The organism is Rhodospirillales bacterium, assembly GCA_016712595.1.
Taxonomy (GTDB): Bacteria; Pseudomonadota; Alphaproteobacteria; order Rhodospirillales; family Defluviicoccaceae; genus Defluviicoccus.
This window is the reverse complement of record JADJQT010000001.1, coordinates 1868362-1983704: the sequence shown is the minus strand read 5'-3', so window position 1 is coordinate 1983704 and position 115343 is coordinate 1868362. Positions and strand designations below refer to the sequence as shown.

Annotated in this window: 101 protein-coding genes, 1 tRNA gene and 5 pseudogenes (2 of these 107 only partly in view); 53 read left to right on the top strand and 54 right to left on the bottom strand. The window is 63.1% G+C overall.

Going from position 1 to position 115343, the window contains the following annotated elements; all coding sequences use genetic code 11:
* Positions 1-1013, bottom strand: the beginning of a protein-coding gene (gene putA, locus IPK66_08995; protein MBK8175372.1) for a bifunctional proline dehydrogenase/L-glutamate gamma-semialdehyde dehydrogenase PutA. The gene continues 2914 nt to the left of window position 1, outside the view; the window shows 1013 of its 3927 coding nt (coding positions 1-1013); it begins with the start codon at positions 1011-1013; its stop codon lies beyond the left edge, outside the window.
* 96 nt (positions 1014-1109) lie between these two features.
* On the bottom strand, positions 1110-1820 hold the full coding sequence (locus IPK66_08990; GenBank protein MBK8175371.1) for a type 1 glutamine amidotransferase: 711 nt from the start codon (positions 1818-1820) through the stop codon (positions 1110-1112).
* Between the two features lie 155 nt (positions 1821-1975).
* On the opposite strand from IPK66_08990, the gene IPK66_08985 reads away from it, so the two are divergent.
* Complete coding sequence (locus tag IPK66_08985; protein MBK8175370.1) at positions 1976-2845, top strand: PIG-L family deacetylase; 870 nt, start codon at positions 1976-1978, stop codon at positions 2843-2845.
* A gap of 205 nt (positions 2846-3050) precedes the next feature.
* Positions 3051-4106, top strand: a complete 1056-nt coding sequence (locus IPK66_08980; GenBank protein ID MBK8175369.1) for a DUF2278 family protein — start codon at positions 3051-3053, stop codon at positions 4104-4106.
* 67 nt (positions 4107-4173) lie between these two features.
* Here the strand turns inward: IPK66_08980 and IPK66_08975 are convergent, their stop codons facing one another.
* The gene (locus IPK66_08975; GenBank protein MBK8175368.1) at positions 4174-6345 is read right to left on the bottom strand and encodes a DNA/RNA non-specific endonuclease; all 2172 of its coding nucleotides are present in this window, start codon (positions 6343-6345) and stop codon (positions 4174-4176) included.
* A gap of 442 nt (positions 6346-6787) precedes the next feature.
* On the opposite strand from IPK66_08975, the gene IPK66_08970 reads away from it, so the two are divergent.
* The 3 genes from IPK66_08970 (at position 6788) to IPK66_08960 (ending at position 11217) form a co-directional block, all read left to right on the top strand.
* Positions 6788-6863: transfer RNA gene (locus IPK66_08970), tRNA-Glu, on the top strand.
* Between the two features lie 460 nt (positions 6864-7323).
* On the top strand, positions 7324-9408 hold the full coding sequence (locus IPK66_08965) for a calcium-binding protein (GenBank protein MBK8175367.1): 2085 nt from the start codon (positions 7324-7326) through the stop codon (positions 9406-9408).
* 270 nt (positions 9409-9678) lie between these two features.
* A complete protein-coding gene (locus tag IPK66_08960) occupies positions 9679-11217 on the top strand; it encodes a CoA-acylating methylmalonate-semialdehyde dehydrogenase (GenBank protein MBK8175366.1) in 1539 nt (512 codons plus the stop codon).
* 4 nt (positions 11218-11221) lie between these two features.
* On the opposite strand, the gene IPK66_08955 is transcribed toward IPK66_08960, so the two are convergent.
* Positions 11222-12934, bottom strand: a complete 1713-nt coding sequence (locus IPK66_08955) for a glycosyltransferase family 39 protein (protein ID MBK8175365.1) — start codon at positions 12932-12934, stop codon at positions 11222-11224.
* 268 nt (positions 12935-13202) lie between these two features.
* Here IPK66_08955 and IPK66_08950 point away from each other — a divergent pair, with 268 nt between their 5' ends.
* The 8 genes from IPK66_08950 to IPK66_08915 all read left to right on the top strand — a co-directional run bounded on the left by IPK66_08950 (position 13203) and on the right by IPK66_08915 (position 25499).
* Entirely contained in the window at positions 13203-14168 is a 966-nt protein-coding gene (locus tag IPK66_08950) for an ABC transporter ATP-binding protein (protein ID MBK8175364.1), read from the top strand.
* The gene (locus IPK66_08945; protein ID MBK8175363.1) at positions 14158-14895 is read left to right on the top strand and encodes an ABC transporter permease subunit; all 738 of its coding nucleotides are present in this window, start codon (positions 14158-14160) and stop codon (positions 14893-14895) included. The genes IPK66_08950 and IPK66_08945 overlap by 11 nt, the downstream gene beginning before the upstream one ends.
* 50 nt (positions 14896-14945) lie before the next feature.
* Positions 14946-16907 (top strand): Gldg family protein, encoded by a 1962-nt coding sequence (locus IPK66_08940; protein MBK8175362.1) that lies wholly within the window; start codon positions 14946-14948, stop codon positions 16905-16907.
* Between the two features lie 65 nt (positions 16908-16972).
* Positions 16973-17977 carry a DUF4340 domain-containing protein gene (locus tag IPK66_08935; protein MBK8175361.1) on the top strand — a complete coding sequence of 335 codons (1005 nt, stop codon included), beginning with the start codon at positions 16973-16975 and terminating at the stop codon, positions 17975-17977.
* Between the two features lie 177 nt (positions 17978-18154).
* Positions 18155-19132, top strand: a complete 978-nt coding sequence (locus IPK66_08930) for a peptidoglycan-binding protein (protein MBK8175360.1) — start codon at positions 18155-18157, stop codon at positions 19130-19132.
* 840 nt (positions 19133-19972) lie between these two features.
* The gene (locus tag IPK66_08925; GenBank protein MBK8175359.1) at positions 19973-22351 is read left to right on the top strand and encodes a PQQ-dependent sugar dehydrogenase; all 2379 of its coding nucleotides are present in this window, start codon (positions 19973-19975) and stop codon (positions 22349-22351) included.
* 582 nt (positions 22352-22933) lie between these two features.
* Positions 22934-25195, top strand: a complete 2262-nt coding sequence (locus IPK66_08920; protein MBK8175358.1) for a PQQ-dependent sugar dehydrogenase — start codon at positions 22934-22936, stop codon at positions 25193-25195.
* Positions 25196-25352: 157 nt separating this feature from the next.
* Positions 25353-25499: a hypothetical protein gene (locus IPK66_08915; GenBank protein MBK8175357.1), complete on the top strand. Its 147-nt coding sequence runs from the start codon at positions 25353-25355 to the stop codon at positions 25497-25499.
* 102 nt (positions 25500-25601) lie between these two features.
* Here the strand turns inward: IPK66_08915 and IPK66_08910 are convergent, their stop codons facing one another.
* From IPK66_08910 to IPK66_08900, 3 genes are all read right to left on the bottom strand, one after another.
* Positions 25602-25802 (bottom strand): hypothetical protein, encoded by a 201-nt coding sequence (locus IPK66_08910; protein MBK8175356.1) that lies wholly within the window; start codon positions 25800-25802, stop codon positions 25602-25604.
* Between the two features lie 20 nt (positions 25803-25822).
* Positions 25823-26602, bottom strand: a complete 780-nt coding sequence (locus IPK66_08905) for a class I SAM-dependent methyltransferase (protein MBK8175355.1) — start codon at positions 26600-26602, stop codon at positions 25823-25825.
* An 81-nt stretch (positions 26603-26683) separates the two neighbouring features.
* Positions 26684-27895 carry an aminotransferase gene (locus IPK66_08900; GenBank protein ID MBK8175354.1) on the bottom strand — a complete coding sequence of 404 codons (1212 nt, stop codon included), beginning with the start codon at positions 27893-27895 and terminating at the stop codon, positions 26684-26686.
* 369 nt (positions 27896-28264) lie between these two features.
* Here IPK66_08900 and IPK66_08895 point away from each other — a divergent pair, with 369 nt between their 5' ends.
* Positions 28265-28603: a P-II family nitrogen regulator gene (locus IPK66_08895; protein MBK8175353.1), complete on the top strand. Its 339-nt coding sequence runs from the start codon at positions 28265-28267 to the stop codon at positions 28601-28603.
* Between the two features lie 96 nt (positions 28604-28699).
* Positions 28700-30121 (top strand): type I glutamate--ammonia ligase, encoded by a 1422-nt coding sequence (gene glnA, locus IPK66_08890; protein ID MBK8175352.1) that lies wholly within the window; start codon positions 28700-28702, stop codon positions 30119-30121.
* Positions 30122-30240: 119 nt separating this feature from the next.
* Here glnA and IPK66_08885 read toward each other — a convergent pair whose 3' ends face one another.
* The 6 genes from IPK66_08885 to cobA all read right to left on the bottom strand — a co-directional run bounded on the left by IPK66_08885 (position 30241) and on the right by cobA (position 37275).
* Complete coding sequence (locus IPK66_08885; protein MBK8175351.1) at positions 30241-32373, bottom strand: chemotaxis protein; 2133 nt, start codon at positions 32371-32373, stop codon at positions 30241-30243.
* Positions 32374-32493: 120 nt separating this feature from the next.
* Positions 32494-33288, bottom strand: coding sequence for a phosphoadenylyl-sulfate reductase (locus IPK66_08880; GenBank protein ID MBK8175350.1), 795 nt, complete (start codon positions 33286-33288; stop codon positions 32494-32496).
* The gene (locus IPK66_08875; protein MBK8175349.1) at positions 33285-33788 is read right to left on the bottom strand and encodes a DUF934 domain-containing protein; all 504 of its coding nucleotides are present in this window, start codon (positions 33786-33788) and stop codon (positions 33285-33287) included. Before IPK66_08875 ends, IPK66_08880 begins: the two co-directional genes overlap by 4 nt.
* Entirely contained in the window at positions 33775-35430 is a 1656-nt protein-coding gene (locus IPK66_08870; GenBank protein ID MBK8175348.1) for a nitrite/sulfite reductase, read from the bottom strand. The genes IPK66_08875 and IPK66_08870 overlap by 14 nt, the downstream gene beginning before the upstream one ends.
* Before the next feature lie 5 nt (positions 35431-35435).
* Positions 35436-35849: a DUF2849 domain-containing protein gene (locus IPK66_08865; GenBank protein ID MBK8175347.1), complete on the bottom strand. Its 414-nt coding sequence runs from the start codon at positions 35847-35849 to the stop codon at positions 35436-35438.
* A gap of 40 nt (positions 35850-35889) precedes the next feature.
* Positions 35890-37275, bottom strand: a complete 1386-nt coding sequence (gene cobA, locus IPK66_08860) for a uroporphyrinogen-III C-methyltransferase (protein ID MBK8175346.1) — start codon at positions 37273-37275, stop codon at positions 35890-35892.
* Between the two features lie 204 nt (positions 37276-37479).
* Between cobA and IPK66_08855 the strand changes: the two genes are divergently transcribed.
* Positions 37480-39630, top strand: a complete 2151-nt coding sequence (locus IPK66_08855; protein ID MBK8175345.1) for a type IIA DNA topoisomerase subunit B — start codon at positions 37480-37482, stop codon at positions 39628-39630.
* A gap of 12 nt (positions 39631-39642) precedes the next feature.
* On the opposite strand, the gene IPK66_08850 is transcribed toward IPK66_08855, so the two are convergent.
* Positions 39643-41448, bottom strand: coding sequence for a PD40 domain-containing protein (locus tag IPK66_08850; GenBank protein MBK8175344.1), 1806 nt, complete (start codon positions 41446-41448; stop codon positions 39643-39645).
* A gap of 846 nt (positions 41449-42294) precedes the next feature.
* Here IPK66_08850 and IPK66_08845 point away from each other — a divergent pair.
* On the top strand, positions 42295-42789 hold the full coding sequence (locus tag IPK66_08845; protein ID MBK8175343.1) for a hypothetical protein: 495 nt from the start codon (positions 42295-42297) through the stop codon (positions 42787-42789).
* Between the two features lie 102 nt (positions 42790-42891).
* Here IPK66_08845 and IPK66_08840 read toward each other — a convergent pair whose 3' ends face one another.
* The 3 genes from IPK66_08840 to rplM all read right to left on the bottom strand — a co-directional run bounded on the left by IPK66_08840 (position 42892) and on the right by rplM (position 44984).
* Complete coding sequence (locus tag IPK66_08840; GenBank protein ID MBK8175342.1) at positions 42892-43965, bottom strand: N-acetyl-gamma-glutamyl-phosphate reductase; 1074 nt, start codon at positions 43963-43965, stop codon at positions 42892-42894.
* Positions 43966-44036: 71 nt separating this feature from the next.
* The gene (rpsI, locus tag IPK66_08835) at positions 44037-44516 is read right to left on the bottom strand and encodes a 30S ribosomal protein S9 (protein MBK8175341.1); all 480 of its coding nucleotides are present in this window, start codon (positions 44514-44516) and stop codon (positions 44037-44039) included.
* A 9-nt stretch (positions 44517-44525) separates the two neighbouring features.
* A complete protein-coding gene (gene rplM / locus IPK66_08830; protein ID MBK8175340.1) occupies positions 44526-44984 on the bottom strand; it encodes a 50S ribosomal protein L13 in 459 nt (152 codons plus the stop codon).
* A 326-nt stretch (positions 44985-45310) separates the two neighbouring features.
* Here rplM and IPK66_08825 point away from each other — a divergent pair, with 326 nt between their 5' ends.
* Positions 45311-45796 carry a hemerythrin family protein gene (locus tag IPK66_08825; protein MBK8175339.1) on the top strand — a complete coding sequence of 162 codons (486 nt, stop codon included), beginning with the start codon at positions 45311-45313 and terminating at the stop codon, positions 45794-45796.
* 33 nt (positions 45797-45829) lie between these two features.
* Here IPK66_08825 and IPK66_08820 read toward each other — a convergent pair whose 3' ends face one another.
* The gene (locus IPK66_08820; GenBank protein ID MBK8175338.1) at positions 45830-46252 is read right to left on the bottom strand and encodes a PaaI family thioesterase; all 423 of its coding nucleotides are present in this window, start codon (positions 46250-46252) and stop codon (positions 45830-45832) included.
* Between the two features lie 153 nt (positions 46253-46405).
* On the bottom strand, positions 46406-48421 hold the full coding sequence (locus tag IPK66_08815) for a PAS domain S-box protein (protein MBK8175337.1): 2016 nt from the start codon (positions 48419-48421) through the stop codon (positions 46406-46408).
* A gap of 214 nt (positions 48422-48635) precedes the next feature.
* Between IPK66_08815 and IPK66_08810 the strand changes: the two genes are divergently transcribed.
* Entirely contained in the window at positions 48636-49439 is an 804-nt protein-coding gene (locus tag IPK66_08810; protein MBK8175336.1) for an enoyl-CoA hydratase, read from the top strand.
* Positions 49436-49937, top strand: a pseudogene (locus IPK66_08805) (CoA-binding protein). The gene IPK66_08810 and the pseudogene IPK66_08805 overlap by 4 nt, the downstream one beginning before the upstream one ends.
* 74 nt (positions 49938-50011) lie before the next feature.
* Here the strand turns inward: IPK66_08805 and IPK66_08800 are convergent.
* Entirely contained in the window at positions 50012-51232 is a 1221-nt protein-coding gene (locus tag IPK66_08800; protein MBK8175335.1) for an MFS transporter, read from the bottom strand.
* 236 nt (positions 51233-51468) lie between these two features.
* Between IPK66_08800 and IPK66_08795 the strand changes: the two genes are divergently transcribed.
* The 3 genes from IPK66_08795 (at position 51469) to IPK66_08785 (ending at position 54075) form a co-directional block, all read left to right on the top strand.
* A complete protein-coding gene (locus IPK66_08795) occupies positions 51469-51900 on the top strand; it encodes a helix-turn-helix transcriptional regulator (GenBank protein ID MBK8175334.1) in 432 nt (143 codons plus the stop codon).
* A 121-nt stretch (positions 51901-52021) separates the two neighbouring features.
* Entirely contained in the window at positions 52022-53347 is a 1326-nt protein-coding gene (locus IPK66_08790; GenBank protein ID MBK8175333.1) for a spore maturation protein, read from the top strand.
* 350 nt (positions 53348-53697) lie between these two features.
* Complete coding sequence (locus IPK66_08785; protein MBK8175332.1) at positions 53698-54075, top strand: hypothetical protein; 378 nt, start codon at positions 53698-53700, stop codon at positions 54073-54075.
* Between the two features lie 190 nt (positions 54076-54265).
* Here the strand turns inward: IPK66_08785 and IPK66_08780 are convergent, their stop codons facing one another.
* The 3 genes from IPK66_08780 to folK form a co-directional block, all read right to left on the bottom strand.
* A complete protein-coding gene (locus IPK66_08780; GenBank protein MBK8175331.1) occupies positions 54266-56422 on the bottom strand; it encodes a bifunctional (p)ppGpp synthetase/guanosine-3',5'-bis(diphosphate) 3'-pyrophosphohydrolase in 2157 nt (718 codons plus the stop codon).
* A 79-nt stretch (positions 56423-56501) separates the two neighbouring features.
* Positions 56502-56963 carry a DNA-directed RNA polymerase subunit omega gene (locus IPK66_08775; GenBank protein ID MBK8175330.1) on the bottom strand — a complete coding sequence of 154 codons (462 nt, stop codon included), beginning with the start codon at positions 56961-56963 and terminating at the stop codon, positions 56502-56504.
* Positions 56964-57026: 63 nt separating this feature from the next.
* Positions 57027-57587 carry a 2-amino-4-hydroxy-6-hydroxymethyldihydropteridine diphosphokinase gene (gene folK / locus IPK66_08770; GenBank protein ID MBK8175329.1) on the bottom strand — a complete coding sequence of 187 codons (561 nt, stop codon included), beginning with the start codon at positions 57585-57587 and terminating at the stop codon, positions 57027-57029.
* Between the two features lie 131 nt (positions 57588-57718).
* On the opposite strand from folK, the gene IPK66_08765 reads away from it, so the two are divergent.
* Together IPK66_08765 and IPK66_08760 are read left to right on the top strand one after the other, a co-directional pair.
* Complete coding sequence (locus IPK66_08765) at positions 57719-58342, top strand: NYN domain-containing protein (GenBank protein ID MBK8175328.1); 624 nt, start codon at positions 57719-57721, stop codon at positions 58340-58342.
* Positions 58343-58381: 39 nt separating this feature from the next.
* Positions 58382-59014 carry a uracil-DNA glycosylase gene (locus tag IPK66_08760; protein ID MBK8175327.1) on the top strand — a complete coding sequence of 211 codons (633 nt, stop codon included), beginning with the start codon at positions 58382-58384 and terminating at the stop codon, positions 59012-59014.
* Between the two features lie 46 nt (positions 59015-59060).
* Here the strand turns inward: IPK66_08760 and IPK66_08755 are convergent, their stop codons facing one another.
* From IPK66_08755 to IPK66_08745, 3 genes are all read right to left on the bottom strand, one after another.
* The gene (locus tag IPK66_08755) at positions 59061-59309 is read right to left on the bottom strand and encodes a DUF4170 domain-containing protein (GenBank protein ID MBK8175326.1); all 249 of its coding nucleotides are present in this window, start codon (positions 59307-59309) and stop codon (positions 59061-59063) included.
* A gap of 255 nt (positions 59310-59564) precedes the next feature.
* Positions 59565-60041 carry an SsrA-binding protein SmpB gene (smpB, locus tag IPK66_08750; protein ID MBK8175325.1) on the bottom strand — a complete coding sequence of 159 codons (477 nt, stop codon included), beginning with the start codon at positions 60039-60041 and terminating at the stop codon, positions 59565-59567.
* 35 nt (positions 60042-60076) lie between these two features.
* Positions 60077-60952, bottom strand: a complete 876-nt coding sequence (locus IPK66_08745) for a 4-hydroxy-tetrahydrodipicolinate synthase (GenBank protein MBK8175324.1) — start codon at positions 60950-60952, stop codon at positions 60077-60079.
* A 257-nt stretch (positions 60953-61209) separates the two neighbouring features.
* On the opposite strand from IPK66_08745, the gene IPK66_08740 reads away from it, so the two are divergent.
* From IPK66_08740 to IPK66_08730, 3 genes are all read left to right on the top strand, one after another.
* A complete protein-coding gene (locus IPK66_08740; protein ID MBK8175323.1) occupies positions 61210-63174 on the top strand; it encodes a lytic transglycosylase domain-containing protein in 1965 nt (654 codons plus the stop codon).
* Positions 63175-63235: 61 nt separating this feature from the next.
* Positions 63236-63952: a haloacid dehalogenase type II gene (locus IPK66_08735; protein ID MBK8175322.1), complete on the top strand. Its 717-nt coding sequence runs from the start codon at positions 63236-63238 to the stop codon at positions 63950-63952.
* A gap of 5 nt (positions 63953-63957) precedes the next feature.
* A complete protein-coding gene (locus IPK66_08730) occupies positions 63958-64446 on the top strand; it encodes a CinA family protein (protein ID MBK8175321.1) in 489 nt (162 codons plus the stop codon).
* Between the two features lie 16 nt (positions 64447-64462).
* Here IPK66_08730 and IPK66_08725 read toward each other — a convergent pair whose 3' ends face one another.
* From IPK66_08725 to IPK66_08705, 5 genes are all read right to left on the bottom strand, one after another.
* Positions 64463-64981 (bottom strand): type II toxin-antitoxin system RatA family toxin, encoded by a 519-nt coding sequence (locus IPK66_08725; protein MBK8175320.1) that lies wholly within the window; start codon positions 64979-64981, stop codon positions 64463-64465.
* A 21-nt stretch (positions 64982-65002) separates the two neighbouring features.
* Positions 65003-65956 (bottom strand): lipoyl synthase, encoded by a 954-nt coding sequence (gene lipA / locus IPK66_08720; protein ID MBK8175319.1) that lies wholly within the window; start codon positions 65954-65956, stop codon positions 65003-65005.
* Between the two features lie 92 nt (positions 65957-66048).
* Positions 66049-67329: an SBBP repeat-containing protein gene (locus tag IPK66_08715; protein ID MBK8175318.1), complete on the bottom strand. Its 1281-nt coding sequence runs from the start codon at positions 67327-67329 to the stop codon at positions 66049-66051.
* Positions 67330-67397: 68 nt separating this feature from the next.
* Positions 67398-68666, bottom strand: a complete 1269-nt coding sequence (locus IPK66_08710) for an SBBP repeat-containing protein (protein MBK8175317.1) — start codon at positions 68664-68666, stop codon at positions 67398-67400.
* Between the two features lie 68 nt (positions 68667-68734).
* The gene (locus tag IPK66_08705) at positions 68735-69271 is read right to left on the bottom strand and encodes an SBBP repeat-containing protein (GenBank protein MBK8175316.1); all 537 of its coding nucleotides are present in this window, start codon (positions 69269-69271) and stop codon (positions 68735-68737) included.
* A gap of 248 nt (positions 69272-69519) precedes the next feature.
* Between IPK66_08705 and IPK66_08700 the strand changes: the two genes are divergently transcribed.
* Together IPK66_08700 and IPK66_08695 are read left to right on the top strand one after the other, a co-directional pair.
* Positions 69520-69993 (top strand): hypothetical protein, encoded by a 474-nt coding sequence (locus IPK66_08700; GenBank protein ID MBK8175315.1) that lies wholly within the window; start codon positions 69520-69522, stop codon positions 69991-69993.
* A 385-nt stretch (positions 69994-70378) separates the two neighbouring features.
* Positions 70379-70558: a hypothetical protein gene (locus IPK66_08695; protein ID MBK8175314.1), complete on the top strand. Its 180-nt coding sequence runs from the start codon at positions 70379-70381 to the stop codon at positions 70556-70558.
* Positions 70559-70673: 115 nt separating this feature from the next.
* On the opposite strand, the gene IPK66_08690 is transcribed toward IPK66_08695, so the two are convergent.
* The 4 genes from IPK66_08690 to ada all read right to left on the bottom strand — a co-directional run bounded on the left by IPK66_08690 (position 70674) and on the right by ada (position 74802).
* Entirely contained in the window at positions 70674-72011 is a 1338-nt protein-coding gene (locus IPK66_08690) for a GntP family permease (protein ID MBK8175313.1), read from the bottom strand.
* Positions 72012-72218: 207 nt separating this feature from the next.
* Entirely contained in the window at positions 72219-72872 is a 654-nt protein-coding gene (gene alkB / locus IPK66_08685) for a DNA oxidative demethylase AlkB (GenBank protein ID MBK8175312.1), read from the bottom strand.
* Positions 72873-72913: 41 nt separating this feature from the next.
* Positions 72914-73657 (bottom strand): 2OG-Fe(II) oxygenase, encoded by a 744-nt coding sequence (locus IPK66_08680; GenBank protein MBK8175311.1) that lies wholly within the window; start codon positions 73655-73657, stop codon positions 72914-72916.
* Positions 73654-74802, bottom strand: a complete 1149-nt coding sequence (ada, locus tag IPK66_08675; protein ID MBK8175310.1) for a bifunctional DNA-binding transcriptional regulator/O6-methylguanine-DNA methyltransferase Ada — start codon at positions 74800-74802, stop codon at positions 73654-73656. The genes IPK66_08680 and ada overlap by 4 nt, the downstream gene beginning before the upstream one ends.
* Positions 74803-74982: 180 nt before the next feature.
* Here ada and IPK66_08670 point away from each other — a divergent pair, with 180 nt between their 5' ends.
* Positions 74983-75438 (top strand): (2Fe-2S)-binding protein, encoded by a 456-nt coding sequence (locus IPK66_08670; GenBank protein MBK8175309.1) that lies wholly within the window; start codon positions 74983-74985, stop codon positions 75436-75438.
* A gap of 11 nt (positions 75439-75449) precedes the next feature.
* Positions 75450-77654, top strand: a complete 2205-nt coding sequence (locus IPK66_08665; GenBank protein MBK8175308.1) for a xanthine dehydrogenase family protein molybdopterin-binding subunit — start codon at positions 75450-75452, stop codon at positions 77652-77654.
* A 45-nt stretch (positions 77655-77699) separates the two neighbouring features.
* Here the strand turns inward: IPK66_08665 and IPK66_08660 are convergent, their stop codons facing one another.
* Positions 77700-77951, bottom strand: a complete 252-nt coding sequence (locus IPK66_08660; GenBank protein ID MBK8175307.1) for a hypothetical protein — start codon at positions 77949-77951, stop codon at positions 77700-77702.
* Between the two features lie 206 nt (positions 77952-78157).
* Positions 78158-78634, bottom strand: coding sequence for a MaoC family dehydratase (locus IPK66_08655; GenBank protein MBK8175306.1), 477 nt, complete (start codon positions 78632-78634; stop codon positions 78158-78160).
* Positions 78635-78834: 200 nt separating this feature from the next.
* On the opposite strand from IPK66_08655, the gene IPK66_08650 reads away from it, so the two are divergent.
* Entirely contained in the window at positions 78835-79344 is a 510-nt protein-coding gene (locus IPK66_08650; GenBank protein MBK8175305.1) for a helix-turn-helix transcriptional regulator, read from the top strand.
* A 97-nt stretch (positions 79345-79441) separates the two neighbouring features.
* On the opposite strand, the gene IPK66_08645 is transcribed toward IPK66_08650, so the two are convergent.
* The 3 genes from IPK66_08645 to IPK66_08635 all read right to left on the bottom strand — a co-directional run bounded on the left by IPK66_08645 (position 79442) and on the right by IPK66_08635 (position 81901).
* Positions 79442-80638 (bottom strand): MBL fold metallo-hydrolase, encoded by a 1197-nt coding sequence (locus IPK66_08645; GenBank protein MBK8175304.1) that lies wholly within the window; start codon positions 80636-80638, stop codon positions 79442-79444.
* Positions 80604-81002 (bottom strand): nitrogen fixation protein, encoded by a 399-nt coding sequence (locus tag IPK66_08640; protein ID MBK8175303.1) that lies wholly within the window; start codon positions 81000-81002, stop codon positions 80604-80606. The genes IPK66_08645 and IPK66_08640 overlap by 35 nt, the downstream gene beginning before the upstream one ends.
* Positions 81003-81163: 161 nt before the next feature.
* Positions 81164-81901: a Crp/Fnr family transcriptional regulator gene (locus tag IPK66_08635; protein ID MBK8175302.1), complete on the bottom strand. Its 738-nt coding sequence runs from the start codon at positions 81899-81901 to the stop codon at positions 81164-81166.
* A gap of 101 nt (positions 81902-82002) precedes the next feature.
* Here IPK66_08635 and IPK66_08630 point away from each other — a divergent pair, with 101 nt between their 5' ends.
* Together IPK66_08630 and hcp are read left to right on the top strand one after the other, a co-directional pair.
* Positions 82003-82398, top strand: a complete 396-nt coding sequence (locus IPK66_08630) for a hemerythrin domain-containing protein (protein MBK8175301.1) — start codon at positions 82003-82005, stop codon at positions 82396-82398.
* Positions 82399-82440: 42 nt separating this feature from the next.
* On the top strand, positions 82441-84090 hold the full coding sequence (hcp, locus tag IPK66_08625) for a hydroxylamine reductase (protein ID MBK8175300.1): 1650 nt from the start codon (positions 82441-82443) through the stop codon (positions 84088-84090).
* A gap of 93 nt (positions 84091-84183) precedes the next feature.
* On the opposite strand, the gene IPK66_08620 is transcribed toward hcp, so the two are convergent.
* The 4 genes from IPK66_08620 to IPK66_08605 all read right to left on the bottom strand — a co-directional run bounded on the left by IPK66_08620 (position 84184) and on the right by IPK66_08605 (position 88173).
* Complete coding sequence (locus IPK66_08620; protein ID MBK8175299.1) at positions 84184-84621, bottom strand: GNAT family N-acetyltransferase; 438 nt, start codon at positions 84619-84621, stop codon at positions 84184-84186.
* 138 nt (positions 84622-84759) lie between these two features.
* Entirely contained in the window at positions 84760-85518 is a 759-nt protein-coding gene (locus IPK66_08615; GenBank protein ID MBK8175298.1) for an SDR family oxidoreductase, read from the bottom strand.
* 171 nt (positions 85519-85689) lie between these two features.
* Complete coding sequence (locus IPK66_08610; GenBank protein ID MBK8175297.1) at positions 85690-86883, bottom strand: acetyl-CoA C-acyltransferase; 1194 nt, start codon at positions 86881-86883, stop codon at positions 85690-85692.
* A gap of 303 nt (positions 86884-87186) precedes the next feature.
* Positions 87187-88173 carry a patatin-like phospholipase family protein gene (locus tag IPK66_08605; protein ID MBK8175296.1) on the bottom strand — a complete coding sequence of 329 codons (987 nt, stop codon included), beginning with the start codon at positions 88171-88173 and terminating at the stop codon, positions 87187-87189.
* 153 nt (positions 88174-88326) lie between these two features.
* Here IPK66_08605 and IPK66_08600 point away from each other — a divergent pair, with 153 nt between their 5' ends.
* The 12 genes from IPK66_08600 (at position 88327) to IPK66_08545 (ending at position 99579) form a co-directional block, all read left to right on the top strand.
* A complete protein-coding gene (locus IPK66_08600; GenBank protein MBK8175295.1) occupies positions 88327-89016 on the top strand; it encodes an extensin family protein in 690 nt (229 codons plus the stop codon).
* A gap of 81 nt (positions 89017-89097) precedes the next feature.
* The gene (locus IPK66_08595; protein ID MBK8175294.1) at positions 89098-89397 is read left to right on the top strand and encodes a SemiSWEET transporter; all 300 of its coding nucleotides are present in this window, start codon (positions 89098-89100) and stop codon (positions 89395-89397) included.
* A gap of 97 nt (positions 89398-89494) precedes the next feature.
* Positions 89495-90163, top strand: coding sequence for a Crp/Fnr family transcriptional regulator (locus IPK66_08590; GenBank protein MBK8175293.1), 669 nt, complete (start codon positions 89495-89497; stop codon positions 90161-90163).
* A 96-nt stretch (positions 90164-90259) separates the two neighbouring features.
* Positions 90260-90475, top strand: a complete 216-nt coding sequence (locus tag IPK66_08585; protein ID MBK8175292.1) for a DUF2892 domain-containing protein — start codon at positions 90260-90262, stop codon at positions 90473-90475.
* 45 nt (positions 90476-90520) lie between these two features.
* Positions 90521-90994 (top strand): MEKHLA domain-containing protein, encoded by a 474-nt coding sequence (locus tag IPK66_08580; GenBank protein ID MBK8175291.1) that lies wholly within the window; start codon positions 90521-90523, stop codon positions 90992-90994.
* A 174-nt stretch (positions 90995-91168) separates the two neighbouring features.
* Positions 91169-91513 carry a DUF2312 domain-containing protein gene (locus IPK66_08575; protein MBK8175290.1) on the top strand — a complete coding sequence of 115 codons (345 nt, stop codon included), beginning with the start codon at positions 91169-91171 and terminating at the stop codon, positions 91511-91513.
* 215 nt (positions 91514-91728) lie between these two features.
* Positions 91729-92742, top strand: coding sequence for a UDP-glucose 4-epimerase GalE (gene galE, locus IPK66_08570; protein ID MBK8175289.1), 1014 nt, complete (start codon positions 91729-91731; stop codon positions 92740-92742).
* A 134-nt stretch (positions 92743-92876) separates the two neighbouring features.
* A complete protein-coding gene (locus tag IPK66_08565; protein MBK8175288.1) occupies positions 92877-93500 on the top strand; it encodes a LysE family translocator in 624 nt (207 codons plus the stop codon).
* A gap of 180 nt (positions 93501-93680) precedes the next feature.
* Positions 93681-96209 carry a glycogen/starch/alpha-glucan phosphorylase gene (locus tag IPK66_08560; protein MBK8175287.1) on the top strand — a complete coding sequence of 843 codons (2529 nt, stop codon included), beginning with the start codon at positions 93681-93683 and terminating at the stop codon, positions 96207-96209.
* Positions 96210-96541: 332 nt separating this feature from the next.
* Positions 96542-98014 (top strand): glycogen synthase, encoded by a 1473-nt coding sequence (locus IPK66_08555; GenBank protein MBK8175286.1) that lies wholly within the window; start codon positions 96542-96544, stop codon positions 98012-98014.
* Between the two features lie 159 nt (positions 98015-98173).
* A complete protein-coding gene (locus tag IPK66_08550) occupies positions 98174-98872 on the top strand; it encodes a pirin family protein (GenBank protein MBK8175285.1) in 699 nt (232 codons plus the stop codon).
* A 164-nt stretch (positions 98873-99036) separates the two neighbouring features.
* Positions 99037-99579: a DUF2076 domain-containing protein gene (locus IPK66_08545; GenBank protein ID MBK8175284.1), complete on the top strand. Its 543-nt coding sequence runs from the start codon at positions 99037-99039 to the stop codon at positions 99577-99579.
* An 86-nt stretch (positions 99580-99665) separates the two neighbouring features.
* On the opposite strand, the gene IPK66_08540 is transcribed toward IPK66_08545, so the two are convergent.
* The 3 genes from IPK66_08540 to IPK66_08530 form a co-directional block, all read right to left on the bottom strand.
* The gene (locus IPK66_08540; protein MBK8175283.1) at positions 99666-101021 is read right to left on the bottom strand and encodes a glycoside hydrolase family 57; all 1356 of its coding nucleotides are present in this window, start codon (positions 101019-101021) and stop codon (positions 99666-99668) included.
* 145 nt (positions 101022-101166) lie between these two features.
* Positions 101167-101913, bottom strand: a complete 747-nt coding sequence (locus IPK66_08535; protein MBK8175282.1) for a class I SAM-dependent methyltransferase — start codon at positions 101911-101913, stop codon at positions 101167-101169.
* A 139-nt stretch (positions 101914-102052) separates the two neighbouring features.
* The gene (locus tag IPK66_08530) at positions 102053-103057 is read right to left on the bottom strand and encodes a zinc transporter ZntB (GenBank protein MBK8175281.1); all 1005 of its coding nucleotides are present in this window, start codon (positions 103055-103057) and stop codon (positions 102053-102055) included.
* A gap of 422 nt (positions 103058-103479) precedes the next feature.
* On the opposite strand from IPK66_08530, the gene IPK66_08525 reads away from it, so the two are divergent.
* Together IPK66_08525 and IPK66_08520 are read left to right on the top strand one after the other, a co-directional pair.
* On the top strand, positions 103480-104619 hold the full coding sequence (locus IPK66_08525; protein MBK8175280.1) for a DUF4912 domain-containing protein: 1140 nt from the start codon (positions 103480-103482) through the stop codon (positions 104617-104619).
* Entirely contained in the window at positions 104597-106222 is a 1626-nt protein-coding gene (locus tag IPK66_08520; GenBank protein ID MBK8175279.1) for a DUF1957 domain-containing protein, read from the top strand. Before IPK66_08525 ends, IPK66_08520 begins: the two co-directional genes overlap by 23 nt.
* Here IPK66_08520 and IPK66_08515 read toward each other — a convergent pair.
* The 5 genes from IPK66_08515 to IPK66_08495 form a co-directional block, all read right to left on the bottom strand.
* Complete coding sequence (locus IPK66_08515; protein MBK8175278.1) at positions 106213-107124, bottom strand: alpha/beta fold hydrolase; 912 nt, start codon at positions 107122-107124, stop codon at positions 106213-106215. The two genes, IPK66_08520 and IPK66_08515, sit on opposite strands and share 10 nt — an antisense overlap.
* Complete coding sequence (locus tag IPK66_08510) at positions 107112-109037, bottom strand: DUF4105 domain-containing protein (protein MBK8175277.1); 1926 nt, start codon at positions 109035-109037, stop codon at positions 107112-107114. The genes IPK66_08515 and IPK66_08510 overlap by 13 nt, the downstream gene beginning before the upstream one ends.
* A gap of 126 nt (positions 109038-109163) precedes the next feature.
* Positions 109164-109664, bottom strand: a complete 501-nt coding sequence (locus tag IPK66_08505) for a DUF3015 domain-containing protein (protein MBK8175276.1) — start codon at positions 109662-109664, stop codon at positions 109164-109166.
* 223 nt (positions 109665-109887) lie between these two features.
* A complete protein-coding gene (locus IPK66_08500; GenBank protein MBK8175275.1) occupies positions 109888-110292 on the bottom strand; it encodes a DUF4410 domain-containing protein in 405 nt (134 codons plus the stop codon).
* Positions 110293-110561: 269 nt separating this feature from the next.
* Positions 110562-111215 carry a hypothetical protein gene (locus tag IPK66_08495; protein MBK8175274.1) on the bottom strand — a complete coding sequence of 218 codons (654 nt, stop codon included), beginning with the start codon at positions 111213-111215 and terminating at the stop codon, positions 110562-110564.
* A gap of 368 nt (positions 111216-111583) precedes the next feature.
* Between IPK66_08495 and IPK66_08490 the strand changes: the two genes are divergently transcribed.
* Positions 111584-112335, top strand: a protein-coding gene (locus tag IPK66_08490) for an IS5 family transposase (protein MBK8175273.1) whose coding sequence is annotated in 2 segments (ribosomal slippage) — positions 111584-111986 and positions 111986-112335 — 753 coding nt in all. Because the reading frame shifts where the segments join, the coding sequence is not laid out codon by codon here.
* A gap of 18 nt (positions 112336-112353) precedes the next feature.
* Here IPK66_08490 and IPK66_08485 read toward each other — a convergent pair.
* Positions 112354-112512 (bottom strand): annotated as a pseudogene (locus IPK66_08485) (transposase).
* Between the two features lie 88 nt (positions 112513-112600).
* Here IPK66_08485 and IPK66_08480 point away from each other — a divergent pair.
* From IPK66_08480 to IPK66_08470, 3 genes and pseudogenes are all read left to right on the top strand, one after another.
* Positions 112601-113062, top strand: a complete 462-nt coding sequence (locus IPK66_08480) for a transposase (GenBank protein MBK8175272.1) — start codon at positions 112601-112603, stop codon at positions 113060-113062.
* Positions 113059-113405: pseudogene (gene tnpB, locus IPK66_08475) on the top strand (IS66 family insertion sequence element accessory protein TnpB). Before IPK66_08480 ends, tnpB begins: the two are co-directional and overlap by 4 nt.
* A gap of 1 nt (position 113406) precedes the next feature.
* Positions 113407-114753, top strand: a pseudogene (locus IPK66_08470) (IS66 family transposase).
* A gap of 61 nt (positions 114754-114814) precedes the next feature.
* Here IPK66_08470 and IPK66_08465 read toward each other — a convergent pair.
* Positions 114815-115343: pseudogene (locus tag IPK66_08465) on the bottom strand (IS5 family transposase); it runs 118 nt beyond the window's last position.

Genomic DNA, 115343 nt, shown 5'->3' with positions numbered 1-115343 from the left:
GCCAGCGCAGAGATCAACGCCGGCGCGGTCTTCTGGTAGGCTTGAACGACGACGCCGAAACCGTCCCAGCCGCGGAGTTTCGGATCGCTCGAGATGGCATCGATCGCATCAAGAGAAAGATCGAGCCGATAGGCCTCCTCGGCGTCGACGGTCAGGCCGATGCCGGCATCGGCCGCCGCGTGTGCCAGCGCTCGCAGGCGGGGGATGAGGTCCGCGCGCAGCCGATCCGCCTTGGCCGGCTCGTAACGCGGATGCAGGGCGGAGAGTTTGACCGAAATTCCCGGCCGGACAATGACGTTGCGCCCGGGCGCCGATGATCCGATCGCCGCGACCGCTTGCCGATAGGCATCGAAATGGCGCTCCGCGTCGCCGGCGGTGCAGGCGGATTCGCCCAGCATGTCGTACGAGTAGCGATAGCCGCGCCGCTCCATCGGCTGGGCACGGCGAATGGCCTCATCAATGCTCCGGCCCATGACGAACTGGCGGCCGAGGATGCGCATCGCCTGTCCGACCGCCTCGCGCACCACCGGCTCGCCGAGTTGCGCGACCAGCCGCCGCACGGTCGCGGTGGGAGATCGCCCGGCGTTGTCTTGCAGGCCCACCAGTCGGCCGGTCAGCATCAGCGCCCAGGTCGACGCGTTGACGAACAGCGAGTTGCTGTGACCAAGGTGGCCCTGCCAGTCCGCCGCCGCCAGTTTGTCGCGGATCAGTCGTTCTTGCGTGTCGTCGTCCGGCGTACGTAACAGCGCCTCGGCGACGCACATCAAAAGCACACCCTCGTGCGTGGCGAGGCCGTACTCGTGCAAGAAGGCGTCCATCCCACCCTTGCCGAGGCGCTGGGCGCGAACCGCCGAGACCAGATCGGAGGCCAGGCGGGCGATCCGCTCGAGGACCTCGGCCGGCAGCGAGAGCCCGCCGAGCAGGCTGCCGACGCACGCAGCTTCATCTGCCTGCCGGAAGGCATCGATCGCAGCGCGCACCGGCGCGTGGCTGGCGAAGGCCTCATCGATCATAACGTCAGAGTACCATCAGGCGGGCCGGTGCGTCGTTAGTCCCTTTGAGGTTTTTCGGCATCCCCACACGTGCATCCGCACCTTGTGGCCGCGCGCTCACACAAGCTGCTTGAAGTTCTCGTAGACCGTGCGGGCAGCGGCGTTGAACGCCGGCATGCGTTCGGCGGCGGCGGTCTCGAAGCGCGCCCGGCCGCCCGCGCCCAGCGCCGTATCCAGCGAGCGGGCGTAAGCGGGAATGGCCACCCATTCCGGCACGGTCGCCGGCGTGACTTCGACGTGGAACTGAACACCGTAAGCGCGAGACCCGACGCGCATCGCCTGGGCGGCACAGGCGGCGTTGCCGGCGACGATCTGCCCGCCCGGCGGCAGTGCGGTCACCGCGCTGCCGTGCCATTGCAGGCACGCGAACGGCGTGGCGATACCGGTAAACAGGGGATCATGCGGATCGGCGAGGTCGACGGAACAAATGCCGACCTCCGGTGCGTCCATCCGCTCGACGCGCCCACCGAGTGCATCGGCGAGAAGCTGGTGGCCGAGGCAGACGCCGAGGAATGGTCGTCCGGCATCGACCCAGGTATGAATCGCCGCCTTCTCCGCCGCAAGCCAGGGAAACGCCGCTTCCTCCCAAACATCCATCGGACCGCCCATGACGATCAGCGCATCGTAGCCACCGCCGCCGGTCAGCGACGGAATCGGCTCGCCGGCGTCAAGTTCGACCGCATCCCAGGCGATGCCGTCGGTCCGCATGAAATCGCGAAAACTACCGGGATGTTCGAGCGCGATGTGCTGAAAAACCAAGAACCTCATGAACACGCCTCCTCGCTGATGCCTGTGCGACGTCGCTCGTGTTCTGACCGGTTTCGCTCCGGCTCGCCAGCGCGGCGTGCGCGTGGCGTTCCGCAGGCACGCGCGGCGTTGTAGGCTTACGCGCACTGTGCTCAACACTCGCGAGACCGCGCTCCGTGGACCCCGCCAATCCTTACCGCTCCTTCGTCGCCGGCATCGCCGCCGGGCTCGCCGCCGGTGCCGCGATCACGACGCCGTGGCCGATGAGACCGTGTGGCGCCGCCGCCGCGATGACCGCCGGGATCGGGCTTTTGTTCTCGCCGCATCCGGACGATGAATGCCTCACCGGCGGGCTCGCCCTGCGACTGCGCCGCGAAGCCGGCATGCGCATCATCAATGTCGCGGCCACGCTCGGCAGCGAGCGCTCGGCGCGTTCCCGGCGGCGGGGCGAACTCGCCCGTGCCTGTGCCGTCCTCGCGTTCGCAACGATCATTCCTGGCGAAGATGGCTTCGAGGATATCAACCCTGTCGCCCGGGCGCAGGGCAGCAGGCAATGGTCGGCCGCCGTCGACGCGGTGGCGCGGATCCTCGTCGATCACCAGCCGGAGATCATCGTCGTACCCCACGGTGCGGACGGCCATGCCACCCACATTGGCACCCATCATCTGGTGTTCGACGCCCTGGCGATTCTCCCCGCCGCGTTTCGCTGCCGGGTGATCGAAACAGAATACTGGAGCCCTATGACGCAGCCCAACCTGATGGTCGAATCGTCGATCGACGACGTCGCCGATCTGATCGCCGCCCTCGCGCAGCACGCGGGCGAGGTCGCGCGCAGCCCTTATCACCTGACCTTGCCGGCGTGGATGATTGATAACGTCCGGCGCGGTGCCGAGACCATCGGCGGCTGGCGTGCCCGCGCGCGCCCCTTCGTCTTCGCCACGCTCTATCGCGCGTCGATGTGGAGCGATGGCCGCCTGCAACCCTGTCAGACGACCAAAAGGATGATCGCCGCCGACGCCGACATCACCCAGGTTCTGCGCGCCTGAACGGACGATCGATCCCTCCGGCGATGCCGTGCCGCGCGGCGGACGTCCGTGGCAAATCGAGCTACCTTCGGCCGTCCTTGCACGCGTCCGAATGCACTGAAATTGCAGCTTATGCACGTATTTTATCGCCTGCTTGCGGTCCGACGCGCAGAGGATGATTTTTCGGCCGGACAGGGATTGGGGCCGGACGGGATTGGGGGATACCATGCCGCTCGCAAACTATCAGGTTCTCGCGGGTCCTGTGACCGATCTGGCGATCGACGCCGACAGCAGCCCGCATGTCGAGGTGCGCATCGAGACAGAAGGCCTGCCTCACCGGATCGCGGTCAATGTGCAGTCGAACTCCGGCAGCGCTCCCCTGCTCTACCGGCGGATCGATGACTTCGACCATCCGGTCCTTGCCGGCCTCGCCGCGCTACCGCTGGGCTATACCGACTTGCGCACACCGCAAACGCGCGCGCTCGCCCTCGATTACGTGCGTGGCACCCAGGGCCGTCTCCTTCTCGCCCGTGACGATATGCGCGCCGTTCCGTTTCAAGCTTCCGGACCGCGCAACGATCTGCGCGAGTTCCTCATGGAATTGCTGGAGAGCGCACGCGATACGCAAGGTGCGCTGGTCTACGCCTTCGGTGAACGCTTTCCGCTCGCCGGCGAGGAGAACGATCCGCGCAATACCGCGCCCGATCCCTACTTCGGCTTTCGCCCACAGCGCGGCATTCACGACATTCATATGAACCAGGGCAATCCCGAGCCGCGATACCGCGGCGATAACGGCGTGGCTCAGGACGGCGCGCTGTTCGTCAGGATGGGCGGGCGATGGACAGCGATATTCCTCGCCTTCCAGACCCAGAGCTGGGAGACGGATTCGTCCGGCAACCCGCTGGCCAGCCGCCCCGATCCGCGCCAGCCGGTCCAGCGTCAGCCCAATCACGACGCACCGGTCCAGATCATCGCCGCGCTGGTCAATGCGGCCGGACGCGAGGAAGGCAACGAGACGGTCACCGTGTTCAACCGCGGCGACGCCGCAGTCGTGCTCGACGGCTGGTCGATCGGTGACGACGACGGCCGCAGGGCGCCGATCGCGGGCTCGCTTCCGGCCGGCGAGAGCCTGCGCTTCCGCCTACCCGACGCGCCGGATGCGCCCCGTCTCGCCAACCGTGGCGGCGAAATTCTGCTTATCGACGATGCGGGAACGACCGTGCATTCCGTCGCTTACACCACAGCCGATCTCGGCCCGGAAGGCTGGTCGGTCCTCTTCTAGATCCCCGCTGTGGGGGCGGGGCGGCGATGCAACCGCCCCGCCCTTCCCCACGTTTTCCGGGAATAACTCAGAGCACGAGATCGTCGGCAGACGCGATCGGCAAGGCCGTCATCCCCATGCTCGCCTCCTGCCCGCGCAGGCTTGCGAGGGCGTCGGCGGCAACCAGCGGTCCGAGGTCGAGGCCAGTCATCTCGGCGATGCGGGCAATCGGTAGCTGCCACATCGGGAAGCGGCCGAGGAACTGGGGCGCGACTTCCTCTCCCGCCGTCCCGTCCGGCTGATGCTGCACCCAGCCCGCCGCTGCCAGTGCGCCGCCGTCGTCGGCATAGACGGCGATCTTGAAGAAGTCCTGCGGAATGAGCACACCGCGCGCCATCGGATCGCCCGCGCGGAAGACCGGCCCCGTCAGCACTGTCACACGTGTGCGCGTCATGCGGATGGTATCGAGCACATGGTCTTCAAGGTTATTCCACGGACCGATGTTCAGCGCGTGGTCCTGCGGTGCGGCGTTGGTGAGGTGGAAAGTATCGCGCTCCGCTTCGGCGGCGACGTCGCCGGAACAGGCGTCCTGTCGGCGGACGAGATGGCCGTAATCAAAGCGCGTCCCGTCATAAAGGGTACGGCCGGCCTGCGCCGCCACATCCAAGCGCGGATCATAGGACCACGTATCCGGCCGACGGCGGGGTATGCTCTGCCAGGATGGACCGTCGATATTGACCGCCGTCATCCGGGCAAGACGACGATCGAGGCTGAAGATGATCGAGAAATTGGCATAGAGCAACAACTGCTCCCGCTCGCCGACACGCGGCAGGGGAACGCGCATGCCCGCCGCCGCGCCGAGAAAGTCCTCGCGATATCCGCCGCGATCCGTGTAAAGCGCGGCATCGGACGCGGGCGGCGTGATCACGCGTGCCTCGGGCAGACTCGCCGCAGCCATCGCCCCCGCCACCGCCGCGGGAATCGCCGGGGCCATGCTCCGGGGGAGCGCCGATCCAATCGCGTTCGCTGTCATCGGACCCACGGCAATCGCCGTCGAATCGATCACCTTTGACGGCTGGGAAGCCGCCACGTGCGGCAACACCGCGTCAGCCATCGGCTTGAGCGTTGCGGCCGGCGGCGCCGGGATCGCCAGAGCGCCCGTGGATGAACTGGTTGCCGTGCCGGCCGGAACAGCGGCGGAAGGCGGCATAAAGATCGGAGAGACCAGCGGACCACCGGCAACCGAGCGCAGTCGCGCCAGAGCCGCAGCCGCGGCAGCATCGCCCGATTCGGCCAGCGCGCGGAATATGCGGCTGATGCGCACGCCCTCGTTGGCGATCCAGTCGACAAGGTCTTCGGGCTCACCTTGCTGCAGCGGCTGTCCGTCGGTCTTCAGTGTATTGCCGGCCGCATCGGTTCGCGGCACGCCGGCATGGTGCAGTGCGACAACGTACCACTGATCGTTGAAGACGGGCGCGCCGGAACTGCCCGGCTGCGTGTCTGTTTCATAATGAAGGAAGTTGGCGTCGCCCCAGATTACCTGGTTCTCGCGCAGCGCCGCCTGCTTACTGTTGCCCTGGGGGTGCTGAATGATGCTGACATATTCGCCGTTCATCAGCTTATCGGGATCACCGGCCAGACGCAGGTTCCCGTAGGTTGAGAGCGGCGTGCCGTCGTTGGCCGTGGGCGCCACGGCGACGAAGCTGAAATCGAGGGTGCGGCTGGTGAAGAACAATTCCTCCGGCCGCAGGCGGAACAGCTTCGTCGGCCGCGGATTGAAGGCGATGTCGTCTTCGAAATCAAACTCGGCAAGGCTACGCGTCGCCATCTGCGCCGTCGGGAAGACGTGATTGTTGGTAAGCAGCAGGCAGGGGGCGACGAGAAAGCCGGTGGCATGCCCGACCATCGCACCGTTCGGCAGACGGATCTGGATATGGCAGACCGTGCGCGCGGCACGCTGGCCGAACTCAAGATAGTTGATCGGGACGAGGTCGCTGCGACCGAGGATGCGCTCGAGCCCCAGGCCGTCCTCGGGGCGGGTGAAGCGCATCCGCCCTTCATCGATTTCGTTCGGCGCAATCTTGCGCGCGCGGGTCTGGTCGGCGAGGCTGCCGGCATACGCCTTCGCTCGCTCGGCCGCTCCGGCCTGCTGCTCCTCGCGCAGCGTGATCGAACTCTCGCTCTGATCGCCGGGGGCGGGGCTGAGGATACGAACCGGTGCCGCAGAATCTCCGAGACCGTCGACGGGATTGTCCATCATGCTGTTGCCTCTCTCATGGTGCGCGCGACGCGCGCAGACCAGCCGTCAGGAACGTTGCGGGCGCGCTCGAGCGCGCGGATGAAACGGCCACGTCGGCGGGGAGCGTTCCTCCTCCGGCGTGGCTCGGCGCCTGGGTGTACGGCGTGGCGTCGTCGCTCCACCATGCATACTGGCGTTACCCATTCGGGTAGTCAAGATACAACCGCGACTGGCTCAAACGGGTTGTTTTTGCCGATGTGCATAGAAGTCCTCTTCTTTCTCCCATCGACGGTGCCTGGCTGCACTTCCTTAAAAATACCTTGTTAGGGGTAATTTCAGCCGACCATCGGGACACCGTTTCCCGGCGCCGTAGACGTAAGGACGAGAACCTGCGGACTTTACGAAAGCGAGCTCTTGATCTCGAACCACGAAGCCCTGTAAAAACGCCCCTCTCTATCGCCTCGTCCCCTTCGTCTAGAGGCCTAGGACACCGCCCTCTCACGGCGGCAACAGGGGTTCGAATCCCCTAGGGGACGCCATCCGCCGCACAAGCCGCTAAAGCAGCAAAAACATTGTCAATCTCGGTCGCGACGCGCGCCCTCGGGGCGGTGCTGCGGTCAGATGGGCTCAAACGTTGCGTTCAGTCTTTCTGAGCGAGCGTGTAATCGCCGGCAGTCCGCTCCTCGGCCAGGAACCGGCTTGCGACCCGTTTATGTGTGGACTTACTTCCCCTTCCGGTCGGGCGCGGACCGATCATGCACTGCGTTTTCAGATCCCCTCTGCACGGCTCCGGTGCAATTGCATCCGCAAGTAGTCCTGAGTATGGTCATACCCTCAGGACATGGGGGGCAATGTCCGTTCGAGTGGGGGCTTTCATCACACCGTATCCGGTCCGCGCCGCCGTCCGATCCCACGACGGCAGGCGGCCGGTCGGCGTGGCTCGAACGCTCGCGAGGGCAAATTCGGCGCCATACGCGCAGAAAATGGGGAGCACGTAGCATGGCAAGCATCAAGGGGACGGACGGGGACGATCGCATTCTTCCCGGCGGCGTTTCAGCGGGCGTGACGGGAGGCGTGCCGAGCGCGGTCGCCGATCGTATCGACGGCCGGGACGGAGACGATACGATCGACGGCGGCAGCGGCGGCGATACCATCTTCGCAAGCGACGACAACGACAGCGTGCGTGGCGGAACAGGCAACGATTCGATCGACGCCGGAAAAGGGAACGATGCCGTCGACGGTGGTATCGGCAACGACACCATTGATGGGTACTTGGGTGACGACACACTGCTTGGCGGCACCGGAAACGATTCGATCGAGGCGTCCGCCGGCGACGATCACATCGACGGCGGTGACGGCAACGATACGCTGACCGGTGGCACATACGGCGGCGCCGATACGCTCATTGGCGGGAACGGAAACGATCGGATCGAAAGCGCCAACCCGTTTGATGCGGACAGCGTTTCGGGTGGCATCGGCAACGATACGATCTACGCCGGGGGCCGCGATCAGGACACCTACCACGGCGACGCCGGTAACGATCTGTTCATCCTGAAGGGAACATACGACGAAACGGAACTCAATGGCGGGACCGGGCTCGATACCGTGAGTCAAACCGGCGGCGTCGTCTTCTCAACCTTTAGCAAGGGCGCGAACAGTATCGAGGTGTGGAACGCCAACGGATATTCCATCAACGGCACCTATGGTGGCAACGACCGCCTCGACTTCCGCGGCATCACACTCACCGGCGAAAAGGAAATAAATGGCCAATCTGGAAATGATACGATCTTCGGCAGCACCGGTGGCGATTCGATCGATGGTGGGAGCGGCCACGACTCACTGTCCGGAGGCGCCGGCAACGACACCTTGAGCGGCGGCCAATACGACAACGATACGCTCGACGGCGGTCTCGGACGCGATACGGTCGTCTACAGCAGCGGTGTCCGCTGGAACATCAACCTCGCCGTGGGAACGGCCACGCGCGGCTCGGAGACCGACACTCTGATCGGGATCGAAAACGTCATCGGCAGTTCGAGCGACGATACAATCACCGGCTCCGCGGTCGCCAATTTGCTGTTGGGCGAGGGCGGCGACGATACGATCTACGGCGGCGCCGGGAACGATACGATCTCGGGCGGCGATGGCCAGGACTACCTCGACGGGCAAGCCGGTATCGATACGCTCGATTATTCCGAGGCCGCCGGTGCGGGTAACATCACCCTGGCAGGTCACACCGCAACGATCAACGGTGTTACCGAGCAGGTGTTTCACTTCGAGAATGCCATCGGCACCGCCGGAATCAATATGATGACGGGCACGAACACCGCCAACCTGTTGAGCGGCCTCAACGGCGCGGATACCCTGTTTGGTCTTGGCGGGGACGATACATTGATCGGCGGCGGCGCGGCAGATCGCCTCGTCGGCGGTCAGGGCAACGACACCTACGTCGTCGATGCGCTCGATACGGTCGTCGAGGCGGCCGGCCAGGGCGTGGACACCGTCACCAGCGGCACCTCGTACGCCCTCGGCGCCAACCTCGAAAACCTGACGCTAACGGGAGGCGCCGCCATCAATGGCACCGGCAATGCGCTGGCCAACAGCATTACCGGCAACGACGCCAACAATTCACTGAGCGGGCTTGCCGGCAATGATGTCCTCACCGGCGGTGCCGGCAACGATACGCTGGCCGGCGGCGCGGGGGCGGACACGTTGATCGGTGGAAACGGCGGCGACAGGCTGATCGGCGGCATCGGGGTGGACACGCTCGTGTTCACCGCGCTCACCGACTCCCCGCCGGCGGGCCGTGACAGCATCGCTGGTTTCGACGGCGTTGGCGTTCCCGGCGGTGATCGGATTGATCTCTCCGCCATCGACGCCGACTTCGGCACGGCTGGCAATCAGGCCTTCACCTTCATCGGGACGGCCAAATTTTCTCACGCTGGCCAAGTGCGGGTCGTCGATCAAGGCGCTGTCACCCTCGTGCAGGCGAACGTCGATGCCGACGCAGCCGCCGAACTGGTCATCGTCATCCAGGACGGCACGATCCTGGCCTCGGCCTATATCGCACAAGATTTCATCTTGTAATCGCGAGCCCCTCTCGATGCGCCGGATCGCCATCTTCGGCGTCCGGCGCCGCTTTGGCTCGCTCCCTGTCGACGGGCATGGGTGACGGGTGCGTCGGCAGGACGCGCCCGTCGCTCCGTGAAGGAACGACAGAAGGCTGAACGGTTGTCATCAGCGATGGGATCCGCGTTCTCGCCGACGATACCGGCTTGACGAAGCCCGGGCACGCGCGGAAAAGGCGCAGGCGGGGCGGCCAGCTGGGGTTTCTCCGGCCGAGGAAGGAGGAAGCAGATGGTAGACCAGATCCGGCACTTCATCGGTGGCGTGGCCGTGGACGGTCGCAGTGGTCGCTTTGCGCCGGTGTTTGATCCAGCAAGCGGCGACGTGCGCGCCCACGTTCCGCTCGCCGACGCCGGCGAGGTCGATGCCGCGGTAATGGCTGCAAAACAGGCGTTTCCCGCCTGGGCGGCGATGCCGGCGCTCAGCCGCGCGCGGGTGATGTTCCGCTTCAAAACATTGATCGAGCAGCATGCGGATGAGCTCGCGGCGCTGATTACCGCCGAGCACGGCAAGGTGGCGAGCGATGCTCGCGGCTCGCTGATGCGCGGCCTCGAGGTTGTCGAGTTCGCCTGCGGTATCCCGCACCACATCAAGGGCGAGTTCTCCGCCGGCATCGGCGCCGGCATGGATTGCTTTTCGCTGCGCGAGCCGCTGGGCGTCTGCGCCGGCATCACTCCGTTCAATTTTCCGGCGATGGTGCCGATGTGGATGTTCCCGCTCGCCATCGCCTGCGGCAACACCTTCGTGCTCAAGCCGTCGGAGAAAGTGCCGTCCTGCTCGCTGCGCCTGGCCGAGCTCCTCAGCGAAGCGGGATTGCCGGCAGGCGTGTTCAACGTGCTCGGCGGTGACGCCGTGGCGGTAAAGGCGCTTCTGACCCACCCGCAGGTCCGCGCGGTGAGCTTCGTGGGCTCGACGCCGGTCGCCCGCCGCATCTATGCCACCGCCGCGGCCGCCGGCAAGCGCGTGCAGGCCCTTGCCGGGGCTAAGAACCACATGGTGGTCATGCCGGATGCCGATCTCGACCTCGCCGTCGAGGCGCTGATGGGAGCGGCCTACGGGTCCGCCGGCGAGCGTTGCATGGCGGTCTCGGTCGCGGTTGCCGTAGGCGAGGTGGCTGAACCGCTGCGTGAACGGCTCGCCACGCGCGTTAGCACGCTGAAGATCGGCCCCGGCAGTGATCTCGACGCCGAGATGGGCCCGCTGATCACCGCCGAGCACCGCGCCAGAGTAGCGGAGATGATCGGCCTCGGCGTCCGGGAGGGCGCGGATCTCGTCGTCGATGGCCGGGGGCTGGTTCTATCCGGCCGCGAGAATGGCTTTTTTCTCGGCGGCACGCTATTCGACCGGGTTGCGCCGTCGATGCGCATCTATCAGGAGGAAATCTTCGGGCCCGTCCTGTGCATCGTGCGGGCCTCCGACCTTGCGAGCGCCATCGATCTGGTCAACGCCAACCGCTTCGGCAATGGCTCGGCCATCTTCACCCACTCGGGTGCGGCGGCGCGCGCGTTCACGGCGCGGGTGCAGGCGGGAATGGTCGGCGTCAACGTTGCGATTCCGGTGCCCCTCGCCTTTCACAGCTTCGGCGGCTGGAAGCATTCGCTGTTCGGCGACCATGCGATCCACGGGGCCGAGGGCGTGCGCTTTTACACCCGCCTCAAGACCGTCACCAGCCGCTGGCCGGATGCCGCCGGCGACGGGGACACGGCCTCGCCGGGACCCGAGACGCAGACCTCCGAGACGGGCGGATTTGCCATGCCGACCCTCGGTTGACGCCTCAGCGCGGGACGGTCCCCGTCGGCGCGCTGTCGATTGGTACGCTCCCAGGCATGCTTCCGGTCGAGGCTCCCCGCCCCGCCGCGCCGTCGCGACCCGAGGACTCGGGAACAGCGCGACCGCCGTCGGGCGGCGGCGAACGCCGGCGATAGAGCCGGCCGGTCCATTCTTCATCCCAGACGACGTCGTAATTCGCGTCCAGGTAGGCGATGACCTCCGGCCCATAGGGCGGCGTTTCCGGGAACATCCGCCGGTAGAACCGGCCGAGAAAAACATAGGCCGGATGCGCCGCGGCCAGCTGCCCGGGCAATGCCGCCCAGTACGACGGCGGCAACATCTCCCACGACCAGCCGTGGATCGGCAAGGCCTGCGCCCTTTGGGTGACGAGATAGACGAGCGGATTGCCGAGCACGTAGATCGGCTCTCCACCAGGCATGCGCAGCGAGGCGAACTTTTCGGCAACCCATCCGTAGTCCTTGCCGACGGCACGGCGGTAGCCTTCGAGGCCGATGCGCTGGCTGCTAAACATCATCTGGTAGAAAGCCTGGCTCTGCGCATCGAACGATACGACCATCGCCCCCGCCGCCGGCAAGACCAGGAACAAGGACAATACCGCCGGCGAAAGCGCGCGCACAGGCGGCTGGCGCTCCCCACCCCCCGTTAACGTCGGCACTGACGCTGTGGTGAGACGGGTCAGCAGCAGGTCGATCCCTCGTGCGGCAAGCACCGCGCCGGGCACGAACAGCAAGAAGAAATGATACTTCCAGAACGCGTTGAACTGCACGACGATCAGCAGGCAGGCAACGATGATCCAAACGATCATCTGGCGCATGAGCGCCGGCTCGTCGCGACGCAGAGCGCGCAGCACCGGTAGGACGGCGAACACCAGCCAGGAACCGAGACAGACGGCGTACCACTTGATGTCGCGGAGCAAGCGTCCGAAAGGCGCGACCACCGGCGCCGCCTGAAGCGAGTCGAACGGAAAGACGAAGCTGATCCAGATCAGCGCGTCGAGCGTGCCTTGCTGCAGGAGGAAAAGGCAGACCGGCAGTAGGACCGCGGCAACGCCCACGGTATAGGGGATGCCGAGCGCGAACGCGGTGCGCAGCAGTGTCATCGGCCGGCGATCGTCGGCGGTATCGACGATCGCCAGCAGTACCATGACCACGAAGATCGGCGCGTACGGCAGCTTGAAGACGACGCAGACGGCGGCGAGCGCCCCCGCCACCAGTCGCGCGAGATGCGCCTGCGGACCACTTCGATAACGCCGGACCAGCATCCAGCAGGACAGGAACATCGGAAACGCGACGAGCATTTCCACCTGGGTAAGTTCCTGCGCGCCGGCGAAGGTGTAGTAACTGCCGATCGATGCGATTGCCGCGGCGCTGCCGAGCCACGGATGGCGGAAGGTCCGGCGAAGACACAAGATGAGGGTCAGCGCGAAGGCCAGCATCCAAACGAGTTCGAATTCCTTGATTCCGAGCGAATCGAAGCCGAAAAGCCGCCCGCCGGCGAGATAGAACCAGAAAATCCCGGGCTGCTTGAGGTCCCAGACATCGACGTAGAGAACACCGCCCTTATCGATCACCTCGGCGGTATAGAGGAACAGCGCCTGATCACCGTCGAACGGGGTAAACAGCTTGAGACCGCCGACGAGGCCGACCACTGTCAGCGCAACGATCGCCCATATCAGTTCGGTCGTAGGCGCACTCACGCGCCGGACCGACGAAAGCGGCGGGGCTGATTGGGCAAGTGTTTGATTCATCAGGTGTCCGCTGTGCTGCAATTGCGAAGGCGGGCGGACTTTAGCAGAGCGTCCGACAAGGTCGAGAGACTTCTTGCCGAACGCGCCAGGGTCCGAGATACCGGCGTCCGGCGTTGAAGGGCGCTTGCGTTCCGGGACAAACTGGCTTATGTGCCCGCCGCGATTTCAGTGCAGCGCTCACGGCTCGGAGCGCGCGGCACGTTCGGAAAGGCTGGAGATGATTGTTCTCGATCGCCTGACGAAGATGTTTGGCTCACTGACCGCCGTTGACGGCATTTCGCTGCGGGTCGCCGAAGGCGAAGTGTTGGGCTTTCTCGGACCCAACGGCGCCGGCAAGACCACCACCATGCGAATGATCGCGGGATTTCTCGAACCCACCGCCGGGTCCGTCGCCGTCTGCGGTTTCGATCTCGCCCGCCATCCGATCGACGCCAAGCGACGAATCGGTTATTTGCCGGAAGGTGCGCCGCTTTACGGCGATATGACCTGTCGCGGGTTCCTGAACTTCGTCGCCGACGTGCGCGGTTTTGGTGCGGCGGAACGCCGGCGTCGAATTGACGAGGTGGTGGCGATGATCGAACTCGCCGAAGTCCTCGACCGGCCGATCGAAACGCTGTCGAAAGGGTTCAAGCGCCGGGTCGGTCTCGCCCAGGCGCTGATCCACGATCCGGCGGTGCTCATTCTCGACGAGCCGACCGACGGCCTCGATCCCAATCAAAAGCATCACGTGCGCGCGCTGATCCGCTCGATGGCGGCGAAAAAATCCATCGTCGTCTCGACCCACATCCTCGAAGAGGTGGAGGCGGTCTGCACCCGTGCGGTGGTCATCGCCGATGGACAACTGGTCGCCGATGGCACCGCCGAGCAACTCCTGCGCCGCCTGCCCGAACACAACGCCGTGATCGTCGATGTCCCGATCGGCGAGGCGGCGATCGCGCGCGGCGCCTTGGCAGCGCTGTGCGACAGCGAGGGCACGCAGCTTTGCGAGACCAGCACCGACGAGCTCGCCAGCTTCCGGCTTATATCCCGTTCGCCCGGAGGTCGGCAGGCCTCGCTCGCCGACGTGGCGCACTGCCTCAAGACGACCGGGGTGACGATCGAATCGCTGCGCTGCGAGCGCGGCCGGCTCGACGACGTTTTCCGGCTGCTGACCACGAAGACCGAGGTCGATCATGCTGCGTGAGACCGGTGCGGTGGCGAAGCGGGAGCTGGGAGGGTACTTCTCCACGCCCGTGGCGTACGTCTTCATCGTCATCTTCCTGGCGGTGGCGAGCGCCCTGACATTTTATGTCGGCGGATTCTTCGAACGTCAGCAGGCCAGCCTCGAGCCGTTCTTCTCGTTCCATCCGTGGCTCTACCTGTTTCTCATTCCCGCCGTCTCCATGCGGCTGTGGGCGGAAGAGCGCAAGAGCGGGACGGTCGAGCTGCTGATGACCATGCCGTTGTCGTCAAGCATGGCTGTCGTCGGCAAGTTCGTCGCCGCGTGGCTGTTCATCGGCGTCGCGTTGATTCTGACTTTCCCGCTGTGGATCACGGTGAATGTGTTGGGAGAACCCGACAACGGCGTCATCGTCGCCGGCTACCTCGGCAGCTTCCTGATGGCGGGGGCGTTTCTCGCCATCGGGTCGTGCATGTCGGCGTTTACCCGCAATCAGGTGGTCGCCTTCATCCTCGCCGCCGCAGTTTGCTTCCTGTTCTGCATGGCCGGTCTCGAGCTGGTGCAGGACGTCGTCCAACAGGTCTTTCCGCCGGTCGTCGCCGAGACGGTTGCCGGCCTTAGTTTCCTCAGCCGGTTCGCCGCCATCGTCAAAGGTGTCATCGACGCGCGCGATATCGTCTTTTTCGTATCGATGATCCTCTTCTGGCTGTTCGCCACGGTCGTTGCGCTCGATTCCGAGCGCGCACGCTGACATTCGGGAACGACGCTATGCAGTGGCTGCGCAAATACGAAGGATCCCGCTTGGCGATCGCCGGACTGTGCGTCGCAGCGGTCCTGTTCCTCGCGGTCAACGTTCTCGCCAACGCCGAATTCCGCGGCGCGCAGGTCGACCTGACCGAGGGCAACCTTTACACCGTCGCGCAGGGGACCCGCCAGCTGCTCGGATCGCTCGACGAGCCGGTGCAACTGCGCCTTTACTTCACGCCGCGACTTGGTGAGGTCGCGCCACGCTACGCCGCGTACGATGCGCGTGTCCGCGAACTACTCGAGCGCTACGTGACCATGTCCAATGGCAAGCTGCAGTTGCAGATGCTCGAGCCGGAGCCGTTCTCCGACGCCGAGGACCGGGCGGTGGCGGATGGCCTGCAAGGCGTGCCACTTAGTCAATCCGGCGAGCAAGGTTATTTCGGGCTCGCCGGCAGCAACGCTGAAGACGGTCGCGCGGTCATTCCCTTCTTCAACCTCGAGCGTGAGTCATTCCTCGAATACGACCTTACCAAACTCATCTACGGTCTCGCCAATTCCAAGCGGCCGACGCTCGGCGTGATTTCGGCGCTGCCGAACGATATGCCCGGCGGTCATCCGGCGGCGACGCCGCCGCCCTTGATGATCTTCGATCACATCCGCGATTTCTTCACCGTCGAGGACCTCGAGGTGGATGTGGCGGAAATTCCGTCCAACATCGATGTCTTGCTGGTTCTCGATCTGAATGGCGTAAGCGATCAGACGGTGCGCGCGATCGATCGCTTCGTGCACGATGGCGGCAAGGCGCTCGTCTTTGTCGATCCGCTGATCGAATCGTCCGGAGGGCGACCGAAGTCCGAAGAAGCAGCGCCGGCTGAGGATGTCACGGCACTGCTGAAAGCGTGGGGCATCGAAGAGGTCGACGGCAAGGTCGCGGGCGATCTCGATGCGGCACGGCGGGTTTCGACCAGCAACCGCGCCGGCGGCGCCGGTGACTACCTGCCATGGCTGACACTGGGGCGCACGAACGTCGACGAGGGCGATCCGGTGATGGCGAACGTCGAGCGACTGAACCTCGCCAGCGCCGGCATCCTGCAGTCTCTGGGCACAGCCGGATTGACGGTCACGCCGTTGATTTCCACCGGGCCGCGCTCGATGCCGATCGACGTCGAGAAGGTTCGCGGTACCATGCCCGACATCATGGGACTGCTTGCCAGCTTCAAGTCGAGCGGAAAGCCGCTGATGCTCGCCGCGCGGATCTCCGGCAACGCGCCAGAAGCGTTCTCAGCCGACGCCGAGGCTGCGGCACCCGAGAAGCCGGCATCCGGGAAGACGCCTGAGGTCAGCGGAAATCCGGGGACGGCACCGGACACGGCCAGCGATGGCAAGGCGGCATCCCCCGCAGCCGATGTCCAGCCGGAGCGCAAGCCGATCCAGGTGATCGTCGTCGCCGATGCCGACATGCTCTACGATCGCTTCTGGGTGCAGAGTTCGGATTTCTTCGGCGAACGTGTGGACGTACCAACGGCGAGCAACGCCGATTTCGTCATCAACGCGCTGGAAAACCTCGCCGATGCCGATGCCCTGGTCGGGCTGCGCGGCCGGGGGACATCCTATCGTCCGTTCACCCTGGTCGAGGAGCTTCGCCGTGACGCGGAAGCGCGCTACCGGGCGAAAGAGCAGGAGCTGCAGCAGCGGCTGAGCGAAATTCAGCAGCAACTGGAAGGAATCCAGCAGCGCGGTGGCGCGCAGGGAGAAGGGGCGCAGGGCGGCGAACTCTTGTTGAGTGCCGAGGACAAGGCGGCGATCGAGCGCTTCCGCGGCGAGATGCTGTCCGTGCGCAAGGATCTCCGCGATGTTCAGCATGCGCTCCGCAGCGACATCGAACGGCTGGAAGACCGGGTGAAGTTCATTAACATCGCTGCCGTACCCATTTTCTTGTGCGGCATCGGTGGGGTGATGGCCCTCGTCCGGCGAGCCAAACGCTCGCGGGCGAAACGCCAGACGAAGAACGGGTAACGCCGGCCTGACGGCGGGCGGACCCACGAGTGGACGGCACGACGGAACGACCAGGACGAGGAAGCATGCGCGCGCGATCCTTTTTGATACTGAGCGCGGTCACGCTCGTCGTCACGGCAGCAGCCGTGGCCGCGGTGGTGGAGCAGGACCGTCCGCATTCGGCGATCGAGACCAGTGGTCCCATGCTGCCAGGCCTCGCCGACCAGCTCGGCGAGGTGGCGGCGATCGTCCTACGCGACGCCGATCGGACACTGACGATCAAGCGCGGCGATAGCGGCTGGGGCATCGCCGAGTTAAACGATTATCCCGTGCCGACTGACAAGGTCCGCGAAATCGCTCGTGCGCTCGTCCAGCTCGAAAAGGTCGAGGCAAAAACAATGCGCGCGGATCGCTACGCGCGGATTGGCGTCGAGGACGTTGCAAAAGGCGCAACCTCGAAAGAGGTCGATTTGCAAAACGCGGCCGGCGAGCCCCTGGCCCGGCTGATTGTCGGGACCTTCGCCGCGGCGGCGGGCGCCGAGGGCGCGACGTTCGTGCGCATTCCCGGCGATGAGCGCGCGTGGCTCGCGCGCGGCACTGTGCATGTCAATCTCGATCCGCGCGACTGGGTTGACCGTCATCTGATCGCAGTCCCCGCGACGGATATTCGCGAGGTGCGCATCGTTCGTGCCGACCGGAAAACGCTGACCGTCGTTCGCGAGGGCGGCGATACCGGTGCCTTCCACTTCGCCGAGATGCCGGCGGGAGCCAAGCTCAAGCGTCCGGACGCGGTGCAGTCGATCGTGGAGACGTTTGGCGACATATCACTCGAAGATCTGAAACCGAAAGCCGAGCTCACCTTGCCAGCCGACAAGACAATTCACATCACCGTAACGCGGGTGGACGGGACACACCTCGCGTTCGCGATGGCGGACATTGACGGGGCCCGCTGGATAATATTTGAGGACGGCAAGGAACCGGCGACGTTGCCCGCCGCCGGCCATGGCATGGCGTTTCAAATTCCTACCTGGAAGGTTACCCCGCTCGAACGTCAGCCACAGGACCTGTACGAACCGGCGTCCGGATCCTGACCGCACGTTAGTCGGGCGGGCGATCTCGTGACTGGCGATCGATACGATCTTGGCGTGCGTGTTTTGGCGCGATCGCCTCTGCGCCGTTGCGTCTTCGTTCTGACGCCTTATCTTTGACCCTTATGGGGTTTATTCACGGCGGTTGACAAATTCTTGCCACATCGTTTCTGTGCTCCCATGGTGCGCTTGCACGATCGGATCGAGAAGATGGGGCGCCTCGGCATCGCCGGATTGTTGTGTCTGGTTCTTGCCGCGTTGATTGCCGACATGATGTCGGGCCAGAGGTGCGTCGGACTTTTCGTCGGCTGGCCGGCCGCGCGAACTCCCTGCTTTGGGCTGCGCGAGCCGCGGCTCATTGACGCAAAGCCGCGACACTCGGACGAGGTTCGGGCTGGACACGTCCCCTCCCCCTCGTCGACCACACCTGACGAAGACTGGACGCAGGCTGTGCGCGGCGTTCTGGAGGCTCGTCGGGAAAGCGCGTTGCATGGGCACGACCGCCCCAACGACGATGCGCGGACAGACACCGAGCGACGTAACCGTGCCGACGAGGTCGACTGGCTGGGCGTACCCCCCGAGGTAATCCGCAAATTGCCGGTGGCGGAGGGTGCGCCGCACGAACGCAGTAACGCCATTGCGGATCAAGAGATGCCATCGGCGCGTCCACCCCGGCCAAACGTTCAGCCGCGACTGATCGCTGCCGCGCAGCGGCGGCTGGCTTCCCTCGGATATGACCCGGGGCCGGTGGATGGGCGCCTCGGACGACAGACGTATGCCGCGATACGGGAATTCCAGCGTGACTCGCACCTACCTGACAACGGCGTGATCAATGCAGCCCTGCTCGCGCGCCTTGAGGCGGTGGAGAATGTCCACGTCCAGTTGCGCCAGCAGGAACTGGAGGCCATGGACCCAGCGCCCAAGGATGCGAGTGAACCGGCGCGTGCCCGCGATTTGTTCGGCTCCCTGCTCGGCGGTTTCCAGCGACTGCTCGGCAAGGATTTCGACAGCGTCAAACGCCCCGACGAAGTGCGCTCCTACTGTCGGACGAACGCAGCGACGTGGATCTACGATTTCGGCCGGGAAGCGTTTGTCTACTGCGGCAACGTCATCGCCGAACAGGGGGCCTCCGCTATTCAGCATGCATCGGACCGCTGAACGGCGTCGTTTGCGCGTACACTCCCTCTTGCCTAAGCGCTTCTACGCCCTCGCAGGTTAAGCGGGCGTTGCGCGTTCTGAAGCGCGCAATTTCGATCTCCATACCGACTCCACAGCGCGCCTCGCTTCGGAATGCGATGGGCGGTTGACGTCTGCCTGTTTGCTGCGCCGCTTTGGACACATGGCGGCGAGTGTGAGCCAGTTCCTACACGGTGGCTGTTCGTCCGTGATAAGACAGCGATCCAAAGATCGAGATAGGGCAAAGAACACGGGCACACACGGTCAAATTGAGTCAACAACTCGATAAATATTACCCAATTGAAGCAATATGGCCCCACCTTGGGGACTCGACAAAACAACAACCGCAAGGTAGTTGACATTTATGATTTGTTATGTTGAATATGCAAAATACATTAGATTTATGTCTGTGTGTTCTGGATGTTTAATTGTCATTTTGTATATAGATACTTGAAACAACTTTATTTACGGATTAACAATCCTTCGCTTTATTTTATCACATCAAAAATAATAACATAATTGTAAGTTAATATTAAAGATTTGTTTTATTAATGATATCTATATTTTTAAATTAAGTTAAGAAAATAGACATTTGATTTGATATTTTGTTTTCACTCTGATGTTCGGAGAACAGAGCTTATGTCCAAAACATTTAGTCTGGGCATGCGAGCCCCTTGGTGTTGCGCCATCGTTCTGGCTCTCCTGTCGGTTGTTCCCGTGGCATCCGTATATGCTCATAGTCCTTTTGCGGCGCTCGACGCACGGCCGACGAACAAGACGTGCCTTGCGGGCGACGCGCCGCAGTCCACGACTTCTGTCAAATTGACTCCGGCGTTCACCGAACTTGGCGGCCGGCGTCCGTTCGCCATGCGAGTCTCCCCGCTGGACCCGAAACGCTTCTATTACGTGACGCGCACAGGGCTCATGTACACCATGATCAAGGGTGACACGAAGGCGCCGGTGCTGGCGCTCGACATCACCGATGAGATCGGCACCATCGATCATACCAATGCCTATAGCCCCGGCGGCTCGGAGGAGTTTGGCATCGCCAGCTTCACCTTTGATCCCGATTTTGCGCACAATGGCTGGGTGTTCGTCGTCTTCAACGGCCGGCAGGCGAACGAATCAACGACAACGTCCTATCTCGCTCGCTTCACCTTGAAAGCCGACGGCCTGACGCTCAACCGCGACAGCCAGTTGATCATCCTCAAACAGGTCCAGGGGACGAGCTGGCTGCACCATTTCGGCGATGTCGAATTCGGTCCCGACGGCTTCCTTTACCTCTCGTCCGGCGACGGCACCCTCAACGGGGCGGCCTATTTCGACGACATCCGGGCGCAGAATCTCGACGACCTGCACGGAAAGATCCTCCGGCTCAACGTCGCCAACAGCACCGCCACGAAGCCCTATACCATTCCCGCGAGCAATCCGTTCGTCGGCGTGGCCGGGGCGCGGGGAGAAATTTACGCTTATGGGTTTCGCAATCCGTGGCGGATGTCGTTCGATACGGTCACTGGGAATCTCTGGCTCGGCGACGTCGGCGACGCGCAGTACGAGGAAGTCAATATCGTCGAGCAGGGGGGCAACTACGGCTGGCCAATATTCGAGGGAACGAACTGCCGCGTCACCGCGCAATGCGGATCCACCACAACCAAGGCGCCGGTGCATGTCGTTTCGCACAACGGCGAGTCGATCGCTGTGATCGGTGGTTTCGTCTACCACGGGTCGGCGATTCCGTCGCTTTCCGGCAAGTACATCTTCCGCGTCTACGGCCGAAACGAGCTCTACGCCCTGACGTCGAACGGCGGGACCTATACGGCGGAGCTGATCATCGACAATACGCCAAATATGAATAGCTTTTTTACGGATGCGGATCAGGAGATCTACAGCACCGACATGGACGGCAACGTCTATCAGCTTGTTCCGTCGTCCACAACCGGAGGCAGCGGCACCTTTCCGGCATTACTGTCGCAGACGGGGTGCGTGCGCCCATCCAAGCCTACGGTTGCAGCAGTGGCGATGGTCCCCTACGGCGTGAATTCACAGCTCTGGTCGGACGGAGCAGGCAAGAAGCGCTGGGTGGCCCTGCCCGATGGCAAGACCGTGACCATCGATTCCGACGGCGATTTCGACTTCCCGACGGGCTCGGTGCTGATGAAATCGTTTCTCTTTCAGGGGAAGCCGTTCGAGACGCGGCTGTTGAAGCATCACAACGACGGAACGTGGACGGGCACGACCTACAAGTGGAAGAGCGATCTGTCCGACGCGACCCTGGTGCCGGCAGGGGGTGAGGACATCACGGTCAAGGCCAACGCGACAAAGACCATCAACTGGCACCTGCCCAGCCGCAGCGAGTGCACGCTCTGCCATACGGCCGCGGCAAAGCACGCGCTCGGGCCGAACGTCGCCCAGCTCAACGGCTTCTTCGCCTATCCCAACGCGAACAACAAGGTCGGCCAGCAGCTCGCGACGTGGAGTGACATCGGCATGTTTTCCGCCGCCTTGCCTGGAGCGCTCTATGACCTGCCGACGCTCTCGGCCCCCTGGGCAAAGGGCGTATCCAACGTCCGTCGCGCCCGCAGCTCCCTCGAAGCCAATTGCGCCCACTGTCATCGTCCCGGCAACGACATCCGCGCGACGATGGATCTGCGCTTTGGCACGGATATCAGTGAGATGGCCATCTGCAATGAAGCTCCCCGGATCAGCGATCTCGGCATCGCCGGTGCCAAGCTGCTGGCGCCCGGTCATCCGGAGAGCTCGATCATTCCGGCGCGCGTTTCCCTGCGCGGTGAAAACCAGATGCCACCGCTGGGAACGTTCATTACCGACGGCACGGCCACGCTGCTCAACGGCTGGATCAAACGCGGTGATGTATGCAGCGCGGTGCCGGATAACGATGGCGATAGCGTGCCAAACAATGCCGATAACTGCTTGAACATCGCCAATGCCAACCAGCTCGACTCCGATTCGGATAAATTCGGTGACCGCTGCGATGGAGACTTCAACAATGATTATGTGACCGACGACACCGATCGGGAACTTATTACGCAGGCAGTGGGTTCTTCATTTGGAGATGCGGAATACCGCACCAACTACGACTTTGACCTCAACGGGCGCGTTGATGATGATGATCTTTACTACTTCAACCATATGCTGGCAGGGCATCCGCCCGGCGCATCCGGGTTCGCCAAAGTTCCGTAATATTTATCTGGAAATGGCGCAATAAATATCGGCGGCTCAATGCAAGTTGAGCCGCTTTTTGTCTTTTGTATTATCGTGATTAAAATATAGTGAAGTAATTCATATTATTTATCAAAACATCTGCCACTGTTACGTCACATTTGATACCGCAATTGATGCAATCAATGATCAAAAATGCACGTTTTCCTACGCGTAGCACTTATTACTTGTTTTTAACAATGACGCCTGTTATTAACAAAATATTATTTATGTAACGTGTGACGACTGATGCTAATGCTGGGGGAAGCTATGAGCATGCACCCACGACGACCCTCTCGAGCACTGATTTTGTATGCCCTTGCTGGGATGTGGTTGGCGTGTACGTTCGCGCCACAAAATTCGAAAGCTCAAACCATCAGCCCTTTGGCCGGCTATTTATCGCGGCCGTCGAATCCAACATGCCTTGCTGGCGATGCGCCGGCAGTAACGTCGACGGTTCAAGCTAATCAGGTATTTTCTGATATAACATCCTACAAGGGATTCGATTTTCGCGCATCACCAACAGATAAATCGCGATTTTATTTAATAAATCGATCAGGATATATGTATACGTTTATTTCAGGTCAGACACCTGATCTTGCGCTCAATATCAGCGCGCGGATTGGTGCTTTGAATGACAGCAACGATTATGCGGATGGTGGATCAGAGCAGTGGGGGCTGGTCAGTTTCGCCTTTCATCCCGAGTTTGCTAGTAATCCTGCTCGCCGTTGGGTATTCGTCCTTTACAATGCCCGGCAGGCAAACGAGGTCACGCCGACCTCATACGTCGCGCGCTATACGCTGACGGCGGATGGAACAACATTTGATCCTGCCTCTGAACTTATCGTTTTGAGACAGCCGCAGACCAATGGGCTCAATCATCACTTCGGCCATCTGGCTTTCGGCCCGGACGGCTATTTGTATATCGGCAGCGGCGACGGCTCGGCCAGCTTCGCAGCGATCCGCTCTCAGGATACGAGTGACCTGCGCGGCAAGCTGCTGCGCATTGATGTCGACAACGGCACGGCGGCTGCCCCCTATGCCATTCCACCCAACAATCCGTGGAAGAATGTTGCCGGCGCCCGGCCGGAACTCTATGCGATCGGGTTGCGCAATCCTTGGCGGTTCTCGTTCGACAAGCAGAGCGGGCAGCTTTGGCTCGGCGATGTCGGCGGATCGGGAAGCGAGGAGATCAACATCATCACCCGCGGTGGCAACTACGGCTGGAACATCTATGAAGGCAGGGACTGTCTGAATGCCGCTCAGTGTGCGACGCCCGTTGAACTGCCGATCTTCACCATCCCGACAATCAGCCCGACGGCGATCATTGGCGGCTTCGTCTATCGCGGAAACGCCATCCCCTATTTGAACGGACGGTACGTTTTCGCCGTGTACGGCCAGCGCAAACTCTACGCGCTGAGCAAGAGTAACGGTGCCTACACCGCGGAGCTGATCCTCGACAACGCACCCAATTTCGATACGCTGTTCACCGACGCTGACGGCGAGATCTACGGCGTCGAGGTGCCAGGAGAGGGCACCGTCTATAAGATCGTTCCGGCCGTCGCCTCCGCGTCGTCCGCACAGATACCGCAACTCCTCTCGGAAACCGGTTGCATCGTGCCCACCTCGCCGCTCGGCACCGTACCCGGAATGATTCCCTATACGGTAAACGCACAGCTGTGGTCCGATGGCGCAGCGAAGCGGCGCTGGGTCGCGCTTCCGGACGGCGCACAGATCACCATCGGCGATAACGGCGACTTCGAATTTCCCATCGGAACCGTCCTGATGAAGATGTTTCTTTATCAGCGCTACAAGCCGTTCGAAACGCGCCTGCTCAAGCGTCATACCGACGGCTCATGGGCGGGCTACTCCTATGAGTGGAAAGCCGATCTCTCGGATGCCGTACTCGTGCCTGCCGAAGGCAAGACGATCGACGTTAAGACCGCCGCCGGTTCATCGGTTCACTGGCATCTGCCGTCGCGCAGCCAGTGCCTGCTCTGCCACACCGCAGCGGCGGGCTATGTGCTCGGGCCGCGTATCGCGCAGCTCAACAGCATGTACGATTATGAAAGAACCGGCCGCAAGGGCCACCAGTTGGTCACCTGGAACGCCATGGGCCTGTTCGCCAACGGCCTGCCGGCTGCCGTTGCCGATCTGCCGGCGCTGTCCGGACCATTTCAACCGAAGGTCAACGCCGTGCGTCGGGCACGCAGCCATCTTGACGCGAACTGCGGCTCCCTGTGTCATCGTCCCAACGTCGACATCCGCCCGACGATGGATCTGCGCTATAGCACGGACATTCAAGCGATGAACGTGTGCAATGTCGACCCGCTGGTCAGCGATCTTGGCCTTACTGGCGCCAAGTTACTTGATCCGCTCAGTCCGGCGACATCGCTTCTGTGGATACGCATGCAACTGCGCGGCAACGGCCAGATGCCGCCGCTGGCCACGACGATTGCTGATCCGACGGCCGTCGTCGTCGAGAACTGGGTTAATCGCGCGAGTGTGTGCGACGTCCCGACCGACAGCGACGGTGACGGTGTGCCGGATGACGCCGATAACTGCACCTTCGTCGCCAACGCCAGCCAGTGGGACAGCGACAACGACGGCTACGGCGACCGATGCGACGGCGACTTCAACAACAATGGCTATGCCGGCCCGATTGATCAGGGGATGATCACCGCCGCTCTCGGCGCTCAGAACGGCGACGGCGCTTATTCGACAATGTACGATTTCAATCTAGACGGGTATATCAACGCTGATGACGTCAACTATTTCAACAGCAAGCTGATGGGGCACGCCCCCGGACCCACCGCCCCGCAATAACGCTCCCGCTCTTGCTGGCGCACGGTTGATCGCAGCGATGTGACCGTGCGTGGCAAGAACGGTTGTTTCGTCGCGTCGGCGGAGAAGGTTGTATCCGTGATACTGGCAAGTCTATGAGCCAACCTCTGCAATCCCCGGGTAGTTACACGGGGAGACGATGCGGGCGGGGTTCGGCGGCCAGCGTGTTCCAGGCTCGGCAGCAGGCGTCGGCGATGGCGTCATCGTCTCAGAAGACGAGCGGCGAGAAGAAGCGCTTGCCCAGGTCGGACCAGAGGCGTTCGACCCGATTGAGTTCGACGAATAGGGCAGCAGCGGAATTAGGGTGACGGCGCCTGGGACCCGCAACGCCCTGGCTCCGTGCCAGCCGGCCGGGTCGAGGACGACGACGGCATGGACGGCCGGAATTTCAGCCACCAGCGATGGCAGATCCGGCCTTTCTCGCCGACGTGGGCCGCGTCCACGCCGAAACACTGTCCACGTCCGGGTCGAGATCGCGGAACATGGCGGCGGCGAACACCGCTTCCTCGGCCTCGCTCAGCCTCTGCGGCAGCTGCCGCTTCGGCCGATCCCTCAGCCCGGCCAAGCCCTCGACATTGTAGCGAACCACCGCATCCCTCAGCGCCCGGCTCAGCGGGAAACACCGGTCAGGGACGCGTCTTCGGATGTGCGCCAGCCGGACTGACGGCGACGCGCAGGAGCCGCCGAATCAATTGCGGCGCCGTCTATGGCTCCCTCTCCCGTGGTATCGGCGGGAACGCCGCCGGGCGCGCGCAAGGTCAGCAGGGTGAACAGACCGAACGGCGGAACGCGCTCATATCCCTCGACCTCGAGTTCGGTTGACTCGAGCAGGTCGGCAAGGGCGAAATTCGGATGCCAGCCGAGCCAGCGCGACATCGGCTCCAGAAACGGGGTAATCCAGCGGTCTGCGCCGTGGGCGAAGTGATTGCAGACAAGCACGGTGCCGCCTGGCTTGCACACCCGGGCGATTTCGGCGAGGCAGCCTTGCGGATCGGGAACCACCGACATCACGAAGCTGGCGACAACGCCATCGAAGACACCGTCCTCGAAGTCGAGCGCGCCGGCATCCATCCGTTCCAATGCCTTGACGTTGGCAAGGCCCTTCGCCGCGACGCGGCGGCGTGCCTTCGCCAGCATTTCCGGCGAGACGTCAACGCCGATGATGTCTTTGTCGCGGTGATAAAGCGGCAGCGACAGGCCAGTACCGACGCCGACCTCAAGGATTCGCGCGCAACCGGTCGCGTTCATTCGCCGGGCGACGACCGCCCGTCCCCACTGGAAGACCGGGCCAAAGATCAGATCGTACGTCGGAGCATAACGCCGGTAGGCACGCAAAATCGCCGCCAGGTCCGCAGCCGAGCGCCGACGCTGCCCGGTGTCTCGCATCATATTCACGTCGTCAGTCCCCTTATCGATGATCGCTCGCGCAACGCGCGTGCGCGGAATTGGTTGCGCAGCACTACAACGCCTTCATCCAATTGCGACAGCGCGCCCCCGGCTGAAATGGCGTGTGAGACGATCGATCGCCTCATTTAGAACCTCATCGCTCTTGCAGAAGCAAAACCGCACGAAGCCATGTGGGATTTCGCTATGAGCGCCGGCCTTGGAAGACTCGGCATCGCGGTAAAACGCGCTGACCGGAATCGCAGCGACGCCAGCCTCGCGGGTTAAATAGCGGCAGAAGGCAACATCGTCGCCGGAAAAACCGAGGCGGCGAAAGTCGGCGATGAGAAAATAGCTTCCCGCGCTCGCCAGCACATCGAAGCCGGCGGCGGCGAGACCGGCGGCGAGGCGGTCTCGCTTGCCCTGTTGGTCGCGAGACAATGCATGAAAGTAGCCGTCGTCGAGCCTGAGACCGGCGGCGACGGCCGTCTGCAGGTTCGGCGGTGTGGTGAAGGTGATGAACTGGTGCGCGCGCGCCGCGGCGTCGATCAGCGCCGGCGCGCCGACAACGTAGCCAACCTTCCATCCGGTCGCGGAAAAGGTTTTGCCGGCGGAGCCGACGCGCAGGCATCGCTCCCGCATGCCCGCGAGCGTGATCAGCGGAACGTGCGCGCCGCCGTCAAAGATGAGGTGCTCATAAACCTCGTCACAGACCGCATAGGCGTCGTGCGCCGCGATGAGTCCGGCGATGAATGCCAGTTCGTCGCGCTCGAATACCTTGCCGGCGGGGTTGAGCGGCGAATTGAGCACCAGGAGCTTGGTGCGGGGACCGAAAGCAGCGGCCAAAGCTTCGCGTGGCAGCGCCCATTCCGGCGGCTCGAGGCGAACGAGACGGACGATTCCGCCGGCCTGCTCGATGATCGGCAGGTATGAATCGTAAAGCGGCTCGACCACCACCGTTTCGTCACCCGGCTCGATCAGGCCAAAGAAGCTGTCGGCGAGCGCCTCGGTGGCACCCGAGGTGATCAAAACCTCGCTCTGCCAGTCGAGTTCGAGACCGTAGAATCGCCGGTCGTGCTCCGCCACCGCCCTGCGCAGGTCGGCGATCCCGCGCATCGGTGGGTATTGATTGGAACCGTCGAGGATCGCATCGGCGGCGCAGCGGCGCAGCGCTTGCGGCCCCTCCTCGTCCGGAAATCCCTGGCCAAGGTTGATCGCCCCGCATTCGGCGGCAAGCGCGCTCATCACCGTAAAGATCGTCGTGCCAAAGCGGGCAAGAACGGGATTGAGCGGTTTCATTGCAGCGTGGGCTTTCAAGCGATTGGTGGTACGACCGGCCGTGGCATAATGCGGCTGTGGCAGCAGGCACCATTCGCGCCCCGCGTGTCAACCGCATCGAAACGTCAAGCCACGCGCAGTCCGAAGGTTTATCATCCGTGCAACTGCGCGTTTTGTAGGCGACTTACTGCCCGGCACTCGGGCAGGATGGGGAGCGGATGTAGAATAAGCCGGCGGTCCCACGGTCGAAATCGATGATTGCGCTACTTGGCACGAAGCATGCTTCGTGCCGCACTCGAATGCCTGAGCAATCTCAGCGTAGACAGCAGTCATCCGGCGTGCGAACGATCCGGCCGGCTCGGATCAGCCGAAGCGGAGAGGCAGTATCTGATGAAGAAGATCGAAGCGATCATCAAGCCCTTCAAGCTTGACGACGTCAAAGAAGCGCTCCACGAGCTCGGGTTGCAAGGTATCACCGTGCTTGAGGCAAAGGGATTTGGCCGTCAAAAGGGACATACCGAACTCTACCGGGGCGCCGAATACGTGGTTGATTTTCTGCCGAAGGTAAAAATTGAATTGGTTGTCGAAGATAACCTCGTCGAACAGGCCGTCGAGGCGATTCAGCAGGCAGCCCGCACCGGACGCATCGGTGACGGAAAGATCTTCATTACCACCGTCGAAGATGCCATTCGCGTGCGTACTGGCGAGCGGGGCATTGAAGCGATATAAGCCTGTCGCCCGGCATGGCGCTTGACGCCGGGGGCGTGCGGGCACGCCTCTCACACATAAACGTTTGCAACGCAGAGGGATCAGAGGAAAAGAATCATGGCTCTCAACTGTAAGACGCCGGCCGACGTGCTGCAGCTGGTCAAGGCGAACGAGGTCAAGTACATCGACCTGCGTTTCACCGATCCGCGCGGCAAGTGGCAACACCTGACGATGACCAGCGACTTCGTCGATGAAGACTCCTTCACCGACGGCATCATGTTCGACGGATCATCGATCGCCGGCTGGAAGGCGATCAACGAATCCGACATGTCTCTGATCCCCGACGCGACAAGCGCCGTGATGGACCCGTTCGCCGCCCAATCGGCGCTGATTTTGTTCTGCGACGTCGTCGAGCCATCCACTGGCGAGCCCTACATCCGGGACCCGCGTTCGATCGCCAAGAAGGCCGAGGCGTACGTCGTCTCCGGCGGCTTCGGTGATACCGTCTATGTCGGACCGGAAGCCGAATTCTTCGTCTTCGACGACGTCCGCTACGACGTGAAGATGAATTCCTGCTTTTATGAATTCAGCTCGGACGAAGGACCGTACGTCACCGGCCGCATCCTGCCCGAGGGCAACGCCGGCCACCGTCCGCCGATCAAGGGCGGCTATTTCCCGGTTCCCCCGGTCGATTCCTGCATGGATCTGCGCGCTGAGATGGTCTCGACGATGCAGGAGATGGGCCTCGTCATGGATAAGCACCACCACGAAGTGGCGCCCAGCCAGCACGAACTCGGCCTCGTTTTCTCGACCCTCGTGACCGCCGCCGACAACATCCAGATCTACAAGTATTGCACCCACATGGTCGCCCAGACCTATGGCAAGACGGCGACGTTCATGCCGAAGCCAGTGACCGGCGACAATGGCTCGGGCATGCACACCCACCAGTCGATCTGGAAGGACGGCAAGCCGCTGTTCGCCGGATCGGGCTACGCCGACCTCTCCGATTTCGCCCTCTACTACATTGGCGGCATCATCAAGCATGCCAAGGCGCTGAACGCCTTCACCAATCCGTCGACCAACAGCTACAAGCGGCTGATCCCAGGCTTCGAAGCGCCGGTGCTGCTGGCCTATTCCGCGCGCAATCGTTCGGCGTCCTGCCGCATTCCGTTCACCTCGAACCCGAAGGGCAAGCGCGTCGAGATCCGTTTCCCCGATCCGACCTGCAATCCCTACCTCGCCTTCTCGGCAATGGTGATGGCCGGTCTCGACGGCGTGCAGAACAAGATCCACCCGGGCGACGCCATCGACAAGAACCTCTACGACCTGCCGCCGGACGAGCTTGCCGCGGTACCGACGGTGTGTGGCAGCCTGCGTGAGGCACTGACCAACCTCGACGCGAACCGCGACTTCCTGAAGAAAGGCGACGTCTTCACCGACGACCTGATCGACAGCTACATCGAGCTGAAGTGGGAAGAGGTCTACAACTTCGAGCACACGCCGCACCCGGTCGAATTCCAGATGTACTATTCGTCCTAAGGCGCCACGCGATTACGGTCGCGCGATAACTCGGGCGAGGACCTTCGCTCCCAAACGGAGGTCCTCGATCGCTCTCTATCGTCTGACTGTCTTGCCTTGCTCCGACGACAGCGGACCCGTCAGGGAACGACGGCGAGACGGACGTTGCCCCACTGTCGGCCTCCGATCATGATCGGCGAGTCGTATTCCTTCAGCACGATGATCTGGCCGTTACCCATTTCCCGCGGATAGGCCTGGATCAGGAACGGCTGGGTGTTGCGCGCCGCCAGCAATCCAGTGCGATCATCGAAGATTCGCCGATTGCGGCAATTCGCGGTATTCCAGTCGCGTTCGCCGGGACGTTGCGGATGCGAATACTTCTGATTATGGGTCGGCAGGTAACCGTTGCGATCGACCGCGCAACAAAAGATGACCCGCTTGTCTGACAAGGGCGCTTCGATGAGCGGCGGCAAAAGCCGATCGGTCAGTTCGGTAAATTCAGACATGAACTGTTGCGGGTCGCTGTTGGCGATCGGATCGTATCGACCGGAAAAGAATGCCGAGGGCGCGATCGTCCCCGTGCGAACCGCCTGCTCGAACGTCTGACCGATCTGCTTGGCCATCTTTTGCGCCTGGGCGACATATCCCTCATCGGCGCGCTTGCTGGTATCGATCACCTCGACAATTTTGGCGCGCTCGGCGTCGCCCACCTTGACGAACTGGATATGCAGATCGTAACCGCTATATCCGCCGACTTTCGCCGTAACGCTGCCGATACCCTCGAGATGCAGACCACCGACGACGCCTGCATCCACCGCGACCGTCGAAACCAGGGCGGCGCCGGAGCACGTCAGATCGGCGGTAAATCCTTCGATGACCTTGCCGCCAACGCCGAGCCGGTAACGGATGGCGACCGGCTCGCGTCGCTCGCGTCGCCGATTACCAACGCCGGACGAGCGCAAGATCGTCGTCAACCGCCGTTGCAGATCGTGGATGCTGCCGCTTACCTGCTCAGACAAGCGGCCGACCGTCTGTGACGTACCGCTCGTTCTCTGCGCCTCGACGAACAGGTCGTTCACCTGGTCGACAACCCGTTGCGTGTGCGACGCCGCCGCAGAGACGCTCCCGGCGATGCCCGTGGCCGCCACCTGCTGCTCACCCGTCGCCGTCGTCACCCGGTCGGCGGCGGCATGGACCGCACGGATCGTGTTCGTCACCTCGTCGACCATCGCCGCCGTCTCGACGGTGGTGCGCTGGATTTCCTCCGCCTGCCCCCTGATCGTACCGATCGCCTCTTCGGTCTGCCGCGCGAGGTTCTTCACTTCGGCGGCAACGACGGCAAAGCCTTTGCCCGCCTCGCCGGCACGAGCGGCCTCAATCGTCGCATTCAGGGCCAGCAGCCGGGTCTGCGACGCGATCGCCTCGACCAGCGAGACAACCTCGCTGATGCGCGCCGTCGCCTGCGAGAGACCGCTCACGGTCCGGCTTGCCGACTCCGCCTGGGTCACCGCGCCGACCGTCAGATGGGACGCTTCCCCGGCATCCTGAGAAATCTGCCGGCAGCCCTCTTCGAGACGACTCGAATCGCTGCTCGCCGCACCGACGTTGTCGAGCGTGGTGGAAACCGAAGAGCCGACGGACGACGCCGCGTAATGCATTTTCTCAGCGATGCTGCACAGTTCTTGCGCGCTTTCGCTCATCTGATCGGCCTGGGCGGCGATCAGCCCCACGGAGTCTTCGACTTCGCGGTCGAGAAGGTCCGACAGGCCGAGCAATTCCGATTTCAGCTTGTTCGCCTCACCCTGCTTCAGGTAGGTCGAAATCGCCAGGTCCATGTCGAGGAACGCCGCGCGCATCACCGCGCAGATATCGTCGAGCTGTCCACTTGCCTTGGCCTTGCGACCGAGAATATGGCCAACCAGACGCTCAAGAATGAAGCAATAGCCACCGATGTACCAGCGCGGCTCGAGGCCGATCCGCTCATGCGCCTGCCCGACGGCATCGGCACGGCGCACATAATCGCTATCGAAACGGCCGGAAAAGAGGTTGTCCCAGTGCGTCTGCTGCGCACCCTTCAGCCGCGCGATGTTGGCATCGTCCTTGAGCATCGCCGCGAGCGCCGGACGCTTGCGCAGATGGTCGTAAAACGCGTCGGCAACGTCCGGCAACGCCTTGGCAATGTCCGCTTGCAATCGGCGCAGACGCTCTCGCGTGGCCGGGTCGAGTACGAGGAAGTCCAGACGGTCATCAATGTTGGGGGCGACGTCGGCCATGCTCGCCTCAAGCCTCGTGGTGATCGCAGAGCACCGCCGACAAGTGCTTGCCGGCGGTGCCATCGAACACTACGCAACGAAGCCTGAGAAATAGTTAAGCGGCGCGCATTGTCTTGTGCGTCAGTCAATGCCGTTCATTTGCCACTTGCCACTCATCGGCAGGTGAATCCCGCATTCCGTCTTGTCGCGTCCTCGCCAGCGGCCGGCGGGCACGTCGTGACCTGGAGCAACCCGGTCGTTGGAGGTCATGCAGCCGATCGATAAGAAGCCCTGCTCTTCAAGCTCGTGGCGCGGCAGGTCATGGCGGGCGAAATATGCCTCCAGGTCATCCTTGCTCCAGTCGGCGAGCGGGTTGATCTTGATCCGACCGTCGTCCAGATTAACCTCGATGCGCGGCAGATTGGCCCGCTTGCCGCCGTGAAAGCCCTTGCGGCCAGTGATCCAGGCATCGAAGCCCTTGAGCGCATGATCGAGCGGTTCCACTTTGCGCAGGTAGCAGCACATATCGGGATTGCCGTACCACAACACGCCATCCGGATCGAAGGCCGCGATCTTGTCCTCGTCGGGTTTGACCCCTCGCACGTCGGTCAGGCCGAGCAGGTTCGTCAGGCGCTGGCAATACCGCAGCGTCTCACCGAACAGTTTGCCGGTATTCAAAAAGATCACCGGTGTCGACGGAGCGATCGTCGCCACCAGATGCAGCAGCACCGCCGCCTCGGCGCCGAACGACGAGACCAGAGCGATGCGCCCGGCGAACTCGCCCTCGAGCATCCCGGTAAGCAGCGCGCGCGTATCAGCATCGTGATAGCGTCGCACCAGGTCCTCGGCGCGGGCGTGCCCGGCAGCGAGCCGCGCCTTCGTCCAGGCCTCCGGATGCGTCGCCTCAGCCGCGGGAGGCAGCCCATGTGGCGTCATCGGCCGCCCCTTTCCTGGCTACGCAGGCGCGACGCGGATAAGCGGGCGTCGCTCGCGGGTTGATAGAACACGCTGAAAGCCTGGGTTGCCTCCGTCCATGCCGCGACGGCGCGTTCGTCAGCGACTTCGAAAGCATCGAAGCCGCAGCGCTGCATGAACAGGAATTGATCGCGCAAAACATTGCCGACAGCGCGCAGCTCACCGGCAAAACCGTAGCGCTCGCGCAAGAGGCGAGCGGTCGAATAGGCCCGCCCGTCCTTGAATGCCGGAAATTCAAGGGCAATGACGGCGAGCGACGTGGCGTGCTCGCCGATTTCGTGCGCGTGCTCAGCCGACGTCATGCGCACCCCCAGCGGGTCGGCGCGATCGCGCAGGGCACCGCTGTCGGCATGAAAACGGGCAAGCGAGACGATCACCGGACCGCTCGCCGGCACGGCGTCGCCGTCGCCCAGCGCGATCCACGGATCGGGGACGGACCGGCCATCCTTAATGAGCGGCATAAAGCTTCTCCTTGAACGGAGTGAGGCCGACGCGGCGATAGGTATCAAGGAAGCGTTCGCCGTTTTCGCGCAGGCCGACGTAGGTTTCCACGAGATTCTCGACCGCATTCACCACCTCGTCGTAGGCGAAGGCCGGGCCGACCAGCGCGCCGATCGCGGTCGTCTCGGTGGCATCGCCGCCGAGGGTGATCTGGTAAAATTCCTCGCCCTTCTTATCGACGCCGAGAATACCGATGTGGCCGACGTGGTGGTGGCCGCAGGCGTTGATGCACCCGGAAATCTTGATTTTAAGCTCGCCCACGTCGTGGACGCGATCGAGATCGCCGAAGCGCCGGGAGATCTGCTGGGCGATCGGTATGGCGCGGGCGTTGGCGAGCGCGCAGTAATCGAGGCCGGGACAGGCGATGATATCGGTCACCGTCCCGATGTTGGGCGTGGCGAGACCGAGCGGCATCAGCGCCTGCCACAACGCATAGAGGTCGCCCTGCTCGACGTGAGTGAACGTCAGATTCTGCTCATGGGTGACCCGCACCTCGCCGAAACTGTAGCGGTCGGCGAGATCGGCGATCGCCTCCATCTGCTCTGCCGTCGCATCGCCCGGCACCCCGCCTTCGGGCTTGAGCGAAAGATTGACGATGGCATAGCCCGGCTGCTTATGGGCGACGAGATTCACTCGCGACCAGCGGGCGAACGCCACATCGTCGCGCCTTTTCTGCTCGAAGCCGGACGAAGTCGCGGACAACGGCTTGAACGACGGCGGCGCAAAATAGGCCATGATACGCGCGCCCTCGCCTTCGGGCAGTTCGACCGGCGAGCCTTTTATGTGCGTCCACTCGTCTTCGACACGGCGACGGAACTCCTCGATTCCAACCTCATGGACGAGGATCTTGATGCGCGCCTTGAACATGTTGTCCCGCCGACCGTACCCGTTATAAACGCGCAGAATCGCCTCCAGGTAGGAGAGCAGGTGGGCCTTGGCGAGGAATGGTCGGATCACCTTACCGATCATCGGCGTGCGCCCCTGGCCGCCACCGACGAGCACTTCAAAGCCAATCTCGCCGCCAGCATCGCGGACGATGCGCAGGCCGATGTCGTGCACAGCGACGGCCGCCCGGTCGGCGGGCGCGCCAGTCACCGCCACTTTGAACTTGCGCGGCAGGAACGAGAATTCGGGATGCAGGCTCGACCACTGGCGGATGATCTCGCACCACGGACGCGGGTCTTCGATCTCGTCGGCGGCGGCGCCGGCATACTGATCAGCGGTGACGTTACGGATGCAGTTGCCGCTGGTCTGGATCGCGTGCATCTCGACCGACGCGAGGTCGGCGAGAATGTCGGGCGTGTCCTCAAGCTTCGGCCAGTTGTACTGGATGTTCTGGCGGGTGGTAAAATGCCCGTAGCCCTTATCGTAGGCTCGGGCGATGTGGGCAAGCATGCGCATCTGTCGCGACGACAGCGTGCCATAGGGCACGGCGACGCGCAGCATGTAGGCGTGAAGCTGCAAATAAAGGCCATTCATCAGCCGCAACGGCCGAAATTCTTCCTCGCTCAGCTCACCCGAGAGCCGGCGCGCCACCTGGCCACGGAACTCCGCCACCCGCTCGGCGACGAAGGTATGATCGAACTCGTCGTACCGGTACATGGACGTCAGCCTTCTGTTGCCTGGTTGCCGGGATCGGCCTGTTTGCCGAGACCTGGATGCGTCGATGGGCCAGCCGCACGGATGCGCTCGCGATAGGTCGTCGGCAACAGCGCGCCGCCCTCGCTGCGGACGACATCGATCAAGTAGGGAGCCACGACGCGGCACCGCGCCGCATCGCCCTCGGCGACGGCAAGCAGCCCGGCCGCCACATCCTTGCTTTCGCTCGCCACGGCGTCAACGAGTCGCTCCGACCACGTTCCGCCCTCGGCGAGATAGACCACGATGCCATCGCCGAGGCGGTTGGCGGTCACGGCCTTCAGGTTGCCGCCACGCGCGCTGCGCGCGGCCGAGATATCGGACGCTTCTTGTCTCGCCCGTGGCGCCGGCTTCGCTGCCGTCGCGCCCGCTGCCTTGCTCATCAGGACCTCTCCCAAAATCAACCCGCCGCGTCAGGCGGGATCAACGCGCCGCGGCCTGCGCCATCGCCGATCGGGTATGCGCATCGGCGTGGCGAACCACCTCGCCGATAAGAATCATCACCGGGCCAGGCTCGACTTGCCGCACGAGGCGCGCCAATTCACTCAGCGCTCCGACGGCCACGCGCTGTCCCTCGCCGCTGACCTCCGCGATCGCCGCCGCCGGGGTCTGCGGATCGCGCCCCGCAGCGACCAGGCGCCGCGCCAGCGCACCGGCTTTGGCCGCGCCCATGTAAACCGCTAGCGTATGACGATTGCGGGCGAGGTCCTGCCAGTCGTGATCAGGCTCGCCATGCCGACCCTGCGCCGTCATTAGCGTGACCGCCTGGGCATCGTCGCGATGGGTCAGCGGAATGCCGGTCGTCGCCGCCGCCGCGACAGCCGCAGTGACGCCCGGGATCACCTCGACGGAAATGCCGAGGCGCGTTAAATGGTCCCGCTCCTCGCCGCCGCGAGCGAAGATGAACGGATCGCCGCCTTTGAGACGGACGACGCGTCGGCCGCTGCCGGCAAGCGAGGCCAGCAGCGCGTTGATCGCGTCCTGCGGCATCGCCTGACACCCCGGCGCCTTACCGACATCGATCCGCTCGGCGTCGCGCCGTCCATAATCGAGGATGCGCGGGCCGATGAGGCGATCGTGAACGATCACGTCGGCTTCCTGCAGGGCGCGCAACGCCTTTAACGTCAGGAGGTCCGGATCGCCCGGCCCGGCGCCGACGAGAGCGACGCTGCCGACCTCTCCCGCGACGTCGTCGGGACGGTTGATCAGGGCCAGCATGCGCTCGCGCGCCGCGCTGTCCGCGCCCGATAGAACCGCCGCCGCCACCGGACCGCTGAAAAAGCGCTCCCAGAACCGCCGGCGTTGCCCGCCGGTGCGCCGCGTCGCCTTGACCGCGCCCCGAAAGTTGTCGGCAAAGCGGGCCAAGCGTCCGAGATTTGCCGGCAGCAGGGCCTCGATGCGCGCGCGCACGCTGCGGGCGAGGACCGGGGACGCGCCCGCACTGGTCACGGCAACCGTGATCGGATCGCGATCGATGATCGCCGGCCAGACAAAGGTGCACAGCTCCGGCTGGTCGACGACGTTCACCGGCACGCCCGCCACCTGCGCTGCCGCCGAGATTCGAGCAGCGAGCGCCGGATCGCCGCAATCGACGACGACCAGCGCCGCCCCTGCGATGTCCGCATCGACGAACGTCCGCTCGATAACCCGTCCGTGCCCGTTCGCCACCGGCGAATGCGGCGATACGAGGAAGGTGACCAGGGCGCCGGCGTCGGCAAGCATAGCGGCCTTGCGCTCAGCGGCCCCCCCCCCGCCGACCACCAGAACCCGGCGGTCACGGAGACTCAGAAACAGCGGAAAATATTGCATGTGTGTGCCCTGTTGCCGATCCGCCGGCACGCAGGGCCTGGCGCATCGATCCATTGTCGGCCGGATGCCTGTCCGCTCCGACGGAAAATACATAGGCGTTTGTAGTTTCTATTTAAACTACAATTGATATTTGTATTATGTAAGTCGGCGCCAGATGCCGGCACGCGCGTTCGCAAACTGTTCCGTTTAGCCGAAGCTTGCCATATGTTGGCGTCGGGCAAATCGGCGCCACATCATGATGGGATCGGCTTGGAGCTGTGGCCCCAGGCCGGAACCGGCGTTTTGCCGTTACCCGTTCCCAAAGCTGGAGCCGCGATTGTGAACAATCCCGCGACGAAGCGAACGAGCCGCTCTGCGCCGGTGACGAACAGCGGCGATGATCTTTTCGCTCGCGCCGCGCAGGAGCCGAGTGCCTACACCGCCAAGGATATCGAGGTCCTCGAAGGGCTGGAGCCGGTGCGGCGACGCCCGGCAATGTATATTGGCGGGACCGACGAGCGGGCGCTCCACCATCTCGTCGCCGAACTGCTCGATAATGCCGTCGATGAAGCCGTCGCCGGACATGCCAGCCGCATCGAGCTGCGGCTGACCGAGGACGGCAGGGTAAACGTGCGCGACAACGGCCGTGGCATTCCCGTCGATCCGCATCCGAAATTCCCCGATCGCTCGGCACTTGAGGTCATCCTGACGACCCTGCATTCAGGCGGCAAGTTCGGGGGCAGCGCGTACGCGACCTCCGGCGGGCTGCATGGCGTCGGCCTCTCCGTCGTCAACGCGCTGGCCGAGTCCCTAACTATCGAGGTGGCGCGCGATCGCATGCTGTGGACGCAGTCCTACGCCCGCGGCGTGCCGACATCACCGTTGAACAATGCCGGCACGGTCCAGAATCGCCGGGGAACGAGCATCACCTTTCGCGCCGATCCGCTCATCTTCGGCAGTGCTGCCCGCTTCGAGCCCGCCGTGCTCTACCGCATGGCCCGCTCGAAGGCTTATCTTTTCCGCGGCATGGAAATCCGCTGGTCGTGCGCCGCTTCGCAGCTTAGCGCCGGTGAGGACGTTCCGGACGAGGCGGTTTTACACTTCCCGGACGGCATCGCCGACTATCTGCGCTCGGCCCTCGGTGATCGCGAGACGGTCACGCCCGAGGCGTTTACCGGCGAAGCCACGCTGGCTGGCGATCGCGGACGTATCGAATGGGCGGTCACCTGGCCCACCGACGAGGACGGCTTCTTTACCTCCTACTGCAACACCGTGCCGACCCCACAGGGCGGAACCCACGAGGCCGGATTCCGCTCGGCTCTGACCAAGGCGATCAGGGCTTACGGAGAGCGGGTGAAGAACCGCGACGTCGAGAAACTGATTGCGGACGACGTCATTGCCGGTGCCTGCGTGATGCTGTCCCTGTTCCTGCGCGAGCCGCAGTTCCAGGGCCAGACAAAAGAGAAGCTCGTCAACGCCGACGCCACCCGCCTGATCGAAGTGCCGGTTCGCGACCACGTCGATCACTGGCTTTCGGCCACCCCCGCCGTTTCCGACACGCTCCTGGCACATGTCCTCGACCGGGCGCAGCAACGCCTCCAACGCCGGCAGGACAAATCGGTCAAGCGGCAGTCGGCGACTCGCCGGCTTCGCCTGCCAGGCAAGCTCACCGACTGCGCCCGAGAAAGCGCCCAGGGAACGGAGCTGTTTCTAGTCGAAGGCGATTCCGCCGGCGGCTCGGCCAAGCAGGCGCGCGAGCGGGAAACCCAGGCAGTGTTGCCCTTGCGCGGCAAGATACTCAACGTCGCCAGCGCCTCGGCGGAAAAGCTGCGCGCCAACCAGGAACTGCGCGATCTGATCGAGGCGCTCGGCTGCGGTTCGGGCACGGCCTACGCCGAAGCGGCGCTACGCTACGAGAAGATCGTCATCATGACCGATGCCGACGTCGACGGCGCCCACATCGCCTCGCTGTTAATCACCTTTTTCTTCCGTGAGATGCCCAAGCTGATCGAGCATGGGCACCTGTTTCTCGCGGCACCGCCGCTGTACCGCCTGTCTCGCGGCGCGAAGACGCTTTATGCGCGCGACGATGCCCATAAGGCACAACTTCTCGCCAGCGAGTTCGTCGGCCGCGGCGACGTCGACATCAGCCGTTTCAAAGGGCTGGGCGAGATGCCCGCCGCCCAGCTCAAGACAACGACCATGGCGCCAGCATCACGAACACTGCTACGCATCGTTCTTCCGTCGGCCGAAGCGTCCGCCGAGCGCTCCGTCGTCGCCGAACGCATCGAGACCTTGATGGGCCGACGGCCGGAGCTTCGTTTCGCGCTGATTTCCGAGCACGCGCGGTTCGTCGCCGATACCCTCGACGTCTAGCGGCCGCCGGTCTCAGGCAAGCAGGATATCGACGACGTGGACATTGTTGATCCCCAAGATCTGCAAATCTCCCGCATCGAACGCGCCGTCGTCATTGAGATCGGCCTGCAGTTCGCCGCGTGCGCCCACTCGCACCTCGATGACCCCGTCACCGGCGATGAATCCGGCCGTTCCAATAAAGGTGTCGACGCCGACGGCGCGCAAATCCAACCGGTCCTGGCCGGTGGTGAAGTCGGTGACGACGTCACCGTGATCGAACACGGAATTGCCGGGACGAAAGACGAAACAGTCACGCCCAAGGCCGCCGGTCAGCGTGTCCTGGCCGAGACCACCGATCAGGGTATCGTTCCCCGCATCGCCGATGAGGCGGTCGTTGCCGTTGCCGCCATGCAGGCGGTCGTTGCCAAAATGGCCGTCGAGCAAATCGGCACCGGCGCCGGCGAACAGGCGGTCCCGACCATCGCCGCCATTGAGCGAATCGATACCGTCGTTGCCCAGCAGGAGATCGTCACCGCCAAGGCCGCGGATTGTCTCGCCGAAACGTGTGCCTTGGAGGGTGTCATTCCATTCGCTGCCGATCAGCGAGCGGACGAAGGTGCCGGCGACGTCGGCGACGAACACGTCCTGGCGACTGTTCGCGTCATCGCTGACGAGGTCGCTCGCCCAGCTTTCGAACGCAACATGATGACCGTCGGCCGCCATCGCGGCGCTGGTGCCGGTGCTGTCACCGGTGCTGCCGTCGGCGGTCGTATCGGCATAGAAGATGGTGCCGGTCAGCAGATTCTTGACGAAGATATCGGAGACGCCGTTGACATCGCCGGCGACGAGCGTGTTCGAAGAACTTTCGAAGGCGACGTAATGACCGTCCGCCGAGATCGAAGGGAAGAGGGCGGCAAACGTTCCTTCGCTACCGTCGGGGGCGATGCTGGCACGGACGATGTTTCCAGTTGCCAGATCCTTCACGAACACGTCGTACGTGCCATTGGTATCACCGGCGACGAGGTTGGAGGCATTGCTGGAAAAGGCGACATATCGCCCGTCGGCGGAGATTGAAGCGTCGGTGCTGAAGCTGTTGCCGAGCGTGCCATCAGCCGCGGCGCTGACCAGCGTGACCTCCCCGGTCTGCAGATCCTTGACGAACACGTCGGTGCGGCCGTTGGTGTCATGCGCGACGAGATTATTGGCATCGCTGGAAAAGGCGACATACCGTCCGTCGGCCGAAAGCGATGGATTCTTGCTCGCTGCCCGTCCCAGGGTTCCGTCACTGGCAGTGCTGACCAGGGTGATTTCACCCGTCTCCACATTCTTTACGAACACATCGTACACGCCGTTCGTATCTCCAGCGACGAGGTTCGAGGCAAGGCTCTCGAACGCCACGAACGTCCCGTCCGCCGAAATCGACGAGAGAATCCCGTATGAATTCGCCTGCGTACCGTCCGCCGCAGTGTTGACCAGACTGATCGTTCCTGTGTGCAGGTCCTTGATGAAAATATCCAATTCGTGGTTGACATCGCTGGCGACGAGATTGTCGGCATAGCTGGCGAACGAGACGTAGCGGCCGTCAGCCGAAATCGACGGCGCGTAGCTCTGGTTATTGCCGAGCACGCCATTCGCATCGGTGCTGACCGCGATCGTCGAGCCGGTTTGCGTATCCTTAACGAAAATGTCCCATGTGCCGGCTCCGTCGCCCGGGACGAGATTGCCGGCGATGCTGGCGAAAGCGACGTAGTGCCCATCGGCGGAGATCGACGGGGTAAGGCTGCGATCGTTCGCTTCTAGACCGTCAGCATCGGTGCTGACGCGGGTGATGCTGGCCATGAGATGCTCTCCCTACTGTTTTTCGCATTTGTCCCCACACGGGCCCGCGATGCCCTGAGTCAGGGCGTTCCGCCGCCCGCAAAAGACCTTCCCTGTTTCGCGCCTTCGCCCGCGCGCGGCTGTACTTCATGCGCACGGTCCGCATGCGCATTCGGCGAGAGCACAGCTTTAAATCGCGGTTTTTTTTGGCCCATATCCCCCAGCGCGCGTTCAGCACCGACAATACCGACGCCTTACGCCCGTGGCACCGGCTCATCTGTATTCCAGATCACATTCGCGCTCAAGACCGGCCGCGATCGGGCGAGCCGTGCGGTAAGCAGGGTCGATGAGGCTGAACAGCTACTCGCTTGAGGCGCCTGGAACCCGGCCCCCCTGGCACATTTCAGCACCGATATAAGACCATGGCCTTCATGCGCTTCGTTCTGGCTCACCCAGAAAAACTGGCAAGACGTCACCGGCCCGAGTCGTTTGTTTCAATAATTTCAGGTGAAGTTTGTAAACATATTTACATCGTCAAAAATAATAAGCATACGAATTGTGACAAATAATAAATATTAAAAATATATGCTGTAATAATTATGAGTTCAATTAAACACTTTATCCGGAAAAATCTGAAACGACAAACATCGTTTTAAGACATCTGTCGGTTACAAAAAAAGTGTCTTCTACCCCTCGCCAACCGGTGCCACATCCGGCGCCGACACGATGGGGAGCAAAGACATGGAACACACCAATCGCACTTCTGCCTTCGCCCGCCGGCTGCTGGCCGGCGCGTTCGTCCTGGGCGGCATCGCCGCTGCAGCTCCGGCTTCGGCCGCGGTCCCGAACCCAATCGCCATCTTCAACATGGTCCGCTCGGCCGGTGTCGCCTCGTGCCTGCCGAACGCCAAGGCGCGGGTGACCATCAGCACGCTTGGCGAAGTCGAAACCATGACCGTAGCCGCCACCGGTCTGCCGAAGAACGTCGGCTTCGACTTCTTCATCATCCAGCAGGCGAACGCGCCCTTCGGTCTTTCCTGGTATCAAGGTGACATGGAGAGCGACTCGCAGGGCCGCGCCGTTGGCGTCTTCGTCGGTCGCTTCAGCCGCGAGACCTTCATCGTCGCGCCCGGCAGCACCGCCGCGCCGGTGGTGGACGGGGAAGATGCGTCGACCAACCCCGCAACCGAACCGGTGCACACCTTCCACCTCGGCATGTGGTTCAACAGCCCGGCGGATGCCGCTGCTGCCGGCTGCCCGAACATCGTCACTCCCTTCAACGGCGAGCACAATGCTGGCATTCAGGTCCTGAACACCAGCAACTTCGCGGTTAAAGGTCCTTTGTTCAACCTTGTGCAGTAATCGGCCGAAAGGCGTGGCGGAAGCCGGTCGCGGGGAACGCTCCGGACCGGCTTCCGCTGCGTCCGGCCACCCGCTCCGGAGGGAGTAGTGGGCCTGGCGCGGTCAGGGAAACAACGGCTGCTGAGTAAGACCCGCGGTCTCGTCGAAGCCGCAGACGAGATTCATGTTCTGAACCGCCTGTCCCGAAGCGCCCTTGACGAGATTATCAATAACCGACAGGACGATGATACGGCCGGGCACCCGGTCGGCGAAGACGCCGATCAGGTTGAAGTTCGAGCCGCGGACGTGGCGGGTCGCCGGAGAGACCCCCTTGTCTACGACGCGAACGAATGCTTCGTTGCGGTAACGCTGTTCGAGCAGCGCGCGCACATCGTCGACCGTCGCCATGCCGACCAGACGCAGATAGATGCTCGCGAGGATTCCCCGGTTCATCGGCATCAGATGCGGCGTGAAATTCAGCATCACCGGATGCCCAGCGGCACGCGCGACCAATTGCTCGATCTCCGGCGCGTGCCGGTGCGCGGCAACGCCGTAGGCCTGGATGCCTTCCGAGACCTCGGCGAACAGCGAGCCTTCCTTGGCGGCGCGGCCGGCGCCGCTGACCCCGGATTTAGCATCGATGACGATGTCGCCGGCGTCGATCAGTCCGGCTTGGACGATCGGCACGAGCGGCAGCAGCGCCGACGTCGGATAGCAGCCCGGGCAGGCGACAAGACGGGCGCCGGCGATCTGCTCGCGGGCGATCTCGCTCAGGCCATAGACCGCCTCCTTTTGAACCTGCGGCGCCGCATGCGGCTGACCATAGGTCGCGGCGTAGACGGCAGGGTCGGCGAAGCGGAAATCCGGGGACAGATCAATCATCTTCACCCGCCCCGGCATCGCCGCCGCCAGCGGCTGCGCCGCCCCGTGCGGCAGGCCGAAGAAGGCAACGTCGACCGTCTCCCAATCGACGGCATCGACCGGTTGCAGGTCGGGCAGCCCGCGCCCGCGCGCGACGCCGGCCAGATGTGGAAAGACCTCGCCGAAACTCTGCCCGGCCTTGCGGTCGGCGGTCATCGCCGTGATGTCGACGTGCGGGTGGTTGACAAGGAGTCGAACCAACTCGGCGCCAGTGTAGCCACTGGCGCCGACGATCGCGACCCGCACCCGACCCGGGTTATCCCCCGCTTCCGCCATGCGCCTCTCCCTTTCCGAGGCCGTGGATCACGCCCCACCCGATCCCGGGCACCGCGGAGCGATCGCGCCGGCTAACGTTTGGAGAACTGGAAGCTGCGGCGGGCCTTGGCGCGTCCGTACTTCTTTCGCTCAACGACACGCGAATCGCGGGTCAGGAAACCAACGCTCTTCATCGCGCCACGCAGGTTCGGCTCGAAAAAGGCCAAGGCCCGGCTGATGCCGTGGCGCAAGGCCCCCGCCTGTCCGGACAGACCTCCCCCGGAGACAGTACACAACACATCGTACTGACCGTCGCGACCGGCGACGACAAACGGCTGGTTGATAACCATCTGCAACGTCGGACGGGCAAAGAATTGCGCGACGTCACGTCCGTTCACCTTGATCGTGCCGCGTCCCGGCTTGAGCCAGACACGGGCGATGGCATTCTTGCGCTTGCCGGTGGCGTAGGCGCGGCCGTATCGGTCGAGCTTCGGTTCCGCCGGCGCGTCGCTGACAGCGAGCGGCTCGGCGATGTGCTTCAAATCCTCGAAGGTGGTGATCGGGTCCGCCATGAAAGCCTGCTATCGTTTGTTCTTGGAGTTGAATTCGCCGATGTCGAGCGGCTCGGGCTGTTGCGCCGCGTGCGGGTGTTCCGGTCCCTTATAGACCCGCAGCTTGCGCATCTGTTCGCGCCCCAACGGGCCGCGCGGCACCATTCGCTCGACCGCCTTGACGATCGCGCGTTCGGGGTAGCGGCCATCAAGGATCTGCGCCATCGTCCGCTGCTTGATGCCACCCGGATGGCCCGTGTGCCAATAGAACACCTTCTGTTCGCGCTTGCGGCCGGTCAGACGCACCTTCTCGGCGTTGACGACGATGATGTTGTCCCCGCAATCGATGTGCGGCGTGAACATCGGCTTATGCTTGCCACGCAGGCGCATGGCGGCGATGACCGCCAACCGACCGAGGACACAACCCTCCGCATCGATGACGTACCAGCCTTGAGTTACGTCCGCCGGCTTGGCGGAATAAGTCTTCATTGTCTTTCCCCGGATACGAGGCGAATCGAACGAAAGAGCAGCGCCCAGAACTCTTGGCGGCGCACTCGAAGAGCCGTGGAATATGCCACGGCCCTTGCAGGTGTCAACGGCGAAAGGGTGCTGGCGCGCAACGGCAGCACAGGATTTTGCTTTGCGGGCGGTATGTTGCGTTTCCAAACTGTTGTTTATAGCCCCGATTAGTGGTTTCCTTTGCGCAATCGTGGCGGCGGTCGGCCGGATGGTAAATGGCATGCCGGAACGTCTTCCACGCATCGTGCGGTTGCGAGTCGGTCGCGCGTAGATAGAATTTGGTGGAAACATCCTCAATGCCGATTATTCATTGGACGCTGGAATTCAGCGTCGGTGTCAACTCTCTCGATACAGATCACAAGGTGCTGATCAGCCTGATCAACCAGCTCGACGACGCGGTCAGAGGTGGCGAATCGAGCGAGATCATCAATCGCGTACTCGATGCGCTGCTCGACTATACCGACTATCACTTCGGCCGCGAGGAAGCACTGATGCGCGCCTGCGGGTATCCCGATATCGAGGCCCATATCCGCACGCACGCAACGCTGCGCGCGCAGGTTCAGGAAATCCGCGACCGCTACCGGCGCAATTCCGAATCGATTCACGGGCGCGAGGTGCTGTCGTTCCTGAAGAACTGGCTCACCGCGCACATCGTCGGCCGCGATAAACTTTACGTTCCGTTCATGCAGCAAGCAGCCGAAAAGGTGCAGTCTGCAGACCGCGTGTACGGTGAGGATGTCGAGGCGCCGAAGGCGATGGCTGCAGCCGGTCCCGCCTCCTGAAGCCGGGCTTGGCCGCGCGAAAAGGACGTCGCGTCAGGCGACAGGCGGGATGGAATAGGTCCCGGTGGCATGCGCGACCGGCTCGTCGTGCCCCTCGGAATGAACCGTAACCTCCATCACCGCGAGGCGCTTGCCGAGCCGCAGGATCCTTCCGTCAGCGAGCAGGTCAACAGGACTCGCCCGGTGGAGGAAGTTGATCGAAAAGCTGGTGGTTACGGCCATCTTCACCTTGCCGATCGCCGAGAGCACCACCGCGAACATGCACGCATCGGCGAGCGCCATGATCGTCGGCCCGGAGACAACACCGCCTGGCCGCAGCATTGATGCCCGGAACGGCAGCCGCAGGACGGCGCGGCCACGCTCGATCGTATCGGTATGCATGCCGATATCGAACGCCCACGGCAGGTCGTTGCGAATGATGTCGTCGAAATCAGCGATGGCGATCTTTGCTGTCATGCCCTGCCTTCGTCCCCCTTCCCGACCTTCCCGAGGCCGCCCCGCCGTTTCCCAGCTTAAGGCATCTTTGCGCCGGGGCCAACCAACAGCCATTCCAGCCGACGGCGCCGTTCCACAACCAAACGCGGGTAAAGGACCGCTCGCCGCCCGCTTCTATCCATCCCGTTCGTGCGAGCGAGGCGCGCCGGGATTGGCAAGCTTTTCAGCAATGGCGGCGTGCAGGTGGACGGGATCGACCGGCTTATGCAGCAGGGTAAATCCGTGCTCGCGCGCTTCGCGAATGCGCTGCGGCGCGGTATCGCCGGTGATCAGGATGCACGGGATCGACCAGCCGAACATGTTCCGAAGCTGGGTTACCACCTGCGCGCCGTTGCAGATGCCGCGAAGGCGATAGTCAGCGACGATGACATCAGGCGCAGACCTCCCGGTCAGTTGGGCAATGCCCTCGAGTTCCGTGCGCGCAGTGAGCACCGTATAGCCCCAGTCCTCGATCGCCAGACGCAATCCCCGCAGCACCGTCGGCTCGTCGTCGATGACGAAGATCAGGCCGCGCTGCGCGGACGCCGCCTGCGCCACCGCCGGCCGCAGCGGAACCACATTGGCGGAGCGGTTGAACCCGACGAGCGGAACGTCGACCGCGAACACCGAACCCCGACCCTCCTGCGAGTGCACGCTGACCGGACAGCGCAGCAGGCGCGACAGCCGCTGAACGATGGCAAGGCCGAGGCCCAGGCCTTGCGTCCGGTCGCGCTCGGGATTGTTGATCTGATAGAATTCCTTGAAGATGTCCTGCTGCAAGAACTCAGGAATGCCGATCCCCGAATCGACCACCTCGATCCGCAGCTTGCGACCGCGCCTTCGACAGCCGACGACGATGCCGCCCTGGCTGGTGTAACGCACGGCGTTGGCGACGAAGTTCTGTAAAATGCGATAGAGCAAGGCCGGATCGGTCCTGATCACCGCGGATGATGGAACGACGCTCAGACTGATTTCCTTCTGGTCCGCTTGCGGCGTGAACTCGGCAACCAACCGCTCGAGGACAGTTGGCACCGAGAAGGCGGTCTCGTGCGGCGCGATGGCGCCGGCATCCAGACTTGAGACGTCGAGCAGCGCGTCGAGCAGCATGTCCATTGCCTCGACCGAACCGCGAATGTCATCGAGCAGCGCCGACGCCGGTGCGCCGGCCAGCTTGTTGGCCAGCACCGTGGTAAACAAAGTTAGCGCCTGCACCGGCTGCCGCAGATCGTGGCTGACCGCGGCGAGAAACTGCGATTGCGAAAGATGGGCGCGCTCGGCCTCCTCCTTGGCGGCCCGCAGTTCCTCCTCCTTACGGGCGCGTTCGGTGATGTCGCGGATGATCCCTGTAAAGATATGCCTGTCGCTAACCACCGCCTCTCCAACTGAGAGCTCCATCGGAAAGCACGAGCCGTCGCTGCGCTGCCCTTCAACCGTGCGGCCGATGCCGATGATCCGCCGCTCGCCGGTCGCGACATAATGGGCGAGATAGCCGTCGTGACCGCTGCGGTGAGGCTCCGGCATCAGAATACTGACATTGCGGCCAATCAGCGCCTCGATCGGATAGGCAAACAGGCGCAGCGCCGCCGGATTGGCGGTCAGGATCGTGCCGTGCTGATCGATGGTGATGATGCCGTCGACCGCCGTCTCGAACATCGCCCGAGCGTTGCTTTCGCTCTCGCGCAGCCTTTGTTCGGATTCTTTGCGCTGGGTGATATCGCGGACGACTCCCGCAAACAGGCGCCGGCCGCGATCGCGGCTCTCGCCAACCGAGAGTTCCATGGGAAAACGGGACCCGTCCTTGCGCAGCCCCTCGACCTCGCGGCCGATACCGATGATGCGTGCTTGTCCGGTATCGCGATAAGCGCTGAGATAACCGTCATGCTCGGACTGATAGGGCTCCGGCATCAACATGCGCACGTTGCGCCCGACGACCTCACCGGCGGCGTATCCGAACAACCGCTCGGCAGCAGGGTTGAAGCCCTCGATGGTACCGTTTTCGTCAATGGTGACGATGCCATCCACCGCAGCGGCGAGAATTGCCCGGTTTCGCCCCTGCGCCCGCCACAACGCCCGGCGGGCCGCAAACAAGCCCGCGGCGAGCACGAATGACGCCAGCACGGCGGCAACGGAAGCGACCAGTAAGATATTCATGCTTGCTTTTGGAAATGTACAACCAAACGCAACGGCAAGCAAATTAAAGGCCACAATAGTCCCATCACCGTGGAATTTTATGTCCTGTCGTGGCGGTCGATGCCGAAGTGGCGTTGTGGAGAGATGGCGTGCCTTGCTATGTGGCCTGCGAGCCTCAACATTTAAGCAAAGCCGAATTGACGGCGAACGAAGGAGCGACGCGACAATGCAGACGATGACCAAGGCGATGGCGAACAGTGATGCCGCAGTTTTGGTGCGTAACGACGCGGGGGGCATCGCCACCTTGACCTTGAACCGCCCCGGCTCGTTCAACGCCCTGTCGATCGCGCTGTTATCGGCTCTGCAAGCCGAATTCGACGCCATCGCCGTTGATCGCAGCGTTCGCGTCGTCGTGCTTGCCGGCGCCGGCAAGGCGTTCTGCACCGGCCATGACCTGAAGGAGATGCGCAGCGATCCCAGCCGCGAGGGGAATCTCGCCCTGTTCCGCCAGTGCGGCCGGGTAATGCTGTCGATCACCCGGCTGCCGCAGCCGGTGATCGCCCAAGTCCATGGCGTTGCGACCGCGGCGGGGTGTCAGCTCGTCGCCACCTGCGATCTCGCCGTCGCCACCGACGACGCCCGCTTCGCCGTCTCCGGCGTCAATCTCGGCCTGTTCTGTTCGACGCCGATGGTAGCGCTCTCGCGCAATCTCGGGCGCAAGCAGGCGATGGAACTGCTGCTGACCGGCTCGTTCATCGACGCCGAGACGGCGCTACGCTGGGGCCTTATCAACCGCGTCGTGCCAAACGCGCAGATCGAGACCGTCACGACTGAGCTGGCGCAGCAGATTGCCGCCAAGTCGCCGGCCGCCGTCGCCCTGGGAAAGCAGCTATTTGCCAAGCAACTCGAGGCATCCCTGGAGACCGCCTACGAAATGGCCAATGAAACCATGACGTGTAACATGCAGGCCGAAGACGCCCAGGCGGGAATCGATGCGTTCATCGCCAAGCAGCCGATGCCGGAGTGGAAAGGTCGATGAGCGCAGCGGCGCTCGTCTACCCCGCCGCCGACCTGCGAAGAATCTTCGCCGAAACCCGAACGATCGCCGTCGTCGGCGCGTCGCCCGATCCAATGCGCGCGTCCAACTACGTCATGGCCTTTCTGCAGTCCTGCGGCTACCGGACGATTCCGGTCAACCCGGCCGAATCGGGGCGCAGCATCAACGGCGAAGTGGTCGTTGCCAGCCTTGCCGACATCACCGATCCGGTCGAACTCGTCGACGTCTTTCGCCGCAGTTCGGCAGCCGGCGACGTGGTTGACGACGCGATCGACGCGCGCGCGACTGGGCATCCGATTCGTCTGGTTGCAACTCGGTGTTCGCGACGATGCCGCCGCCCGCCGCGCCGAGGCCGCCGGACTGGCGATCGTCATGGACCGCTGTCCGAAGATCGAATATCCGCGCCTTTTCGGAGCCGCGGGCCACCGCGGCTGGACGCCTGCCCCCCCGGCAACGGGTGGGCCTATCGACGTGCTCTGAGCGGGTCGGTCTCGCGGCGGCGAATCGCCGCCTGATACCGATACGGCACTTACCGATCGGGCTCCGCGACCGCGCTATTGCGCGGGCGCCGCCACCGACATCGATGCGCGTTCCGCCGGCAGCAGACAGGCCGCGGCGAAGCCGACGGCGGCCAACGACGCGAGGACAGTAAACAGCCAGACAAAGCCGCCCGTCGCGTCGTAGAGCATGCCTTCAAGCTGAACTCCGAGTCCGCTGACACCGAAAGCAAGGACGAACTTCAGGCCATAGGCAAAGCCGCGCCGGTGGGCCGGTGCGTAGAGGGCGACGAGGCCATTCTCCGCCGGTAAGGCGCCGACATTGGCGCATACCATCAACATGGCGACGGCAACGATCGGCCCGCCACCGACGGTGCTCGCCAGCAACAGAACCGGCACCTGTGCGGCAAAACAGCAGACATAGACTCGCTTCATGGGGAATCGGTCGGCGAGATGTCCGGCGAGAATCTGGCACGCCCCGGAAGCGAGATAGACCAGCGAGACGAGCATCGAGACGCCGAACGCGCCACCATCGGACCAGATCCAGGCACCCGCACGCTCAAAGAGCAGTTTCGGCAGGGCCGGCTGTGTCGCCTGATAGATCAGGCCTGAACACAGCATCGTCAGCGAGAGTACGATGAACGCCCGTGCGGCATCACCGCGCGCCGGCCGCGGCGCGGGCGCGCGGTCTTCTCTCACCTCGACGATCGCACCGCAGGCGATCAGGGCGCAGAATAGCACCCCCGTCGCGACAACGACCGCCCCCGGCACGATAAAGGCGGCGCGCCAGCCCGCGTAGTCGATCAAGGCGCCCGCCGACAGGGCCGCCGCCGCCGGCCCGAGACTGCCGAAGACACCGTTAATTCCCAGCGCCTTCCCCCAGGAGCGGGCATTGCGAACCAGCCAGGCCATCCCCACGGGATGATAGATCGAAGCGAATGTTCCCGTCGCAGCAAGGCCAAGGCCGATCTCAACCGGATCAGCGGCGAATCCCGTCGCGATCAGCCCTCCACCGGTGCCAAGAAAGAACAGCGCCATCATTCCGGTCGCGCTCCACCGGTCCCCGAGCCAGCCAGCGAGCGGCGCCGCGAGGCCGAAAAGCATATTCCCGGCAATGATCAGAGAGACCGCCGATCCGTGGCTGAGCGAGAACGACTGCTCGAGCGCCAGAACGACGATAAAAAAAATTGGCGCAAACAAGTGCGAATAGGCGTGTCCGACACAGGAAAACGCCAGCGCCAAGCGAGAGGAGCCGTCGGAGGTCGTCAGCGTCGCCATCACCCCGCAGCCACTCCGAGAAAATTGCAATTGTCGAACGACTCGCAATCTCATTCGATGCTCTCATGGGTAGCGGCGGCGAGCAAGACCCGAGCGGGGAGCGTATACGGCATTGACGCGCATATCCTCGCCGCGTATGTCGCATCAGTTAGTCGCCCGCATTTGAAAAACCGTAGATGTTGTGGACGTCAGGGGGAGTCTCGACAGATGGTACAACTTGAAGTACCGTAATTTTTATGAGGAAGCCCGTGTCAGAGGATGGACCGGACCCCATTGACCGGCACGTTGGGACCCGCATTCGCGGTCGCCGCGTTGGTCTTCGGATAAGTCAAACAAAACTGGGTCATGCCATTGGTGTGACCTTCCAACAGATTCAAAAGTACGAAAGCGGCACCAACCGGGTTGGCGCCAGCAATCTGTTCAAAATCGCCAAGGCTCTCAGTGTCGAGGTTGCGTTCTTTTTTGAAGGCGTCTCGCTTGACGCGATGGAGGGGATTTCGTCAGCGGGGCTAGCCGAGCCACCCGCCCAACCCTTCGAGTCCAATCCGATGAACTCGCGCGAGGCGTTTGAGTTGATGCACAATTTCTTTCGCATTCCCGACCCCGTGGTCCGCAAGCGCCTGTTTCAGTTGGTGAGAATTCTCGCGTTCTCCGAACAGGAAGAATGACGACGCACACCGCGCCTAGTGCGGGTATTGTTCAACGGACCCGTGCGGATCTGGTCCGTGCGGGTATGGTTTGTGACGGCTACGCGGGAGATCGGCGGCTCTTGGGCTTGGCCGCACGTCGATGAACGGTATCTTTCTTGCCATCGTTTCGGTGGCGTTCGCTGTGGGCGCATTTCGCCAGATCGCAAGCGGAAACACCCACACGGACACGATGGATGTGCTGGCCCGGGGAATTGTCGCCGATGCCGGGTCCGCGGTAACGCTGGCAATCGGCCTCGTCGGTGTCATGACGCTGTTTCTGGGGCTGATGAAGGTCGGCGAAGCCGGCGGGTTGCTCGGCATCGTCGCTCGCCTCCTGCGCCCGCTGATGCTGCGGCTGTTTCCGAGCGTCCCGCCGGAGCACCCGGCGATGGGAGCGATGATTCTTAACATCGCCGCCAACGTGCTGGGCCTCGGCAACGCCGCGACACCCTTCGGCATCCGCGCGATGCAGCACCTCGATTCGATTAATCCAGCGAAAGGAACGGCAACCAACGCGATGGTGTTGTTCCTGGCGATCAACACGTCGAGTGTCACCCTGCTGCCGACCGGCGTCATCGCCTTGCGCGCCGCCGCCGGTTCGTCCGACCCGGCGGGCATTCTGCCAACCACACTGTTCGCCACGACCTGCTCCAGCCTCGTGGCGATCGGCCTCGCCAAGGCCTGTGAGCGCATTTGGCCGAACCCCGAACCGATCGCCACCGAGCCCGGCACGAGCGCTGCGGATGCCCCCAGCGCGAGCCTACCGGATTCACCCGCCAGTGAGGGTGCCATATCGCCCGACGTCACCCGCCTCGCCGAGCGGGGATATCCTCTATGGGTTTCGCTCATCGCGCTTTCGTGCATCGCGCTGCTCATCCCGCTGACCGTCGCTTACGGGACGACGGCCGCGCCGTGGATCATCCCCGGGCTCGTCTTTGGCCTTCTCGCCTTCGGCGCTGCGCGCGGCGTGCGCGTCTATGAAGCCTTCGTCGATGGAGCGCGCGATGGCTTTCAGGTGGCGATACGAATTATCCCCTATCTCGTCGCCATCGTCGTCGCCGTCGGCATGTTTCGCGCCAGCGGCGCCCTCGATCTGCTAATCCACCCTCTCGGTGCCGTCACCACGCCACTCGGCCTGCCCGCCGAGGCCCTGATCATGGGCCTTCTGCGCCCCCTTTCCGGCTCCGGGGCCTTCGCCTACCTCGCCTCTCTGCTGAACGATCCGCAGGTCGGTCCCGACAGTTTTACCGGTTACCTCGTCAGCACGATCCAAGGCTCGACCGAGACGACATTCTACGTTCTCGCCGTCTATTTTGGCGCTGTCGGCATCCGCCGCATGCGCTACGCGATCTTGGTTGGTCTTGCCGCCGACGCGGTTGGGGTCGGCGCCTCAGTGTTCATCTGCGATCTTCTGCATGGCGGCTGATTCGCCGCTCGCCGCCCGTGCGCCCGGCAATCAGCCGCGATCGGGCCTTCCTTTCGCTGAATGTGACCCAGATTACAGAGCGCAGCGGCGGATCGCCTACAAATGGTTGACGATCGCTATTGCGGATGAAACCAATTAACTATCGAATCGTTTGAGGAATGGCGACAAGCAAGTCCTGCACACCATCGGGCTTTTGCGGTCTGGGCGACCCGGTATCGACGGTGACGGGGTTCACGAGGGAACAACTTGGCACGACGGGTTTCGAACCAGCGGTTTCGCCGTCGTATTAACGAGTTGCAAGGAAGGGGTCGACTAGGATACCAGCGGATATCGTGGCGGGAGCCAAAGTGATGACACATACAACTGCGGCCGAGCGGGCACTGTTTTCAGATTTAACGCGCCTGTTCATGTCAATGAAGGACCATCCGCACGTTGAGCTCGAAGCCCGGATCGAGGAGCGCTTTCGTGAATTCATGCGGGGAACCGCGGACGAAGGAACCGTCGGCCTCCAGATTACCATGACCTGGGAGATGCCTGACGGACCGGGAGACTGGGCGGTCTACCGCACCGACTATAAGACACTCTCCGACGATCGGCGCGACAAGCGCCAGCGCGCTTTGGCGGGCGGCGGCGCCGCCGCAATTCTCGAATTTCCGGCCCAGCTTCCCACCCGCTCGCTTCCGGCGACCGGCACGACGGGGCAGGTCATCGCTTTTCCCAAGTCGTAGCCACGAACTCCCACAGCCCCAAGGTCTCGCGGGCACAGTCCCCGCCCCGAGCCCCCCGCCCCGAGCCAGCCTCGGGCTTCCCGACGCGGCATCGTCTTGCCCGGAAGGTCCCCGCTCCAAAGCCGCTGTGAGCAAGTCGGACGCCCCCCTCATCCACCCCAGCAAGCAACACGCCGTGCTGAAGCCGTGCTCAGCGCCGGGCGCGATCGGCGGTGTTGATCGATGGCGTCGCCCGCAATGCCGCGAGAATGTCGTTCAGATGCGCGACGTCGCGTACCTCGATATCGACAAGGATGTCGAAGAACTGCATCGAGCGATTGGTAATCTTCAGATTGGTGATGTTTCCTGCGTTTCTGGCGATCATCGTTGTCAGGCTGCCGAGGCTGCCCGGCTCGTTGAGCACGGTGACCTGAACGCGGCCGACATGGAGCGCCGCATCATCATCCGACTCCGTCGCGTCCCAGGCGACATCGATCCATCGCTCTGGTGCGTCGGCGAATTCCTCCAGCACGTCGCAATCGATGGTATGGATGGTAACGCCTTTCCCAGTGGTGACGACCCCGACGATCCGATCGCCTGGCAAGGGATGGCAACAGCCGGCGAAATGCAGCGCCATGCCGGGAATAAGCCCATGGATCGGAATTCCCTTGCCGGTGACCGGCGGTTTCTTGGCCCGTGACCGGCCGAGGGGGACTACCTTCTCGACGAAGCTGCGTTTCTTGCGAACCCCCGGCAGAACAGCTTCGACGACGGCCCGGCCGGTGAAGTTGCCGGCGCCGACCTGGGCGCAGAGATCGTCGGCGCTCGCTTGCTTGAAGTTCTTCAGAACTCCGTCGAGGGCCTTGTCCGAGCACTCGTAACCTTCTTCGCTGAAGGCGCGTTCGAGGATCGAGCGTCCCAGTTGCAGGTACTGCTCGCGTTCCTTCGAACGGATAAAGCGGCGGATGCGGGCGCGCGCCTTGCCGGTGACGACGAAGCGCTCCCACGTCGGTGACGGCGTCTGCGCCTTCGACGTAATGATCTCGACCTGATCGCCGTTCTGCAGCACCGAGCGCAGTGGCATCAGCCGACCATTGATCTTGGCGCCGACGCACTTATCGCCAATGGCCGAGTGAACCGCGTAGGCGAAATCGACCGGCGTGGCGCCAGTGGGAAGGTTGATCAAATCCCCTTTCGGAGTAAAACAGAACACCTCGTCCTGGAACATCTCGAGCTTCGTGTGCTCGAGAAATTCCTCGGCGCCACCGGCATGCTCGAGGATCTCGAGAAGCTCGCGCAGCCAGCGGTATTGCCGGCCGTTGGTATCACCCAGACCCTGCTTGTAGTGCCAGTGCGCGGCAACGCCGTATTCCGCGATCTCGTGCATCTCCCGGGTGCGGATCTGCACCTCGATGCGCTGACGCTCGGGACCGAAGACCCCCGTATGCAGGGATCGGTAGCCGTTCGGCTTCGGCGTCGAAACGTAATCCTTGAAGCGGCCTGGAATCACCGGATAGGCGCCGTGCACGATGCCGAGCGCCCGGTAGCAGTCGGCCTGGCTCGGAACAATCAGGCGGAACGCCATGATGTCGCAGAGCTGCTCGAAGTTGAGATCGTTGCGCTGCATCTTCTGCCAGATCGAATACGGCGTCTTCTCGCGTCCGCTGACATCCGAGTCGAGGCCGCTGTCCTGCAGCGTTTGCCGAATCTGCGCAATGATGCTCGGAATGAGATTTCCGCCGTGATCACGCAGGAAGGCGAGCCTTGCAACGATTGATTCGCGTGCGCTCGGATTGAGCTCGGCGAACGCAAGGTCTTCCAGCTCGTTCTTCATCTCCTGCATTCCCATGCGCTCGGCGAGGGGTGCGTAGATGTCCATCGTCTCACTGGCAATGCGTCGGCGTTTGCTTTCATCGCGCAGGAACTTCAGCGTGCGCATGTTGTGCAGACGGTCGGCCAGCTTGACCAGCAGTACGCGGATATCCTCGGACATTGCGAGGACCAGCTTGCGGAAGTTCTCGGCTTGGCGGGCGTGCTCCGATTGCAGCTCGATGCGATTCAGTTTGGTCACGCCGTCGACCAGGCGCGCCACCTCCTCGCCGAACAATCCGCGGATGTCGGCGAGCGTGGCCCCCGTGTCCTCGACGGTGTCATGCAGCAGCGCCGTGACGATCGAGGACGTATCCAGCCGGTAATGGGTCAGGATTCCGGCGACTTCGAGCGGATGGGAAAAATACGGATCGCCGTTCGCCCGTGTCTGCGCGCCATGCGCGCGCATGGCAAAGACATAGCCGCGATTGAGCGCGTCCTCGTCGACGTTCGGATCATAGGCCTTGACCCGTTCGACGAGTTCGAATTGCCGGATCATCGGCGCCCTCATCGCGGATCACTCCTCTGACGCGGACACGCCCCCGCGTTGGCCTGTGGGTGGTGTGCCTGTCGCCAGATCAGTCTTCCGCCAGATCCAAATCGCCGCCCGCCTGGTCCGACGGCTCGCTGTCGTCGCCGTCCTCGCCGGTATCGAGGCCCCCACCACCGATGACCGACAGTTGATCTTCGACCAGTTCCTCCTCGATCAATGCCTCATCGGGCAATGCCTCATCGGGCAATGCCTCCTCGGGCGCGCTCATGTGTTGCTGCATGCCGAGGGCATCGAGTTCATCGCTTTCCGGCTCGTCCGTCTCAACCACCTTTTGCAGGCCGCGGATCAAGCCATTTTCGAGGTCGCTCAGTTCCACCGTGCCGTCGGCAATCTCGCGCAACGCGATGACCGGATTCTTGTCGTCGTCACGATCAACACTGAGCGGTGCGCCGGCACCAAGGTTGCGCGCCCGCTGTGCCGCCAGCATCACTAGCTCGAAACGATTGGAAACCTTGACAACACAGTCCTCGACGGTAACGCGCGCCATTCACAAAACTCCACTGTTCGTCGCAACGACACAAATCTCTCAGGTATGATTTAATGTAGGCGTTTAGACCACCGGCTGACAAGATGTCGCCAAGAGGCCCGACGCTGGCGTGTGCTCGGTGTTCATCGCCTCCACCCATTGGCCCTCAGGCAACGCGGCCAGCAGCTCCGACGCCGATCGGCCAAGGAGTGGATGGCGCCAATCCGGCGCAAGCTCGGACAATGGAGCGAGCACGAAGGCGCGCAGGTGCAGGCGTGGGTGCGGCAGCTGTAGTCCGCCTGGCGCGTTTTCCACCCGCGCGCCGTAGGCCAGCAGGTCAAGGTCGAGAGTCCGTGCGGCGTTTCGCGCGCCGCGGCGTCGTTCGAAGATGTCTTCGGCGGCATGCAGAGCCGACAGCAGGGCGAGCGGATCGAGGTCGCTCGCCACATCAAGGACGCCGTTGACGAACGGAGGCTGGCCGGACGGCGGCACCGGCGCGCTTTGGTACCACCGTGAGCGCTGGCAAAGATCGATGCCGAAGCCGGGAAGCACTAAAAGCGCCGCCTGCATTACCGCCAATGGCGGGCCAATCCGGGCAAGAGGCAGATTGCCTCCGATACCGATAAGGATACGCTCTGGTTTCATTTATTACGCCCTTGCACCAATTGTAACCGTGCCTTAATTAAACGAGAATGGCTGTTTGTCACGTTCGCCGCCGCATGATCGGCGGCGCCAAACCGGCAACCAAATAACGAATATTCTGAGGACCAAATAGGATGGTTTTTTACCCACAGGAACGTATCGGCCTGTTTATCGACGGCTCTAACCTGTATGCAGCCGCTCGATCCTTGAATTTTGACATAGACTATAAGCGATTGCTGGAAATTTTTGCATCAAAGGGCCACCTCATTCGCGCTTTTTACTATACCGCTTTGATCGAGGACCAGGAGTATTCCCCCATCCGCCCGCTGATCGACTGGCTGGATTACAACGGCTACGCCATGGTCACAAAGCCGACGAAGGAGTTCACCGACGCCGCCGGGCGACGAAAGATTAAGGGAAACATGGACATCGAACTCGCCATCGATGTCATGGAGATGGCCGAACACCTCGACCATGTCGTGCTGTTTTCCGGCGACGGCGACTTTCGCCGGCTGGTCGAGGCCGTTCAACGACGTGGCGTGCGCGTCACGGTCGTCAGCACCATCCGCTCACAGCCGCCCATGGTCGCCGATGAGTTGCGCCGGCAGGCCGATAATTTCATCGAACTGCAGGACATGCAGGCGAGCATCTCGCGCGTCGGCCCCAATCGCGAAGGCGGGCGCGACGACCGGCATCCCGCGGTGGCCAACCCGACGCCTGCCAATCCGTCGCCCGTCGGCCTTTACGAGAGCGTGTGAGCCGCTTTTCGGCACGCCCGGCATACAACGGCGCCTCTGATGGCAACGCCCTCGGCCGATTGTCGGCTCTGCCCGCGCCTGGCGGCCTTTCGCGACGATAACCGGCACGCGCATCCTGAGTGGCACAATGCTCCGGTTCCGTCCTTCGGAGCCGACGATGCGCTATTGCTCGTCGTCGGACTCGCGCCCGGCCTGCGCGGCGCCAACCGCACCGGCCGTCCGTTCACCGGCGATCACGCGGGCGAGCTCCTCTTCGCGACCCTGCTCAGCCACGGGTTGGCCGAGGGCTCTTACGGCCGGGCGGCAGACGACGGGTTGCGTCTTACCCGGTGCCGTATCAGCAACGCCGTGCGCTGCGTGCCTCCGGCCAATCGGCCGACGCCGGAAGAGATCCGCACCTGCAATCCCTTCCTGCGGGCGGAAATCGCAGCGCTGCCGCGCCTTCGCGTGATCGTGGCGCTTGGCCTCGTCGCGCATCAGGCCGTTCTCGCCGCGCTCGAACTCCCGCGCCGCGCCTTCCCCTTCGCCCACGGCGCCCTGCATACGCTGAGTTCCGGCCGTCTCCTCGCCGACAGCTATCACTGCTCGCGGCAGAACACGAACACCGGCCGCCTGACGCCGGCGATGTTCGATGCGGTGTTCGCGGCGGCGCAGGCCGCCTTGCCGGCATAGGGGCGCGTTTCGAAACGGTGGCCAGGGCGCCCCGCTTGACGGCGGTTCAGTCGGTTTCGATCGGCGCCTCGCCGTGCATCTCCGCCGGATCGAACAGTCGGTGCAAGTGGACGATGACGTACTTGGTATGGGCGTGGTCTACGTGCTTCTGACTCATCGCCCGCCACGCCTTGAACGCCTCCGCGTAGCTCGGGTAGACGCCGACGAGATCAAGGTTCTTGGTATCGACGTAGTCGGTCCCACTCGGATCTGCGACCTCGCCGCCGAACACCAGATGCAGGAGTGGCTTGGACATCTCGGTGGAACCTCCAATTCGACCGCACGAGGTCCTTTGACCCTGCGGGACGCTAGCGAAACCGGACCGGCTCGCCGCAATTATCGAGCACCTCCACACTGTCCGGCTCAGCCTCGCCCGAACGGCCAAGCCTTGCGCGAACAGAAGGGGTGACAACAGGATTCCCTGCTTAACATTCTTTGCGCCCAATTTCGAGGCACAAGCGTCCGCCACTCGCGGAGCGGCTGAGGGTCCGCCGAACGAGCAAGGCGCTGTCTAGCGAGCCGTACGCAACAGGCGCGACTTCTGGCGCTGCCAGTCGCGTTCCTTGATCGATTCGCGCTGGTCGGCCTTGCGCTTGCCCTTGGCGAGGCCGAGGGAGATCTTGGCTATTCCGCGACGATTGAAGAAGATCGACAAGGGCACCAGGGTCATCCCCTCGCGGCGGATCGCACCGGTCATCTTATCGATCTCGCGACGGTGGAGCAGCAGCTTGCGCGGCCGCCTCGGCTCGTGGCCGAAGGTCTTGCCCGAGTCGTATGGCGCGATATGGGCGTTGATCAAGAAGATATCGCCGCCCTGATTGGTCGCGTAGGCCTCGGTGATCGATGCCTGTCCCCGGCGCAGCGACTTGACCTCGGTTCCGGACAGCACGATTCCAGCCTCGAAGGTGTCCTCGATGGCGTAATCGTGCCGCGCGCGCCGGTTCTGCGCCACGGTCTTGCCGCCTTCATCCTTCGCCTTGCCCGCCATCGCGCTTCATCCTGCCCGCTGCGCTTCGCCGGCGATCAGGTGAGGGCTCCGGCGGCGGTCATCGCCCGGCGCACCGTCTCCCGGCTCGCCTCGGTCAGGGGCGCCAGTGGCAACCGGGTGTCCGCCCGGCACTTTCCGAGCAGACTTGCCGCGTATTTCGCCGGACCGGGGTTGCTCTCGCAAAAAAGGTGCGTATGCAGCGGCATCAGCGTGTCCTGAAGCGCCATCGCCCGGGCGACATCGCCTTCGCGCCAGGCACGCTGCATCTGTGCGCAGGCGCCGGGCGCGACATTCGCCGTCACCGAGATGCATCCGTGACCGCCGGCGGCAAGGAACGCAAGAGCCGTGCCGTCTTCACCGGAGAGCTGGCAGAACGCGGGGCCGATAGCGAGGCGGGTGCGAATCGGCCGGGTGAGATCCGCGGTCGCATCCTTGACGCCAACGATATTGGGATGCGCCGCCAGCTTCGCCATCGTCTCGACCGACATATCAACCACACAGCGCGGTGGAATGTTATAGATGATGATTGGCAGATCGACGGCATCGGCAATCGCGCGAAAATGGCGATCAAGTCCGTCCTGGGTCGGCTTGTTGTAATACGGCGTGACCACGAGTGCCGCCGTCGCGCCCGCCTGTCGCGCATGTCGCGTCAGGTCGATCGCCTCTGCGGTGGAGTTTGACCCGGTGCCGGCGATCACCGGCACCCGGCCGGCGACAGCATCGATGCAGACCTCGACGACACGCTTGTGTTCGAGGTGGCCCAGCGTCGGCGATTCGCCGGTCGTACCACACGGAACGATGCCGTCAGTCCCCTCGGCGATCTGCCAGTCGATCAGTGCGCGGTAGGCCGCTTCGTCGAATTCACCGTCGCGAAAAGGCGTAATCAGCGCGACGATGGAGCCCGTAAACATTCTTTTTCTCCCCAGAAACGCCTGCAATGGCGGTTTTCGGTCAGCGCGAGACCTTATCCTTCGCACCGGCGTTTGCAAGGCCCACCTGTCGAGCGATCGCAAGCAGCGCCCACCAGCGCCGGTGGAGCGTTGATGAGCCGCATGAGAACACCGGCGCTTGCCGATAGCGGTGCCAGCGCATAGAGTTTCTCGTCAAGAGCGAGCCGACGGGTCTCCGCCCTTATCGTCCGATCAGACTTCTCGGAGGCGACAAGCCTGTGTTTGCGCGTCCTGGCCGTTTTTTGGCTTGCGTGGCGCTTTCCGCGTTTTTCCTTGCGGCAGCGCCCGGTCGGCTTCTAGCGGATGATATCGCCATTGCCACGGCGGCGTTCCGTGCGAGCGATCGCGGTGACTGGAGCGAGGCGCGCAGCCTCGCGGCGTCGGCTGAGGACCCCCTCGTCGCCAAGCTCGTTCTGTGGATGGACGCGACGCGGCCCCAAAGCGACGTAACCTTTTCCGAACTCTCGGGTTTCGTCGTCGACAGCCCGGACTGGCCCCTGCAGAAAACGCTGCGCATCCGTGCCGAGCAGGCGATCGACGACTGGACATCGAATGACGCCGTCCTCGCGTGGTTTGCGCGCAACGAACCGCTCACCCTTTCCGGCGCGCGGCGGTACGCGTTCGCGCTGATCGCCGCAAACGAAAGTGCGCGGGCAGCCGCGGTCGCCCGCGCGGCATGGGTCAACGCTGATGCGCAGACGATCGACGAGGAGGACACCTTCTTCCTTACCTTCAGCGACATCCTGACCGCGGACGATCACCGCCGCAGGCTCGACCGGATGATCTGGGCCGGACGGATCGCCCCGGCCACCCGCCTGCTCCCTCGCCTCGATCCCGCCGACCGGCCCGTTGCCGAAGCGCGCCTCGCCCTGCGCCAGTCGGATGACGACGCCCCCGCCCTGCTCGCAGCCGTCGCCGACGAGCGGCGCGGAGACCCAGGCCTCGTCTTTGAGGAGGTTCGCTTCGAGCGGCGCCGAGACAACGATGCCGCGGCCGCTCAACTGCTTGAGCAGTATCCCGTCGATGCCGCTCAGCCGGATGCGTTCTGGCGCGAACGTTCGCTCCTCGCCCGGCGATCCCTCAGCGAGGGCGATGCGGCCGATGCCTACCGACTTGCCAGCAGTCACGGCTATGCGGGCAACAGTGAAGAGTATGCCGACGCCGAGTGGCTTTCCGGCTGGATCGCTCTGCGTTTCCTGCAGCAGCCGCAAGCCGCCCAAAAACATTTCCTGACGATGTTCGAGAACGTCACCCATCCGGTGAGCCGGGCACGCGGCGCTTACTGGTCCGCGCGGGCCAACGCCGCGTTGGGCGAGGTGGACGGCGCCATCCTTTGGCACAAAACCGCGGCGCAGCACCCCGTCGCCTTCTACGGCCAGCTCAGCGCCGCCGAGATCCGCCCGAACGAGCCGTTGCGCCTGCCGCCCGCGCCCGTCGCCGACCCCGCGGAGCAGGTCCGCTTCGATTCCAACGAGTTGGTGCGCGCCATCCGCCTGCTTGCCGCCACCGGCGAGCGCGACGCTGATCGTGCCTTCATCGTGCGCCTGGCAGACTTGAGCGACAGCGGCGCGTGGAAGGACATGACCGCATCGCTGGCGCACGACATCGGCCGCCCCGACCTTGGCGTCGTCGTCGCCCGCCAGTCGGTTCGCAATGGCGATGCGCTCATTCGCAATGGCTATCCCATGCTGCCGGTCGCCACCAGCGCCGCGTCCCCGGTCGAAGATGCGCTGGTGCTTGCCATCGTTCGCCAGGAGAGTGGCTTCGATGTGCAGGCCCGCAGCCCCGCGGGTGCCCTCGGGCTGATGCAGTTGATGCCGGCGACGGCGCGCGGGATCGCCAGCAAGCTCGGCCTTCCCTACTCGCCCTCCGACCTTACCGGCAGCGCGCAATACAACCTCGCTCTCGGCCAAGCCTATGTCGCCAGCCTGCTGAACCGCTTCGACGGCTCCTATATCCTCGCCCTCGCCGGCTACAACGCCGGACCAGGCCGGGCAAATCAGTGGGTGGCACAGAACGGTGATCCGCGCAGCGGCACCGAAGCTGCGGTGGACTGGATCGAGATGATTCCCTTTAATGAAACCCGCAACTACGTGCAGCGTTGCCTCGAGGGGCTTCAAGTCTATCGCGCCCGCATGGGCTCGGTCATGCTTGCTCAATCGCTGGGAGGTGTCTCACCGTGAGGGCAGGCTTGCTACGCGGCGAATCGGCAGGACATCGGCATTTTGTCGAGCATGATCGGCAATGACGGAGGAGCAGCGGCCGATCGGCTGCGTATTCGATGCCTATGGAACCCTCTTCAACGTAGCGGCCGCGACCCAGCGCTGCCGCGACGCCCTCGGGCCAAGCGCCGATGCATTCGCCGCCCTGTGGCGCAGCAAACAGCTCGAATACTCATGGTTGCGCAGCCTTCGCGGCGATTACATCGATTTTTGGCGCGTCACCGGACAGAGCCTCGACTTTGCGCTGGCATCGTTCGGAATTGACGATCCGGCGCTGCGCTCGCGGCTGATGGAGCTCTATTTCGTCCTTGCCACCTATCCGGAAGTTTCCGGCGTCGTTCAAACGCTTCGTGCCGCCGGCCTGAAAACGGCGATCCTCTCGAACGGTTCGCCCAACATGCTCACCGCCGCCGTGCAGTCCGGCGGTCTGATCGGCCTGTTCGACGCGATCATCTCCGCCGATGCCGCCGGAATCTTCAAGCCCAGCCCGAAGGTGTACGACCTCGCCGTCGAGCGCCTGCGCGCCCCGGCGGAACGCCTGTGGTTCGTCTCGTCGAACTACTGGGATGTCTCGGGCGCGGCGGCCTTCGGCTTTCGTGTCGTTTGGGTCAACCGTGCCGGCGCCAGGCGCGATCCGCTTCCCGGCGTCCCGGAACACGAAATCGCTTCGCTCGAAGCGCTGCCCGCCCTGATCGAGGACGCCGGCGGCGCGCGTGAGCCGGCGAACCCGGTGGACTGAGCGCAATGTTCGATCAGCCGCTGCTCGACCTCGCGACCGACGTTCTCGATGCCTGCCGCGCGCGCCACCTGACCGTGGCGACGGCGGAATCGTGCACCGGCGGCCTGGTCGCCGGCTGCCTGACGGCGATCGCCGGGTCCTCGGCGGTCTTCGACCGCGGCTTCGTGACCTACTCGAACGCGGCGAAGACGGCGCTGCTCGGCGTTCCCGCGGACCTGCTCGCCCGACGCGGCGCCGTCGACGAAGCGGTCGCGCGGGCGATGGCGGAAGGCGCGCTCGCTGCCGCCGGCGTCGACGTCACCGTCGCCGTGACCGGCATCGCCGGCCCGGACGGCGGCTCGGCCGCGCGGCCCGTCGGCCTCGTCCATTTCGCCGCCGCGCGCACGGACGCGCCGACGCTGCACGAACGCCACATCTTTCCCGGTGACCGGGCGGGCGTGCGCAGGGCGACGCTCGAAACGGCGCTGCACCTTTTGATCAGGCGGATCGCCTGAACGGCCGACGCGGTGATCAGGCGCCGGGGGGGACGGTTCCGGGAGGAGAAGCTTCGGGGGAAACAGTCGGTTCCGCAGGCGGGTCCTCGCCCACCTGTCCCGGACCGTAGAGCTGCGTCGCCCGCTTCTCGAAGGCGTTGACCATCCGCTGCACCGCCTCGTTGAACAGCTTGCCGATGACCTTCTGCAAGGTCTTCGAGCGGAACTCGAAGTCGATGTAGAAATCGATGACGCAGCGTCCGCGCTCGTCCTCGGTGAAGTTCCAGTGGTTGGTCAGGTGACGGAACGGGCCCTCGCGATAGACGACGTCGACCCGTCCCGGCCGGCTCAGCGTCACCTCCGAGGCGAACCGCTCGCGGAACATCTTGAAGCCGATCATCAGATCGGCGACGAAAAGGTCGGGCGTGATCTTCCGGCGGATGCGGCAGGCAAGGCACCACGGCAGGAATTCCGGATAGCGCTCGACATCGGCCACCAGATCGAACATCTGCTCGCGCGTATAGGGAAGGGTCCGCCGTTCGCCATGGGTCGGCATCGCTGCGGCGTTCGCCCGGCGTTAGCCGCGCGCCACGCGGGCCCGGCGCGCGTCCCGCAGAGCGGCGAAATCCCGGTCGGCGTGGTACGAAGAGCGGGTGAGCGGCGACGAGGCGACCATCAGAAATCCTTTTGCCTCCCCCACTTGCTTGTACTCTTCGAACTCCTCGGGAGCAACGTAGCGATCGACGGCCGCGTGCTTCAAGGTGGGCTGCAGGTACTGGCCGATGGTCAGGAAGTCGACGCCAGCCGCGCGCAGGTCGTCCATCACCTGGAACACCTCGGAGCGCTGCTCGCCGAGCCCGACCATGATGCCGGACTTGGTGAACAAGCGTGGATCGACCTCCTTGACCCGGCCGAGCAGGTGCAGCGAATGGTCGTAGCGGGCGCCAGGACGGATGGTCGGATAAAGCCGCGGCGCGGTCTCAAGGTTGTGGTTGTAGACGTCCGGCCCGGCTGCGGCGACGCGCTCGATCGCACCGTCCTTGCGGCGGAAATCGGGAGTGAGGATCTCGATCGTCGTGCCCGGCGACGTGGCGCGAATCGCCTCGATGCAGCGGACGAACTGCCCGGCCCCGCCGTCGTCGAGGTCGTCGCGGTCAACCGAGGTGATCACCACGTGAGCGAGGCCGAGCTTGCTCACCGTGATCGCGAGGTTTTCCGGCTCCAGCGCATCGACGGCGCCGGGCTTGCCGGTGGCGACGTTGCAGAAGGCGCAGGCCCTGGTGCAGATATCGCCGAGAATCATCACTGTCGCGTGCTTCTTCGCCCAGCATTCGCCGATGTTGGGGCAACCCGCCTCCTCGCAGACGGTGTGCAGCTTGTGCTCACGGATGATCCGGTGGGTCTCGCCGTACCCCGGCGAGGTCGGCGCCTTGACCCGGATCCACGCCGGCTTGCGCGGTGACGGGTTGTCCGGGCGATTTATCTTCTCGGGATGGCGGGGGGCGGCGGCATCGATGCTCATGGCATGCATATTGACGGACCCGCGAAAGCGGTCAAGCACGCGATTGGGCAGGGCAGAAGCGCCCCGCCCAACGCTGCATCCGGCAGGTGGCGCCCCCGCGCTCACGGCGCCACGGCCGGCGCGTACTTGGCGATGAAGGCGTCATCGCTGGCCGGAGCGGCGCTGCCGAGTATGCCGGACGTCCAGCCGACGACGTAAGCATTGCCGTCCGCATCGGTGGCTACGCCGGTCGCGAAGCCCTGTTCCGGCGAATAAAAATAAGGGTTAGGCAGCCTCACCCAGTGCCCATCGGGGTCGACTTTCAGTACAAGGGCGATCGATATTCCGTTGCCCCTGGAGATATAATTATTGCCGACGACGTAGAGATTGCCGAACGGGTCGGTCGCGGCACCGTGGGCATAATCACTCCGGGCGGTTCCAGGCAGCCGCTTCCACAGCGTTCGACCGTCGCCATCGAACTTGATCACCTGAAAATCCTGATCCTCCACTTTCCCGTCCGCAGTGGTGGCGGTGCCAAGGAGGTAGACGTTGCCAGCGCCGTCGGTGGTGACAGCCGCTCCGGTGTACCGCGTTGCTTGTGCCGGCTGGCGCTTCCACAGGTAATGTCCATCGGCATCGAACTTGATCACGAAGATGTCCGAGGCGCCCTTTTGGCTGCCGCCGAGCGCGCCCTGGGTACTCCCGGCAACGTAGATGCTGCCGTCGGCGTCGATGGCGACACCGCTCGCTTGGTCGGGCTGAGCGGTTCCGGGCTGACGCTTCCATAACAGATGGCCGTCGGTGTCGTACTTGATCACCCAGGCGTCGGAATCGTATTGCCCTCCCTTCTTGGCACCGCCGAGCGCGCCCTCAGTGTAGCCGACGACGACAACGTTGCCGGCAGAATCGGTGGCGATGCCGGCGGCAAAGTCGTTTTCACTGGTTCCGGGCTGGCGTTTCCACAGGTAATGGCCGTCGGCATCGAACTTGATCACCCACGGGTCTGCCCCCGGGTAGAGGGAGCTGGGCGTGTAGCCGGCGACGTAGACGTTTCCGCTCACATCCGTGGCCACGGCGCGTGCATCGTCGTTGCCAGCGGTGCCGGGTTGATGCTTCCACAGCTCCTGCCCGTTGGCATCGAACTTCGCCACCCAGGCGTCTAATTCCCCCTTGTTGTAGCCGATGACCGAGCCATCGGTCCTGCCGGCGACGACGATATTGCCATCGGCATCCGTGGCCACCGCCTCCGCATAGACATTCAACCCCTTATAGATAACCGGCCCCGAACTGATTTGCTTGACCCATATCGGATCGTCCGCCCGCGCCGCCGGCGCGGCGAGCGCGAGGCCCGCCGCGATGATCAGCGCGCCCGCGGCGGCGCGCGTAGCTTTGTTCCCGTTCATGGTCTGCCCCCGTTGAAAATCAAATGAAAACCAACGCCGCTCACGCCGCCCCACCCGAGACGGATCGTTCATGGTGCGTACTTGTCAAGGACCACGAAATCGTCCTGGTGAGAGCCAACATTGAGCAACTGGCGGCTCGCGACGTAGGCATTGCCGGCGGTGTCGACAGCGACGCCATATCCGTCGCCTACGGTAGTTCCGATCCCGAACACATTCTGCCAGAGAATTTGCCCGTCGGTGTTCACCCTCGCAATCCAGCTCGCGTAGGGATAGTGCGTACTTGCCCTACCCACGATGACGATGTTGCCTTCGGCGTCAGCGGCAACGGCGGCCGCATCGCGGTCGGCGTCGGGATCGACAAACGTCTGTTTCCACAGCCGGTGCCCGTCGCCGTCGAACTTCACCGCCCAGGCTGTTTCGTAGGGTGTGTGCCTGCGACCGGAAAACCAGGTATCGCCGACGACGTAGGCGTTTCCAGCCTCGTCGCAGGCGACGCCGCTCGCCTGATCACTCGAGGCTCCGCCGATACTGCGTTTCCAAAGGAAGTGCCCGTCGGCATCGAGCTTGATGATGAAGCCGTCGAGCTCGCCCTTGATGGCGCCGCCGAGCCCACCGCGGCTGCGCCCGACCACATAGACGTTCCCGGCCGGATCGGTGGCAGCCCCCCACGCAGCTTCGTCCCCCACCGTACCCGGCTGGCGCTTCCACAGATAATGCCCGTCGGCGTCGAATTTGATGACGAATGCGTCGCTCAAACCCTTTTGGGCGCCCGCAAGAGCGCCATTTGTGCTACCGACAACAAACACGTTACCGGCGCGATCGCTGGCTACGCTATAGGCCCAGTCCTCTGTGCTGGTGCCCGGCTGGCGCTTCCAGAGCACGTGCCCGTCGGTAGCATCGTACTTGATCACGAAGGGGTCTAAATGGCCATTATTCCCCGCGCTGTGGTGTTCGATGTCGCCGATCGCGCCCTGGGTTCCACCAACGACGTAGACGTTGCCGACGGGATCGATGGTGAGGCCGAAGGCTCCGTCGGACCACGGCGTGCCCGGCTGGCGCTTCCACAGGATATTTCCATCGGCATCGAGCTTGATCACGAAGGCATCGTTCGCACCTTTGAACTTGCCGCCCAAATTGCCGCCGGTTGTGCCGACGATATAAATGTTGCCGCTCGCATCGACGGCAACGCCGTCTGGACTATCGCCGGCCCCCCACTGGCTGCCGAACATCCAGCTCGAAACCGGATCCTCGGCCCGCGCCGCCGGCGCGGCGAGCGCGAGGCCCGCCGCGAAGACCAGCGCGCCCGCGGCGGCGCGCACGCCCTTGCTCCCGTTCATGGTCTGCCCCCGTTGAAAATCAAATGAAAACCAACACTGCTCACGCCGCCCGACCCGAGACGGATCGTTCATGGTGCGTACTTGTCGAGGACCACGAAATCGTCCTGGTGAGAGCCAACATTGAGCAACTGGCGGCTCGCGACGTAGGCATTGCCGGCGGTGTCGACAGCGACGCCATATCCGTCGCCTACGGTAGTTCTGATCCCGAACACATTCTGCCAGAGAATTTGCCCGTCGGTGTTCACCCTCGCAATCCAGCTCGCGTAGGGATAGTGCGTACTTGCCCTACCCACGATGACGATGTTGCCTTCGGCGTCAGCGGCAACGGCGGCCGCATCGCGGTCGGCGTCGGGATCGACGAACGTCTGTTTCCACAGCCGGTGCCCGTCGCCGTCGAACTTCACCGCCCAGGCTGTTTCGTAGGGTGTGTGCCTGCGACCGGAAAACCAGGTATCGCCGACGACGTAGGCGTTTCCAGCCTCGTCGCAGGCGACGCCGCTCGCCTGATCACTCGAGGCTCCGCCGATACTGCGTTTCCAAAGGAAGTGCCCGTCGGCATCGAGCTTGATGATGAAGCTGAGCCCGCCGCCGCTGACCCCGACCACATAGACGTTCCCGGCCGGATCGGTGGCAGCCCCGTCGCATAATCGGCCCGCACCGTACCCGGCTGGCGCTTCCACAGATAATGCCCGTCGGCGTCGAATTTGATGACGAATGCGTCGCCAAAACCCTTTTGGGCGCCCGCAAGAGCGCTTTCTGTGAAACCGACAACAAACACATTTCCCGCCCGATCGCCGGCTACGCTTGAGGCCGCGTCCTCTGTGCTGGTGCCCGGCTGGCGCTTCCAGAGCACGTGCCCGTCGATAGCATCGTACTTGATCACGAAGGGGTCATAATCGCCATAATCCCCCGCGCTGTGGTGTTCGATGTCGCCGACCGCGCCCTGGGTTTCACCAACGACGTAGACGTTGCCGACGGGATCGATGGTGAGGTCGCGGGCTTGGTCGTACCCCGGCGTGCCCGGCTGGCGCTTCCACAGGATATTTCCATCGGCATCGAGCTTGATCACGAAGGCATCGTGATCACCTTTGAACTTGCCGCCCAAATTGCCGCCGGTTGCGCCGACGATATAAATGTTGCCGCTCGCATCGACGGCAACGCCGTCCGGACCATCGTCGCCCGACCGCTGGCTGCTGAACTTCCAGCTCGAAACCGGATCCTCGGCCCGCGCCGCCGGCGCGGCGAGCGCGAGGCCCGCCGCGATGATCAGCGCGCCCGCGGCGGCGCGCGTAGCTTTGCTCCCGTTCATGGTCTGCTCCCTTGGTGATAGAAAAGGATGCGGTGATGAGGTGCCCGAGAACCGCCCGGGCACTAGCCAGGAGGCGTTCGCGTTTCATAAAGGCGCGGGCGCCGATGCGCTGCTTGCGCGCGTGCACCTGGGAAATGGCGGATCGGCGGGCGCCCATGCGGCCACGTTTTCGGCAGAACGCGCCGCTGGCGAAAAGGGCCGGCACCATCGGCGATGCGCTCTTTTTTCCCATGCCCGCCCCCCTCGCAGACGCAAGTGCCGATTGACGTTTTCGCCAAGCGAGCGGGCGCTCCCCCGCTGACCTCCGTCCTGCCGAGCATCGTGGCGCCACCGCGAACCGCCGTCTGTGAGCGCGGCGACATTGGCTGGACGATTGCAGATTTTGCAAACCGGGATTGTATTTATGAGGCGGCCACACCGGGATCGCGCCCGCCGCCCGGCGTGCGGCGCTCTACGCCCGGACGAGAGCCGTCCTATTCGAGGGTTATGGCATGACAGCATCGCCGCCGACGCTGCCGGGCACGTCTTCCTCGCCGGCACCGCCCGCGTTCCCGGCTCGCCGACGTGGTGCGCAACACCGTAGCCGACGCGAATGGATTAAAAATAAGGGGAGTCTCGGATCTGGCGCGCGGAGGCGAGCCGCTGCTACGGCCGGGACGATCCTATCCCGGCCACAGCAGCGGGCGAGAGCACGCTGGCTATAGCACCACGGCGGAAATGACCCAGACCGCCGCTCCGGCGATCGTTCCCTGGACCAGCGTGCCCAGAGTCTGCAGCTTGTATCCCTGCTCCGGGCTCATGTTGGAAAACTGGGTGACGACCCAGAAGAAGCTGTCGTTGGCGTGCGAGACCACCATCGCTCCGGCGCCGATCGCAACCACGACCAGCGCTTTCGCCGTTTCGCCGTCGAGGCCGAGCGGCGTCAGCAAAGGCGCCATCAGGCCGGCCGTGGTGATGATCGCAACCGTCGAAGAGCCCTGAGCGGTCTTGATTCCCGCTGCAACGACCAATGGCAACAGAACGCCGAGAGGCGTATGGGTCAGGGTGTTACCGACGACGGCGGCGATGCCCGAATTCTGCAACACCTTGCCGAACGCCCCGCCGGCGCCGGTGATGATGATGATGATTGCGGCGTCAAGGATCGCCTTGCCGACCAAACCCTTGTCCGAGAGCATCGCCCGTTCGAGCTTCTTCGGCAGCAGCAGGGCAAGAGCAACACCGAGCAGCAGCGCGACCACCGGCTGGCCGGCAAAGCCGAGCACTTTCAAGACCACACCTTCGCCGAGCGGCTTGGTCGGAAATTCGGCAATCGAGCGCAGCACGATCAGCAGAATGGGGATGAGGATCGGCATCAGCGAGGTAAACGCAGAGGGGCTGTCCTCCATGGCCGGCAGCGGCGGCGGCGCCTCGCCGGGCTTGTCGGGCGCAATCTCAACGCGCCGGGCGACGGTGACGGCGAACAGCCAGCCGCCGATGCAGGCGATCGCGGCGACGAACATCCCCCAGAGGATGACAAGCCCGATGTCCGCCTTGATGATGCCGGCGGCGGCGATCGGCCCGGGGGTCGGCGGCACCATGGTGTGGGTGGCATAGAGCCCGAGCGACAGGGCGATCGCGCTCGCGGCGATGCTGATCCCGGCGCGCCGGCACAGTGCCTTGTTCAACGGCGACAACAAGATGAACCCCGAATCGCAGAACACCGGGATGGATACGATATATCCCATGATCGACATCGCCCCGGGGACGTTCTTGCGTCCCGTGATCTTGAGGACGCTTTCGGCCAGCCGGAAAGCGCCGCCGGACTGCTCGAGGAACGCGCCGATGATGGCGCCGGCAAGGATGACGATGCCGATATAACCGATGGTTCCACCGAATCCATCGTTGACTGACTTGACTACGTCGGCGAGGGGCATTCCGGAAAGGATTCCGAAGCCGAACGCCGCGATCAGCAAGGCAAGAAAGGGGTGAAGCTTGAGTCGTGCCGTCGCGAAGATGATGAAAGCAATCGCGGCAGCGAGGAGAAGAAAGAGCAGCATGCGGGATTTACCTCTTTTGCGGATGCTTGACCACGCCCGGCATCGTCGGGAACGGCGGCGATCATATCGCTGTTAAGTCACTGAATCACCGTAAAAATATCGCCTTTCCGCCGTCCTCGCGCGCGAATGGGTCGAAACGCCCTGTGTTTGGGTGAACCAGAGGCATCTCTCGCAAAAGAACCACGAATGCTTCGTGCCCGATTTCAATCACAAGGCCCGCCGGAACGTCAGGTTGATCCGGGCGCGGCCGACCAGCGGATGCTCGCCGTCGGCCAGCGGCAGAACGCCGTGGAAGGCCATGCGCGCCGGGCCTCCCCAGACGACGACGTCGCCGTGGGCGAGTGGGATGCGTTGCGGCCGTTGCGAGCGGCGAGGCCCACCGAAGAGGAAAACGACGCCCAGCCCCAGTGAGACCGAGACAATTGGCGCGCTTCGGTCCCGCTCGTTGCGGTCCTGGTGCAGCGAGAGCTTGGCGCCCGGCTCATAGCGATTGATCAGGCAGGCATCCGCAGCGAAGTCGTCAAAACCGGCGGCGGCGGCGGCACGCCGAGCGAGATCGGTGAATGCCTGCGGCATCGCCGGCCACGTTCGGCCGCTGTCCGGATCGATCATTTCGTAGCGGTAGCCAGCGCGATCGGTGATCCAGCCGGCAGCGCCGCAGTTGGTCATCGCGACCGACATGCGGTATCCGCCGGGTGTGACCATGTGGCGCAAGGGTGCCGCCGCCGCCACCGCCGCGACCGCATCCAGCAGCGCCCGTTCGTCCGGCCGGGCGAAGCCACCGAGCAGCACCGCGCCCTCGGCTAGCGAAACGCGGCGAGCAGGCGCGTGGTACGATGCGTCAGTGAACAGATCAGCCATGACGTCAGTGGCCGTGCATCGGCCCGCGCATATCGAGTACGTCAGGCAGCGTCATGGAAGATCAGCCCGCACGCGAGGCGCTGTCCGGAGCGCACGGTGCTGACACCATGGCGCATGACCACCCGGTGCTCGCCCCTGCGACCTCGGGTCGGACGATGGTGCACGGCGAAGACAACCGCGTCCCCGCGATTGAGCGAGACAACGCTGACGCGCGACTGGGCACGCGGGCGCTGCTCGGTAAGCACGAACTCGCCGCCGGTAAAGTCGCTGTCCGGCGTCGACAGCAAGATCGCCACCTGCAGCAAAAAGATATGCTCACCGTAAAGGTCCTGGTGCAGGCAGTTGTAATCGCCCGCTCGGTAGCGCAGCAGCAGGGGTGTCGGTCGCGACTGCCCGGCCTGATGGCAACGATCAAGCATTGCCGCAAGATTTTCGGGATAACGCTGAGCGAGACCCATCCGCTCGTTCCATCGGTTGGCGACCGGCACCAGTTGAGGATAGATCGACTCTCTCAGCGTTGCCACGATCGCCGGTAATGGGTAGGAGAAATATTTGTACTCACCCTGACCGAACCCGTGGCGCGCCATCACCACCTGGCTGCGGAAGTGCTGGCCGTGCTCGTAAAGATCAGCGATCGCTCTGCATTCCTCCGCCGTCAGGAGTGCTTCGACGCGCGCCCAACCCTCGGCGTCCAGCGCCGAACACACGCTCTCCCAGTCCAGCGCACCGATCCGGCATGCCCCGTCGGTGCCGGCCGCGCCAGTGACGCGGGCGATCCCGCTCATGTCAGGTCCGCCTCTATGCCCGGCCCTTCACCCGTCCCGTCGCGCCCGCCCTTGCTCACCGATGCCGACGCGCTCTCGCGCTCGAGCAGGGCGCACTTGCGCTCGACGCCCCACCGGTAACCTGCAAGGCTTTCGTCGCTGCGGACCACCCGGTGACATGGAATCGCCACCGCCACGGGATTGGCCGCGCAGGCTTGCGCCACCGCCCGCGCCGATTTGGGTGTTCCGAGGCGTTGGGCGATCTCGGTGTAGCTCGCGGTCGATCCGCAGGGAATGGTCCGCAGAGTCTCCCACACCCGTTGCTGGAAAACGGTGCCACGTACGTCAAGAGGCAGACTAAGGCCGGTGCCGGGCGCCTCGACGAGAGCGATCACGGCAGCGACGAGGGCCTGGAAGTCGCCGTCACCGGCGAGGATACGCGCCCGGGAAAAGCGGCGGCGCAGATCACGCAGCAGGGCATCGGGGTCGTCGCCGAGAAAAATGGCGCAGATGCCCTTCGCGGTGCCGGCAACAAGAACAACACCCAGCGAGCAATCGCCGACGGCGAAGCGGATTTCCTCGCCGTCGCCACCCAGCCGGAATGCCCCAGGCGTCATGCCCAGCACCGCCTCGGAGGTTTCATAGAAGCGGCTGTTCGAGCCGAACCCGGACTGATAGATGGCCTCGGTCACGGTGTTGCTCCCTGTCAGTTGATTGCGTACCGATCGGCTGCGATGCGCCCGCGCATAGCCTCTCGGCGTCAGGCCGGTCATGGCCTTGAAGACGCGATGAAAGTGCCAGGGACTGAGACCGGCGGCGTCCGCAAGGCCGGACAGCGTCACCGGCTCCTCGGCGTTTTCGATCGCCCGGCACGCATTTGCGACGACCGCCGCCCAGCGCGCCGCCAACGGTGGCTGGTCGGGCGTGCAGCGTTTGCAGGGACGAAAGCCCGCCGCCTCGGCATCGGCCGGGCACGCATGGAAGCGAACGTTCCTCGGGTTGGCGCGGCGGGCGGCGCACGAAGGGCGGCAATATACCCCGGTGGTGCTGACCGAATAGCAGAACGTACCGTCCGCCGACGGATCGCGCGAAACCACCGCCGCCCAACGCGGATCATGCTCCGCCGGCCCATCGTGTGTCTTTGCGCACGTTACGTCGGCCTTCATCGCCGCCTCCTTCGATCATGCTTGTCGTCGGCAGTACTGTCTCATGCGCGGGTGCCTGTGGCACTCCGCTGCTTGCGTTCAAATCGAAATGCCATCTCGCCCGGCATCCTCCTTGGCATCTGCGCCCGCTCACGCCACTTGTGTCGCAGGACAGGAATACTTCACCGGGGAAGGCACGTGATGGTCACACTGGATATCAACGGGACCGTCCATCAAATCGACGCAGATCCGGAGATGCCGCTGCTCTGGGCCCTGCGCGACAAGCTCGGACTGACGGGAACCAAATATGGCTGCGGCATCGCCGAGTGCGGCGCCTGCGTCGTTCACCTCGACGGTGAGCCTGTGCCGTCCTGCCAGACGCCGGTTTCGGCGGCGGAGGGCATGCATATTACCACAATTGAGGGTGTGAGCGGACCCGAGGCGGAAGCGGTGAAGTCCGCCTGGGCGAGGCTCGACGTCCCGCAGTGCGGCTACTGCCAGCCGGGACAGGTCATGGCGGCGGTGGCGCTGCTGAGGAGCAACCCGCAGCCCGGCGATGCCGAGATTGATGCCGCGATGACCCGCCATCTCTGCCGCTGCGCCACCTATCAGCGCATCCGCGCCGGCGTGCATGCCGCCGCGGATCAGTTGGGATAGGGAGACGCGCGATGATCGCATTCGCATCAACCGAATCGACAGACCCGCGGCCGAGCCGCCGGCAGTTCCTCCTTGCGTCGGCCGCCGCCGGCGCCGGCCTCACCCTCGGTTTCGTGTTTCCCGGCGCGCGCGCCAGCGCCGCCGATGCGACGACGCCCAGCCCGTTTGCCGCCTACCTGCGCATCGCGCCCGACAATTCGATCACGGTTCTCGCCGCCCACATGGACATGGGTCAGGGCTGCTACAACGGCATTGCCACCTTGGTCGCCGAAGAACTGGGCGCCGACTGGCAGCAGATCCGCGTCGAGGGTGCCTCGGGCAATCCGGCGCTATACGGAAACCTCGCATGGGGCGGAAAGGTGCAGGGCACCGGCGGTTCGTCAGCCATGCGCTCGTCGTTCGAGCGTTATCGCCTGGCTGGCGCGGCGGCGCGAACGATGCTGACCGCCGCAGCGGCCGAGACATGGAGCGTGCCCGCCCATGAGATCCGCATCGAGAAGGGTGTTCTGGCGCACGCATCGGGGCGTAGCGCCCGTCTGGGCGATCTCGCCGCGGCAGCCGCGTTGCAACCGGTTCCGGCGGACCTGCGATTGAAGCCGGCCTCCGACTGGACGCTGATCGGCTCCGAGAGCCTGCGCCGCTTCGATTCCGCCGATAAAGCCGGCGGCCACGAGGTGTACACCATCGATATCCGCCTTCCCGGTATGCTGACCGCAACGATCACCCATCCGCCGCTGTTCGGCGCCCGGCTCAAGTCATTCGATCCCGCGGCGGCGAAGGCGGTGGCGGGCGTCGTTGACGTCGTCACAACTTCCCGCGGCGTTGTCGTCCTCGCCGAGGACACCTGGGCGGCGCTGAGAGGACGGGACGCGCTGCTGATCGACTGGGATGAGAGCACGGCGGAACAGCGCGGCTCGGCCGACCTGCTCGCGGCCTACCACGAGATTGCCGAGCGCCCGGGCGATCATCTCGCCGCCGAGCGGGGTGATGCGCAACGCGCTCTCGCCGGCGCCGCCCGGATCATCGAGGCAACCTACGACTTTCCCTATCTCGCGCATGCGGCGCTCGAGCCGCTGGCGGCGGTCGTGGCGCGTTCGGGCGATATGCTGGACGTCTGGGGCGGCCATCAGATGCCCGATCTCTATCAGGCGGTAGCGGCGCGCATCGCCGGGGTGCCGGTCGATCACGTGCGATTGCGGGTAATGAAGACGGGCGGCGGTTTTGGCCGGCGGGCGGTCCCGGACGCGGACGTCATCGTCGAAGCGGTGGAAACGGCGAAAGCCATCGGGTTCCGGGCGCCGGTCAAGCTGGTGTGGACCCGCGAGAACGACATGCGCGCCGGCCGCTACCGGCCGATGATGGTCCACAAGGTCCGCGTCGGGCTGACCGCTGGGGGCGAGATCGCCGGGTGGCACCATCGTATCGTCGGACAATCGATCCTCGCCGGCACCCCGTTCGAAAAGGTCATGATCAAGGACGGCGTCGACCTCACCTCGGTGGAAGGAGCCTCGAACCTGCCCTACGCGATCCCGGACCTGCGCGTCGAAGTGACCAACACCAAAGTCGGCGTACCGGTCCTGTGGTGGCGCTCGGTCGGTCATACCCATACGGCCTACGTTGTCGAGACGATGATCGACGAGGTCGCGAGCGCCAGCGGGCGGGACCCTCTGGCGCTGCGTCGCGCGTTGCTCAAGGACAACCCCCGTCACCGCGCCGTGCTCGATCTCGCGGCGGCGAAGGCCGGCTGGGGCGTCCCATCGGCAACCCCAGCGGCGGCCGGTCACGGTCGTGGCATCGCGCTGCATCGCTCGTTCGATACGACGGTGGCGGAAATCGCCGACGTTTCGGTCGACGGCAAGGGTCACGTCAAAGTCGAGCGGGTTGTCTGCGCCGTCGATTGCGGCATCGCCATCAACCCCGATCAAGTGCGGGCGCAGATGGAAGGCGGCATCGGCTTCGGCCTTGGCGCGATCCTGCGCGAACAGATCGATCTTGCCGCCGGTCGTGTCGAGCAGGGAAATTTCGACGCTTATCTGCCCTTGCGGATCGAGGACATGCCGGCGGTCGAAGTGCACATTGTGGCTTCATCGGAGTCGCCAACCGGTGCTGGGGAACCCGGCGTGCCGCCGATCGGACCGGCAGTGGCCAACGCCGTCGCTGCCGCGACCGGCCAACGGGTCCGATCCCTGCCCTTCGCCCAGAACATTCAAGCCTGAGCCAGGCCATAGCCAGCGACGGCCTGGGCTTTCGTCGAACGAGGGTCAGGTCTTGCGCAGGCGCCTGGCGTTGGCGGTCACGCGGCTGTGCCACGGATCAAGGATGGCGCGTAGTGTTTTTGCGGCCCCCCTGCCGCTGGCGATATTTTCGATCCGCAAGCGCGCGAGAACACCGGCCGAATCCTGGGCTGCCTGAGCCTTTTCGGCCACCATCCGCCGATATTCCGTCGGAGAACAGGTGCCATCGGCAATCATGCGGGTCCGCCGGGCGATGGTCTCGACAGAGGCAAGCGCCATCTCGCCGAGCATCCTTGGCAGCGAGGGCGCGGTGGCCGGACCGGGCCGGGAGCGGTGTTGGCGTTTTTTCATACCAACGATATACGCTGGGCCCGGCTCCATCCGCAAGACACGCTCGGATGAGGCGATCCAGCGCGCCGGTTTGCACCGCCGATTGGCGATCCTTGCAATGACACCTTCAAGCTCCAACCCTGAAGAGCCCGCGATCACGACGCCGCCGGTGACGGGCGCCGCGGCACGACGAGCGTCATCGTAAAGCTCTGCACCACCTCGCCGTGATGATTGCGCGTCTCGCTGCGCATAATCGCCGTTCCTCGATCGGACCGGGAGGACGACGGCGTTATCGCCAACACCTCGGTCTCGACGCTCAGCACATCGCCCGGCCGGGTAGGTCGCGGCCAGGCGATCTCCCCACGCGCGCCGATGATGCCGCCGGCGAGCGGCACGCCCCCGTCGACGAGCAGGCGCATCGTCAGCGCGGCCGTGTGCCAGCCGCTGGCGGCAAGGCCGCCGAACAGGCTCGCTTTCGCCGCCGCATCATCCAGGTGAAACGGCTGCGGGTCGAAGGCGGCAGCGAAGGTGCGGATCATCGATTCGTCGAGAGTGACCGTGCCGCTGACAAAGCGCTGACCCACACGCAGGTCGTCGAGAAACAATCCGGCATCGGGGCGCGCGTTCTCCATCTTGTCATGAGAAGACAGGGTATCGATGCCTAGTGGCTCGTCCGCGCGCATGCCTCGTCTCCGATGCTTGTGACATCGCCCGTCATCATATAACTTCATTTTTTGAAGTCAATAAAAACGCCGCATCGCACCGCAACGCCGTTCAGGTTGCGCGCACGCCTGCGCCGACGTTGCGGTAGGATTGCAGTGTGAGGTGCGATATGGCCTGGGATGACATTAGCGAGAGCGTCTGTCCGATCGCCCGGTCGCTGGCGGTGCTTGGCGATCGCTGGACGCTGCTGATCATTCGCGAGTTATTCTTGGGCACGCGCCGGTTCGATGCGTTTCAGGCGCAGACCGGTGCCTCGCCGCACCTCTTGTCGAACCGGCTCAAGCGCCTCGAAAGCGATGGCGTAATCGAACGGCGCCTCTACCAACAGCATCCGCCGCGTTACGACTATCGGTTGACGGCAAAGGGGCGCGATCTGCATGCGATCGTCCTCGCGCTGCGCAGTTGGGGCTTACGCTGGGGCAACCTCGATCCCGCCGGCGAACCGGCGGTTCGGCTGGTGCATCGGGAGTGCGGCGGCGAGGTCGACGCGGCACCGGTCTGCATTCGCTGTGGCGCCGCCGTGCCGCCCCGCGACGTAGCCGCGGTCTTCGGCTACGACTTCGCCGCCGAGCGCGATGCGCGAGTCGCATCGTTCAACGCCCGCAAGCCCCAGCGATGAGCCCTCGGCCGGTCACAGCGCGCCCGCCAGATCAGATCCGTTTCCTTCGCGCCCGCGGCCTTGTCATTGAGCCAAACGACCAGGATTCCCCCCGGTGTCAGAAGGTGACGCGATCGCCGTTGCCAAGGAACGCATGGCTTTTCTTCGCCTGCGCAGATTGCTTCGAGTATCCGAGATAGGCGTCGGTTCCGCTGATGATCGGCACGCCGTGCGTTGCCGCCGTCTCTGCCCACATCCACCCCGTACAGTGATTGCAGCCCATCTTCTCCATACCGAGGGCTTTGATCTCGTCGATGATTTGGTCGAACTCCGGCTTCCAGGTATCGAAGATACTCAGATGCAGCCCGCCATAGCAGCCATAGAGACCCGGCGCAACGAGGCGCTCCCGCGCAAAGCCAAGCAGCTTCATGATACCGGGATGCCCGCAGCCGGTTACGGTTACGATCCCTTTGTCGGCGACATTGACGTAGAGAACGTTCTCGCCCGTCACCCGCAGCAGCATCGAGGCATCGAACATGTGGAGTGCGACGCCGGGGAGCAACGGGTAGAGACCGCTGCCGTCCTCACCACGTTCTTCGGTAAGAACAAGATCGCCTTCATGCGCAATCGTATTCCTGCAGATGCTGACGGCTCGGCCGTCGCGATCGTCAACCCGAATTTCGCCTTTCTCCCGCAGCAGCGCCCGATCCTGTGACTGCCACGTCGCGGGCGCGTAGATTTTCAATTTAGGGTTGTGTTTTAAAGTGGATTCGATCCCCCAGAAATGATCAAGATGCCAGTGAGACAGCACCATGAAGTCGATTTCCCCACGCTCGAGCATGGTATCGACACTTCGCCGGGCAAACGCCTCATCCATCCAAGAGGTGCTCCAGCCGGTATCGAGGAGAATCTTGCGCTGATCGCCATCGAGCAAGGTTATGGTTAGGAGAGCAGCGTATCCGCCGGCATTTTCGGCATCCCAGGCGATGTGATACTGGGATTGCTCCGAGCCACCGAAAGCAGCCATGTCCGCCTTGAAGCGGGCGTCGTCGAACCAGCCGGTTTCACTCAGAACGTCAATCGTAAGGCTTTCGACGGCGCCAATATCGGTCCGGTTATTCATCGCGGCCCCCCCCCCGTTGAATTGATCCGTAAGCAAACACCTCCGCGCGAACCCGGCGGCGCAGCGCCAAGTTCGCGCCACGCTGGATTTGCCCGAGCACACGCGACTCCAAAGCTTCTCCAGTCCATTTACAACCAGTGGACGTTCGAATGCCCGCTCAGTGATGGTGGTCGTGCTGATGATCATGGCCATTCGCGTCGCCACAGGTGCATGCCGACGCCGCTGGAGCGGTCCCATCCACTCGCTCTCCGGCGAGATAGGCGCTTACGGCCTCGATCGGATCGGACCTGGTTGTTACAACGGCGGTGATCCCCCGCCTGGCGATGCGTCGAGCGAAGCCGTCGCCAAATCCTTCGGTCAAAATGACATCGATACCATCGATCGGGTGCGGCCCATCGCCGTCGAAATCGTGGATGGCCAGTTCCTTGGGCAGGTCCAGCCGCGCGACTTCAACGGGGTGCGTGTCGGGCTGCACGTCGTAGACCAGGAAGCGGCGAGCACGGCCGGCATGTCCCGTCACCGTGCGGAAGTTCTGGCTGGTTACGGCGATTTTCATGATCGAAGCCCCTTACGCGAACGCGGCGTCGCCCTCATCGACGCGCACGCCGCCAAAGTAAAGTCAAACAGTGTGCGGATCTACTTATATTCGTGTACTATAAATACCTGTTTAGTGCAAGGCAGATTCCCCTCACCTACTCGCCGGCTGAGCCCGGAGCGTCATGCACACGGCCCGTCTCGCTCGCTGCCGATAAATGCCCGCAGGGTGACGATTTCGGAAATTTCGACCGTCGCGCCTTGTTGAATCACCCCAACCTTGCGTAAGGACAGCATCGCGCGCGAGAACGTTTCTGGTCTCATGCCGAGCCGGCGGGCGATGAGTGCCTTCGGCAGCGGCAGCGATAAGGCACACCCGCCGGGCGCCTGGGGACCACCTTGGGGGCAAAGGCGCAGAAGAAACGCCGCCAGCCGCTGCGCCGCCGACTTCATCTGCAACTGCTCGATCTGCTCGACGAGATGACGCAGGCGGAAGGACAGCGAACCCAGCATGGCGAACGCGATGTCGGGATTGTCCTGAATGCTGGAACGGATCACTACCAACGAAAGCCCCAGCGCCCGGGCGGGCGTAACCGCCTCGGCACACACCGGATAGGCGCCGCTGCCGAAGCTGGCGGCATCGGCGAATGTTTCGCCTGGCGCGACGATGGTAACGATGGTCTCACTGCCGTCGGCGCTGAGCCGGTAAAGCTTGATCCAACCATCCAGCAGGAGAAAGAACCTATCCGCAGCTTCGCCCTGGAGAAACAGAATCCCGCCCGGATCGAGGTTACGCACCCACGCTCCCGTCAGTAACGTGTGCAAGGCATCATTGCCAAGTCCGCGAAACAGTGCGGCTGCCCGCATCACGGCGGTATCACGCTCGCTCAGTCGTAGCGGCCCTGCTTGTTCGACGCCCATCCTCGCCTCCCCACACGACCCGCAGGTCAGTTGACCTGGGTCAAGTCATCCGTTCTGCCGCCCTGCTATCACTTAGCGCACCCTGACGGGAGACAACAAAAATGGGATTGACGTGGAGCGATTCGCTGGCGCTGGGCGTGCCGGTCATCGACGAGGATCATCGGGTTTCGGTCGAGCAAATGGCCGACATGGCAGCGGCGGCGGACGACGGATTAGCCACGCTGTTCGACGCGTTCGCGCAGCACATGCGCGAGCACTTCGCCCGTGAGGAAGCGATCATGGACGCATGCCATTTCCCGGCACGCGATTGCCACGCCGGCGAACACCAGCGCGTCCTGGGGATACTGACAGACCTCAAGGATAGCATTGCCCGCGGCGAGACCGGACCGATCCGTGCCTTCGCCGAGACCACCGGGCCGAATTGGTTCGTCAATCACCGCAATACCATGGACTCCGTCACTTTGGATTATGCCAGGGCAGCCGGCTGGCGTGGCTGACGCAGCCCACGATAGATCCGGATCATTTCAGGAGGCTTTCAAATGTTTTGCTATCAGTGTGAGCAGACCGCCCACGGTTCCGGTTGCACCGCTGTCGGCGTGTGCGGAAAAGACGACGAAACGGCAGCCTTACAGGATCTGCTGATCCATAGCTGCAAGGGCATCGCCATGTACGCCCACCGTGCAGGTAAACTCGGCGCCCGCGATGCCGCAATCGACGAATTTATTCTCGATGCGCTATTCACCACGGTAACCAACGTCAATTTTGATCCCCAGCGGCTCGAGGAGGTTTTGCGCCGCGCGGGCGAGATCATCGACCGGGCGGCGGCGCTTTATCGCCAAGCCTGCGCCATCGGCGGAAAGACGGCCGAATCTCTAGGCGGTCCTGCGGCTTGGGCGCCGGCAAAGGACCGGGCGGGACTGTTGACGCAGGCGCGAGCAACCGGTGTCGCCGAACGAACCCAGGAGCTTGGTGCCGATGTTACCGGGCTGCACGAACTGATCACCTATGGGCTCAAAGGCATCGCCGCCTACGCAGCGCACGCCCGCATCCTTGGGCGTGAGGACCCGGTGATCTATGCTTTCCTTTATGAGGCGCTCGATGCGATCGCGCGGCCGGAAACCGATCCCAATGCGCTGCTGACGCTCACCTTACGCTGCGGCGAGACGGCTTTGCGCACCCTGGAGCTGCTTGATCAGGCGAACACCGGCGCCTACGGCCAGCCAAAGCCGACGCCGGTACGCATGGGCCACGTTCCCGGCAAGGCGATCCTCGTCTCCGGTCACGATCTGCGCGATCTCGAGGCGCTGCTGGAACAGACCGCCGGCACCGGTATCAACGTTTATACCCACGGCGAGATGCTGCCCGCGCACGGCTATCCTGAATTGAAGCGTTTCCCTCACCTGGCTGGACACTACGGCGGCGCCTGGATGCGACAAAAGAACGAGTTCGCAGACTTCCCCGGCGCCATCCTGATGACCACCAACTGCATTCAGGCGCCGCAGCCGTCCTATCGCGACCGCATCTTTACCAGCGGCGTCGTCGCCTGGCCGGGTGTTCCCCACATCGCCGATCGCGACTTTTCCGCGGTCATCAATGCAGCCCAGACGGCGGATGGTTTCGCGCAAGCCTCGGACGCACGCACGCACCTGACCGGCTTCGGCCACGGCGCAGTCCTGTCGGTTGCCGATACGGTGATTTCCGCAGTGCGTGATGGCAAAATCGGTCGCTTCGTCCTCATCGGCGGATGCGACGGCGCTGAGGTCGGCCGCAACTATTATACCGAGTTGGCCGAGGCGCTGCCGCCGGACTGGATCGTGCTGACCCTCGGTTGCGGGAAGTTCCGCGTCACCGGGCTGGACCTTGGCGAGGTCGCGGGCCTGCCACGGCTTCTCGACATGGGCCAGTGCAACGACGCCTTCTCGGCGATCCGGGTTGCACAGGCACTGGCCGAGGCCTTTGGAGTCGGCGTCAACGATCTGCCGCTCGAGCTGGTCATTTCCTGGTACGAGCAGAAGGCGGTTGCCGTGCTGCTGGCACTGCTCCATCTCGGCGTTACCAACATTCGCCTCGGTCCCAAGCTGCCGGCCTTCGTCACCCCGACGGTCCTGCAGATCCTCGTCGATAAATTCGCCATACGCCCGATTGGGACTGTCGAGACCGACCTCGCGCAAATGTGCTCCGCCGCATGACCTGACGTCCGCGATCCAAGCGCTCTCGCCATCGCGAAGCCGCCGCTCCATAAACGGGCGGCGGCCGGTCGGTGAGGGGGGGGCTCTTTTGGCTTATGTGAAGATGAGCCGATAGCGCACGAAGCCATCCGCGCCGGCGAACTGCTCGTAAAGATGACGCGCGGGATTTTCGCCATGCGTATGCCAGTAGAGACGCGACCACCCCTTGGTGTGAGCGGTATCGATCAAGTCCTGGATCAGCCGTCGTCCGGTGCCTCTTCGGCGGTGACCCGGCGCGACGAACAGGTCTTCGAGATAGCAGATCGGATCAATCGACCAAGTCCCGGCGTGCAGGACGCTGATGCTGAAGCCAATGACGGCACCATTATCCTCCGCCAGACGCGCAAACATTGCCGATGATGGATCAAGGATTCGTCGCCACGTCTGGTTCGTCACCGCATCGGCGATCTTCACATTATAGAAGTCGGTGTAGCCTGCCCAAAGCTGGCGCCACGGCATTTCATCTGAAGCGGCGGCATCGCGAATAATCATCAGCGTTAATTTGGGAACCCAGCCTGCCGGCCCGTCCCGGTCAGTCCATGACAGGGATTCAATAGTCCATAAAAACGCCCGCTCCCCGGGTCCGGGGAGCGGGCGATCGCTATCGCTTGCTTGCAAACGGACCCGGCATCAGCCCTGCATGCGCAGGGCACCGTCGACGCGGATCACCTCGCCGTTGAGGTACGGATTATCACAGATGTGCAGCACCAGCTTCGCGTACTCTGCGGGATCGCCGAGGCGCGAGGGGAACGGCACCGCTGCACCCAGAGACTTTTGCGTTTCCTCCGGCAGTCCCGCCATCATCGGGGTTTTGAAGATACCAGGAGCAATGCAGACGACGCGCAAGCCAGACGGCGCGAACTCGCGGGCCGACGGTAGTGTCAAGCCAACGACGCCAGCCTTGGAGGATGCGTAGGCCGCCTGGCCAACCTGCCCTTCCAATGCGGCGATCGAGGCGGTATTGATGACGACGCCGCGCTCCCCATTAGCCAGCGGCTCGAGCCCGAGGATGTCGGCGGCGGCGAGACGCATGACGTTGAAGATGCCAACGAGGTTGACGGCGATCACCTTGGTGTAGAGGTCGAGGGCGTGCGGCCCCTTGCGACCGACGATCTTCGCTGGTGGCGCGATGCCGGCACACTGCACGACAATGCGCGCTACGCCGTTCGCCTCACGTGCTTTCGCGATGGCGGCTTGCGTCGACGCATCGTCGGTGACATCGCACACGCAGGCGACGCCGCCGATGTCAGCGGCGACGCGCTCTGCCGCATCCGCCACCACGTCGAACAGAGCCACCTTGACTCCGGCAGCCGCGAGCGCACGCGCCGTCGTCTCGCCCAATCCCGAACCACCGCCGGTGACGATTGCAGAAAGACCCTTGATATCCATTTTCTTTTCCCCTGTTCGTTGCCCACGGCCGCCGACGCATTTTTAGGATGCGCGCCGCCGCGGGTTGCCAAAAGCGCGCCACGTTGTCGGCGGGGTGGCCTAGCAAATTTTGCCATGCCACCCCGCTCGACAAGGAGCGACGAACTTGTCCCGCTTTTGCGGTGGATAGGTTTAGACGAGTTCGATAGCCATGGCCGTGGCTTCGCCACCACCGATGCACAGGCCCGCCACGCCCTTCTTCAGGCCATGCTTCTTCAGCGCGTGCATCAAGGTAACGACGATACGAGCTCCTGAAGCACCGATGGGATGACCCAGCGCGCAAGCGCCACCATTGATGTTGACCTTGTCGTGCGGGATGTCGATGTCGCGCATTGCCGCCATGGTCACAACGGCAAACGCCTCATTGACTTCCCAAAGATCGACGTCGGTGTTTTTCCATCCGGCCTTATCGAGCGCCTTACGCAGCGCGCCGACGGGCGCGGTGGTGAACAGATTCGGAGCCTGCGCATGGGTCGAATGCGACTGGATGATCGCGAGCGGCGTCAAGCCCTTCTTCTCCGCGGTCGAACGCCGCATCAGCACCAGCGCCGCGGCACCGTCGGAGATCGAGCTCGAGGTCGCCGCCGTCACCGTGCCGTCTTTGCGGAACGCCGGCCTCAGCGTCGGGATCTTGGCGATATTCACCTGGAACGGCGCCTGATCCTTGCCGATCACCTTATCACCCTTGCGGTCCTTGATCGTCACCGGGGCGATCTCGGCATCAAAGATGCCGTTGTTCGAAGCGTTTTGCGCGCGCGTGACCGACTCTGCCGCGAAGGCGTCCTGCGACTCACGGGTGAACTGATACATCTGCGCGCATTCTTCGGCGAAAGTGCCCATCGAGCGGCCTTCCTCGTACGCATCCTCGAGGCCGTCGTAAAACATGTGGTCCTTAAGCTGGTCGCCATGACCGAGGCGGTAACCGGTGCGGCCCTTCAGCACCAGGTAAGGCGCGTTGGTCATGCTCTCCATGCCGCCGGTGATGACAACGTCGTGCGAGCCGGCAAGGAGGTTGTCATGACCGATCATCGTCGTCTTCATCGCCGAGCCGCACATCTTCGTCAGCGTCGTGGCACCAGCGCTCCACGGCACACCAGCGAAGTGCGCGGCCTGACGCGCCGGTGCCTGCTTCAGGCCGGCCATCAGGCAGCAGCCCATCAGCACCTCGCCGACGTCTTCCGGATCGACCTTCGAACGCTCCAGCGCCGCCTTGATGGCGACACCGCCGAGCTGCGTTGCCGGCACCCCGGCGAAATCGCCCAGCATGCCGCCCATCGGCGTGCGCGCCGCGCCAACGATTACGACGGGATCAGATTGTTGCGCCATGTGACTCTCTCCTTAGCCCTGTTCTGTGTGTGTTGTTGCGCGTCCCGAAAAACGTGGCGCCACCAAGCTGTTGCCGGGTCCGGTCCACGGCCGTCGGTCCTCCCGCGCCGAAATGTGCGATCCTAAAGTCCTTGCTGCACCCGCGTTTGCCCGACCGTCAGGTCTTGCGCCGCCCAGGCCCAGGCCGCCGGGCATACTAGCCCTTGCAGCGGTTCCTGCAAGCGGTTCTGCTTCGCTTCATCCCTCGACCGTATAATGGCACACACGCGACGACGCCCGTCCGACGCACGGTCTGGAGCATGCTCACGCCCCTGCCGGTACCGCAGCGGCGAACAGTGTCCGCGCGTCGATTTGGCCGCGCTCGAAGTATCGCTTTTGCGCGCTCGCATCCTTCAAAGAGATGGTCATTGCCTCGAGATTCTGCGGTCGCAGCACATGGATCGGCTTGCGCCACCACGTCCGCCCGTCAATCTCGATCCGGTCCTTGCCCATGACCTCCAGCATCCGATTGATCAGTGCAGCCTGCGCGAAGATGCGCTTGTTCGGCAAGGTAAGCTGTAGATCGCTGACCAGTAGAAGGGTATCGATGCTGTTGAGCGGCAGGCTGAAAACGCTCGATTTGTAAAGTTTCTCCAACTCGGCATGAAAATCGTAATCGGTGAAATCGCAGGCGATGATCTCGTCAACGTCCGCATCCTGGAACAGGGTCGCCAGCGGCGTGTTGTCGAGATATCCGCCTTCGATGTGTAAATCGCCGTCGATACTGACCGCCTTGAAATAGGGGATGGTTGTAATGCCGGCGAGGAACGCATCCATGAATGTGCCCAGGCGGTCATCCGTCATCGTTGCGAGGATGTCGTTCACCTTGAAATAGCGAGCATCGCCCGTGCGAAGGTTGGTGGCGAGGATGTCCCATTTCACCTCCGAGAGCGCGGCTGCGAGGATCGCGCGCCGACGCGGATCGTCGAGCTGCAACGATTTTCGGCAACGATCCTTATCGACGGTGAAAAGATGCGAGCCCCTCGGCATCAGCGACGGCCGCAGGCCGAGAAAATTTGAGAAGATTTGGAAAATATCGGTAACGCCGAGCCGCATGGTGCGGCCGAGGACCGGTGGCAGCTCTTCGCCATCATGGTCCCAGAGCAGATAATCAAGAGCGATGTTATTGCCAGAGCTGGTCGAGGTAATGTGGGTGATGGGCACGCCCCGCCGTCTCAGCCAGACCAACGCGCCAGCGGTGTAAAAACTACGGTACCCGCCGCCCGACGCAACAAATCCATATTTGGTCATCGAACGTCATCCTTTGTCCGGGGTACGCGTGCCCGGTAATCCGTGGCGGAAGCATTGCTCCGCGAACGGATTTCCGAACGCCGACAACCGCCGACAGACAAAAGCTTAACATGCGTTCGATGCGCTTAGGTTCCCCATGACCGCGTAGCTGACATGCGTTTCATCCTATTCATCACTGGAATCGTCCTATTGGGCATCGCCGCGATCATCGTTGTCGATCGGCTGCTACCACAGGATTCGCCGTTTGGTTTGATTGACCTCGACGGCGTGGTCGGCCGCGCGACGGCCTTCAAGTTGGCACGATTACGATCCAATTCTGCTGCGTGCTACGCGGCCCTCGCCCGCGCCTCAGTACGAGTCGTGCCGCTCGCCGAGCACAGCGAGGGAGCATTTTGCGACTGGCATGACGCGGTGCGAGTTCGCTGGCCCGAGGTTCGCTTTTCCGCGCCGGTAAAGGTCACCTGCCCTCTTGCGGCCGCGTTGACCCTCTGGCAGCGCGCGATCGTTCAACCTGCAGCGGTCCGGTATCTAAAAACGCGAGTCCGCCAGATCGACCATATCGGCACGTATGCCTGCCGCCGGGTTTATGGCGGCAAGACCGGGCGAGCGAGCGAGCACGCGACAGCAAATGCCATCGATGTTACCGGCTTCCGGCTGGCAACCGGACGAAGCATCTCGGTCCTCAACGACTGGGATAGCCCTGATCCGGCAAAAGCCGCGTTTCTGCGCAAGGTTCACGATGGCGCATGCCGCATCTTTCGGGGTGTCCTCGGTCCGGACTACAATGCGGCACATCATGGCCATTTTCACCTCGACTTCGGCCCTTACGCCTTCTGCCGATGAGGAGCGCGGAAACGATCGGTGACCTTCGTGCGTTGGTCGTATTCAGATCATCCGCCCGACACGATGGAGCAGGAGGGCACCATGGAGATTTCCGCAGACGTGGCAGTGGGCACGCTGGCGGGGCTGTGTTCGACCAGCAGTTTCGTGCCGCAGGTGATCAAGTCGTGGACGGAACACGATACCCAGGCAATCTCAAAAAATATGTATCTTGTAACCGTCAGCGCCTTCTCGCTGTGGATCACCTACGGCGTACTGATCGAAAGTCTGCCGATTATCGTCTTCAACACGGCGAGTCTGGTGCTATCGGCGAGCATCCTCGCCTTGAAGCTGCGCTCGCTCCGGCGCAGGCGCGCCATTTCCCAGGGCAGCATGCGGCAGTGAGCCAGACGCGGTGCCCTCGCCATCAACAACCGCGACAGTGGCGCCTTCGCAGGAGACGTGGCAGTCTCGCTGCGAAGGCCGATATGCCCGGATAACGATGCGAAACGACGGATATCACGCGTTTCCCTGGCTGACCGCGCTGTCCGATGTTGAACGGCGTCGCATCGAATCCGTGCTTCGCCCGGTTCACTTCGCGGCCGGCGACCGACCGTTCCGCATTGGTGCGCCGTGCGAGGCCTACATCCGTATTCTCGACGGCAGCGTGCGCGTTCAGATGATCGGCGAGAATGGCCGTGAGATCGTGCTCTATCGCATTGGGGCGGGCGAGGCCTGCATTCTGACGACCGCGTGCCTGCTGTCGCGCGAGACCTACCCGGCGGACGCAGTTTGCGACACCGCCGTGACCGGCATTGCCCTGCCTTCCGCCGATTTTTTCGATCTGTTGGCTCGTTCCGAGGCTTTCCGCGATGACGTTTTCGCTACCTTCGGGCGGCGGATCGCGCGCTTGCTCACGCTGATCGAGGAGACAATTTTTCGCCGCCTGAACGTCCGCCTTGCTCAACTGCTCGCGGATCGCGCCCAGCATGATGATCAGATCGTCGTTACGCATCGGAGCCTGGCGGCCGAACTCGGCTCGTCGCGCGAGGTGGTCAGTCGCTTGCTCAAGGAATTCGAACGATACGGGTGGGTCCGCCTCGGGCGCGGCAGCATCATCGTCACCGCGCCCGAGGCATTGCGCACCTTTGCCCAAAGCCGCGAATTATGAGTTGTGAGCAAGTCACCGACGCGCCCGGGCAATCGTGCTTGCATACCTGCGGGCGCTGGCAATCACTGCTGGTGCGACGTTAAGGGAGCAAGCATCATGGGAAAGAACGTTGGATCGCTCGACCGGGCACTGCGCATCATCGCGGGGCTCGCCCTGATTGCTCTCGTGTTCATCGGCCCACAGACTCCATGGGGCTGGCTTGGGGTCATCCCACTCGCAACCGCGCTGATCGGCTGGTGTCCGGCTTATCGCCTACTCGGATTGAACACCTGCCGCGGAGCAAGCTGCCGGATTGAGCGACCGGCACCTTAGTGGCGAACACCGTGGGAGTACGCGGACGACCGTGCGATGACCGACATGTTCGAAGCGCCAAGTCCGGCCAATGGCTTTCACGCCGGGCACGTACAGTTGCTCCGCCAAACCTTGCGGCGCTGGACGGGCATCGAGTTGATCGCTGGTAACGACGCCGACGCAGGGCGCTGGCTGTTCGAAGCGCCGTTCGTTGTGCTGTCGCACGACACACAGGCCGATCCGGTATTCACCTACGGAAATCGTGCCGCACTCACTCTGTTCGAGCTGAACTGGCGGGAACTCGTGCACATGCCATCGCGGCTGTCGGCCGAACCGCTCGCCCGGCCAGAGCGCACCCGACTGCTCGATCAGGTGACCGTGAACGGCTTCATCGACGATTATGCCGGTGTGCGCGTTTCGCGCACCGGCAAACGCTTCCGCATTAGCACGGCAACCGTCTGGACCCTGATCACCGCGGCCGGCTCGACGGTGGGCCAGGCGGCTATGTTCGCCGAATGGGTGCCCTTAGCGCCACGTTGAAAGACGATCGGCAACACGTTACCGCAACCGCGAGAAAGGCCTGTCGCACGCCGCCGATGGCGTGCTATCCCCGTCGCGTGCAGGCTGCCAGACGGTAGCGCGCAGAGGCTGCGGTGGCAGGTTGTGCGTGTTCTTTGCCCTGTATCATCGAGCCCAACGACCCAGGAGATCCGCGTGACGATTGGCCACGGCAGCGCCGCCGGTGAGAAGCTCACCGCCTATTCTGAACGGATGGAGCGGCTACTCGACGAAATGGATACAATGAAAGAAGACTTGAAGCAGCTCAAAGCGGAGATCAAGAGCGATGGCTTCAATGTTCGGGCTCTGACCAAGCTGGTAACGATTCGCCGCAATAAGCGAACGGCCGAAGTCGAGGCAGAGCTTCTCAACGACCTGATGCTCTACGCCCATGCAACCGGCACGCCGCTCGATCTCGCCATGCCTGACGAGAACGAGAGTGTACCTCGGTCTAACGTTAACCGCGCCTCGCCCGCACGTGAAGATAGCGACGACGAATAACCGAAAGGGAAGATTGATGACCCCAGCCGGGCATATCGGTACGTTTTCAGGCCCGACGCTGGCAACGTCGCCACGCCCGATATCCCCGCCAGCGCCGCGCGCTCGATCCGCGGCATGCGCGCCGTCACTGAGATCCCGGCAACAGTCTGACACTGTGCAACGTCCATCCCAGGGCAATCCGCCTTCATCGCAGCAGTAGGGAGAGAACGAGCATCATGTCCCGCACCTATCTCGTCACCGGCGGCGCCGGGTATATCGGCAGCCACGTCGTCGTCGACTTGCTGGATCGCGGCCATCGCGTGATCGTCTTCGACAATCTGCAGCAGGGACACCAGGAGGCGGTCCACGCCGATGCGACCCTGATCGAAGGTGATCTCGCCGATGCCGATGCGCTGCGCGCGCTGTTCGCGCAGTACCGCTTCGACGGCATCTTGCACTTTGCCGCCAACTCGCTGGTTGGCGAATCGATGAAAAAGCCGTTCCGTTACGTCGGCGACAACGTGGTAAACGCCATCAACCTGATTCGCGCCGCCGTCGACAACGACGTCCGCCGGTTCGTTCTGTCCTCGACCTGTGCCATCTTCGGCCTGCCATCGCGCGTTCCGATCGATGAAGACGTCGAGAAGAACCCGGCGAATTCCTACGGCGAATCGAAATTGATGATCGAACGGATCCTTCGCTGGGCGGACGAGATCCACGGCTTGCACTCCGCGTCGCTGCGCTATTTCAATGCCGCAGGCTCGCATCCCGACGTACCAATCGGCGAAGATCATGCACCGGAGACCCACCTGATCCCCATCACCTTCGAGGCGGTGCTCGGCCAACGCCCTTACGTGGAGATCTTCGGTGACGATTACGCGACGCCGGACGGCACGTGCGTACGCGACTATATCCACGTTTGCGATCTGTCCGATGCTCACATTCGGGTCCTTGACGCCGTCGACGCCGGGAGCTGCCAATATAATGTTGGAATCGGCCACGGCTATTCGGTGCGCGAAGTAATCGAGTCTGTCCGACGGGTCACCGGTCACCCACTTCCACAGAAGATCGGACCACGCCGCGCCGGCGATCCGCCGACGCTCGTAGCCGCCCCCGACCGCATTCGCCGCGAACTTGGCTGGGAGCCGCGCTTTGTCGACCTTGATGAGATCGTTCGCACCGCCTGGTCGTGGCGTAAGGCTCATCCCAATGGCTTCGCGGCTGGTGCTGCGGCCAAAGCGGTAGGCTGAGGTCGCCGGGGGCATCGAACAACGCGCACGCCGGGATCGCCCTTGCCTCTCCGCTGGCGGCCACCGCCGATCCACTCCATCCGCTGTAGCGAAGGCCCATCCGGGCAGCGTGGCGGTGATGCGACGGATCACCAGTGAGCCTCGATTTGTGCATCGCGTTCGTGCTCGTCGCGGCGAGTGTCATCGCGCTGCCCGGACCGACTGTAATGCTCATCGCCGGCTTCGCGCTCTCCTCTGGTGAGCGTCCCGCCCTCCTCGCTATCGCCGGAGTCGCCCTAGGCGATATCACGGCGATCAGTCTGTCCTTCGCCGGCATGGGTGTGGTGCTTGCAACGTCCGCTACACTGTTCGCGATCCTGAAATGGGCGGGTGTTGCTTATCTCCTATGGTTGGGAATCGGCTTGTGGCGACGTCCGGCGATGGCACCCAACCCACTCGCCGCGACTCCGCGGTTACCGGTCGCGCAGATGATCGGCAAGGCCTACGCAGTGACCGCGCTGAACCCAAAAGGACTGCTGTTCTTCACCGCGTTCATGCCGCAGTTCATAAACCCCGCGACGGCAGCGTTGCCGCAAGTGATCACCCTCGCCGCAATTTATGTCAGTCTCGCGATCGTGATCCTGGCGGTCTACGTGCGTGTTTCCGGCCGGCTGCGCCGCGCGCTTGCCAAGCCTGGCCGGGTCCGGCTCGGCAACCGAGTCGCCGGTACGCTGCTGATCGTCGCGGGAGCAATTACGGCCAATCTCTCGCGCACTTAGCTTAGCGCGTTTTGTGGGTGTCTCGGCAAAAGCGCAGCGCGCGTGTCGTGTTTCGTAGACCTGTCGACGACAGCGCGGTATACGCTCTTCTTGCGAAATCCAACGAACTCGGCAACCGTCGGGACGATGCCGGCGTCGAACGCCGCCCGCACTCGTACGTCCAAAGGGGAGAGCATTGGCATGAAACTCGAGGGAAGCGCACAGCCAGCCCGCAGCGTGGGCGTTGGGCTCAAAGCGGTCGACGACAACGCGGGCATGGACGTAGAGAGCCTGATCCGCAGCTTCAATTATCACCTGGGTTATACCCTGGCGAAGGACCAGTATACAGCGACGAACCAGGATCGTTATCAGGCGCTGGCGCTGGCGGTCCGCGACCGGCTCGTTGGCCGGTGGATCCAGACGCAGCAGGCGTATCACATTCAGAACGTTAAGCGCATCTGCTACCTATCGCTCGAATTCCTCATTGGCCGAGCGATGGGCAACAACGTCATCAATCTGTTGCTGGAGGATACGTGCCGCGAGGCAATGCGCCAGCTCGGGCTCGATTGGGACGTCTTGCGCGACGTGGAGAGCGATGCCGCGCTCGGCAACGGCGGTCTCGGCCGGCTCGCCGCCTGTTTCCTTGACTCGATGGCGACGCTGCAGCTTCCGGCGCTGGGTTATGGCATTCGCTATGACTACGGGATTTTCAAGCAGCACATCGAGAATGGCTATCAGCTTGAAGATCCGGACAACTGGCTCCGCTATGGTAACCCCTGGGAGGTTGTCCACCCGGAGCTGTCCTACATCGTCAATTTCGAAGGGCGCGCCGAGCCACGCCGGGTAAACGGCGTCACCCACTGGGATTGGATCGGCACGCGGCCGATCATTGGCGTTGCCTACGATACGCCGATCGTTGGCTACGGCACGTTCAACGTTAACAATCTTCGGCTGTGGGCGGCCCGTGCCACCGATGAATTCCACTTCGGCGATTTCAGCCGCGGCTCGTATGTCGAGGCCGTCGAAGACAAGCTGATGGCGGAAAACCTCACAAAGGTGCTCTACCCGAGCGACGCCGTCTATGCTGGCCGCGAATTGCGTCTGCGTCAGCAGTACTTTTTCGTATCCTGCTCGATTCAGGACATCGTCCGGCGCTTCAAAGTCGATAACGACGACTGGATGGCGTTCCCGGACAAGGTGTTCGTACAGATGAACGACACCCACCCCGCCTTGGTCGTTCCCGAACTGATGCGGGTATTCCTCGATAAAGAGGATATCGAGTGGGAGAAGGCGTGGGAAATCACCGTCAACTCCACCGGCTACACCAACCACACCTTGCTACCCGAGGCACTGGAACGCTGGCCGGTCAGCATGTTTGAACGGCTGCTTCCTCGGCATCTGCAGATCATCTACGAAATCAACAGCCGCTTTTTGCGTAAGGTAGCGACACGCTATCCTGGCGATTTCGACCGCCTGCGGCGGATGAGCCTTGTTCAGGAAGACCCGGAGAAGTCGGTACGCATGGCCAACCTCGCGGTCGTTGGTAGCTGCTCGACAAACGGAGTTGCTGAACTGCATTCGCGTCTGCTCAAAGACGGCCTGATGCGTGATTTCGCCGAGTTCTACCCCGAACGCTTTAACAACAAGACGAACGGCGTCACGCCACGGCGATGGCTGTTGAAGGCAAACCCCCGCCTGTCCTCACTCATCCGCGAGAAAATTGGCGATGGCTGGATCAATGATCTCGATCAGCTTCGTGCGCTTGAGAAATTCGTCGGCGACGCTGCGTTCACCAAGCGTATCCGCGAGATCAAGCACGCCAACAAGGTCGCCCTCGCCGATTATATCAAGCGCGAACTCGGCCTCGTCGTCGATCCCAACTCGATGTTCCAGGCGCAGGTCAAGCGAATCCACGAGTACAAGCGCCAGTTGCTGCTGTGCCTTTATACCATCGTCCTCTACGACCGCCTCAAGTCGAAGCGCGTCACCGACATGGTCCCGGTTACATTCATTTTCGGCGGAAAGGCGGCGCCGGGTTACTACATGGCCAAGTTGATCATCAAGCTGATCCATCAGATCGGCGGCGTGATCAACCATGACCCGGATGTGGCCGATAGGATCAAGGTGGTCTTCCTACCCGACTATCGTGTGTCATTGGCCGAAAAGATCATGCCGGCCGCTGATCTCAGTGTTCAGATCTCGACCGCCGGCATGGAAGCCTCGGGCACCGGCAACATGAAGTTCCAGATCAACGGAGCCCTGACTATCGGTACGCTCGATGGCGCAAACGTCGAGATCAAAGAAGAGGTCGGTGATGACAACATCTTCATCTTTGGTCTAACGACGGAGCAGGTGGATCAGCAGCGCGGAAGCTACGACCCGCGGAGCTTCTACGATTCAGACGAGGAAATTCGCCGGGCTGTCGATCTGATCGGCAATGACTTTTTCAGCCTGACCGAACCAGGAATCTTCCGTCCGATCATCGCCAACCTCCTGGAACATGGTGACTTCTATATGAATCTCGCCGACTTGCGGAGCTTTATCGAAGCGCAAGGTCAGGTCGAGGCGCTCTATCGCGACCAGGAGCAATGGAGCAAAAAGGCAATCTACAACATTGCCCGCTCCGGAAAATTCAGCTCCGATCGCACAATTGCCGAGTACGCCAAGGAAATTTGGAACGTCAAGGCAGTGGACGTTGTGCCAGCGGCGGCGAAGGCCCGGCCATCCTAGGTGGTTCGTGCCCACTGCTGATGAAGAGAGTCGCTCGGGAGCAGGTGTTCGCCTAAAGCGGCGTCGCTCTGTTCCCGGGTCTTTGAATGGACCGCCGGTGACGCGCATCAGTCGCCGGCGGTCTTGCTCGCCATCGCGTCTGCAGCCAATCTTCGCAGTGGACTTTTGGTGCAGTGCACAATCATACTGGGCTTCGAGCGTTCGCCGATGCGATCGACGGGCGGTTTCGGGGACGACAGCACAAGCCGTGCGCGTCGGTCGGAAGCTCTGCTAGAAGAGCGTAAAGTTCGGTCCGACGTGGACCATGCAACAACGCCAACAGACGGTCTGCCATGTACATTATGATGGTATCGGCGGAGCTGGCCCCGGTGGCCAAAGTCGGAGGTCTTGCCGACGTCGTTTTTGGGCTCAGCCGAGAACTCGAGGTCCGCGGCAACGCGGTCGAGATCATCCTGCCGAAGTACGATTGTATGTGGTATGATGAGATCTGGGGATTGCACAAGATTTGGGAAAATCTGTGGGTGCCCTGGTACGGGAGCGGCGTTTCTTGTTCAATTTGGTTTGGATTCGTCCACGGTCGGAAGTGCTACTTCATCGAGCCACATAGCTCGGACAACTTCTTCCTGCGTGGATCTTTTTATGGTTTTCATGACGATCCACTCCGCTTTGCTTTCTTCTGTAAGGCGGCAATGGAGTTCATGCTTAAGGGAAACAAGCGACCGGACATCATTCATTGCCACGACTGGCAGACTGGTCTGATTCCTGTTTTGCTGTATGAAATCTATGCGCGCCTCGGGATGGATCGTCAGCGCGTCGTTTATACGATTCATAATTTCAAACACCAGGGCATCACTGGCGAGGCCGTACTTTGGGCTACAGGCCTTGGGCGTCCGGAATATTATTTTCATTACGACCGTATGCTTGATAATTTCAATCATACGGCGATCAATTTAATGAAAGCTGGTATCGTTTACTCGAATTTTGTCAATACCGTTTCTCCCCATCACTCGTGGGAGGCGCGTTTCACCGATCAGGGGTACGGGCTTGGGCAGACCCTAGCCATTCATCACTTCAAGTTCGGTGGCGTTCTCAATGGCGTCGACTACGACGTATGGAACCCGGAGATCGATCGTTTCATCCCCTCGCACTACACTGTGTGGAATGTCGAGGAAAAGTACGGCAACAAGGATGCTCTGCGTGATCGGTTGTGGTTGCGCAAGGAATATAAGCCGATCGTCGCATACGTCGGGCGCCTTGACGCGCAAAAGGGCGTCCACCTCATCCAACATGCGCTGTTTTATGCGCTTGAGCGCGGCGCGCAGTTTGTTTTGCTCGGGGCTGGCGGCGATCGCGGAATCAACAACCATTTCTGGCATATGAAGCACTACCTCAACGAGAATGCCGACTGCCACATGGAAATTGGCTTCAACGAGCAGCTCGCCCACTTGATCTACGCTGGCGCCGACATCATCGTTGTCCCCAGCCTGTTCGAGCCGTGTGGCCTCGCCCAGTTGATCGCCATGCGCTACGGCTCCATTCCGGTCGTACGTGCCGTTGGCGGGCTCGTCGATACGGTGTTCGATCGTGATCACTCGGATCGGCCGCCCGAAATGCGCAATGGCTACGTCTTCCATGACGCTGACTTTCGCGGGGTTGAATCGGCACTGAGCCGGGCCATCGGCTTGTGGTACGACTATCCCAAGGAGTTTCGCCGGCTGATTACCAACGCCATGGCGTCGGACTACTCGTGGGGACAATCTGGGGATCATTACCTCAAGATCTACGACGCGACCCGCTGCAAGTAGCGATCGTTCTGGCTGTTCGTCCCGTCCAGGAATGAGAGCGGTTTATGCAACGGCGGCGTTCCATGCCGCCGACTACTTCCGCTATCCTGCCACCCCACCTTTTGCTGATCGGACCGGCGATCGTGCCGCTGTCCGGCCATAGCGTGGAGGAACTGGACGATGGAAATCCGGCACAGTGTCGAACGTGGCGCAACGCAGCTTTCGTGGCTCGACAGCCACCACAGCTTTTCGTTCGGCGAATATCACGATTCGGCGCATATGAGCTTCGGCGCTCTGCGTGTCATCAACGAGGACGAGATCGCGCCCGGTGGAGGCTTCGCCACCCACGGCCATCGCGATATGGAGATTCTCACCTGGGTGCTTGACGGTACCCTTGCCCACCGCGACAGCCTTGGCAACGGTTCGCTTATCCGTCAGGGAGACCTGCAAAGAATGACCGCGGGAACCGGTATCCGGCACAGCGAGTTCAATGCCTCGGACGCGGAACCGGTCCACCTGCTGCAGATCTGGATCATCCCCGAAGTGGCGAGCCTCGCCCCGGGTTATGAACAGCGAGCCTTTGCCCTTGAGGATCGCATTGGGCGATTGCACCTGATCGCTTCGCGAGACGGTCGGCAAGGATCGGTCACAGTGCACCAGGACGCGGATCTTTACGTCGCCTCACTCGCTGCGGGCGGATCCGTCGCGCATTCTCTGGCCCCTGAGCGGCGGGCCTGGCTGCAGGTTGCACGCGGAACCATCCGCGTCAATGGCGCCGCGCTAATCGCTGGCGACGGCGCCGCGTTTGAGCATTCCCGCGACATCGGGATCGTGGCTGACGACGGCCCTGCTGAGATTCTGCTATTTGACCTGGCCTAACACTCTGGCCATGACGGCTTGGTCGTGACGTCGAGGGGTGCGCGATTCGCAAGACCCGATCACTGGCGTCATCCAGGCTGCCATCGACCGGGCTTATATTTGCGCCGTGTTCGGTCGGCGCTATATCAGAAAGCAATGGAAACATCTCGGAGGCATGTGGCTCCATGGACACGTCCGAAAAGCAGGTAATCGACGAGCTTTTTGCCAAGGTACGTAAGGCGGAGGACCAGTCAGCCCCGCGCGACATCGATGCGGAGTCGCGCATTCGCGAGCATCTCGACCGCCAGCCTGCGGCACCCTACTACATGGCGCAGGCCATCCTCGTTCAGGAACAGGCGCTGGCGGCCTCCCAGGCGCGCATTCAAACATTGGAAACACAGCTGAGCGAGCGCTCGAGTGGCGGCGGATTCCTGGGCGCCTTATTCGGTGGTGGAACGAGCAAGGCCTCCCCCTCGCCCGCCGCACCGCGAGGTATCGATCCGCGCGTTTCGGACGCCATGAACCCGCATGTGCCGCGAGGCGGTGGCGGGTTTCTCGCCGGCGCCATGCAAACCGCTCTCGGCGTCGCGGGTGGCGTCCTGCTCGGTAATGCCGTAGCACACATGTTTGCCGAGCCCGCCGCTGCGGATGAACCACCGGCCCACGACAATCCTCCAGAAGACGACAGCTCTCTGGAAGACGACTTCAGCTTCGATGATGACTTCTGAGCCTGCGATCTTCGCCAGATATCCTGATTTTTACCCAACCGATGCGGCAGCGCAGCGCACATTAGCGCTGCCGATGACCTGAACGCTCACCCAGCCGCCGCCAATTTCGCCGCTCCTGACAGGTCTGTCACTAGGCTCGAATCATCGAGTGTTGCCATTGCTTGCGCGTCATTCAGGCCAGCCTCCGCCATAGGTGCTTCGGTTGCCGGCGCGAGCGTATCAGCATCCGCGTCTGGAATAGCCGTCGGTACGGGCTCGGGTTCGGGCCCAAGCACGGCTCGCGCTTCGCCGAGGTGCCAGTCAACGATGTCAAGATCCTTGTGCGTTTTCCACACCCAGGCCTCGCCCCAGTAAATGTTGCAACTCGTCTCGGCGCGCAACAGCCGCCAATGCGCCTCGTCGAGAACACGTGAAAGTTCGCCGTGGCGTCTATCATGCGCACGTGCCGCGAGGTGATGATACGCTTGCGAAACCGAATGAACGCGAGCCAGCGCGTCCCGCTGTACCTGGCTGCCTTGCCACTGGTGAAAGTCCCAGCCATGGTGCGTGTCAGTGTTCCAGGCACCCCGACGCACGGTAACCCGGCCGTGCGCGCCAAAGCGATCGAGATAGGTATCGATGTGGGTCGGGCGCATCGGTGAGTTGCCGGCGCGAATCTCGTTTAGTGCCGTCTGGTAAAAATAATGCCAGAAATTGGCGAGCGGATTGACGTTGCGGAACCAACCACCGTTATCGCCGTCGGACGCGGTGGTCACCAGTGGTGGGAAATCACACCAGCGTGTGCGGGCCACGAGTTCGTTAATGAACCAGCCATATTCCATGCCGGAGAGCTGAGCGTTGGAGAGATCACGATCGCGGACGACGATAACGATCTCCGCCCCCTCGTATTCCGCGATATGCGGCCGGTAGCGTACCTCCTGCCAGCTCATCGAATCGATGGGATCGACATACTCGGAATCGACCATCACATAGCGGTAGCCGGCCTTCTTCAGGTGAGGAATCAGCTTCATATCGAAGCCCATCTCCGGGGGCCAGAACCCGGAAAAATTCGGGCGCCAGAAGATGTGGCGGGCAAGCCCTTGCCAGCGCGCAATCTGCTCATCCCAGTCGGCTTGCGGGATCAACGCCAGTACGGGATGGTAATAACCGGTGCCCAAGATCTCGAAAATTTTGGTGTTCTGCAAAGACCAGAGCAGCGTGCCGCAGTCTACCGTATCGTAAACCCTGCGCTGGAATTCGGGGTGCGAAAGCGTTTCGAGAAGCGAACCCGACATCGACAAGTGGACACGAGCAAGATCTTCGTAAGCCCACAACGACCGCGGCATCCTGTCGAGCGCGAACAGGATCTCCTTAACTTCCCAGTCGTTCTGTTCGATCAGATCGTCAAGATTGCTCGGCGGCTGGTGCAGATTAAGCACCAAAGCATGATAGATTTCGGACATGGTGCGGAATTTCCTCCCAACCCCGTTCTTGTTGTATCAGCAGCTTGTCCTTAAGGCTTAGCGCGCGACAGACGCTGACGCAACCCGTGCCGAACCTGCATCGATCGTGTGCCAAATACGCCGGTTCGGAGAGCCCCTCTCGTACTCAGACGGGGACGCGTTTTTCAACGATGACCTGATGGTAGCAGTCAACGACGCGGAATTGCCCGGCGATAAGATCGAGGAAGCAGTTCACCGCCGGGAGCGGCCGGTCATAGACGTCGGGTGGTTGCCAGAAATAGTCGTCAAAGATCAGCAGCCCATTTTCTTCCAGCAGCCGCCAGGCCATCACCGCATCGGTCATCACGTCAAGCGTGTGATGAGAGCCATCCACGTAGATCACATCGAAGCGCTCTCCCGACTCGATCATCTCCGGCAGCACGCGCTGTGATACGTCCTTGATCTTGCGCACCGTAAGGTCGCCCAAAAACTGAGCGACGTTATGATCGAAGTTCGCTTCGATGTGCACTCCCCGTTCCTCGCCTACGGTTTCGTGGCCGAAGAACGGATCAATGCAGACGAGGTTCGGGCAACGGCCGAACTTCCGCAGGTATGCGCCGAACCAGACAGTCGACAAGCCCTCGTAAACGCCGATTTCGAGGTATCGCTCAAACGGGCGGCACATGCCACGAAGCGCCGGATAGAGATGTGCGATGTTGGGAGAAAACCAGTCAGCGGAAAATTGGCCGGTACTGGTCACCTCGGTGCGGATAAACGCTTCGGATAACTCTTCTGGAACGCACCCCCGACCGTTGCGACCAAATGCCTTATGCAAATGGCCGAACAGCAGAGAAGAAAGCAGCGATGGATGGGCGGATACATATTTACGGCACACAGCTATCGCATCGATCACAGCATTGCTCCGTCGAGCGGATCGCGACGACGGCGCACATCCACCGCACATCATCGTGACCGATACCTACGGAGGGACGATCCCTCCCCTTTGAGGTATATCTAACATAAAATCGTTCGCTGATATCTGGGCTGCGCGTTTACAGCCATCCGATCCGGCGCAGAATGAAGGCCTGCGCCGTGAGCAGGACGATCATCAATGCCGTCAACTCCCAGAAGGCGAGCGGGCTTTGTTGCCCTGGTATTCCGCCGACGTTCATGCCGAGCAAGCCAGCGACGAGGCTTGGCGGCAGCAGCAGGGCGGCGAGTGCAGTTAGGCGGTTTGACGTGAGCGAGATTTTTTCAGAGATCTGCGCCGCCAGTTCCTCGTGCAGGATCGTCGCGCGATCGCGGAGCGCGTCGAGGTCTTCGAGAAAACGAATGAGGCTGTCGATGCAACAGCGCAGGCGCAGCCGGTCATGCTTGTCGAGAATCCCGCTGTCCTCAGTCTGCAGCCGGATGAGCGCCTCGCGTTGCGGGCCGAGATAGCGACGGAGGTGAACGGCACGACGACGCATATCGGCAAGCGAGCGGCGCAATTCGCTCGAAGCGCCGCTGATGACCTCTTCCTCGAGTTGCTCGACGTCGTCATCCATCGTCTCGACGTCGGGCGCAACATCGCGGACGATTTTCTCGCAAATCTGCACCAGGAGGCCGCCCGGTCGGCGCGGTCCCCTTCCGGTAAGCAGTGCGACGCGGATGTCACGCAACGCGCTCAGCGCGTGGTCCTTGTCACGCAGGGTGATCGCTCGCCGTTCGTCAATCCAGATGTGAATGGGGACCAGTTCAACCTCGTTCTTCTCCGCGAAGTTAACGCCGCGCAGAACCAGCAGCAGGTCTCCGTCAAACGATCTGATCGTCGGGCGCGATTCATCGTTGAGCAGGGCATCAATCACCAGCGATTCCAGCCCACTTTCCTCGCGCAGCCACAGCTCTGCTTCGGGTGTATCGCGCTCGAGGTGAATCCATAAGAACCCCTGGCTCGGCTGCCATGTCTTCGCATGGCGCCAGTCGATTTCGGTGCAACTTCCACGCCCATCAAGAACGCAAGCGAACCGTAGCCCCGGTTCCACTCCCGCATGCAAGGAGAAATGTTGATCCGTCATAACGACCTTCCCATCGCCAACCCCGCCCTACCTGTCCAGACTCTCTCGGCGTCCCGCAAGGAACAAAATATGCCGCGCCGGGTTTTCTTCCGAAGATGCACAGAATTCTGCCGCGATCGCCAAACGAAAGCCACGCACGAGCATTCAGGTGGAACCCGCCTTGCGTAGGCAGAGCGCCCGACCGTTCTGCACCAGACATTGCTCGCGGTATCCGTTCCGGTGTATTTGCTGGAATACCGGCATCGTGCTCGCGGGAGGGCCTGCTGTCGCCGAGAAGTCCGAAAGTCGACACTCGACAGAGGAAAAAAACGTTGAATGCGGACGCGAATCAATATCTCGAAGCACTTGCGAAGCTCAACCCCAGGTCTCAACCAACTGCGATAGCGCAAGAAAAAACCGGCGGTCCAAGGGCACCGGAGGCATTGAGACAGGTTGCCGAAGACGTCCGCAGTGCGTTCCCGCGTTGGTCGAGCGATCCCGAACTCGTGCTGATCGACGTGGATCCGCATCACATTCATGCGTTCTGGTCGCTCCCCGCCGAAGCTGTCGAGGCCGCGCGGCACACGCTTGGCGCGACTGGGAGCCACGCGCCGATGGTGCTGCGCGTCTCCACAGTTGCGGATACCCTTGAGCTTGGTTCGTCTTTTGATGTCGAGGTTGTCGGCCTGCACGGCCGTTGCTACGTCGACGTCTGGGAGACAGCACGCGAATACCGGAGCGCCCTGGGCCTGCGCCAGCCCGACGGTCAGCTCTTAACGCTGATCGCCTCCGATACGGTACGATTACCGGCACTCGGTCCGGCACAGGACACGGCGACGCCCGCCGCGGCAACGCCGCAACATAAGGTGGAGCCGCCAACAGCGGTGGCCCCACCAGGCCCGCTGTCCGACGAGCCAGTTCGCCACCCCATTCCCCTGCCCCCGAGCGAGCCTCAAGACGACGAAGCCGCGGGTAAGGCTACCAGTGCGCCAATGGGACCGACGTCGCCGTCCCACCCATCCGAACCATCGACTCCCGCAGGCGAAGCGTTAGGCATCGTAGCAATGCCCCGGCCCGGACTTGATATGGCTGACGCGTTGCCGGATCCGGTCCGCCATCCGTTTCCCCTGCCGCCGATGGAGTCCGGAGAATACGATCCATCGCCGCTGATCGGCGGATTCCTACCCGCCGAGCTCATCGCCGAGCCCACTTCTCCCCATCCGGAGTCGACGCCGCCGCAAGCGGCCGCGCCCGAGGGGCCTGCTGCATTCGATCCGGGGGCGAACACACCCGAGGTGGCGCCGGCCGTAGATTTTCCGCAAACAGACGCTCCGGCGGCTCTGCCGTTGGAAAACGTGCTCACCTTGTCGAGCTTCGCGCTTGGGCGCGAGACGGTGGCGTTCGAGATCAACGCCGAGGTGCACATCTTCGGCCGGGTTCGACCAGGAACGCGGCTACAGCTGTCCGGACGCGACGTTCCGCTTCGTCCGGACGGAACGTTTTCGATTTCGCGGCCGCTGCCAAACGGAGCGCTGTTATTATCGTCGCTGCTCGTTGACGATGCGGATCGTCCGGCCGAATAGGAGGTCCCTTACGTTGGCGCGCGGTTATTTCTGCCTGGTTTTACATGCCCACCTGCCGTTCGTTCGCCATCCCGAGTACGACAGTTTCCTCGAAGAGACGTGGCTGTTCGAGGCGATCATCGATACATACGTACCGCTGTTGCGCGTATTCGACACACTCGTCGACGATGGCGTGCCCTTTCGGATTACCCTGTCGATCTCCCCTCCCCTCATTGCCATGCTGCGTGATCCGTTTCTCCAAGACCGCTTCCTCGCGCACCTCGGAAAGATGGAACAGCTGGGTGATCGTGAGATCCTGCGCAATCATGGAGATCCCCGCGTCCTCGACGTCGCCCGAATGTATCGAGGCCTGCTATACGAGACCCGACAATATTACGTCGAGCACTGCAAATGCGACCTGATCGCCGCGTTTCGCCGCCTGCAGGACGCGGGCGTGCTGGAAATCGCGACGGCAGGGGCCACGCACGGGTTTCTGCCAATCCTCAAAACCCAGCCGTGCGCCGTACGCACGCAGCTCCAGGTTGCCGCCGATGCATACCGATCTGCGTTTGGCCACGACGTGCCCGGATTCTGGCTTCCCGAGTGCGGCTATTATCCGGGATTGGAAGAGCATGTCGCCGCGGTCGGCGGCCGATTTTTCTTCGTCGAGACGCACGCCATCATGAACGCGGTCACCCGCCCTCACTACGGCTATCTGGCACCGCTCGACTGCGGCAATGCCGTTTACGCCTTTGGTCGCGATCCGGCCTCGTCCCGGCTGGTATGGAGCTCCGACGAAGGGTATCCAGGCGATCCCTTCTATCGCGACTTCTACCGCGATATTGGTTTCGACCTCGATTTCGAATACATCCGCCCTTTCATCCTCGACGGCAGCACACGCGTCTTCACCGGTTTCAAGTACCATCGGATCACCGGCCGCAGTGATCACAAGGAAGTTTACCAACCGGCCGCAGCGCGCGAACGCGCTGACGTGCACGCCTCAGACTTTCTTGCCCGCCAAATCCAGATGATCGATCGTTGCGCGCCGCACATGGTGCGCCCACCGATAATCACCGCGCTGTTTGACGCCGAATTGTTTGGCCATTGGTGGTTCGAGGGGCCGCAATGGCTGAACTTTTTCATCCGCAAGTTGGCCTACGATCAAAAGTCCGTGGCTTTGGCAACGCCGTCCGACTACCTCAACCGCCATCCGGGCACCCAGGTCGCGACGCCATCGGCGTCAAGCTGGGGAGATCAAGGCTATAGCTCATTCTGGCTCAATCCAGGCAACGACTGGATCTATCGTCATCTGCACGACGCTGCCGGCCGCATGCAGGCGATCGCCCGCGCCAAGCGCGACAGCGCAGCTCGCGGCTCGATCGAAGAACGCACCCTCAATCAGGCAGCACGATCGTTGCTGCTGGCACAGTCGTCTGACTGGGCGTTCATCATGAAAACCGGCACCAACGTCGACTACGCGTACGGTCGCATCCGCGATCATATCGCTCGCTTCCACGTTCTTGCTGATACCATCGAGAGCGGGAGCGTTGACCCCAATCAACTCGCCGCGCTCGAAGCGATGGATACGATCTTCCCCGATATCGATTTTCGACTCTATGCGTGAGGTGCAGGACCGGCGGCGTCCAGCCCACGGCACGCCGCCGCATCCGGCTCCGCCGCGAACGCACATCGCATCAGATAGGTAAGCAGCCGGTGCTGCATCGCCGATGCACGAAAGGCGGCGATATGCCCTCCTGAAGCCAGCCACAGTGCCTTCGGTTCGCCCGCCGCGGCGAAAAGGGCCTCGCCGTTCGCAGGCGCGATGATTGGATCGTCCGCGCCCTCAATGATTAGGACCGGCGTCGGGGCTATTTCTCCGATCGCCTCGCGCGGCCGATAGCGATTATCTATGGTCAGAGACAGCGGCCATTGCAACGGCCATGTCAGCCACGAGCGGGCAAGTACCTCACGGGCGATACTCCGATAACCGGCAAAGGCTCCCTCGACGATGAGCGCCCGTACGCGGTGGCGCTGGGGCGAGCGGGCAAGCGCTGTGATCGCCAATGCCCCGCCCAGGCTCTGGCCGAATACGGCGACGCCGGACGGCGATGCCTCCGGTTGATCGAAGGCCGCCTCCAGCGCCGCTTCGGCGTCGCGGTGCAGGCCGTCTAGATCGGGGGTGCCGGCTGACAGGCCATAGCCACGGTAGTCAAACAACAGGACAGCGAAGCCCGCAGCCGGCAGCCAAGCAACGCTGGCGATGTGTGTCGAGATGTTCTCGGCGTTACCATGCAAGAATAGCAGTAAACCGCGACTCGGCCCCGACGTGGTAAGCAGCCAACCATGCAGGCGCATGCCGTCGTCCGCATCGAACCACAGATCGCGATAGGTCAGACCGATGTCAGCCGGGGTAAGCACCTGCGTACGCATCGGCTGAAAGAACACGCCGGTACAAGCGGCAACGAGCAGCGGCGCCGACAGCGGTAGTGCACGCAGGCGGCGCACCAACATGCTCAAAAATACCAATCGAGCATCGTCGAGATTTCCGGATAGGTGGCATCGCCGTCGTTACGTGCCGAAACGGCGATGCGTAGCGCGGTATCGCGTGCGAGTGCAAAACCTTGCTCCAATGATGCTTCGAACGCCTCCGCGGCGCCACCTTCGACGACGAGCATTCCGCGCGCCTCGGGGCGTACCGTCCACCCGGGTGCAGGCGACCACAAAAGCCCCATCGCCGGCCCGATGGAGAAGATCCTCCCATGCGGCCAGTACCCGTCGGCAAGCAGTGCGGTATCGGCGAAGGCATAGACGCGCGCGGTATCCGACAGCGACCAACTGGGACCAGCACCACCCCCGGCCGCCCCGACGAGATCGCCGGCGCGCGCGGCATGGTCTCGCCAACGGTCCACACCGAAGCGAACGCGCCAGGAGAGCGCCTGGAAGAGCGTGTCGCGGGGCGTGATCGATTCGATGCCGATTAACGTGGCGCTTTCGAGCATCGGCACCGGACTCTCGTACCAGCGTAGGTGGATGTCGAGAAAATCGATTGCCGCTCCCACCACGTAGCCGCCGGCCGGATCGAGCAGGTCGTGGTAAGCGGGGCGAAGGGCGACTTCGGCAAAAGGCTGGTTTCCGGTTGCACCGCCGCCAGCAGCTAGGCGGGCTGAATGGTGCCCTTCGTCGGGGCGTACCGGTGGCGTCGGGGCTTGCTCTTCCGGCGGAATTCCCTGGATCGCGGACCGGGCACGCAGAAGCGCCATAGCCCGCGGCGCCATCTCCGGGCGCTCGGTTGCGCCGGTCTCGATTTGGTACTGAAGGTAGGCTTGGGCGACCTCAATCACCCGCGCGCGGCGCTGGGGAGTAAGTGCCTGCAGAGCCGCGTCATCCGGCACCGACGAGCCGTCGATCAGCGCCGCCGTGATGCGCCGCTCGGTGGTATCAAGCTGGCTCCACCGGTGGGCAATATCGGTTCGCTGTGCCGGTCGGAACGTCGCTTGACGCAGCAACCCTGTGCCTTCGACGACGGCCCGCACCGTATCAACCGGTATCGCATAGACGGGAAAGCGCTCGATCACTCGCAGGTCAGGACGGGCGACATTCAGCAAGGATAACAGAACAAAAGAACAATTCGTCGAGAAAAAATAGTAGCTGATCGGCTGCAGATTGACCTCCCACAGGCTATAAAGCATCATTCGCTGCCCATCAGAGGAAATATTGAGCATATATTCCCAAATGTCACGGTTCTCAATATCGCTGTACTGTGTCACTTTCTCGTAATATGGCAACGTTGCGAAATATCCTTGGTAGCCACCTGCGAGTCCCTTAAGTGCGAACAGAGCACCGGTCTCGCCGTGATGGTCAGCGGCGAAGTGTGCCGTATGCCCGGTCAAGGCTCCTTTGCGTCGTTCGGGCGGTGGATCGAAGCGAATGAGCGTGTGTCCGAACATCGACGACGGGTTGTTGAGGTAGGCGGCGGGAAAGATCAAAGAAACCTCGCCGGGATCGATGCGCGCCAACCATGCCGCAAGCTTGGGGCACGGCTGCTCCGGCAGGCGTGCAGAATCGAATCCAAGACGCGTGCGCAACCATCGGTAACGCGCTGGTTTGGAGCATTGCGGGTGAGAGTCGATATCGCCGGTGTGGGCGGGCTCCGCGAACGCGGCAAGGCTGGCTTCCAGCTCGGAGGCCGGATCCGACCTGCCACCTTTAGCGAGAAAAAAACCGGGATTATCGATCAGGCTGTCAACACCACTGCCGAACAGGTCGGGGACATAAAAGCCGAGGGCGAGCCACTGCGGATCGGATGCCAACCGCTCGGAGCGGGCTCGACCAATGAGTTCGGCGAGGTAATCATCGCTGCGAACGGCCCGCGCCGTCGTCAACGTTGCGAGCACCGCCGCCAAGGCGATCAGACATGCGCGCACAGTAGCCGCCGCCACGGCCAAGGCGCCCCGGCGGGTACGTAGAGTGAACGGTCTGTAAACGTGGCGATCGCTGCTTGCGCAGCACGCCACGCACACGGACACGGCCGAAACCACTGGCCGCGCCCGCCGCGGGAAACGTGATCAGGACATGACGTAACGCTTAAGCACCTTGTCCCCTCGCATAACCGATTGGATCGAGGCGGCCATTTCGTCCGCCGTCACGCTCTCATTGGGCATGATACGAGTGAAATTGGATTGGGTTGCGGCAAAAAAAACCGGCCGATCGGTGGCGTCGATACCAATGACGTCCGCCAGCGAGGCCAGCGTCTCGCCATCTCCGCGCGACATATCTTGCACCAAGCGGTTCATGTTCGGCGCGATGAACATCGCCATCTTGTCCGGTTGCCTGACCACGCCGTTGCGTGCGCATCCCGAGGTCTCGGACGAAATCCCAAACGTTTGGGTGCCGAAGGTACCATTGGTCGTCGCCGCGAATACTTGCGGAAAGACGCCCTTGGAGCCCTCCCAAACCTGCGAGCCAAGGCCGCAGCCGACGTTGTTTGGACTCCCTTTTCCCTGCGCCAGGGCTTCACCGGACGAAATCAATCCGAAGGCTAGAACGCAAACAGCAACCTTCTTCATCGGGACCTCCCAAGTACCCGTTCAAGTCTTAATCAACCATACTCTGCCAAAAATAATTCTTCAACAATGATGACATGGCTTAAACGAGATATCGATTGTGCATAAGCAAAACGATAGTGAGGATGCGATTGAAGGATGCGAGGCATTGGCGAGCACGCAATGGAAGGCTATAAAATAAAATGGAAAACTTGATATCGCTATGTCGTCGGTGGCCGAGCTGAATTTACCAGATATAGCTCCACATCGACGGCTCGAGGTCCTTTCCCCGCGTCCAACGGACGATCGCCGTTGCCGTCAACCGGGCGAAATTGTCGATGACGTCGTCGACGTAGATCGGGTTCCATTGCGCCGACGATCCCGTTCCGCCGAAGCCACGAACTTCTTCGGAGAACGCCGCAAGCTCCGTTCCGGACGCGTCGTCAATCTGAAACTGCCCTTCGGCATAAGGTTCACCAAGGCCTGAGCCGATGAGAAAGCGTAGTGCTTCGGAGCCGTCGCGGACATCGGTGAAAGCGCCGGTAAACATCACTGCGCCTGCGGGGAGCGGCGTCGGTGCCGTTGTTAGCACCGAGTCGAAAGCCTTCAACTCCACAAGCTCGAAAACCAGCGCACGGCGATAACGACGCACGGCACGTTGTTTTTGCGGATCACGATCCTCGCTTACAATTGGTCCAATGACCATTATCGAGACCGGCGCCGATGGTGGTTGCTGCGTCTCTGCGGTGAGCGTATGTGCGCATCCGGACAACCCTACCGCGCAGAACAACGCTACGATGGCTCCGCTGCGTCGCATCGGCATACATTACCCCGTTAGGGCCATATTTGTACACCTTACGCCACCAACGCAAATAACACAACCCAACGAAAAATAGGGGCTATCGGATCATCGTTCGTCGATCAGGCGGGCAGACGATAAAGAATGGCGGATCCTTTTTTCTGCAGTTCGGCAGCGACCCACCGATTGTGGGCATCGTACGCGACCCAGCCATCGGTTACGCCGGACACCCGGTAGCGCGTCGCCTTAATGGTCTCCCCTCTGACCAGAACCTCGATCGTATCTTCGCCCAGTCGCTGCTGTTCCTTGATCCGCCCACGCTGGGGATCGATCAACTGCGTTTGCTGGGCGATCGCCGGGCGCCAAAAGCTGCCGACCATAATGTCGGCAGGAGCCATGAGATTTCCTTTCTTGTTGGTGATGGCAAAACCGTTGGATGTCGCACGGCCGATGACGAAGAAGTCGCTGTCATCGTCGTGCGTTTTGCTGTCGAACGAGACGAGACGGTCATTTTTCCACACCTCGGTGCCGTCGTGGCGGAACTCGAACACGTTCACGCCAAGAAGTGTAACGGCAATATTGATGTGCGTTCGCACGCTCAGACCTGCTGCACCGGTGGAAAAATCGACATCGTGTGTGCCGATAACCGCGCCCGAGCGCACCACATCGAAGTGAATCCGCTCGGGGCGTGGCGCGGGCCGCGACGGCGTCGCCGCAGCGCCCTGCCCGTCCGGTGCTGCGAACAGGACTGCGCCTGCGGCGAGGCCAGCGAGCACCTCGCGGCGGGAGTACGCCTCTCGCCGCCCCTTATTCGCCGTTTCTCCTTTCGCCGCCCGCTGATCCTCTTTGCCCATCAGTGCGTTCCCTTTTGTCTGTCGCCACAACCGAGCATCCGATGCCCACACCCGGGCGTCAAGGCACCCAGAACCACTTCTGCGCCTGCACAGAGCGATTCGTCTCTAAAGCCGATGATTGTGTGGCGTGCTCAAGGAGGACGAACCAGCCCGCTTTTCAATCAGGACCGATGGTTCGGCGGTCCCACGAGACCGACCCACCTCACTAGGGTCTGTGGACATTCATGTGATCGAGAGGGATTCCCTTGAGGGGCGAAATTTGATTCAAGGCTGAAAAATGGAGATCAGCCTTGGATCGAAACGTGTTGAGCGATGCGCAGTGGCGGCGGATAGCGCCGATGCTTCCTGGCAAGCCGGGCGACCCCGGCCGCTCGGCTGTGGACAACCGCCGGTTTCTCGAAGCCGTATTCTGGATTACCCGCACCGGGGCGCCCTGGCGCGATTTGCACGAAACCTTTGGGTGCTGGAACTCGGTCTTTCGGCGCTTTCGCCGATGGGCGCAGAAGGGCGTCTTCGAAAGACTTTTCAAAAGCTTGTCGGATGATCCGGACTTCGAGTACGCGATCATCGACGGCACCATCGTCCGGGTCCACCAGAAGGGCACCGGCGCAAGGGGGGGGACTCAAAATCAGGCCCTCGGCCGATCGCGCGGCGGCCTGACGACCAAGATCGTGGCGCTGGTCGATGCCCTCGCAACCTGGCGCGCTTCATTCTTCTGCCCGGCCAGCGGCACGACAGCCTCGGCGTTGCGCCGCTGATCGCCGAAATCGACTTTGCCGCTCTGCTTGGCGACAAGGCCTTCGACATTGACTGGATCCGTGCCGAACTGAACAGTCGCGGCACCCTCGCGGTTATCCCGCCCAAGGCCAACCGCAAGCACTCCATCCCGTGCGACCTCGCCATGTACCGCTGGCGCCATCTCGTGGAAAATTTCTTCTGCAATCTCAAAGAGTTTCGCCGCGTCGCGACGCGCTACGACAAAACCCACACCAGCTTCAGAGCCATGATCCATCTCGCAGGCTCCTATCTGGCGCTCAGGTGAATGTCCACAGACCCTAGGTCACGAACTCATAAAGCGCATCCAGATGCGTGCAGCGGCGAGCTTGACGGTTGCGAGGTAGTTGGCGTCGCGCTTTTCGAAGCGGGTGGCGACGGCGCGGAAAGGCTTGATCTTGTTGAAGAAGCGCTCGACGAGGTTGCGATAGCGGTAGAGGAAGGGTACGCATCCGGTGATGGCCGCCTTGTGGTGAGGCGGGATTTTGTGCGGCATTTGGCTCGGATTTGGAGCTAGCGGCAGCGCAAGATCGATGTCTTATCGTCAGGGTGAGGTACTGGGACGGGTCGAGCGGCGGCGTCGGTTCTCGCTCGGGCAGAAGCTTGCGGTTCTGGCGGAGGCGTCGGCGCCGGGAGTGGTGATCTCGGCGGTGGCGCGGCGGCATGGGCTGCTGCCGGCACAGGTGTTCAAATGGCGGCGTCTGGCGGCGCTGGTCGTGATCGACATCCCCGGTGCTTCGAAATTGCCATCGTTCGTCGCCGTCGAGGTCGCGGAAGACGCGGCCGCGAACGAGGTGGCGGCGACGGAGGCCGTCGCGGCGGGGCCTGCGGGCAGGGCTGCGGGTGTGCCGGCGATGATGCCGCCCGCGAAGCCTGGGCAAGGCCGGTCGGGGGTGATCGAGATCGAACTCGGCGCGGGTCGCTGTGTCCGCGTGGTTGGCGATTTCGACGCCGAGGCGCTGCGGCGGGTTCTGGACGTTTTGGATCGGCGATGATTGCCGTTCCGACCGGCGCCCGGGTGTGGCTGGCGACCGGACACACCGACATGCGGCGCGGCTTCGATGGGCTGGCGCTGCAGGTGCAGGAAAGGCTGAAGCAGGACCCGCACTGTGGTCATTTGTTCGTCTTCCGTGGAAGACGCGGTGACCTTTGAAGATCCTTTGGCACGACGGCCAGGGCCTGTGCCTGTTCGCCAAACGTCTCGAACGCGGTCGGTTTCTGTGGCCGTCGGCGGCCGATGGAACGGTGACGATCACGCCGGCGCAGCTCGCGTATCTGCTCGAGGGCATAGACTGGAGGATGCCGCGGCGAACCTGGCGTCCGATCGCCGCCGGATGAGATAACAGCTTACAAAGGCGTGAGAATCTGATTCAGTTCGGGTCGTGATGACGACGCCCGAGCCGCTGCCCGCCGACCTCGCCGAAGCGCACGCGATGATCATCGCCGAGCGCGCGGCCCGGTGGCTGCCGAGGCCGAAGCGGCGATCGCGAAGCAGACGAAGCGGGTTCTCGACCTGGAAATCGAGCGCCTCAAGCTGGAGATCGCCCGGCTGCGCCGGCAACGGTTCGGCACGTCGTCCGAGCGCAGCGCCCGGCTGGAGCAGCTGGAGCTGGCGCTGACCGAGCTGCAGGAGACCGTCGCCCAGGCCGATGCCGCGGCCGAGCTGCGGGCGGCGGAACGGAGCCGACCCCGGCGCGCAGCGCCGCGACGCCACGCAAGCCGGCGCGCCGGCGGTTGCCGGAACACTTGCCGCGCACCCGCGTCGTGTATCCCGCGCCGGCGACGTGTCCCTGCTGCCGCTGACCGCGGCGATCGAGGCGCACGTCCGCGCCGCCGCCCGCATCCACGCCGACGAAACGCCGGTGCCGGTGCTGGCGAAGGGCAAGACGAAGGAAGGTCGGCTGTGGACCGTCGTCCGCGACGACCGGCCGTTCGGCGGTCCCCACCTGGACGGAACAGGCCCGCCGGCCGCCGTCTTCTTTATTCGCCCGACCGCAGCGGCGTGCACGCCGAACGCTTCCTCGCGGGCTGGATCGGCATCATGCAGGCGGACGCCTTCTCCGGCTTCGGCCGGCTGTGCAAGACCGATCGCCGGCCTGGCCCGATCACCGAGGCCGGCTGTTGGGCACATGGCCGCCGCGGCTTCTTTGAGCTGGCGGAGCTGCAGCAGGGGCCGATCGCCATCGAGGCGGTCAAGCGGATCGACGCGCTGTTCGCGATCGAGCGCGAGATCAACGGCGCCTCGGCCGAGCAGCGTCTGGCCGTCCGCAACCAGCGATCCCGCCCGCTGATCCTCGACCTCGAAGCCTGGCTCCGCGACCAGAACGCGAGGCTGTCGGCGAAGTCGAAGACGGCAAAAGCCATCGACTACCTGCTGAAGCGCTGGACCGCCTTCACCCGCTTCCTCGACGACGGCAGGGTTTGCCTCTCGAACAACGCCGCGGAACGCGCGTTGCGTGGCATCGCCGTCGGCAGACGCAACTGGACCTTCGCCGGCTCGGACGAGGGCGGTCGTCGCGCGGCGGCGATGTACACCCTGATCGAGACGGCGAAGCTGAACGGCATCGATCCCCGCGCCTGGTTGGCCTCCGTCCTCGCCCGCCTTCCCGGCCACCCCACCAGCCGCATCCACGAGCTGCTGCCCTGGAACTGGCAGGTACCAGAGCCAATCAGCACCGCCGCATAGCCGCTCACAACTGCGCCGGTCCGGCAACCCACTCCAGCCGCGGCCCTCGCCGGATGGGTACGAGGAAGGGGCTGAAGGCCGGGATGTTGACGCGCCTGGGCATGGGTTTGACGTTGGCCCAAGCCCCCCGCTGGGCCAGGCCCGTGCGCAGCGCATCGCTGTCGTAGGCGCGGTCGGCGAGCAGAATCTGGCCGGTACCGAGCCCGTCCAGCATATCGCTCGCGCTTCGGCCGTCGTGGGCCTGGCCTTCGGTGAGCTTCAGGGCGGTCGGATTGCCGTTGGCGTCGACGAGGGCATGGATCTTGGTCGTCAGTCCGCCGCGCGAACGCCCCATGCACCGGGCTGGAGCGTCGTCCCCTTCACCGGCTCCCGGCGAGCCCCCTTTTTGACGTTCGCCGCATGCTGGTGGACGCGGATCGAAGAGGAGTCGATCATTTGCAGATCGCCTTCGTAAGCCGCCGAAACGGCCTCGAAGAGCCGGTCCCAGACGCCCCGCTCGCGCCACCGGACGAAGCGGTTGTAGCAGGTCGTCGACGGGCCGTAGCGCTCCAGTATATCCGCCCAGGGCGAGCCGGTCCGCAGCCGCCAGT

What these genes read in the sequence shown, in the direction of transcription:
- IPK66_08990 (MBK8175371.1), bottom strand. Translation starts at nt 1,820, where the DNA reads ATGAGGTTCTTGGTTTTTCAGCACATCGCGCTCGAACATCCCGGTAGT.
- IPK66_08980 (MBK8175369.1), top strand. Translation starts at nt 3,051, where the DNA reads ATGCCGCTCGCAAACTATCAGGTTCTCGCGGGTCCTGTGACCGATCTG.
- IPK66_08975 (MBK8175368.1), bottom strand. Translation starts at nt 6,345, where the DNA reads ATGATGGACAATCCCGTCGACGGTCTCGGAGATTCTGCGGCACCGGTT.
- IPK66_08965 (MBK8175367.1), top strand. Translation starts at nt 7,324, where the DNA reads ATGGCAAGCATCAAGGGGACGGACGGGGACGATCGCATTCTTCCCGGC.
- IPK66_08960 (MBK8175366.1), top strand. Translation starts at nt 9,679, where the DNA reads ATGGTAGACCAGATCCGGCACTTCATCGGTGGCGTGGCCGTGGACGGT.
- IPK66_08950 (MBK8175364.1), top strand. Translation starts at nt 13,203, where the DNA reads ATGATTGTTCTCGATCGCCTGACGAAGATGTTTGGCTCACTGACCGCC.
- IPK66_08945 (MBK8175363.1), top strand. Translation starts at nt 14,158, where the DNA reads ATGCTGCGTGAGACCGGTGCGGTGGCGAAGCGGGAGCTGGGAGGGTAC.
- IPK66_08935 (MBK8175361.1), top strand. Translation starts at nt 16,973, where the DNA reads ATGCGCGCGCGATCCTTTTTGATACTGAGCGCGGTCACGCTCGTCGTC.
- IPK66_08930 (MBK8175360.1), top strand. Translation starts at nt 18,155, where the DNA reads ATGGTGCGCTTGCACGATCGGATCGAGAAGATGGGGCGCCTCGGCATC.
- IPK66_08920 (MBK8175358.1), top strand. Translation starts at nt 22,934, where the DNA reads ATGTATACGTTTATTTCAGGTCAGACACCTGATCTTGCGCTCAATATC.
- IPK66_08915 (MBK8175357.1), top strand. Translation starts at nt 25,353, where the DNA reads ATGCGGGCGGGGTTCGGCGGCCAGCGTGTTCCAGGCTCGGCAGCAGGC.
- IPK66_08905 (MBK8175355.1), bottom strand. Translation starts at nt 26,602, where the DNA reads ATGATGCGAGACACCGGGCAGCGTCGGCGCTCGGCTGCGGACCTGGCG.
- IPK66_08900 (MBK8175354.1), bottom strand. Translation starts at nt 27,895, where the DNA reads ATGAAACCGCTCAATCCCGTTCTTGCCCGCTTTGGCACGACGATCTTT.
- IPK66_08895 (MBK8175353.1), top strand. Translation starts at nt 28,265, where the DNA reads ATGAAGAAGATCGAAGCGATCATCAAGCCCTTCAAGCTTGACGACGTC.
- glnA (MBK8175352.1), top strand. Translation starts at nt 28,700, where the DNA reads ATGGCTCTCAACTGTAAGACGCCGGCCGACGTGCTGCAGCTGGTCAAG.
- IPK66_08885 (MBK8175351.1), bottom strand. Translation starts at nt 32,373, where the DNA reads ATGGCCGACGTCGCCCCCAACATTGATGACCGTCTGGACTTCCTCGTA.
- IPK66_08880 (MBK8175350.1), bottom strand. Translation starts at nt 33,288, where the DNA reads ATGACGCCACATGGGCTGCCTCCCGCGGCTGAGGCGACGCATCCGGAG.
- IPK66_08875 (MBK8175349.1), bottom strand. Translation starts at nt 33,788, where the DNA reads ATGCCGCTCATTAAGGATGGCCGGTCCGTCCCCGATCCGTGGATCGCG.
- IPK66_08870 (MBK8175348.1), bottom strand. Translation starts at nt 35,430, where the DNA reads ATGTACCGGTACGACGAGTTCGATCATACCTTCGTCGCCGAGCGGGTG.
- IPK66_08865 (MBK8175347.1), bottom strand. Translation starts at nt 35,849, where the DNA reads ATGAGCAAGGCAGCGGGCGCGACGGCAGCGAAGCCGGCGCCACGGGCG.
- cobA (MBK8175346.1), bottom strand. Translation starts at nt 37,275, where the DNA reads ATGCAATATTTTCCGCTGTTTCTGAGTCTCCGTGACCGCCGGGTTCTG.
- IPK66_08855 (MBK8175345.1), top strand. Translation starts at nt 37,480, where the DNA reads ATGTTGGCGTCGGGCAAATCGGCGCCACATCATGATGGGATCGGCTTG.
- IPK66_08850 (MBK8175344.1), bottom strand. Translation starts at nt 41,448, where the DNA reads ATGGCCAGCATCACCCGCGTCAGCACCGATGCTGACGGTCTAGAAGCG.
- IPK66_08845 (MBK8175343.1), top strand. Translation starts at nt 42,295, where the DNA reads ATGGTCCGCTCGGCCGGTGTCGCCTCGTGCCTGCCGAACGCCAAGGCG.
- IPK66_08840 (MBK8175342.1), bottom strand. Translation starts at nt 43,965, where the DNA reads ATGGCGGAAGCGGGGGATAACCCGGGTCGGGTGCGGGTCGCGATCGTC.
- rpsI (MBK8175341.1), bottom strand. Translation starts at nt 44,516, where the DNA reads ATGGCGGACCCGATCACCACCTTCGAGGATTTGAAGCACATCGCCGAG.
- rplM (MBK8175340.1), bottom strand. Translation starts at nt 44,984, where the DNA reads ATGAAGACTTATTCCGCCAAGCCGGCGGACGTAACTCAAGGCTGGTAC.
- IPK66_08825 (MBK8175339.1), top strand. Translation starts at nt 45,311, where the DNA reads ATGCCGATTATTCATTGGACGCTGGAATTCAGCGTCGGTGTCAACTCT.
- IPK66_08820 (MBK8175338.1), bottom strand. Translation starts at nt 46,252, where the DNA reads ATGACAGCAAAGATCGCCATCGCTGATTTCGACGACATCATTCGCAAC.
- IPK66_08815 (MBK8175337.1), bottom strand. Translation starts at nt 48,421, where the DNA reads ATGAATATCTTACTGGTCGCTTCCGTTGCCGCCGTGCTGGCGTCATTC.
- IPK66_08810 (MBK8175336.1), top strand. Translation starts at nt 48,636, where the DNA reads ATGACCAAGGCGATGGCGAACAGTGATGCCGCAGTTTTGGTGCGTAAC.
- IPK66_08800 (MBK8175335.1), bottom strand. Translation starts at nt 51,232, where the DNA reads ATGGCGACGCTGACGACCTCCGACGGCTCCTCTCGCTTGGCGCTGGCG.
- IPK66_08795 (MBK8175334.1), top strand. Translation starts at nt 51,469, where the DNA reads ATGAGGAAGCCCGTGTCAGAGGATGGACCGGACCCCATTGACCGGCAC.
- IPK66_08790 (MBK8175333.1), top strand. Translation starts at nt 52,022, where the DNA reads ATGAACGGTATCTTTCTTGCCATCGTTTCGGTGGCGTTCGCTGTGGGC.
- IPK66_08785 (MBK8175332.1), top strand. Translation starts at nt 53,698, where the DNA reads ATGACACATACAACTGCGGCCGAGCGGGCACTGTTTTCAGATTTAACG.
- IPK66_08780 (MBK8175331.1), bottom strand. Translation starts at nt 56,422, where the DNA reads ATGATCCGGCAATTCGAACTCGTCGAACGGGTCAAGGCCTATGATCCG.
- IPK66_08775 (MBK8175330.1), bottom strand. Translation starts at nt 56,963, where the DNA reads ATGGCGCGCGTTACCGTCGAGGACTGTGTTGTCAAGGTTTCCAATCGT.
- folK (MBK8175329.1), bottom strand. Translation starts at nt 57,587, where the DNA reads ATGAAACCAGAGCGTATCCTTATCGGTATCGGAGGCAATCTGCCTCTT.
- IPK66_08765 (MBK8175328.1), top strand. Translation starts at nt 57,719, where the DNA reads ATGGTTTTTTACCCACAGGAACGTATCGGCCTGTTTATCGACGGCTCT.
- IPK66_08760 (MBK8175327.1), top strand. Translation starts at nt 58,382, where the DNA reads ATGGCAACGCCCTCGGCCGATTGTCGGCTCTGCCCGCGCCTGGCGGCC.
- IPK66_08755 (MBK8175326.1), bottom strand. Translation starts at nt 59,309, where the DNA reads ATGTCCAAGCCACTCCTGCATCTGGTGTTCGGCGGCGAGGTCGCAGAT.
- smpB (MBK8175325.1), bottom strand. Translation starts at nt 60,041, where the DNA reads ATGGCGGGCAAGGCGAAGGATGAAGGCGGCAAGACCGTGGCGCAGAAC.
- IPK66_08745 (MBK8175324.1), bottom strand. Translation starts at nt 60,952, where the DNA reads ATGTTTACGGGCTCCATCGTCGCGCTGATTACGCCTTTTCGCGACGGT.
- IPK66_08735 (MBK8175322.1), top strand. Translation starts at nt 63,236, where the DNA reads ATGACGGAGGAGCAGCGGCCGATCGGCTGCGTATTCGATGCCTATGGA.
- IPK66_08730 (MBK8175321.1), top strand. Translation starts at nt 63,958, where the DNA reads ATGTTCGATCAGCCGCTGCTCGACCTCGCGACCGACGTTCTCGATGCC.
- IPK66_08725 (MBK8175320.1), bottom strand. Translation starts at nt 64,981, where the DNA reads ATGCCGACCCATGGCGAACGGCGGACCCTTCCCTATACGCGCGAGCAG.
- lipA (MBK8175319.1), bottom strand. Translation starts at nt 65,956, where the DNA reads ATGCATGCCATGAGCATCGATGCCGCCGCCCCCCGCCATCCCGAGAAG.
- IPK66_08715 (MBK8175318.1), bottom strand. Translation starts at nt 67,329, where the DNA reads ATGAACGGGAACAAAGCTACGCGCGCCGCCGCGGGCGCGCTGATCATC.
- IPK66_08710 (MBK8175317.1), bottom strand. Translation starts at nt 68,666, where the DNA reads ATGAACGGGAGCAAGGGCGTGCGCGCCGCCGCGGGCGCGCTGGTCTTC.
- IPK66_08695 (MBK8175314.1), top strand. Translation starts at nt 70,379, where the DNA reads ATGAGGCGGCCACACCGGGATCGCGCCCGCCGCCCGGCGTGCGGCGCT.
- IPK66_08690 (MBK8175313.1), bottom strand. Translation starts at nt 72,011, where the DNA reads ATGCTGCTCTTTCTTCTCCTCGCTGCCGCGATTGCTTTCATCATCTTC.
- alkB (MBK8175312.1), bottom strand. Translation starts at nt 72,872, where the DNA reads ATGGCTGATCTGTTCACTGACGCATCGTACCACGCGCCTGCTCGCCGC.
- IPK66_08680 (MBK8175311.1), bottom strand. Translation starts at nt 73,657, where the DNA reads ATGAGCGGGATCGCCCGCGTCACTGGCGCGGCCGGCACCGACGGGGCA.
- ada (MBK8175310.1), bottom strand. Translation starts at nt 74,802, where the DNA reads ATGAAGGCCGACGTAACGTGCGCAAAGACACACGATGGGCCGGCGGAG.
- IPK66_08670 (MBK8175309.1), top strand. Translation starts at nt 74,983, where the DNA reads ATGGTCACACTGGATATCAACGGGACCGTCCATCAAATCGACGCAGAT.
- IPK66_08665 (MBK8175308.1), top strand. Translation starts at nt 75,450, where the DNA reads ATGATCGCATTCGCATCAACCGAATCGACAGACCCGCGGCCGAGCCGC.
- IPK66_08660 (MBK8175307.1), bottom strand. Translation starts at nt 77,951, where the DNA reads ATGGCGCTTGCCTCTGTCGAGACCATCGCCCGGCGGACCCGCATGATT.
- IPK66_08655 (MBK8175306.1), bottom strand. Translation starts at nt 78,634, where the DNA reads ATGGAGAACGCGCGCCCCGATGCCGGATTGTTTCTCGACGACCTGCGT.
- IPK66_08650 (MBK8175305.1), top strand. Translation starts at nt 78,835, where the DNA reads ATGGCCTGGGATGACATTAGCGAGAGCGTCTGTCCGATCGCCCGGTCG.
- IPK66_08645 (MBK8175304.1), bottom strand. Translation starts at nt 80,638, where the DNA reads ATGGCCATGATCATCAGCACGACCACCATCACTGAGCGGGCATTCGAA.
- IPK66_08640 (MBK8175303.1), bottom strand. Translation starts at nt 81,002, where the DNA reads ATGAAAATCGCCGTAACCAGCCAGAACTTCCGCACGGTGACGGGACAT.
- IPK66_08635 (MBK8175302.1), bottom strand. Translation starts at nt 81,901, where the DNA reads ATGGGCGTCGAACAAGCAGGGCCGCTACGACTGAGCGAGCGTGATACC.
- IPK66_08630 (MBK8175301.1), top strand. Translation starts at nt 82,003, where the DNA reads ATGGGATTGACGTGGAGCGATTCGCTGGCGCTGGGCGTGCCGGTCATC.
- hcp (MBK8175300.1), top strand. Translation starts at nt 82,441, where the DNA reads ATGTTTTGCTATCAGTGTGAGCAGACCGCCCACGGTTCCGGTTGCACC.
- IPK66_08620 (MBK8175299.1), bottom strand. Translation starts at nt 84,621, where the DNA reads ATGATTATTCGCGATGCCGCCGCTTCAGATGAAATGCCGTGGCGCCAG.
- IPK66_08615 (MBK8175298.1), bottom strand. Translation starts at nt 85,518, where the DNA reads ATGGATATCAAGGGTCTTTCTGCAATCGTCACCGGCGGTGGTTCGGGA.
- IPK66_08610 (MBK8175297.1), bottom strand. Translation starts at nt 86,883, where the DNA reads ATGGCGCAACAATCTGATCCCGTCGTAATCGTTGGCGCGGCGCGCACG.
- IPK66_08605 (MBK8175296.1), bottom strand. Translation starts at nt 88,173, where the DNA reads ATGACCAAATATGGATTTGTTGCGTCGGGCGGCGGGTACCGTAGTTTT.
- IPK66_08600 (MBK8175295.1), top strand. Translation starts at nt 88,327, where the DNA reads ATGCGTTTCATCCTATTCATCACTGGAATCGTCCTATTGGGCATCGCC.
- IPK66_08595 (MBK8175294.1), top strand. Translation starts at nt 89,098, where the DNA reads ATGGAGATTTCCGCAGACGTGGCAGTGGGCACGCTGGCGGGGCTGTGT.
- IPK66_08590 (MBK8175293.1), top strand. Translation starts at nt 89,495, where the DNA reads ATGCGAAACGACGGATATCACGCGTTTCCCTGGCTGACCGCGCTGTCC.
- IPK66_08585 (MBK8175292.1), top strand. Translation starts at nt 90,260, where the DNA reads ATGGGAAAGAACGTTGGATCGCTCGACCGGGCACTGCGCATCATCGCG.
- IPK66_08580 (MBK8175291.1), top strand. Translation starts at nt 90,521, where the DNA reads ATGTTCGAAGCGCCAAGTCCGGCCAATGGCTTTCACGCCGGGCACGTA.
- galE (MBK8175289.1), top strand. Translation starts at nt 91,729, where the DNA reads ATGTCCCGCACCTATCTCGTCACCGGCGGCGCCGGGTATATCGGCAGC.
- IPK66_08560 (MBK8175287.1), top strand. Translation starts at nt 93,681, where the DNA reads ATGAAACTCGAGGGAAGCGCACAGCCAGCCCGCAGCGTGGGCGTTGGG.
- IPK66_08555 (MBK8175286.1), top strand. Translation starts at nt 96,542, where the DNA reads ATGTACATTATGATGGTATCGGCGGAGCTGGCCCCGGTGGCCAAAGTC.
- IPK66_08550 (MBK8175285.1), top strand. Translation starts at nt 98,174, where the DNA reads ATGGAAATCCGGCACAGTGTCGAACGTGGCGCAACGCAGCTTTCGTGG.
- IPK66_08545 (MBK8175284.1), top strand. Translation starts at nt 99,037, where the DNA reads ATGGACACGTCCGAAAAGCAGGTAATCGACGAGCTTTTTGCCAAGGTA.
- IPK66_08540 (MBK8175283.1), bottom strand. Translation starts at nt 101,021, where the DNA reads ATGTCCGAAATCTATCATGCTTTGGTGCTTAATCTGCACCAGCCGCCG.
- IPK66_08530 (MBK8175281.1), bottom strand. Translation starts at nt 103,057, where the DNA reads ATGACGGATCAACATTTCTCCTTGCATGCGGGAGTGGAACCGGGGCTA.
- IPK66_08520 (MBK8175279.1), top strand. Translation starts at nt 104,597, where the DNA reads ATGCGGATCGTCCGGCCGAATAGGAGGTCCCTTACGTTGGCGCGCGGT.
- IPK66_08505 (MBK8175276.1), bottom strand. Translation starts at nt 109,664, where the DNA reads ATGAAGAAGGTTGCTGTTTGCGTTCTAGCCTTCGGATTGATTTCGTCC.
- IPK66_08480 (MBK8175272.1), top strand. Translation starts at nt 112,601, where the DNA reads ATGTCTTATCGTCAGGGTGAGGTACTGGGACGGGTCGAGCGGCGGCGT.